The 111,991-nt window shown below is 57.5% G+C and carries 115 protein-coding genes and 1 pseudogene (2 of these 116 cut by a window edge); 51 read left to right on the top strand and 65 right to left on the bottom strand.

Going from position 1 to position 111,991, the window contains the following annotated elements:
• The 3 genes from yebS to rsmF all read left to right on the top strand — a co-directional run.
• A protein-coding gene (gene yebS, locus LB453_RS10720; protein ID WP_103796051.1) for a membrane integrity lipid transport subunit YebS crosses the window boundary here: on the top strand, positions 1-1,053 show its 3' portion. 192 nt of this gene lie to the left of the window's left edge; the window shows 1,053 of its 1,245 coding nt (coding positions 193-1,245); its start codon lies beyond the left edge, outside the window; the stop codon is at positions 1,051-1,053.
• Positions 1,022-3,658 carry a PqiB family protein gene (locus LB453_RS10715; protein ID WP_103796052.1) on the top strand — a complete coding sequence of 879 codons (2,637 nt, stop codon included), beginning with the start codon at positions 1,022-1,024 and terminating at the stop codon, positions 3,656-3,658. The genes yebS and LB453_RS10715 overlap by 32 nt, the downstream gene beginning before the upstream one ends.
• Positions 3,659-3,957: 299 nt before the next feature.
• Positions 3,958-5,340 carry a 16S rRNA (cytosine(1407)-C(5))-methyltransferase RsmF gene (rsmF, locus tag LB453_RS10710; protein ID WP_233215855.1) on the top strand — a complete coding sequence of 461 codons (1,383 nt, stop codon included), beginning with the start codon at positions 3,958-3,960 and terminating at the stop codon, positions 5,338-5,340.
• Positions 5,341-5,343: 3 nt separating this feature from the next.
• Here the strand turns inward: rsmF and LB453_RS10705 are convergent, their stop codons facing one another.
• The gene (locus LB453_RS10705) at positions 5,344-5,991 is read right to left on the bottom strand and encodes a metallophosphoesterase (protein WP_103796054.1); all 648 of its coding nucleotides are present in this window, start codon (positions 5,989-5,991) and stop codon (positions 5,344-5,346) included.
• Positions 5,992-6,386: 395 nt separating this feature from the next.
• Here LB453_RS10705 and LB453_RS10700 point away from each other — a divergent pair, with 395 nt between their 5' ends.
• On the top strand, positions 6,387-6,593 hold the full coding sequence (locus tag LB453_RS10700; RefSeq protein WP_103796055.1) for a hypothetical protein: 207 nt from the start codon (positions 6,387-6,389) through the stop codon (positions 6,591-6,593).
• A gap of 237 nt (positions 6,594-6,830) precedes the next feature.
• Here the strand turns inward: LB453_RS10700 and LB453_RS10695 are convergent, their stop codons facing one another.
• The 3 genes from LB453_RS10695 to LB453_RS10685 form a co-directional block, all read right to left on the bottom strand.
• The gene (locus tag LB453_RS10695) at positions 6,831-7,688 is read right to left on the bottom strand and encodes a manganese catalase family protein (protein ID WP_103796056.1); all 858 of its coding nucleotides are present in this window, start codon (positions 7,686-7,688) and stop codon (positions 6,831-6,833) included.
• Between the two features lie 346 nt (positions 7,689-8,034).
• Positions 8,035-8,925: a benzoate transporter gene (locus tag LB453_RS10690; protein WP_103796057.1), complete on the bottom strand. Its 891-nt coding sequence runs from the start codon at positions 8,923-8,925 to the stop codon at positions 8,035-8,037.
• A 525-nt stretch (positions 8,926-9,450) separates the two neighbouring features.
• On the bottom strand, positions 9,451-10,080 hold the full coding sequence (locus LB453_RS10685; RefSeq protein WP_103796058.1) for a hypothetical protein: 630 nt from the start codon (positions 10,078-10,080) through the stop codon (positions 9,451-9,453).
• A 662-nt stretch (positions 10,081-10,742) separates the two neighbouring features.
• Between LB453_RS10685 and LB453_RS10680 the strand changes: the two genes are divergently transcribed.
• Together LB453_RS10680 and LB453_RS10675 are read left to right on the top strand one after the other, a co-directional pair.
• Positions 10,743-11,051, top strand: coding sequence for a tyrosine-type recombinase/integrase (locus LB453_RS10680; protein ID WP_224481727.1), 309 nt, complete (start codon positions 10,743-10,745; stop codon positions 11,049-11,051).
• Between the two features lie 16 nt (positions 11,052-11,067).
• Complete coding sequence (locus tag LB453_RS10675) at positions 11,068-11,229, top strand: tyrosine-type recombinase/integrase (protein WP_224481726.1); 162 nt, start codon at positions 11,068-11,070, stop codon at positions 11,227-11,229.
• A gap of 350 nt (positions 11,230-11,579) precedes the next feature.
• Here the strand turns inward: LB453_RS10675 and LB453_RS10670 are convergent, their stop codons facing one another.
• The 3 genes from LB453_RS10670 to copC are packed head-to-tail and all read right to left on the bottom strand — an operon-like array spanning position 11,580 to position 13,207.
• The gene (locus LB453_RS10670; protein WP_103796060.1) at positions 11,580-11,927 is read right to left on the bottom strand and encodes a YebY family protein; all 348 of its coding nucleotides are present in this window, start codon (positions 11,925-11,927) and stop codon (positions 11,580-11,582) included.
• A gap of 35 nt (positions 11,928-11,962) precedes the next feature.
• Positions 11,963-12,838, bottom strand: a complete 876-nt coding sequence (gene copD, locus LB453_RS10665) for a copper homeostasis membrane protein CopD (protein ID WP_146053831.1) — start codon at positions 12,836-12,838, stop codon at positions 11,963-11,965.
• Between the two features lie 3 nt (positions 12,839-12,841).
• A complete protein-coding gene (gene copC / locus LB453_RS10660) occupies positions 12,842-13,207 on the bottom strand; it encodes a copper homeostasis periplasmic binding protein CopC (RefSeq protein WP_103796061.1) in 366 nt (121 codons plus the stop codon).
• Between the two features lie 151 nt (positions 13,208-13,358).
• On the opposite strand from copC, the gene LB453_RS10655 reads away from it, so the two are divergent.
• Complete coding sequence (locus LB453_RS10655; protein WP_103796062.1) at positions 13,359-13,589, top strand: DNA polymerase III subunit theta; 231 nt, start codon at positions 13,359-13,361, stop codon at positions 13,587-13,589.
• Positions 13,590-13,592: 3 nt separating this feature from the next.
• On the top strand, positions 13,593-14,261 hold the full coding sequence (gene exoX / locus LB453_RS10650; protein WP_103796063.1) for an exodeoxyribonuclease X: 669 nt from the start codon (positions 13,593-13,595) through the stop codon (positions 14,259-14,261).
• Here the strand turns inward: exoX and LB453_RS10645 are convergent.
• Together LB453_RS10645 and LB453_RS10640 are read right to left on the bottom strand one after the other, a co-directional pair.
• Positions 14,255-16,318: a prolyl oligopeptidase family serine peptidase gene (locus LB453_RS10645; protein WP_103796064.1), complete on the bottom strand. Its 2,064-nt coding sequence runs from the start codon at positions 16,316-16,318 to the stop codon at positions 14,255-14,257. The genes exoX and LB453_RS10645 overlap by 7 nt on opposite strands.
• 113 nt (positions 16,319-16,431) lie before the next feature.
• Positions 16,432-17,085, bottom strand: coding sequence for a tellurite resistance TerB family protein (locus LB453_RS10640; RefSeq protein WP_103796065.1), 654 nt, complete (start codon positions 17,083-17,085; stop codon positions 16,432-16,434).
• 152 nt (positions 17,086-17,237) lie between these two features.
• On the opposite strand from LB453_RS10640, the gene purT reads away from it, so the two are divergent.
• Positions 17,238-18,416, top strand: a complete 1,179-nt coding sequence (gene purT / locus LB453_RS10635) for a formate-dependent phosphoribosylglycinamide formyltransferase (RefSeq protein ID WP_103796066.1) — start codon at positions 17,238-17,240, stop codon at positions 18,414-18,416.
• Positions 18,417-18,467: 51 nt separating this feature from the next.
• On the opposite strand, the gene LB453_RS10630 is transcribed toward purT, so the two are convergent.
• Both LB453_RS10630 and zwf read right to left on the bottom strand, forming a co-directional pair.
• Positions 18,468-19,106, bottom strand: a complete 639-nt coding sequence (locus LB453_RS10630; protein ID WP_103796192.1) for a bifunctional 4-hydroxy-2-oxoglutarate aldolase/2-dehydro-3-deoxy-phosphogluconate aldolase — start codon at positions 19,104-19,106, stop codon at positions 18,468-18,470.
• 176 nt (positions 19,107-19,282) lie between these two features.
• Complete coding sequence (gene zwf, locus LB453_RS10625) at positions 19,283-20,758, bottom strand: glucose-6-phosphate dehydrogenase (RefSeq protein ID WP_033746536.1); 1,476 nt, start codon at positions 20,756-20,758, stop codon at positions 19,283-19,285.
• Positions 20,759-21,127: 369 nt separating this feature from the next.
• Here zwf and hexR point away from each other — a divergent pair, with 369 nt between their 5' ends.
• The 3 genes from hexR to LB453_RS10610 all read left to right on the top strand — a co-directional run bounded on the left by hexR (position 21,128) and on the right by LB453_RS10610 (position 24,871).
• Positions 21,128-22,006, top strand: coding sequence for a transcriptional regulator HexR (gene hexR / locus LB453_RS10620; RefSeq protein ID WP_103796067.1), 879 nt, complete (start codon positions 21,128-21,130; stop codon positions 22,004-22,006).
• A gap of 106 nt (positions 22,007-22,112) precedes the next feature.
• Positions 22,113-23,555, top strand: coding sequence for a pyruvate kinase (gene pyk / locus LB453_RS10615; RefSeq protein ID WP_103796068.1), 1,443 nt, complete (start codon positions 22,113-22,115; stop codon positions 23,553-23,555).
• Positions 23,556-23,635: 80 nt separating this feature from the next.
• A complete protein-coding gene (locus LB453_RS10610; protein ID WP_103796069.1) occupies positions 23,636-24,871 on the top strand; it encodes an MFS transporter in 1,236 nt (411 codons plus the stop codon).
• Between the two features lie 265 nt (positions 24,872-25,136).
• Here the strand turns inward: LB453_RS10610 and lpxM are convergent, their stop codons facing one another.
• The 3 genes from lpxM to znuA all read right to left on the bottom strand — a co-directional run bounded on the left by lpxM (position 25,137) and on the right by znuA (position 28,536).
• On the bottom strand, positions 25,137-26,111 hold the full coding sequence (lpxM, locus tag LB453_RS10605) for a lauroyl-Kdo(2)-lipid IV(A) myristoyltransferase (RefSeq protein WP_103796070.1): 975 nt from the start codon (positions 26,109-26,111) through the stop codon (positions 25,137-25,139).
• 120 nt (positions 26,112-26,231) lie between these two features.
• On the bottom strand, positions 26,232-27,563 hold the full coding sequence (gene mepM / locus LB453_RS10600) for a murein DD-endopeptidase MepM (RefSeq protein WP_224481725.1): 1,332 nt from the start codon (positions 27,561-27,563) through the stop codon (positions 26,232-26,234).
• Between the two features lie 13 nt (positions 27,564-27,576).
• The gene (znuA, locus tag LB453_RS10595) at positions 27,577-28,536 is read right to left on the bottom strand and encodes a zinc ABC transporter substrate-binding protein ZnuA (RefSeq protein WP_103796072.1); all 960 of its coding nucleotides are present in this window, start codon (positions 28,534-28,536) and stop codon (positions 27,577-27,579) included.
• A gap of 77 nt (positions 28,537-28,613) precedes the next feature.
• On the opposite strand from znuA, the gene znuC reads away from it, so the two are divergent.
• On the top strand, positions 28,614-29,369 hold the full coding sequence (gene znuC, locus LB453_RS10590; RefSeq protein ID WP_103796073.1) for a zinc ABC transporter ATP-binding protein ZnuC: 756 nt from the start codon (positions 28,614-28,616) through the stop codon (positions 29,367-29,369).
• Positions 29,366-30,151, top strand: coding sequence for a zinc ABC transporter permease subunit ZnuB (znuB, locus tag LB453_RS10585; protein ID WP_103796074.1), 786 nt, complete (start codon positions 29,366-29,368; stop codon positions 30,149-30,151). Before znuC ends, znuB begins: the two co-directional genes overlap by 4 nt.
• Before the next feature lie 10 nt (positions 30,152-30,161).
• Here the strand turns inward: znuB and ruvB are convergent, their stop codons facing one another.
• The 6 genes from ruvB to aspS all read right to left on the bottom strand — a co-directional run bounded on the left by ruvB (position 30,162) and on the right by aspS (position 35,633).
• Positions 30,162-31,166 (bottom strand): Holliday junction branch migration DNA helicase RuvB, encoded by a 1,005-nt coding sequence (gene ruvB, locus LB453_RS10580; protein WP_103796075.1) that lies wholly within the window; start codon positions 31,164-31,166, stop codon positions 30,162-30,164.
• 8 nt (positions 31,167-31,174) lie between these two features.
• Entirely contained in the window at positions 31,175-31,789 is a 615-nt protein-coding gene (ruvA, locus tag LB453_RS10575; RefSeq protein WP_033746510.1) for a Holliday junction branch migration protein RuvA, read from the bottom strand.
• 94 nt (positions 31,790-31,883) lie between these two features.
• Positions 31,884-32,411, bottom strand: coding sequence for a crossover junction endodeoxyribonuclease RuvC (ruvC, locus tag LB453_RS10570; RefSeq protein WP_103796076.1), 528 nt, complete (start codon positions 32,409-32,411; stop codon positions 31,884-31,886).
• A 37-nt stretch (positions 32,412-32,448) separates the two neighbouring features.
• Positions 32,449-33,192: a YebC/PmpR family DNA-binding transcriptional regulator gene (locus LB453_RS10565; RefSeq protein ID WP_103796077.1), complete on the bottom strand. Its 744-nt coding sequence runs from the start codon at positions 33,190-33,192 to the stop codon at positions 32,449-32,451.
• A gap of 231 nt (positions 33,193-33,423) precedes the next feature.
• The gene (gene nudB, locus LB453_RS10560; protein ID WP_103796078.1) at positions 33,424-33,852 is read right to left on the bottom strand and encodes a dihydroneopterin triphosphate diphosphatase; all 429 of its coding nucleotides are present in this window, start codon (positions 33,850-33,852) and stop codon (positions 33,424-33,426) included.
• The gene (aspS, locus tag LB453_RS10555; protein WP_103796193.1) at positions 33,852-35,633 is read right to left on the bottom strand and encodes an aspartate--tRNA ligase; all 1,782 of its coding nucleotides are present in this window, start codon (positions 35,631-35,633) and stop codon (positions 33,852-33,854) included. Before aspS ends, nudB begins: the two co-directional genes overlap by 1 nt.
• A gap of 209 nt (positions 35,634-35,842) precedes the next feature.
• Here aspS and LB453_RS10550 point away from each other — a divergent pair, with 209 nt between their 5' ends.
• From LB453_RS10550 to cmoB, 4 genes are all read left to right on the top strand, one after another.
• Positions 35,843-36,664: a DUF72 domain-containing protein gene (locus LB453_RS10550; RefSeq protein WP_103796079.1), complete on the top strand. Its 822-nt coding sequence runs from the start codon at positions 35,843-35,845 to the stop codon at positions 36,662-36,664.
• 22 nt (positions 36,665-36,686) lie between these two features.
• Positions 36,687-37,082, top strand: a complete 396-nt coding sequence (locus LB453_RS10545; protein ID WP_103796080.1) for an MAPEG family protein — start codon at positions 36,687-36,689, stop codon at positions 37,080-37,082.
• An 80-nt stretch (positions 37,083-37,162) separates the two neighbouring features.
• On the top strand, positions 37,163-37,891 hold the full coding sequence (gene cmoA, locus LB453_RS10540) for a carboxy-S-adenosyl-L-methionine synthase CmoA (protein ID WP_103796081.1): 729 nt from the start codon (positions 37,163-37,165) through the stop codon (positions 37,889-37,891).
• Positions 37,888-38,856 (top strand): tRNA 5-methoxyuridine(34)/uridine 5-oxyacetic acid(34) synthase CmoB, encoded by a 969-nt coding sequence (gene cmoB, locus LB453_RS10535; RefSeq protein WP_103796082.1) that lies wholly within the window; start codon positions 37,888-37,890, stop codon positions 38,854-38,856. The genes cmoA and cmoB overlap by 4 nt, the downstream gene beginning before the upstream one ends.
• Positions 38,857-38,858: 2 nt before the next feature.
• Here cmoB and LB453_RS10530 read toward each other — a convergent pair whose 3' ends face one another.
• The 3 genes from LB453_RS10530 to cutC all read right to left on the bottom strand — a co-directional run bounded on the left by LB453_RS10530 (position 38,859) and on the right by cutC (position 41,318).
• Positions 38,859-39,485: a LysE family translocator gene (locus LB453_RS10530; RefSeq protein WP_103796083.1), complete on the bottom strand. Its 627-nt coding sequence runs from the start codon at positions 39,483-39,485 to the stop codon at positions 38,859-38,861.
• A gap of 67 nt (positions 39,486-39,552) precedes the next feature.
• The gene (locus LB453_RS10525) at positions 39,553-40,398 is read right to left on the bottom strand and encodes a hypothetical protein (RefSeq protein ID WP_103796084.1); all 846 of its coding nucleotides are present in this window, start codon (positions 40,396-40,398) and stop codon (positions 39,553-39,555) included.
• A 167-nt stretch (positions 40,399-40,565) separates the two neighbouring features.
• The gene (gene cutC, locus LB453_RS10520) at positions 40,566-41,318 is read right to left on the bottom strand and encodes a copper homeostasis protein CutC (protein ID WP_103796129.1); all 753 of its coding nucleotides are present in this window, start codon (positions 41,316-41,318) and stop codon (positions 40,566-40,568) included.
• An 85-nt stretch (positions 41,319-41,403) separates the two neighbouring features.
• Here cutC and LB453_RS10515 point away from each other — a divergent pair, with 85 nt between their 5' ends.
• A complete protein-coding gene (locus LB453_RS10515; RefSeq protein WP_224481724.1) occupies positions 41,404-42,549 on the top strand; it encodes a MalY/PatB family protein in 1,146 nt (381 codons plus the stop codon).
• Here LB453_RS10515 and LB453_RS10510 read toward each other — a convergent pair.
• Entirely contained in the window at positions 42,546-43,112 is a 567-nt protein-coding gene (locus LB453_RS10510; RefSeq protein ID WP_103796131.1) for a VOC family protein, read from the bottom strand. The genes LB453_RS10515 and LB453_RS10510 overlap by 4 nt on opposite strands.
• 308 nt (positions 43,113-43,420) lie before the next feature.
• On the opposite strand from LB453_RS10510, the gene LB453_RS23310 reads away from it, so the two are divergent.
• Positions 43,421-43,543, top strand: coding sequence for a hypothetical protein (locus tag LB453_RS23310; RefSeq protein ID WP_255729570.1), 123 nt, complete (start codon positions 43,421-43,423; stop codon positions 43,541-43,543).
• Between the two features lie 199 nt (positions 43,544-43,742).
• Positions 43,743-45,473, top strand: coding sequence for an arginine--tRNA ligase (argS, locus tag LB453_RS10505; protein ID WP_103796132.1), 1,731 nt, complete (start codon positions 43,743-43,745; stop codon positions 45,471-45,473).
• Positions 45,474-45,662: 189 nt separating this feature from the next.
• Here argS and LB453_RS10500 read toward each other — a convergent pair whose 3' ends face one another.
• The 18 genes from LB453_RS10500 to otsB all read right to left on the bottom strand — a co-directional run bounded on the left by LB453_RS10500 (position 45,663) and on the right by otsB (position 66,737).
• Positions 45,663-46,067 (bottom strand): flagellar protein FlhE, encoded by a 405-nt coding sequence (locus tag LB453_RS10500; protein WP_103796133.1) that lies wholly within the window; start codon positions 46,065-46,067, stop codon positions 45,663-45,665.
• Positions 46,067-48,160: a flagellar biosynthesis protein FlhA gene (gene flhA / locus LB453_RS10495; protein WP_103796134.1), complete on the bottom strand. Its 2,094-nt coding sequence runs from the start codon at positions 48,158-48,160 to the stop codon at positions 46,067-46,069. The genes LB453_RS10500 and flhA overlap by 1 nt, the downstream gene beginning before the upstream one ends.
• Entirely contained in the window at positions 48,153-49,304 is a 1,152-nt protein-coding gene (gene flhB / locus LB453_RS10490) for a flagellar biosynthesis protein FlhB (RefSeq protein WP_103796135.1), read from the bottom strand. The genes flhA and flhB overlap by 8 nt, the downstream gene beginning before the upstream one ends.
• Positions 49,305-49,487: 183 nt before the next feature.
• Positions 49,488-50,129 (bottom strand): protein phosphatase CheZ, encoded by a 642-nt coding sequence (gene cheZ / locus LB453_RS10485; protein ID WP_103796136.1) that lies wholly within the window; start codon positions 50,127-50,129, stop codon positions 49,488-49,490.
• Positions 50,130-50,138: 9 nt separating this feature from the next.
• Positions 50,139-50,528 carry a chemotaxis response regulator CheY gene (gene cheY / locus LB453_RS10480; RefSeq protein ID WP_033749727.1) on the bottom strand — a complete coding sequence of 130 codons (390 nt, stop codon included), beginning with the start codon at positions 50,526-50,528 and terminating at the stop codon, positions 50,139-50,141.
• A gap of 39 nt (positions 50,529-50,567) precedes the next feature.
• On the bottom strand, positions 50,568-51,617 hold the full coding sequence (locus LB453_RS10475; RefSeq protein WP_103796137.1) for a chemotaxis response regulator protein-glutamate methylesterase: 1,050 nt from the start codon (positions 51,615-51,617) through the stop codon (positions 50,568-50,570).
• On the bottom strand, positions 51,617-52,489 hold the full coding sequence (gene cheR, locus LB453_RS10470) for a protein-glutamate O-methyltransferase CheR (protein WP_103796138.1): 873 nt from the start codon (positions 52,487-52,489) through the stop codon (positions 51,617-51,619). Before cheR ends, LB453_RS10475 begins: the two co-directional genes overlap by 1 nt.
• 85 nt (positions 52,490-52,574) lie before the next feature.
• Positions 52,575-54,251, bottom strand: a complete 1,677-nt coding sequence (locus LB453_RS10465; RefSeq protein ID WP_103796139.1) for a methyl-accepting chemotaxis protein — start codon at positions 54,249-54,251, stop codon at positions 52,575-52,577.
• 193 nt (positions 54,252-54,444) lie between these two features.
• Positions 54,445-56,103 (bottom strand): methyl-accepting chemotaxis protein, encoded by a 1,659-nt coding sequence (locus LB453_RS10460; RefSeq protein ID WP_103796140.1) that lies wholly within the window; start codon positions 56,101-56,103, stop codon positions 54,445-54,447.
• A gap of 191 nt (positions 56,104-56,294) precedes the next feature.
• On the bottom strand, positions 56,295-57,968 hold the full coding sequence (locus LB453_RS10455) for a methyl-accepting chemotaxis protein (RefSeq protein ID WP_103796141.1): 1,674 nt from the start codon (positions 57,966-57,968) through the stop codon (positions 56,295-56,297).
• 157 nt (positions 57,969-58,125) lie between these two features.
• Positions 58,126-58,623 carry a chemotaxis protein CheW gene (gene cheW / locus LB453_RS10450; protein ID WP_081142815.1) on the bottom strand — a complete coding sequence of 166 codons (498 nt, stop codon included), beginning with the start codon at positions 58,621-58,623 and terminating at the stop codon, positions 58,126-58,128.
• Positions 58,624-58,645: 22 nt separating this feature from the next.
• A complete protein-coding gene (gene cheA / locus LB453_RS10445; protein WP_199187323.1) occupies positions 58,646-60,649 on the bottom strand; it encodes a chemotaxis protein CheA in 2,004 nt (667 codons plus the stop codon).
• A 10-nt stretch (positions 60,650-60,659) separates the two neighbouring features.
• On the bottom strand, positions 60,660-61,607 hold the full coding sequence (gene motB / locus LB453_RS10440) for a flagellar motor protein MotB (protein WP_103796143.1): 948 nt from the start codon (positions 61,605-61,607) through the stop codon (positions 60,660-60,662).
• Positions 61,604-62,491, bottom strand: coding sequence for a flagellar motor stator protein MotA (gene motA, locus LB453_RS10435; protein WP_103796144.1), 888 nt, complete (start codon positions 62,489-62,491; stop codon positions 61,604-61,606). Before motA ends, motB begins: the two co-directional genes overlap by 4 nt.
• Positions 62,492-62,624: 133 nt before the next feature.
• Positions 62,625-63,203 carry a flagellar transcriptional regulator FlhC gene (gene flhC, locus LB453_RS10430; protein WP_033749746.1) on the bottom strand — a complete coding sequence of 193 codons (579 nt, stop codon included), beginning with the start codon at positions 63,201-63,203 and terminating at the stop codon, positions 62,625-62,627.
• Positions 63,204-63,554 carry a flagellar transcriptional regulator FlhD gene (gene flhD / locus LB453_RS10425; protein WP_103796145.1) on the bottom strand — a complete coding sequence of 117 codons (351 nt, stop codon included), beginning with the start codon at positions 63,552-63,554 and terminating at the stop codon, positions 63,204-63,206.
• Between the two features lie 961 nt (positions 63,555-64,515).
• Entirely contained in the window at positions 64,516-65,952 is a 1,437-nt protein-coding gene (gene otsA, locus LB453_RS10420) for an alpha,alpha-trehalose-phosphate synthase (protein ID WP_103796146.1), read from the bottom strand.
• A 5-nt stretch (positions 65,953-65,957) separates the two neighbouring features.
• Positions 65,958-66,737, bottom strand: coding sequence for a trehalose-phosphatase (otsB, locus tag LB453_RS10415; RefSeq protein ID WP_103796147.1), 780 nt, complete (start codon positions 66,735-66,737; stop codon positions 65,958-65,960).
• Positions 66,738-67,207: 470 nt separating this feature from the next.
• Between otsB and pdxK the strand changes: the two genes are divergently transcribed.
• The gene (gene pdxK, locus LB453_RS10410) at positions 67,208-68,050 is read left to right on the top strand and encodes a pyridoxine/pyridoxal/pyridoxamine kinase (protein WP_103796148.1); all 843 of its coding nucleotides are present in this window, start codon (positions 67,208-67,210) and stop codon (positions 68,048-68,050) included.
• A gap of 60 nt (positions 68,051-68,110) precedes the next feature.
• Complete coding sequence (locus LB453_RS10405) at positions 68,111-68,932, top strand: substrate-binding domain-containing protein (protein WP_103796149.1); 822 nt, start codon at positions 68,111-68,113, stop codon at positions 68,930-68,932.
• 40 nt (positions 68,933-68,972) lie between these two features.
• Here the strand turns inward: LB453_RS10405 and LB453_RS10400 are convergent, their stop codons facing one another.
• From LB453_RS10400 to LB453_RS10385, 4 genes and pseudogenes are all read right to left on the bottom strand, one after another.
• Positions 68,973-69,386, bottom strand: a complete 414-nt coding sequence (locus LB453_RS10400; RefSeq protein WP_103796150.1) for a type II toxin-antitoxin system HigA family antitoxin — start codon at positions 69,384-69,386, stop codon at positions 68,973-68,975.
• A pseudogene (locus LB453_RS10395) lies at positions 69,383-69,684 on the bottom strand (type II toxin-antitoxin system HigB family toxin). Before LB453_RS10395 ends, LB453_RS10400 begins: the two are co-directional and overlap by 4 nt.
• Before the next feature lie 95 nt (positions 69,685-69,779).
• Positions 69,780-70,340, bottom strand: a complete 561-nt coding sequence (locus LB453_RS10390) for an NlpC/P60 family protein (protein WP_374044250.1) — start codon at positions 70,338-70,340, stop codon at positions 69,780-69,782.
• Positions 70,341-70,502: 162 nt separating this feature from the next.
• The gene (locus LB453_RS10385) at positions 70,503-71,414 is read right to left on the bottom strand and encodes a LysR family transcriptional regulator (protein ID WP_103796151.1); all 912 of its coding nucleotides are present in this window, start codon (positions 71,412-71,414) and stop codon (positions 70,503-70,505) included.
• A gap of 115 nt (positions 71,415-71,529) precedes the next feature.
• Between LB453_RS10385 and hpxD the strand changes: the two genes are divergently transcribed.
• The 4 genes from hpxD (at position 71,530) to msrA (ending at position 74,773) form a co-directional block, all read left to right on the top strand.
• Positions 71,530-72,561 (top strand): molybdenum cofactor-independent xanthine hydroxylase subunit HpxD, encoded by a 1,032-nt coding sequence (gene hpxD / locus LB453_RS10380; protein WP_103796152.1) that lies wholly within the window; start codon positions 71,530-71,532, stop codon positions 72,559-72,561.
• A gap of 12 nt (positions 72,562-72,573) precedes the next feature.
• The gene (locus LB453_RS10375) at positions 72,574-73,539 is read left to right on the top strand and encodes a PDR/VanB family oxidoreductase (protein WP_103796153.1); all 966 of its coding nucleotides are present in this window, start codon (positions 72,574-72,576) and stop codon (positions 73,537-73,539) included.
• 41 nt (positions 73,540-73,580) lie between these two features.
• A complete protein-coding gene (locus tag LB453_RS10370; protein ID WP_199187324.1) occupies positions 73,581-74,147 on the top strand; it encodes a flavin reductase family protein in 567 nt (188 codons plus the stop codon).
• 92 nt (positions 74,148-74,239) lie between these two features.
• Entirely contained in the window at positions 74,240-74,773 is a 534-nt protein-coding gene (msrA, locus tag LB453_RS10365) for a peptide-methionine (S)-S-oxide reductase MsrA (RefSeq protein ID WP_103796154.1), read from the top strand.
• Between the two features lie 65 nt (positions 74,774-74,838).
• Here msrA and LB453_RS10360 read toward each other — a convergent pair whose 3' ends face one another.
• The 10 genes from LB453_RS10360 to LB453_RS10315 all read right to left on the bottom strand — a co-directional run bounded on the left by LB453_RS10360 (position 74,839) and on the right by LB453_RS10315 (position 85,055).
• Positions 74,839-75,921 carry an acyltransferase family protein gene (locus LB453_RS10360; RefSeq protein ID WP_103796155.1) on the bottom strand — a complete coding sequence of 361 codons (1,083 nt, stop codon included), beginning with the start codon at positions 75,919-75,921 and terminating at the stop codon, positions 74,839-74,841.
• A 452-nt stretch (positions 75,922-76,373) separates the two neighbouring features.
• Positions 76,374-77,126, bottom strand: coding sequence for an L-cystine ABC transporter ATP-binding protein TcyN (gene tcyN / locus LB453_RS10355; RefSeq protein WP_103796156.1), 753 nt, complete (start codon positions 77,124-77,126; stop codon positions 76,374-76,376).
• Positions 77,123-77,791, bottom strand: coding sequence for a cystine ABC transporter permease (gene tcyL, locus LB453_RS10350; protein WP_103796157.1), 669 nt, complete (start codon positions 77,789-77,791; stop codon positions 77,123-77,125). Before tcyL ends, tcyN begins: the two co-directional genes overlap by 4 nt.
• Complete coding sequence (gene tcyJ, locus LB453_RS10345; RefSeq protein WP_103796158.1) at positions 77,791-78,591, bottom strand: cystine ABC transporter substrate-binding protein; 801 nt, start codon at positions 78,589-78,591, stop codon at positions 77,791-77,793. Before tcyJ ends, tcyL begins: the two co-directional genes overlap by 1 nt.
• 107 nt (positions 78,592-78,698) lie before the next feature.
• The gene (locus tag LB453_RS10340; protein ID WP_103796159.1) at positions 78,699-79,685 is read right to left on the bottom strand and encodes a D-cysteine desulfhydrase; all 987 of its coding nucleotides are present in this window, start codon (positions 79,683-79,685) and stop codon (positions 78,699-78,701) included.
• Positions 79,686-79,934: 249 nt separating this feature from the next.
• Positions 79,935-80,438: a flagella biosynthesis regulatory protein FliZ gene (fliZ, locus tag LB453_RS10335; protein ID WP_033749773.1), complete on the bottom strand. Its 504-nt coding sequence runs from the start codon at positions 80,436-80,438 to the stop codon at positions 79,935-79,937.
• 49 nt (positions 80,439-80,487) lie between these two features.
• Entirely contained in the window at positions 80,488-81,210 is a 723-nt protein-coding gene (locus LB453_RS10330; RefSeq protein WP_103796160.1) for an RNA polymerase sigma factor FliA, read from the bottom strand.
• A 143-nt stretch (positions 81,211-81,353) separates the two neighbouring features.
• On the bottom strand, positions 81,354-82,322 hold the full coding sequence (locus tag LB453_RS10325) for an HNH endonuclease signature motif containing protein (protein ID WP_103796161.1): 969 nt from the start codon (positions 82,320-82,322) through the stop codon (positions 81,354-81,356).
• A 159-nt stretch (positions 82,323-82,481) separates the two neighbouring features.
• Complete coding sequence (fliB, locus tag LB453_RS10320) at positions 82,482-83,684, bottom strand: flagellin lysine-N-methylase (protein ID WP_103796162.1); 1,203 nt, start codon at positions 83,682-83,684, stop codon at positions 82,482-82,484.
• A gap of 168 nt (positions 83,685-83,852) precedes the next feature.
• Positions 83,853-85,055 (bottom strand): FliC/FljB family flagellin, encoded by a 1,203-nt coding sequence (locus tag LB453_RS10315; protein WP_103796163.1) that lies wholly within the window; start codon positions 85,053-85,055, stop codon positions 83,853-83,855.
• Between the two features lie 338 nt (positions 85,056-85,393).
• Between LB453_RS10315 and fliD the strand changes: the two genes are divergently transcribed.
• From fliD to amyA, 4 genes are all read left to right on the top strand, one after another.
• Positions 85,394-86,815, top strand: a complete 1,422-nt coding sequence (gene fliD, locus LB453_RS10310) for a flagellar filament capping protein FliD (RefSeq protein ID WP_224481723.1) — start codon at positions 85,394-85,396, stop codon at positions 86,813-86,815.
• Between the two features lie 18 nt (positions 86,816-86,833).
• Positions 86,834-87,244, top strand: coding sequence for a flagellar export chaperone FliS (fliS, locus tag LB453_RS10305; RefSeq protein ID WP_103796165.1), 411 nt, complete (start codon positions 86,834-86,836; stop codon positions 87,242-87,244).
• Positions 87,244-87,612 (top strand): flagella biosynthesis regulatory protein FliT, encoded by a 369-nt coding sequence (fliT, locus tag LB453_RS10300; protein ID WP_103796166.1) that lies wholly within the window; start codon positions 87,244-87,246, stop codon positions 87,610-87,612. The genes fliS and fliT overlap by 1 nt, the downstream gene beginning before the upstream one ends.
• A gap of 100 nt (positions 87,613-87,712) precedes the next feature.
• Entirely contained in the window at positions 87,713-89,194 is a 1,482-nt protein-coding gene (gene amyA, locus LB453_RS10295) for an alpha-amylase (RefSeq protein WP_103796167.1), read from the top strand.
• 48 nt (positions 89,195-89,242) lie between these two features.
• Here amyA and yedD read toward each other — a convergent pair whose 3' ends face one another.
• Positions 89,243-89,719 (bottom strand): lipoprotein YedD, encoded by a 477-nt coding sequence (yedD, locus tag LB453_RS10290; protein WP_103796168.1) that lies wholly within the window; start codon positions 89,717-89,719, stop codon positions 89,243-89,245.
• A gap of 195 nt (positions 89,720-89,914) precedes the next feature.
• On the opposite strand from yedD, the gene LB453_RS10285 reads away from it, so the two are divergent.
• Both LB453_RS10285 and LB453_RS10280 read left to right on the top strand, forming a co-directional pair.
• A complete protein-coding gene (locus LB453_RS10285) occupies positions 89,915-90,238 on the top strand; it encodes a DUF6388 family protein (protein WP_033749791.1) in 324 nt (107 codons plus the stop codon).
• Positions 90,239-90,588: 350 nt separating this feature from the next.
• Positions 90,589-90,828, top strand: coding sequence for a DinI-like family protein (locus tag LB453_RS10280; RefSeq protein WP_103796169.1), 240 nt, complete (start codon positions 90,589-90,591; stop codon positions 90,826-90,828).
• A 25-nt stretch (positions 90,829-90,853) separates the two neighbouring features.
• Here the strand turns inward: LB453_RS10280 and LB453_RS10275 are convergent, their stop codons facing one another.
• On the bottom strand, positions 90,854-91,120 hold the full coding sequence (locus LB453_RS10275; protein WP_103796170.1) for a hypothetical protein: 267 nt from the start codon (positions 91,118-91,120) through the stop codon (positions 90,854-90,856).
• A gap of 174 nt (positions 91,121-91,294) precedes the next feature.
• On the opposite strand from LB453_RS10275, the gene LB453_RS10270 reads away from it, so the two are divergent.
• A complete protein-coding gene (locus tag LB453_RS10270; protein ID WP_103796171.1) occupies positions 91,295-91,654 on the top strand; it encodes a TonB family protein in 360 nt (119 codons plus the stop codon).
• A gap of 47 nt (positions 91,655-91,701) precedes the next feature.
• Here the strand turns inward: LB453_RS10270 and LB453_RS10265 are convergent, their stop codons facing one another.
• The 3 genes from LB453_RS10265 to LB453_RS10255 form a co-directional block, all read right to left on the bottom strand.
• Complete coding sequence (locus LB453_RS10265) at positions 91,702-92,616, bottom strand: hypothetical protein (protein ID WP_224481722.1); 915 nt, start codon at positions 92,614-92,616, stop codon at positions 91,702-91,704.
• A gap of 84 nt (positions 92,617-92,700) precedes the next feature.
• Complete coding sequence (locus tag LB453_RS10260) at positions 92,701-93,015, bottom strand: hypothetical protein (protein ID WP_103796173.1); 315 nt, start codon at positions 93,013-93,015, stop codon at positions 92,701-92,703.
• Positions 92,996-93,385: a hypothetical protein gene (locus tag LB453_RS10255; RefSeq protein WP_103796174.1), complete on the bottom strand. Its 390-nt coding sequence runs from the start codon at positions 93,383-93,385 to the stop codon at positions 92,996-92,998. The genes LB453_RS10260 and LB453_RS10255 overlap by 20 nt, the downstream gene beginning before the upstream one ends.
• A 140-nt stretch (positions 93,386-93,525) precedes the next feature.
• Here LB453_RS10255 and LB453_RS10250 point away from each other — a divergent pair, with 140 nt between their 5' ends.
• Positions 93,526-94,152 (top strand): helix-turn-helix domain-containing protein, encoded by a 627-nt coding sequence (locus LB453_RS10250; RefSeq protein ID WP_103796175.1) that lies wholly within the window; start codon positions 93,526-93,528, stop codon positions 94,150-94,152.
• 315 nt (positions 94,153-94,467) lie between these two features.
• Here LB453_RS10250 and LB453_RS10245 read toward each other — a convergent pair whose 3' ends face one another.
• The 3 genes from LB453_RS10245 to LB453_RS10235 form a co-directional block, all read right to left on the bottom strand.
• Complete coding sequence (locus LB453_RS10245) at positions 94,468-94,638, bottom strand: hypothetical protein (protein ID WP_224481721.1); 171 nt, start codon at positions 94,636-94,638, stop codon at positions 94,468-94,470.
• Positions 94,639-95,185: 547 nt separating this feature from the next.
• Complete coding sequence (gene zinT / locus LB453_RS10240) at positions 95,186-95,833, bottom strand: metal-binding protein ZinT (RefSeq protein WP_103796177.1); 648 nt, start codon at positions 95,831-95,833, stop codon at positions 95,186-95,188.
• 79 nt (positions 95,834-95,912) lie between these two features.
• On the bottom strand, positions 95,913-96,269 hold the full coding sequence (locus tag LB453_RS10235) for a hypothetical protein (RefSeq protein WP_103796178.1): 357 nt from the start codon (positions 96,267-96,269) through the stop codon (positions 95,913-95,915).
• Between the two features lie 828 nt (positions 96,270-97,097).
• On the opposite strand from LB453_RS10235, the gene LB453_RS10230 reads away from it, so the two are divergent.
• From LB453_RS10230 to LB453_RS10210, 5 genes are all read left to right on the top strand, one after another.
• A complete protein-coding gene (locus tag LB453_RS10230) occupies positions 97,098-97,454 on the top strand; it encodes a GtrA family protein (protein WP_199187325.1) in 357 nt (118 codons plus the stop codon).
• Positions 97,454-98,389, top strand: coding sequence for a glycosyltransferase family 2 protein (locus tag LB453_RS10225; RefSeq protein WP_103796179.1), 936 nt, complete (start codon positions 97,454-97,456; stop codon positions 98,387-98,389). The genes LB453_RS10230 and LB453_RS10225 overlap by 1 nt, the downstream gene beginning before the upstream one ends.
• Before the next feature lie 142 nt (positions 98,390-98,531).
• Positions 98,532-99,236 carry a glucosyltransferase domain-containing protein gene (locus tag LB453_RS10220; protein WP_146053836.1) on the top strand — a complete coding sequence of 235 codons (705 nt, stop codon included), beginning with the start codon at positions 98,532-98,534 and terminating at the stop codon, positions 99,234-99,236.
• Positions 99,237-99,264: 28 nt separating this feature from the next.
• Positions 99,265-99,962 (top strand): IS1-like element IS1A family transposase gene (locus tag LB453_RS10215; RefSeq protein WP_224481720.1). Its coding sequence is split into 2 segments (ribosomal slippage): positions 99,265-99,514 and positions 99,514-99,962, totalling 699 coding nucleotides; the frame shifts between segments, so codons are not numbered across the junction.
• A 252-nt stretch (positions 99,963-100,214) separates the two neighbouring features.
• Positions 100,215-100,709, top strand: a complete 495-nt coding sequence (locus tag LB453_RS10210) for a hypothetical protein (protein WP_224481719.1) — start codon at positions 100,215-100,217, stop codon at positions 100,707-100,709.
• A gap of 1,490 nt (positions 100,710-102,199) precedes the next feature.
• Here the strand turns inward: LB453_RS10210 and fliE are convergent.
• The gene (gene fliE / locus LB453_RS10200; protein ID WP_103797692.1) at positions 102,200-102,511 is read right to left on the bottom strand and encodes a flagellar hook-basal body complex protein FliE; all 312 of its coding nucleotides are present in this window, start codon (positions 102,509-102,511) and stop codon (positions 102,200-102,202) included.
• A 232-nt stretch (positions 102,512-102,743) separates the two neighbouring features.
• On the opposite strand from fliE, the gene fliF reads away from it, so the two are divergent.
• The 11 genes from fliF to fliP form a co-directional block, all read left to right on the top strand.
• Positions 102,744-104,456, top strand: a complete 1,713-nt coding sequence (gene fliF / locus LB453_RS10195; RefSeq protein ID WP_103797691.1) for a flagellar basal-body MS-ring/collar protein FliF — start codon at positions 102,744-102,746, stop codon at positions 104,454-104,456.
• Entirely contained in the window at positions 104,453-105,445 is a 993-nt protein-coding gene (fliG, locus tag LB453_RS10190) for a flagellar motor switch protein FliG (RefSeq protein ID WP_103797690.1), read from the top strand. The genes fliF and fliG overlap by 4 nt, the downstream gene beginning before the upstream one ends.
• Positions 105,438-106,130 (top strand): flagellar assembly protein FliH, encoded by a 693-nt coding sequence (gene fliH / locus LB453_RS10185; protein WP_103797689.1) that lies wholly within the window; start codon positions 105,438-105,440, stop codon positions 106,128-106,130. Before fliG ends, fliH begins: the two co-directional genes overlap by 8 nt.
• The gene (gene fliI, locus LB453_RS10180; protein ID WP_033749819.1) at positions 106,130-107,482 is read left to right on the top strand and encodes a flagellar protein export ATPase FliI; all 1,353 of its coding nucleotides are present in this window, start codon (positions 106,130-106,132) and stop codon (positions 107,480-107,482) included. The genes fliH and fliI overlap by 1 nt, the downstream gene beginning before the upstream one ends.
• A gap of 26 nt (positions 107,483-107,508) precedes the next feature.
• The gene (gene fliJ / locus LB453_RS10175) at positions 107,509-107,952 is read left to right on the top strand and encodes a flagellar export protein FliJ (protein WP_103797688.1); all 444 of its coding nucleotides are present in this window, start codon (positions 107,509-107,511) and stop codon (positions 107,950-107,952) included.
• Positions 107,949-109,226 carry a flagellar hook-length control protein FliK gene (locus LB453_RS10170; RefSeq protein WP_103797687.1) on the top strand — a complete coding sequence of 426 codons (1,278 nt, stop codon included), beginning with the start codon at positions 107,949-107,951 and terminating at the stop codon, positions 109,224-109,226. Before fliJ ends, LB453_RS10170 begins: the two co-directional genes overlap by 4 nt.
• Before the next feature lie 129 nt (positions 109,227-109,355).
• Positions 109,356-109,841 carry a flagellar basal body-associated protein FliL gene (fliL, locus tag LB453_RS10165; protein ID WP_103797686.1) on the top strand — a complete coding sequence of 162 codons (486 nt, stop codon included), beginning with the start codon at positions 109,356-109,358 and terminating at the stop codon, positions 109,839-109,841.
• Positions 109,842-109,845: 4 nt separating this feature from the next.
• Complete coding sequence (gene fliM, locus LB453_RS10160) at positions 109,846-110,853, top strand: flagellar motor switch protein FliM (RefSeq protein WP_103797685.1); 1,008 nt, start codon at positions 109,846-109,848, stop codon at positions 110,851-110,853.
• On the top strand, positions 110,846-111,250 hold the full coding sequence (gene fliN / locus LB453_RS10155) for a flagellar motor switch protein FliN (RefSeq protein ID WP_103797684.1): 405 nt from the start codon (positions 110,846-110,848) through the stop codon (positions 111,248-111,250). Before fliM ends, fliN begins: the two co-directional genes overlap by 8 nt.
• Before the next feature lie 5 nt (positions 111,251-111,255).
• Positions 111,256-111,642: a flagellar biosynthetic protein FliO gene (fliO, locus tag LB453_RS10150; RefSeq protein ID WP_033791415.1), complete on the top strand. Its 387-nt coding sequence runs from the start codon at positions 111,256-111,258 to the stop codon at positions 111,640-111,642.
• Positions 111,642-111,991: the beginning of a flagellar type III secretion system pore protein FliP gene (fliP, locus tag LB453_RS10145; protein WP_103797693.1), read on the top strand. 382 nt of this gene lie beyond the right edge of the window; only the first 350 of its 732 coding nucleotides appear in the window; its start codon is at positions 111,642-111,644; its stop codon lies beyond the right edge, outside the window. The genes fliO and fliP overlap by 1 nt, the downstream gene beginning before the upstream one ends.

Raw genomic sequence — 111,991 nt, 5'->3', positions numbered from 1 at the left:
GTGCTGATGCCCTTCGCCTTTACCCTGCCGCTGGTGGATATTCGCCTGCTCGGTATGCGCATAAACGCCAGCCTGCTGGGCGGCGTTATCCAGATGGCAGAACAGGGCAATGTGCTGACCGCCTCGATGGTAGCGTTCTGCACCATCGGCGCGCCCGTGGCGCTGGTGGCCGGCATCGGCTATCTGACTATCGGACACCGGCTGGGGATGAATCTGCGCCCGGTGCTGCTGATGCTGGAGAAGGTCAAAGAGTGGGTGATGCTCGATATCTACCTGGTGGGCATCGCGGTGGCGTCGATTAAAGTGCAGGATTACGCCTCGCTGGAGGTCGGCTACGGGCTGGCCGCCTACCTGACGCTAACGCTGCTGAGCCTGCTGACGCTGATCCACCTTAACGTCGAGCAGCTATGGGAGCATTTCTATCCGCAGAAGCAGTATGCGACCGCGCGCGCCGAACTCCAGGTGTGCCTTAACTGCCACAATACCGGCGTGCCGGACGCGCGCGGTCGCTGTCCGCGCTGCCATACGCCGCTCGACTTCCGTCGCCGCCACAGCCTGCAAAAATCCTGGGCGGCGCTGATCGCCTCGATCGTGCTGCTGATCCCCGCCAATCTGTTGCCTATTTCCGTGGTCTACCTGAACGGCTCGCGACGCGAGGACACCATCTTCTCCGGTATCCTCGGTCTGGCCTCCGGCAATGTGCCGGTGGCGGCGGTGGTGTTTATCGCCAGTATTCTGGTGCCGTTCACCAAGGTGCTGGTGATGCTGACGCTGTTGCTCAGCATTCACTTCCGCTGCGAGCAAGGGCTGAAAACCCGCATTCGCCTGCTGCGGGTGGTCACCTGGGTGGGCCGCTGGTCTATGCTCGACCTCTTTGTGATTTCTTTAACCATGTCGCTGGTCAATCGCGATCAGCTGCTGGCTTTTACCATGGGACCCGCCGCGTTTTACTTCGGCGCGGCGGTGATCCTGACGATTATGGCCGTTGAGTGGCTAGACAGCCGCCTGCTTTGGGATGCACATGCAACAGGAAACGCCGACTACATCGACTAACGCGACGCTGCGCAGCAAACGTAAGGTTTCTCCATTCTGGCTTCTGCCGATTATCGCGATGCTGATCGCCGGCTGGCTGCTCTGGACCAACTACGAAGAGCGCGGCACGGTGATCACCATTAACTTCCAGTCGGCGGACGGCATCGTGCCGGGCCGCACGCCGATCCGCTATCAGGGCGTGGAGGTTGGCACCGTGCAGGGCATCAACCTGAGTGACGACTATCGCACCATTCAGATCAAGGCGAGCATCAAGAGCGACATGAAAGATGCGCTGCGCGAGAACACCCAGTTCTGGCTGGTGACGCCAAAAGCGTCGCTGGCGGGCGTCTCGGGCCTCGATGCGCTGGTGGGCGGCAACTATATCGGCATGATGCCGGGCAGCGGCAAGCCGCGCGAAAACTTCGTCGCGCAGGATACCCAGCCGAAGTATCGCGTTAACACCGGCGAGCTGCTGATCCATCTGCACGCCCCCGACCTCGGCGCGCTTAACTCCGGCTCGCTGGTCTACTACCGCAAGATCCCGGTGGGCCGCGTCTATGACTACAGCATCAACAGCAAGACGGACGGCGTGACTATCGATGTGCTGATCGAGCGCCGCTTCAATAACCTGGTCAAGACCAACAGCCGCTTCTGGAACGTCTCCGGGCTGAGCGCCGACGTCAGCCTGAGCGGCGCGAAGGTCGAGCTGGAGAGCCTGGCGGCGCTGGTGAACGGCGCTATCGCCTTCGACTCGCCGGACGATTCGCCGGCGGCGAAAACGGACCAGAACTACAGGCTCTATCCCGATCTGGCGCGCAGCCAGCGCGGCGTGGTGGTCACGCTCGATCTGCCCGACGGCAATAACCTGAAGGCGGGCCGCACGCCGCTGATCTATCAGGGGCTGGAGGTCGGCAGCCTGACCAAACTCAACCTGCTGAGCGGCGGGAAAGTGACCGGCGAGCTGACCCTCGACCCTTCCGTGGTCAGCCTGATGCGCAGCGGCACGCGCATTGAGATGCGCAGCCCGAAAGTGAGCCTGACCGATACCAACCTCAGCAGCCTGCTGACCGGCAATACGCTGGAGCTGGTACCGGGCGACGGCGAGCCGCAAAGCCACTTTACCGTGCTGCCCGCCAACGAGTCGCTGCTGCAGAAGCCCGACGTGCTGACGGTGAAGCTCAGCGCGCCGGAGAGCTACGGCATCGACGCTGGTCAGCCGGTAATGCTGCACGGTATGAAGATCGGCCAGGTGATTTCGCGCGAGCTGAATGAGAAAGGCATTCAGTTTGTGGTGGCGATTGAGCCGGCCTATCGCAACCTGGTGCACGGCGACAGCAAGTTTATCGTCAACAGCCGACTCGACGTGAAGTTCGGACTCGACGGCATGAAAGTGCTCGGCGCCAGCGCCCGTGAATGGGTCGATGGCGGCATCCGCCTGGAGCCGGGCAATCAGGGGGCGGTTAAATCCGCTTATCCGCTGTTTGCTGACGCTGAAAAGGCGGAGGAAGGCATTACTGGCGATCGCCCTTCTACTACGCTGACCCTGACCGCCAACAGCCTGCCGGACGTACAGGCGGGTTCGGTGGTGCTTTACCGCAAATATGAAGTCGGTGAAATCGTCGACGTCACGCCGCGCGCCAGCGCCTTCGATATCGCCGTCCATATCAAGCCGGAGTATCGCAAGCTGCTGACCAGCGAGAGCGTGTTCTGGGCGGAAGGCGGCGCGCGCGTACAGCTTAACGGCAGCGGCCTGACCGTCCAGGCGTCGCCGCTGAACCGCGCGCTGCGCGGCGCCATCAGCTTTGACAATATGAGCGGCGCGGCGAACGCCAAAGGCAGCAAGCGCACGCTCTACCCTTCAGAGACGGCGGCGCGCGCGGTCGGCAGCCAGATAACGCTGCATACCTATGACGCCAGCAAGCTGTCGGAAGGGATGCCGATTCGCTATCTGGGTATCAATATCGGTCAGGTCGAGTCGCTGTCGCTCAGCCAGGATAACAATCAGGTGGTGGCGAAGGCGGTGCTCTATCCCGAGTATGTGCAGGACTTCGCGCGCAGCGGCAGCCACTTCTCGGTGGTGTCGCCGGAGATCTCCCCGGCTGGGGTCAACCATCTGGAGACGCTGCTGCAGCCTTACGTTAACGTCGATCCCGGCAAGGGGCGTCCGGCGCGTATTTTTGAGCTGCAGGAGAGCACCATTACCGATTCACGCTACCTGAACGGGCTGACGATCTATGTCGATGCCGCTGAGGCGGGATCGCTTTCAATCGGCACGCCAGTGCTGTTCCGCGGCATCGAGGTAGGCACCGTAACCGGCACGACGCTGGGCAATATGGCGGATCGCGTGCAGATTGCGCTGCGCATCAGCAAGAAGTATCAGCATCTGGTGCGCAACAACTCGGTGTTCTGGCTGGCGTCCGGCTATAACCTCGACTTCGGCCTGATCGGCGGCGTGGTGAAAACCGGCACCTTCCAGCAGTTTATTCGCGGCGGTATTCAGTTCGCCACCCCGCCAACGGTGCCGCTGGCGCCGCAGGCGGGCGCGGACAAGCACTTCCTGCTGCAGGATGAAGCGCCGAAAAACTGGCGCAGCTGGGGGACAGCGATCCCCGAGCCGCAGCAGTAGCGCGGCCGAGCCGTCTGAAATCTTTTTCAGACGGCTGAAAAGCGCAGGGACACGCCGCCAGCGTTTGCAGATAACGCTTCGTTTGCGGGCGCACCTCAGGGATGAGGTGCCTGTTTGCGCAGGCCGGGCCGGCAACGGTGCCGGCTTTTGCGTCTTTGCGACTGGTCGGTAACACCGGCGCCAGCCCCTTATCTGCCCGCCTCTTTTTCTATGCTACACTGCCGCCCTGTTTTTTGATCTCAACGCCTTAACTGGAACCTGCCGTGGCTGACCTTTTCCCTTCTGACTTCCTTGATCTGATGCGCGCCGCGCTGCCCGATGACGCCGAACTGCAGCGCTTTATCGCCATTAGCCAGCAGCTGCTGCGCCGCACCCTTCGTGTCAATACGCTCAAAATCAGCGTGGCGGATTTTCTTGCCCAGACGGCTCACTACGGCTGGCGACTGACGCCGGTGCCCTGGTGTGCAGAAGGCTTCTGGATTGAGCGAGACGACGAAAGTCTGCCGCTCGGCAGCGTGGCGGAGCATCTCAGCGGCCTGTTTTACATCCAGGAGGCGAGCTCCATGCTGCCGGTCAGCGCGCTGTTCGACGCCGCGCCCGAGGCGCAGACGGTAATGGATATGGCGGCGGCGCCTGGCTCGAAAACCACGCAGATAGCGGCGCGCATGCACAACCGCGGCGCGATCCTCGCTAACGAATTCTCCTCCAGCCGCATCAAGGTTCTGCACGCCAACATTAGCCGCTGCGGCGTCAGCAACGTTGCGCTGACCCACTTTGACGCGCGCGTCTTTGGTCCTGCCCTGCCGGAGCGCTTCGACGCCGTGCTGCTGGACGCCCCCTGCTCGGGCGAAGGTGTCATCCGCAAAGATGCCGACGCGCTGAAGAACTGGTCGCTGAGCAGCACCGAGGCTATCGCCGCCACCCAGCGCGATCTGCTGGAGAGCGCGTTTCATGCGCTGAAGCCCGGCGGCATACTGGTCTATTCCACCTGCACCCTTAACCAGATAGAGAATCAGCAGGTGATCGCCTGGCTGCTGGCGCGCTATCCGCAGGCGGTGGAGATCGTTCCGCTCGATACGCTTTTCGCGGGCGCCGCCCAGGCGTTGACGCCGGAAGGGTTTCTGCATGTGTTTCCGCAGCTGTTCGACAGCGAAGGCTTTTTCGTGGCGCGTCTGCGTAAAACCGACTCGGTACCGCCGCTGCCGCAGCCCGGCTACAAGCCAGGCAAACTGCCCTTTGCCCCACTGAATAAAAAGGCGGCGGCGGAGGTGGCTCACGCCGCGGCGTCGGTTTGCCTGCAGTGGGGTGAGGATCTGACGCTGTGGCAGCGCGACAAAGAGATTTGGCTGTTTCCCGAGGCGATTACGCCGCTGCTGGGCAGCGTTCGCTTCTCCCGCATCGGCATCAAGCTGGCCGAAACCTTTGCTAAAGGCTATCGCTGGCAGCATGAAGCGGTAATAGCGCTGGCGCAGCCAGACGCAGAGCACGCGTTTGAGCTGAGCGCCGACGAGGCGCTGGAGTGGTATCGCGGCCGGGATATCTACCCCGATACGCCGCCGCAGCGTGATGAGGTGATTGTCACCTACCAGCAGCAGCCGATCGGGCTGGCGAAACGCGTCGGCAGCCGCATCAAAAACAGCTACCCGCGCGAGCTGGTGCGCGACGGCCGCCTGTTCCGCTAAGCCTTACTGCAGCTGCACCAGCGTCAGCCGGTTGCCGAACACCGCGCCGGTGTCGATATAGTGCAGATTGCCTGACGCCAGCGGATGCTGCAGCGGCGTATGGCCGAAGTAAAAGGCGTCGGCACCCTCGATTTTTCCCGCATCACCTGTTTGCAGCCGGGTGATGCGCTCCCGATTCCAGACTACTTTATGCCAGTCCAGCGGCTGCTCCCACGCGTAGCGCTCTGCGGGATAGTCGGCGTGTGCCACCACCACAGTGCGATCCGCCAGCTGCAGGTGTAATACCAGCGGCAGATCTTCCAGACGCCTTAGCGCATGACGCGCCGCAATCAGCCTCTCGCCGGTCAGCTTGTAAAACCAGTCGCCGCCGTTCATTATCCAGTTCTGCGAATCGTGACACTGTAACGCACGCAGCGCCATCTCTTCATGATTTCCCCGCACGCAGCGGAACCAGGGGGCGTCCAGCAGCGCTAAGCAGCCGGGACTGTCGGGCCCGCGATCGATCAAATCGCCAACGGAAATCAGCAAATCGGCTTGCTTGTCAAAGCCGTTTTCCAGCAGCAGCGCGTCCAGCTGTCGCCGACAGCCGTGCAGATCGCCGACGATCCAGATGTTTTGCCAGTTTTCACCGTTGAGATACTGGTAGTGCATTTTGATTCCGCTTGTTAACAACAGGTTTACTCAGGGCGGGTTAAAGTATAGCCGGTCACATCTTCAGGGAGGCGTGATGAATAGTCGGAAACAATTTATCAGCGTGTTAGTGCTTATTTTTATCGGCAGCCTGCTGCTGCTGGAATCGCTGGCGCGCCTCGTGCATCTGCTGTTTGTCGGCTGACCGCCCAGACGCGATGCTTTCTGCCATCTACTCAGATTTTCCGTACATTTTGTCGCTAAAAGCGCCAGCGAATGGCGATTACTGTTCAGATATCAGGATGTTTCCGACAGACGAAACTGCGCTAGTGTGGGATCTCAGCCCGTCCACGATGTGGAGCAGATACACACAGCAAAGGAGGGATGGCTGATTACCTCCGGTCAGGAGAATAAGAATGGTCGCTGAAACGCTTGATAACGTAAGTTTTAACCTTGATTCTCTCGAAAACGCAGCACTAGAAATCTGTAAAACCAAAGGAATGCTGGGCATGCTGTTGGCGTCAGTTTCAACAGAGATTCAGCAATCCTATTTCCAGCTGTTACGCGAGTCTGGTTTCGATGACGAACTGGTCTGGCTGCAGCAGGTTCTGGATACTGAATAAGTGATTCAGTTGACCCCGGCCCAGGCCGGGGTTTTTCATTTTTAGGCCGCCGACGCCGCCCGATTTTGCTGGTTTGCCTCACGCCGAAAAAAAATATTTCTGGCGCCCTGATTTAGACTGGTACCAGAGCGGTTGCTGCCGCTGATGCGATAGTTCATTTTCTGACAAGCATCAGAGGATACGTGAAACGCGTCGGATGCTATGTAGGGTACACGTCCCTCCCTGGACAGGTTGCAATCAGGGTTTTAGCGCTGGCGGTACGGTGCCAGATAGCTCCTGCTCGCTTTGCGCGCCCGAGCCGGGACGGGCATAACCCAGCTGCGGCTCATCACCCAGCAGCTCAGGTTCCTCTTTCGCCGTAAACTGCCCTTTGCCGTCAAAGGAGGGGCCTTCACACCAGCGTCCTTTCGGTAGCGGCTTATCCAGCGAGGTGTTAAGCACGTAGTAAGAGTGCTCGCTGGCCTCTTCGCTTTGCGGGAAGCTGTTCGGGATTGGCAGCGACGCGCTCAGGCCGCCCATCTCCTCAATAACCGCCAGCCACTGCTGCTGATGCATGGTGTCGCGGGCGATCAGGAATGAGAGGAAATCCTTCATGCCGGTATCTTCGGTGAGATTATAGAGACGGGTCGCCAGTACGCGCCCGGTGGCCTCTGCGGCGACGTTGGAGATCATATCGGCCGCCACGTTGCCTGAGGCGTAGATATGGCTCATATCGAAAGGCACGCCGTTGGCGTTGACCGGCAGCGCCGCCAGGCCTGATGAAAGAATGTGGCGCGGGTTCATGCCGCCCAGTACCGCATTGACCACCGGATCTTTCGCCGAGGCTTCCTGATAGGAGAGCGGCGCGCCTTCCAGATTGAGCGCAACGGCATGCGCCAGCATTTCGATATGCGCCAGCTCTTCGGTTGCCGTAGAGATCAGCAAATCACGGATACGCGCATCGCCGCGCGCGCCCATCGCCTGGAAGAAGTACTGCATCGCCACACGGATCTCCCCTTCTACGCCGCCAATCGCCTGCTGCAGCAGCATGGCAAATTCCGGATCTGGCTTGTCGACGCGAACAGGGTATTGAAGCTTTGAAGAATGGTGAAACATAGTTATCTCCTGGCTTGTTGAAAAGAATAAGCCAGACAAGCCTGGAAGAGGTTAACGAAAAATGAAAGCGCGCCCGTAAATTTCGGCGGCAAATATAAGCGGCAGAAAAGCGGCACCTGTAGAGATATTAGTCAGTTATAAAACCAAAATATTATTGCCGCTTCGCCCGGCGATATTTAACGCCGGGGCAGTAGCATTAATAACAATAAGGTTAAAAGAGAGGGATTCTATTACCCTACACCTGACAGCAAGCGAAGCGCCGGCGTTCTCTTTTAGCGCCTTCGCTTGTCAGGCCGCGGGCCTGAGACTGGCGCAGAGCAAATCGAGCCGCCAGAGCAGCGCGCGATTAAACGGATTTAATGTAGTCGGCAAAACGATGTTGATTCCTGACCAGCCATTCAGGCATATATTCGTCGGTCATCGGGCGGATCACCATCTTACGAGGTCGATTCCAGATGTCGACATTCTGCTCAACGCAGCGCCGGATATGATCGGGATTATTAAACTCCGGCAAATTATGTTCGGTATGCGAAATAGTCGCCATCTTTTCGCTAATACGCGCATCGTCCATGACCCATGAAAAGTGCCAGCCCGCATCCTTAACGGTTCGCGTACGCAGTTTTAGCCATTTCCAGCGCCACCAGCAATCCCGAATGGGCGTGCCTTTACGCTTCACGTTGCGTAGCAGTTCAGGCTGGCCTCGAAAGAAGCCTTTCAGATGCTTATAGGTGGTCATTTTAGGCAGCCTGCACAGCCGCGGTGATCCATCCTCGTTCAATACCTGAAGGTTGAACTTGAAATTATAGAAATTCTGGTAAAGCGTGGGGCATAAACAGGCGGAGCTAAACTTCCGCAGCGCTTCAGGGCGCGGAATTTCGTCAACATCCGACACGATAATAATATCGCTGTCGCGCGCGCCGGTTAATCCCCGCATAATGGCATTGCGCGCAATAGTTTCATTTTCCCAGGGATCGGACTCGCCAGCCTTCACCAGCGAACTGTTGGAATAAAAGCTATGCGCATAGATTTTTGGAACGGCGTCGTTAACCACATAAATGATTTTATCGCGAAAAGGGGCGAACTTTTCGATATCAAACTTTAGTTTTTCCCGGCGCTTGCCGGTAAAGGTATAGAGCGATTCGACAATGACGAATTTATCAACGTGCTGGTAAAGGGTGTTGAGGCGTAGCTCCAGAAGCATATCTTCGTCATAGTATAAAAAGCAGTCATATATCATTGCACTAGCGACCTGAAGGCGTTTTTTTAACCTCGTCAGATTAACAGATTCAGGCGAGCACAAAAAGTTAAAATGTTACTTACGTTTACTTTTTTTAACGGATCGAAGACTATTCTCATACTGGATTTTTAACGGTTTAGTGCCAGACGCAGCCTGCTACTGCCGCCTTATCGCCGTGAGTCAGTGCGGATAGCGCGTTCGGTTGAGCGAGGCTGCGTTTCACAAAAAGCGGCAGCATAATGTTGACGCAGGTGAAATAAATTTTGCTTCTTAAAATAACGCAGCGAGCGTCATCAGGGAGTTTAAAGAAGCATAACCTCGAGCGTGCAGAAAGATAACCAAAAAGGCACGAGTGAAATTCACAGCATACGGTAGCGTCTGTTATTTCAGTCAACGTTAAAAATTAATAAATAAAAAAATATCAATTATTAACATTTACATCAGTGATTTAAAAGAGTACGTGGCGATGTAATGGCGTTAGCGGACACTACTTGGTTACCCGGTTTTGACCACATCACTATAAGACTATTCGACTTGATGACGTTTGATGAGCCTATATGAGTCTATCAATCTTACAGCCGCAGAAAGATTAACATATGCCAAAAAAGCCCCTGCAAACAATGCGTATAAAGTTATACCTATTTTAGCCAAGGGTGCTAAATGGCTCATTTTTTCTACAAAATAATCAGGCAGGAATACACTGTAGAATAAAGGCATCAAAAAAATAATTGCACCAAATACATATAAAAACATTTTTAAAGAAATGATAAATGCTAAAGAAATAATATTGCTATGCCTTTTTTTCTTCCAAAAAAATGAAAGTGGTTCAGTTTTAATATCCAGTAAACCGCGGCATTTCACAAAAAGATCAATATCTCTGGTTGGATTCTCGCTCCTAACTAAAGCTTTTCGTTGTGCTAAATTTAAAAAATTCTCTTTCGTAATTGCAGCATAGCCATACTCTACAGCCAGGCGCTTCAGGTCTTCATCCTCAGTTATTTTATAAAGATCATAGCTCAGCTTACTCAACTTTTCTCTTTCTTCGAAAATCCTTTTCTTTGTAAGGAATAAATCTTTACATGCAGAAAAAATCGCAACCAATGCTAAAATTATTGGCAAAGCAACCTTAACGAATATCTCAAGTATTTCTGACACAATACATCTCCTTATGTTGTAGATTATCTTTCTACCATCATTCCAGCCCACTCGCAAGGGCCTATAGCCCCCCCGATTTTACGAAATATAATATCGTCATCAATATGTTCAAGTCCAAAAGACTTGAATTTTCTGGATATATGGCAATAACTCTCTAGATAATGACTATCAAGATTTTTAACATCGAGTCTCTAAAAACACTTTAATCTTTGCTATTAACATATGAAAACGCGACGTTTTTAATTTCTTCAGTTTTAACCTTAGCATGATTAACATAGCAATCCTTACTGGAGGTTTTTCTTATTGTTGGGCAAATGAAGTTATTTAATCGATTCAGTGTAATCACACAGTATATTGCTATTATTGGCTATAGATAGAAAGGGACGACCTTGCAAATTCAATATTATTTCTGATGGTACGTGAAATGCCGTTATTGTTTCTATCACTTCAAAGGATTAGGCACATTATCGGGATCGGCATTTACAGCGCCTCATATAGAAAGATACAAAGCTAGTGATAAATCGTTAAAGGTCTCACCGGGCACCATTAACTGTGAACATGCATTCCTTCGCGCTCTTTTTAATGAACTGGAACAGCTTGGCGAAATCAGCTACCCCAACCGACTTAAAAATACACGCTAGTTAGGTTAGACAGAGAAAGAAATGGCATGGTTGACTGAAGCCCAGATACAAAAGTTTTTTTCCGCCTGCAAAGTTCACGATAACTCTGATCTGACGCTGATTATCAAAATCTGCCTTTCAACCGGTTGCAGGTCGGGTAACGCCGCGAATCTTAAAGCCTCACAATGGTCTCCAGACCCAGACAAAATCACCTTCATCAATACCAAAGGTAAAAAGAATCGTTCGGTACGCATCGACAACGCCCTGTATAAAGAATTAAAAAAAAGAAAGCCGTTTTTATGCAGATTGCTATCGCCAGTTTCATCTGATTATTCGCCTGGCCGGCCTTGAATTACCAGAAGGCCAGATGAGCCATGTACTGCGGCATAGCTTTGCCAGTCATTTTATGATGGCCGGAGGAAATATCATCGTGCTACAACGCATTCTCGGGCATTCCGACATCAGGGTGACTATGCGTTATGTGCATTTCGCGCCCGACCATCTTGAAGATGCAATTCGCTGGCATTGATGGTGAAGAAAAATGGCGACAAAGTGGCGGCACAGGGTCCAGCAGAGTAGAACAGAAGACAACAGGGCGCCGTTTAAATTATTGATTTTATTCTAATATATCTTTTTAAATGGCAATGAAAAAAAGACCGAACACGATTCCTGTATTCGGTCCAGGGAAATGGCTCTTTGAGAGCCGTGCGCTAAAAGTTGGCATTAATGCAGGCGATGACGCCTTGCAACTTAAGGTTAGTCCACGTCTGGGGAAATGCCAGCGAACGGCCGGGCAGAGGAGATCCGCAGGATCAGATTGTGATCCTGACGGCAGAATCAGCAAAATAAGGCGCGGAAACGGCTCGCGCCTGGACAGGATTATTTATCGCACAGCGCCTGGGTACGCTCGATAATCGGCTGCAGGCTCATCATCTGGCCCGGGTGCGCTTTATCTTCCGCCTGAATCACAGAGATCGGCTGCGCCTTCACCTGCCCCGCTTTTACGCGCGCTTCCGCTTTATCGTTAAGCGGATACTGCATCAGCGTGCTGGGGTTAATAGCGAACAGCGAACCATCTTTCTCACAGCTCAGCATCACCTCTTCACGGCTAAAGGGCCATGCCGCCTTACCGATTTCGAAACGGCTGACGGTAATAATTTCTGACGCCAGCGCCTGGCCACAGAGGGATAACAACAGCATTGCGGGGATCACTTTCTTCAGCAAAATAGCCTACCTTTTTACTCATTCCAGACGGGTCATACTCAGGCTGGCGACAGCGTGGCGAAGACGCTGACCAGACCAACCACTGCGCATGCCAGCAGCAGTTCAAGCTGCGTCATACGGATAAAATTTTGTTGCGCGCCCTTGCCCGCCAGGCGAAAGCGCGGCACCAGCACGTAACGATTGAACAGCGCGATAGCGACCATAAGCGCCACCAGCACCGCCTTGACCACTAACAGCTCACTGTAGAGGCTGCCGTTCCACTCGCCTGGCCAGCCCGCGATCAGCAGCCCATTCGCCACGCCGGTGCATAACGTTACCGCCACGGCCAGGTGTCCATAGCGCGAAAAGCGCATCATGGCGCGAACAGCGTCGCTGCGGCGGTCGATCTGCCGCGCCTCACGCATCAGGATCAGCAGCGGTAACAAACCGCCCGCCCAGAAGGCCGCGCCGATAAGATGCAGCGCATGATTAGCCTGCTGCAGCGCGCCCGCAAGTCCTTCGCGCATCGCCGCATGGCCGGTCAGTGCCATACAGGCCAGCTGCAGCAAGGCGCCGATCAGCCACGCCTGCTGCTGTCGTTCATCTCTCAGCAGGCTCGCCAGCAGCGTAAAGCCGGCCAGACCGATCTCCCACTGCCACACCGCACCGAAACGGGTGCTCAGCACGGCGCGCCAGATCTCAGCGTCGGCAAGGTTGCGCCAGTCGCCGCTCATCAGCGTCAGCTGGATCGCCAGCATCAGCAATGCGCTGACCAGCGCCAGCCAGACGCAACCGTGCATCATCGCACCAAGACGTCGTCCTAGCGCGCGGCGGTAGCGTCCTGGGGCCAACAGCGCCGTATAAAAGGCGCTGCCCGCCAGCAGCATAACGGCGGCGAAATGGAGCGCGCGCAGCAGGATCCACAGCGAGGACACGCGTTACTTCACGCTAAAGCGGTAGCTGCCCTGAGTTTTATGGCCGTCAACCGACAGCACATGCCAGTTAACCTGATAGTCGCCCGCCGCCAGCGGTGTCTTCAGCGGCACAATCAGGCGGCTGTGCTGCTGCGCATCCTGCTGCGCCTTCTCGCTGGCAACAGGTTTTTGACTGGCGTCAAGCAGCGTCACGCCGCTGAAAGCGGGCTCCACATCTTCGCTAAAACTCAGCGTCAGCGCCTGCGGCGAGGCGGTAAGCGCGGCATCGGCGGCCGGCTGGGATGATTTAAGGTGAGCATGCGCCAGCACCCCCTGGCTCACTAACAACAGCGAGAGGGCAACGCCTGACAAGATCGTTCTTTTGTACATAGGATCATCCTTTTAGCCATCGCATTAGCGTCAAACCCGGGCAAGGATACGCGCTGGCTTTTCAGGTGTCGAGGGCCAGCAATGCTATCCTTTGCCCTTGATTCAGGCCGGGATAAGCATTATTTTTGCCCCCTGTCTTCAGGAGATACCCATGAGTCAAAACCTCGCCCTGCTTTCTCAGGAAGAGAAAGATAAAATCAACGTTGAACTGGCCGCAGCGGGCGTGGCGTTCAAAGAGCGCTACAATATGCCGGTGGTGGCTGACATGGTTGAATCTGAGCAGCCAGCGGCGCTGCGCGACTGGTTTCGCCAGCGCCTGATGCACTATCGCCAGGCGTCGCTGAACTTCTCGCGCCTGCCCTACGAACCCAAGCTGAAGTAAATCATGTTACGCGTAATTGATACCGAAACCTGCGGGCTTCAGGGCGGCGTAGTGGAAGTGGCGTCGGTCGACGTTATCGACGGACAAATCGTCAATCCAATGAGCGATCTGATCCTGCCGGACCGCCCCATCAGCCGCCAGGCGATGGCGGTACACCGCATCACCGAAGCGATGGTGGTAGGCAAACCCACGATTGAAGAGGCGATTGGCCGCTATCACGGCAGCCCTTTCTATGTCGCCCATAACGCCAGCTTCGATCGCCGTATGCTGCCGGAGATGCACGGCGACTGGATCTGCACCATGACGCTGGCGCGCAAGCTGTGGCCAGGCATAAAGTACGGCAACCAGGCGCTGCGCCACAGCCTTAAGCTGGAGGTCACGCCGCCCGCCGATCTGCACGCTCACCGCGCGCTGTACGACTGCTACGTCACCGCCGCCCTGCTGATCCGCATTATGGAGATTTCCGGCTGGGATGCGGGCCAGATGGCGCAGCACTGCCAGCCCGCCAGCGTGGCAGGCGACGTGCTGCCCTTTGGTAAATACCGCGGCCAGAGCGTTGCCGCTATCGCGCGCAAAGATCCGCGCTATCTGCGCTGGGTGCTGGAAAACGTGCGCGATCTGCGCCCGCCGCTGCGGCAGGCGCTGCGCAAATACGTGAGCGACGATCAGTAATCGCGCTGCGGCGGCAGGCTGCCCTGCGCCAGCGCGATCAGAAACGTCAGCTCCAGCGCGATGCCCTCATAGGATTTATAGCGCCCCGATTTGCCGCCGTGACCGGCATCCATATCCGTGCAGAGCATCAGCAGATGGTTGTCGGTCTTTAGCGCGCGCAGTTTCGCCACCCACTTCGCCGGCTCCCAGTACTGCACCTGAGAGTCATGCAGTCCGGTTGTCACCAGCATATGCGGATAGACCTTCGCCTCGACGTTATCGTAGGGGCTGTACTGACGCATATAGCCGTAATAGTCGGCGTCGTTGGGGTTGCCCCATTCGTCATACTCGCCGGTGGTAAGCGGGATCGACTCATCCAGCATGGTGGTGACCACGTCAACAAAAGGCACCTGCGCCACCACGCCGTGGAACAGCGACGGCGCCATATTAATCACCCCGCCCATCAGCAGGCCGCCTGCGCTGCCGCCCATGGCGTAGAGCTGCCCAGGCTGGCCGAATCCTTTTTTCACCAGCCCCTGGGTCACGTCGATAAAGTCGGTAAAGCTGTTCATTTTGTTGAACAGGCGGCCGCCGTCATACCAGCTCTGCCCCAGTTCGCCGCCGCCGCGCACGTTGATCAGCGCGTAGACAAAACCGCGATCGAGCAGGCTGAGCCGGCTAACGCTGAAATCCGCCTCCATATTGCTGCCGTAGGCACCGTAGCCATAGACCAGCAGCGGGTTTTTACCCGGCTGATAATATTTGCGGTGATAGACCAGCGACACCGGTACTTCCGTGCCGTCGCGCGCGGTGATCCAGTGGTGTTCGCTTTTGTAGTTGTCGGGGTCGAAATTGCCCACCGCGCTCTGCTTGAGGATTCGCCGCTCGCCGGTGTCCATATCAAGCTCGAACAGCGTGGTCGGCGTGGTCATTGAGCCATAGCCGTAGCGCAGCTTGCTGGTTTCCGGCGACGGATTGAACGCCAGCCAGGTAACATAGGTGGGGTCGTCAAAGGCGATGCCGGTCACCTCCCCGGTTTCCCAGTGGATCTGGCGCAGGCTGGTGAGACCGCGCTGACGTTCCTCCACCACCAGCCAGTCGCGAAACAGCTGGAAGTCCTCCATCACCACATGGTCGCGCGGCTTGATCAGGGTCTCCCAGCGCGACTCCTCCAGCCAGCGCGTGCGGTACAGGCCGAAGTTTTTCCCTTCCCGGTTAGAGCGGACATAGAACTGATGCTGGTAGTGATCCAGGCTGTATTCATGATCTTTGCGCCGCGGCAGGAAGACCTGCGGCACCGCGTCGGGGAAACCCGCGTCGATCAGCTGGATCTCGCTGCTGTTGGTGCTGAACAGCGCAATCAGAATAAAGTGCTCGGAGGTGGTTTTATGCACGCTAAGGTGGTAGGTATCATCCTGCTCTTCATACACCAGCTGGTCGGCGCTCTGCGGCGTGCCGAGCTCATGGCGCCACACCTGATAAGGCAGTAGCGTTTGCTCATGCTTGCGCACGTAGTAGAGCGTGCGTGAATCGTTCGCCCAGGCGAAGCTGGAGGAGGTGTTATTCAGCACTTCTGGATACCAGCTCCCCTTCTCCAGGCAGCGAAAGCGGATGCCGTACTGACGCCGGGAGAGAAAGTCTTCCGCCAGCGCCATAACCCTGTTGTCAGGGCTGATATTAAGCGAGCCCATAGTGTAGAACTCGCTGTGCGAGGCGCGCTGGTTAGCATCCAGCAACAGCGTCCACTCATCGGTCACGGCATGCCCGGCGGGCTGGCGATAGTAGGCGGCATACTCGTTGCCGCTCTCATAGCGGCTCTGATAGCGATAGCCGTTATGCACGTAGGGAACGGAATGATCCTGCGGCGGCAGACGATCGACAATCTCTTTTAAAATCCGGTTCTGCAGCGGCTGCTGAGTCGCCATGATCTGCTTGCCGTAGTTATTTTCGGCGCGCAGATAGTCCAGCACCTCTTCATTTTCGCGCTTGTCGTCGCGCAGCCAGTAGTAATCATCCACGCGCGTTTCGCCGTGGAGGCGCATTTCATAAGGAATTTTTTTCGCAATGGGGGCCTGCATGCTCCGTCTCCCTGTTATTAATATCCTTTAAGGGTGGCATCAGGTGGCGGGGAAGCCAAATTTTTGTCGGTAACGCCTTGTTATTGCGGCCGCGCGGCGCGGCCGCGGTGGGCTTAATCGGCTGGGATGCGCGCTTTTTGCTCGCGCAGGTCGTTTTCAATGCCGTCACGCACGTCCTGGGGGATCTTGAGCGCGTCGCCGAGGGCGGTAAGGTAGCTGCGCTCCATAAAGTGATCGACGTCGATTGCCGCGCAGCTCAGGAAGTAGAGCTCCAGCGCTTCATCCTCGTTTTTCACATCGGCAGCCAGCCAGGCGGGATCGAGCGGTCGATTGATCGCCTTCTGGATCAGCGCTTCCGCCTCCTCTCCGTAGCCCGACTCATGGATGCTGCGCTCGATGGCGGCGCGCTCGCGATCGTCGATATGGCCATCGCTTTTTGCGGCGAAAACCAGCGCCGTCACCAGCCGCTCGGCACGCTGATCCGCAGGGGTTTGCAGCTCACCGAAGCCAGCATCGGCCTGATGCGTGTCGCGCACGCGCTGTTTATATTTGTTCCACAGCACCGCACCGGCCGCCGCACTGCCGCCGATAATCAGCGCCTTGCCACCATACTCGGTTAGCAGTTTGCGCGACTTTTTACTGGCGATAAGCAAACCTGCCAGGCCACCCAGCGCGCCGGGTGCCAGCATATCCTGTAAACCTCCGTTGCCGCCGCTGTGACCTTTTTTTGTCAAAAGCGACTGAAGCTGCTGCAACAGGTTGTTCATGGCTTACTCCTTTTTTTGCGATAAGGCCTCTACTCTGCCTTACCGGGCGTCAGTTAACGTCAAGGTGAGAAAAGAGAGGCAAAGCAGCGAGGGATGAGAACGCAAACGTTTTCGTTTATACTGCGCGCGCGTTTTGACTCACAGGTGAAATTATGACGACTCTTGGAACTGCGCTGCGTCCGGCTGCGACGCGTGTCATGCTGTTAGGCTCGGGTGAGCTGGGTAAAGAAGTGGCGCTGGAGTGCCAGCGACTGGGTGTGGAAGTGATTGCGGTAGACCGCTACGCCGACGCGCCCGCGATGCATGTGGCGCACCGCAGCCACGTAATTAACATGCTTGACGGCGAGGCGCTGGCCGCGCTGATTGCGCAGGAAAAGCCCGATTATGTGGTGCCGGAAATCGAAGCGATCGCCACGGATAAGCTGATTGAGCTTGAGCAGCAGGGCCAGCGCGTAGTGCCGACCGCGCGTGCCGCGCGCCTGACCATGAACCGCGAAGGCATTCGCCGTCTGGCGGCGGAAGAGCTGTCGTTACCGACCTCCAGCTACCGTTTCGCCGACAGCAAGGCGAGCTTCGAGGCGGCCGCGGCGGAGATCGGCTTCCCCTGCATCGTTAAGCCGGTGATGAGTTCATCAGGCAAAGGCCAGAGCTTTATCCGTGAAGCGAGCCAGCTCGACAGCGCCTGGGAATATGCCCAGCAGGGCGGACGCGCCGGTGCCGGCCGCGTGATTGTCGAAGGCGTGGTTAAATTTGATTTTGAAATTACGCTGCTCACCGTGAGCGCGGTCGACGGCCTTCACTTCTGCGCGCCGATTGGCCATCGCCAGGAAGATGGCGACTACCGCGAGTCCTGGCAGCCGCAGCAGATGAGCGACGTCGCGCTGCAGCGCGCGCAGGCGATTGCCGGCGAGGTGGTGAAAGCGCTGGGCGGCTACGGCCTGTTTGGCGTCGAGCTGTTTGTCTGCGGCGATGAGGTGATCTTTAGCGAAGTGTCGCCGCGTCCGCACGACACCGGCATGGTGACACTGATTTCGCAGGATCTCTCTGAGTTCGCCCTGCACGTACGCGCTTTTCTCGGCCTGCCGATCGGCGGCGTGCGCCAGTATGGCCCGTCAGCGTCGGCCGTTATTCTGCCGCAGCTGCAAAGCCAGAATGTACGGTTCGTCAACGTTGAGGCGGCGCTGGGCGCGGGCCTGCAGCTGCGCCTGTTTGGCAAGCCGGAAATCGCCGGTTCGCGCCGCCTTGGCGTCGCGCTGGCCAGCGGCGAAAACGTCGATGACGCCGTTGCGCGGGCTATCGCCAGCGCGGCGGCGGTAACGGTCGAAGGGTAATAAAGCCGCGGGAAATCATAATGCGGTGAGCGCCCTGCTCACCGCTGAGGCTTATTTCGCGCCTTCAACCGCTTCACGCGCCAGACGCGTAATGCGATCCCAGTCGCCCGACTCCAGCGCGTCGTTCGGCACCAGCCAGGAGCCGCCAATACAGAGCACGCTTTTCAGCGCCAGATAGTCGCGATAGTTGGCGGGCGAAATGCCGCCGGTCGGGCAGAAGCGCACCTGCGGGAAGGGGCCGCCGATCGCCTGCAGCGCCTTGACGCCGCCGTTCGCTTCCGCCGGAAAGAACTTAAACTCGCGCAGGCCGTAATCCATGCCGGTCATCAGCTCGGAAACGGTGCTGATACCGGGAATAAGCGGCACCGGTCCGTCCACTGCCGCCTTCAGCAGCGGCTCGGTAATGCCCGGGCTGATAACGAACTGCGCGCCCGCTTCGGTGACTTCCTGCAGCTGCTGGGTGTTGATCACCGTGCCTGCGCCGACAATGGCGTCCGGCACCTCTTTAATCATCAGGCGCAGCGCTTCCATCGCCACCGGCGTACGCAGCGTGACTTCCAGCACGCGAACGCCGCCAGCCACCAGCGCTTTCGCCATCGGCACCGCATGTTCCAGCTTGTTCACCACGATTACCGGCACCACAGGGCCAGTGGTCAGAATCTTTTCCGCACTTGTCTTCCAGTTCTTCATCAGTTCCCCTTGCTTATCCATACCGGCGTCAGCCGCGCGGCGCGCCATCAATGCGCCACTACCATACAGGATCGCCTTCCGCATCGTCTATCCGCCCGGCGCTATTTTTGAAACTGCGGTTCAGTTTCCTGCGGCAAGGCACAAAAAAGCCCGCACAGGGCGGGCTATTTTCAGGATTATTCGAACTCGTTCCAGGAACGGCCATCTCGCGTAATCATCGCGACGGAGGCCACCGGCCCCCAGGTCCCCGCCTGATAAGGCTTGGAGGAGTCGCCGTCGGCAGCCCAGGCGTCGATAATAGAGTCGACGTAGGTCCAGGCCGCTTCCACTTCATCGCGGCGCACGAACAGCGCCTGAATGCCGCGCATGCTCTCCAGCAGCAGACGCTCATAGGCGTCGGCCAGGTGCGACTGGTTGAAGGTTTCGGAGTAGCTCAGATCGAGCTTGGTGGTCTGCAGCTTATGCTTGTGATCCAGCCCCGGCACTTTGTTCAGGATCTCAATATCCACGCCCTCGTCCGGCTGCAGACGAATGGTGAGCTTGTTCTGCGGCAGTTCAGAGTAGGAGTCTTTGAACAGGTTCATCTCCGGGTTCTTGAAGTAAACCACCACTTCAGAGCATTTGGTCGGCAGACGCTTGCCGGTACGCAGGTAGAACGGCACGCCCGCCCAGCGCCAGTTGTCGATATCGACGCGAATGGCGACGAAGGTTTCCGTCGAGCTGGATTTATTGGCGCCCTCTTCTTCCAGATAGCCCGGCACTTTTTTACCCTGCACGAAGCCTGCGGTGTACTGGCCGCGCACCGTTTTTTCGCGCACGTTGGTCTGATCGATACGGCGCAGCGAGCGCAGCACTTTGACCTTCTCGTCGCGAATGGCGTCGGCGCTGAGGTCAGACGGCGGCGCCATGGCGATCATGGTCAGCACCTGCAGCAGGTGGTTCTGGATCATATCGCGCATCTGGCCCGCCTGGTCGAAATAGCCCCAGCGGCCTTCGATACCAACCTCTTCGGCCACGGTGATCTGCACGTGATCGATGGTGCGGTTGTCCCAGTTATTAACGAAAATAGAGTTAGCGAAGCGCAGCGCCAGCAGGTTGAGCACCGTCTCTTTGCCGAGGTAGTGGTCGATACGGAACACCTGGCTTTCGTCGAAGAACTCGCCGACCGCGTCGTTGATCTCTTTGGAGGTCTCCAGCGAGGTGCCGAGCGGCTTCTCCATTACCACACGCGCCGGTTTAGCGTTCAGCTTCGCCGCGCCCAGGCCTTTACAGATGGCACCGAAGGTGCTTGGCGGCATGGCGAAATAGTTGATGGTGGTGCGCTTTGCCTGATCGAGCATCTTGCCCAGTTTAGGGAAATGGGTGGTGTCGTTGACGTCGAGGTTGCAGAAGTCGAGGCGGCTGCTGAGTTTGTCCCACAGCGCTTCGTCGATCTTCTCCTTCATAAAGGTTTCCAGCGCTTCACGCACCACTTTGGTATAAGCTGCTTTGTCCCAGTCGGCGCGTCCCACGCCGATGATGCGGGTTTCCTCGTGGATCTGTCCCGCTTTTTCCAGCTGATACAGTGAAGGCAACAGTTTCCGGCGTGCAAGATCGCCTTTGGCACCGAAAATCACCAGATCGCATGCCTGGGCTGTTTGTGTTACCGCCATTTTCCTCTCCTCGTTGCAGGATGATCCCGTTGGCGTTTGCATCCTCATCCACCGGGTCCATGTTGTAATTTTCTTTCAGCACAATGTACTTATTTCAGGGAGTCAGGTAAACCGACTCTGTGCTGGTCCGCAGAGTTCACTCTGAACGGAATAAGGTGTGCCGATGTGATAGTGCGTGCGCTTTAACCCACTGTAGCCTTGCGGCCCATGGGCAACAAAATCGAATCCGGGTCAAATTATGACAAAAATTTCCCGCGCCAACTTATCCGTACTTGCGCGCAGTCAAGGCGAACAGGGTATATTCACGCTTTTATCCCCTCTCTGCCAGCCATTGCTGGCATCGATAAAAGCGATAACGGTCATCAGGTTATGAATACTCTGGAACAAATCGAGGCGCAGCTGGCCACCCTCAGTAAATCGGAACGCAAGGTCGCCGCGCGCATCCTCGCCGCCCCGCAGGAGGCGATCCACTCCAGCATCGCCCGGCTGGCGCGCGCCGCCGAGGTGAGCGAACCCACCGTTAACCGCTTTTGCCATCGGCTCGGCACGCGCGGCTTCCCGGACTTTAAGCTGCAGCTGGCGCAGAGCCTGGCGAAAGGAGCAAGCTGGGTCAGCCGCGACGTTAATGACGATGACGACACCCGCGGCTACAGCCATAAGATTTTCGACTCGGCGCTGGCGGGGCTGCAGCAGGTGCGCGACCAGCTCGACCTTGCGGTGGTGCAGCAGGCGGTAACGGCGCTGTCGCAGGCGCAGAAAGTGGCGTTCTTTGGCCTCGGCGCCTCGGCGGTGGTGGCGCACGACGCCTTTATTAAGTTTCTGCGCTTTGATCTGCCGGTGGTCTGGTCAGAGGATATTGTGATCCAGCGCATGAGTTGTATAAATAGTCGCGCCGGGGACGTTTTTGTTTTGATTTCGCATACTGGCCGCACGAAAAATATGGTAGAACTGGCTCGCCTCGCTAGTGTAAACGGTTCCACCGTGATAGCCGTCACCTCTCCCGCTTCGCCGCTGGCAGAGGTCGCCACGCTGGCGCTCACGCTTGATGTCCCGGAAGATACCGATGTCTATCTGCCAATGGTTTCCCGCCTGACGCAACTCACCGTTATCGACGTGCTGGCAACCGGATTTATTCTCGCGCGCGGTGCCGCGTTTCGGGAAAACCTGAAGCGAGTAAAAGAGGCCTTAAAAGAGTCGCGTTTCGATAAGCCCTTCACCCAGGAAAACGCAGTGCAACAAAAAAATTAACATCACATTCACAATGTGAGTCGTATCACAGGCTCTGCTTCAGTTAGAATAACGATCACGCCCTGTCCACTTTAGGGGATACGCAAATTTGTCAACGGAGTCCTTCATGTCAAGACGTCTCAGAAGAACCAAAATCGTTACAACCCTCGGCCCGGCAACAGACCGCGATAATAATCTGGAAAAAATCATCGCCGCAGGCGCAAACGTTGTGCGACTCAACTTCTCTCACGGCACACCGGAAGATCATCAGCTGCGCGCGAACAAAGTGCGCGAAATCGCGGCGAAACTGGGTCGTCACGTGGCGATTCTGGGCGACCTGCAGGGACCAAAAATTCGCGTCTCCACCTTTAAAGAGGGCAAAGTGTTCCTCAACGTGGGCGACCGCTTCCTGCTCGACGCCAGCCTGAGCAAAGGCGAAGGCGATAAAGAGAAAGTCGGCATCGACTATAAAGGCCTGCCGGAAGATGTGGTGCCGGGCGATATCCTGCTGCTTGACGATGGGCGCGTGCAGCTGAAGGTGCTGGAAGTCCAGGGCATGAAGGTGTTCACCGAAGTCACCGTCGGCGGCCCGCTCTCCAACAACAAAGGCATTAACAAGCTCGGCGGCGGCCTGTCGGCAGAAGCGCTCACCGAGAAAGACAAAGCGGATATTATTACCGCCGCGAAAATCGGCGTCGACTATCTGGCGGTCTCATTCCCGCGCAGCGGCGAAGATATGAACTACGCCCGTCGCCTGGCGCGTGAAGCGGGCTGCGAAGCGCAGCTGGTGGCGAAAGTGGAGCGCGCCGAAGCGGTCGCGACGCAGGAAGCGATGGACGATATCATTCTCGCCTCCGACGTCGTGATGGTAGCGCGCGGCGACCTGGGCGTTGAAATCGGCGATCCTGAGCTGGTTGGCATTCAGAAGGCGCTGATCCGCCGCGCTCGCCAGCTGAACCGTACTATCATTACCGCGACGCAGATGATGGAGTCGATGATCACTAACCCGATGCCGACGCGCGCCGAGGTGATGGACGTCGCCAACGCCGTGCTCGACGGCACCGACGCCGTAATGCTCTCGGCGGAAACCGCCGCCGGTCAATATCCGGCCGAGACCGTTTCCGCAATGGCGAAGGTCTGTCTGGGTGCGGAAAAGATCCCAAGCGTCAACGTCTCCAAACACCGTCTGGAGGTCACCTTCGACAATATCGAAGAGGCGATCGCCATGTCGGCAATGTATGCAGCGAACCATCTGCAGGGCGTAACCGCGATTATTACCATGACCGAGTCCGGCCGTACGCCGCTGATGACCTCGCGTATCACTTCCGGCCTGCCGATTTTCGCCATGTCGCGTCATGAGCGCACGCTGAACCTGACTGCGCTCTACCGCGGCGTAACGCCGGTCATGTTCAACAGCGACAACGACGGCGTGGTGGCGGCGCACGATGCGATCAATCTGCTGCGCGACAAGGGCTTCCTCGTCTCTGGCGATCTGGTTATCGTGACCCAGGGCGACGTAATGGGCGCGACCGGCACCACCAATACCAGCCGGGTGCTGCGCGTCGACTAACGCCGCACTCGCTGTAACCCACGCTGTAAATAACGCGACTGCCTGGCGGTCGCGTTTTATTTTTCTTAAAAGGAGTCTGGATGCCCCGCTATCAACCGGTCAGCAAACTGACAGCAGGTCTGCTGCTGTTTCCGCTGGCGCTGGTGCTGTTTGAATTTGCCACCTATATCGCCCACGACATGATCCAGCCCGGCATGCTGCTGGTGACGCAGGAGTTCAGCGTCGGGCCGGAGTGGGTCTCGACCTCGCTCACCGCCTATTTGCTGGGCGGCGTGGTGCTGCAGTGGCTGCTGGGCCCGCTCTCCGATAAATTCGGTCGCCGTCCAGTCATGCTGGGCGGCATTCTCTTTTTTATTCTGGCCTGCGTGCTGACCACCTGGGTCGGCTCGATCAGAGAGTTTGTTGCGCTGCGCTTTATTCAGGGCATCAGCCTCTGCTTTATCGGCGCGGTCAGCTATGCGGCGATTCAGGAAGCCTTTGACGAGGCGCTGGCGGTGCGGGTGATGGCGCTGATGGCAAACGTCGCGCTGCTGGCGCCGCTGGCTGGACCGCTGGCGGGCGCCGCCTGGCTGACGGTGGCGAGCTGGCGCAGCATGTTCTGGCTGTTCGCCCTGCTCAGCGCCCTCGCCTTTATTATTTTGTGGCGGGTGATGCCTGAAACCGCCGGCGACCGCAGCCACTCCATTGCGCTGCCGCAGCTGGCGCGCACCTACCGCAGGCTGGCGCGCGACCGAATGGTGATGCTGGGATCGTTCGCGATCGGGCTGGTGTTTATCCCCATCCTGACCTGGGTGGCGCTCTCGCCGGTGATCCTGATGCATGAAGAGCAGCTGTCGCGGATGCACTATGCGCTGCTGCAGCTGCCGGTGTTTCTGGCGATGATCGCCGGGAATATTACGCTGGGCAAGCTGGCGGGACGCGTGCCCATTGAGCAGCCGGTGGTGTTCGCCGCCTGGCCGATCCTGACGGGCCTGGGCATCGCGCTGCTGGCGAACCTGCTGGACAGCCACAGCTATCTCTTCCTGACCGCCGGGCTGAGTCTTTACGCCTTTGGCGCGGGCATGGTTAACGCCGGGCTCTATCGCCTGACGCTTTACGCCAGCGACGCGGGCAAAGGCAGCGTGGCGGCGATGCTGGGGATGATCAGCATTCTGACGCTGGCGACTGGCATCGAACTGGCGAAAAGCGGCTACTTTAGCGGCGGCACGCCCTGGTTTAGCCTGATCAACTTTATCAGCGGCGTGCTCTGGTTTGTGCTGGTGACGCTGTTCCTGCGCGAACGCAAGCGCCGCGCGCGGGTAACGGCGCTGTCATAAACGCTGGGGCAGCACGCCCAGCCGTTTGCGAACCGGAAATAAGCGAACGGCTTGTCCAGGGCGCCAGGCGTCCCGCGACAGGGACTAAACGCCGGGAGCGTTTTGAACCACGCCGCACGCTGGACCCTTTACGGGCGCACCTCAGGGTAAGGTGCCCGTTTGCGCGGGCCGGGCGCGCATGAATGCACTGGGCGTTGCCATCGAGCCAGACCCTTCCCGCGTCAGCACACTATCAGTAAAAAGGGCCGCAATTGCGGCCCTTTTGCTATTTACGCGGATAAAGCTCTTTGCGCTTATAGGGCTCGATATCGCCCTCTTTGCGCGTCTTCAGCAGCTTCAGAATCCAGGTGTACTGCTCGGGATGGGGCCGCACAAAGACCTCCACCTCTTCATTCATGCGGCGCGCCAGCGTGCGGTCGTCAGCGTCCAGCAGATCGTCCATCGGCGGACGCACAAAGATTTCCAGCCGGTGCGTCTCGCTGTTGTAGACCGGGAAGAGCGGCACCACGCGCGCGCGGCATACCTTCATCAGGCGGCCAAGCGCCGGCAGCGTCGCTTTGTAGGTCGCGAAGAAATCGACAAATTCGCTGTGTTCGGCACCGTGATCCTGATCGGGCAGATAGTAGCCCCAGTAGCCCTGGCGCACTGAGCTGATAAACGGCTTAATGCCGTCGTTGCGGGCGTGCATACGGCCGCCGAAGCGGCGACGCACGCTGTTCCAGACGTAGTCGAGCAGCGGATCGCTCTGGTTATGAAACATCGCCGCCATCATCTGCCCTTCTGAGGCGAGCAGCATCGCGGGGATATCCACCGCCCAGCCGTGTGGCACAAGAAAAATAACGTTCTGCTTCTCCGCCTGCAGCCGATCGATAATATCGCGGCCGTGCCAGTCTACGCGCTGGCGCACGCGCGCCGGATCGCGCATGCCGAGTTCCGCCATCATCGCCATTGCCTGCGGCGCGGTGGCGAACATCTCATCGACGATCTCGCCGCGCTGCGCTTCGCTCAGCTCCGGCAGGCAGTAGTAAAGATTGATAAGGGCGCGGCGGCGAGCGCCTTTTGCCAGTTTCCCCGCCATTCTTCCCAGCCGACCAAGCAGCGGATCACGCACCTGCGCCGGCAGCAGCGCCATACCCGCCAGCGCGCCTATCGCCAGCCAGCTGCCCCAGTATTTCGGTTTCAGGAAAGAACGTTCAAAAACGGGAATAAATTCAATATTCTTTTTTTTCGGGGTTTCCATGCACTCGCCTCAATCAATGACGCGCTAATGATAGTGGCGACAGGTAAATTTGCAATCCCCGGCGCGGAGTGAAAAAAAAACCGACGCGTTATGCGTCGGTCTGGTGGCGTGTCGTCAGGCTTACTCGAAGCGCAGCAGCGGCAGGCTGTTTTTTACCTGCGCCATATAGTCGCTGCGATCTTTACCGGTCAGCCCTTCCATGCGCGGCAGCTTCGCCGTCAGCGGATTGACCGCCTGGTTATTGATCCAGATTTCAAAATGCAGATGCGGCCCGGTGGAGCGGCCGGTATTGCCCGACAGTGCGATGCGGTCGCCGCGCTTCACCTTCTCGCCCGGCTTCACCAGCACTTTCTTCAGGTGCATATAGCGCGTCATATACTGGCGGCCGTGACGAATGGCGACATAGTTGCCCGCCGCGCCGCCGTTTTTCGCCATGACCACTTCGCCGTCGCCAACCGCCAGCACCGGCGTGCCGACCGGCAGCGCAAAGTCGACCCCTTTATGGGGCGCAATGCGGCCCGTTACCGGGTTCAGACGACGCGGATTGAAGTTAGAGGAGACGCGATACTGTTTCACGGTCGGGAAGCGCATAAACCCGCGCGCCAGCCCGGAGCCGTTGCGGTCGTAGAACTTGCCGTCTTCGGCGCGGAAAGCGTAGTAGTCTTTGCCGCCGGAGCGCAGGCGCACGCCAAGCAGCTGGCTCTGCGCGCTTTTGCCATCGAGCATTTCGCGCGACATCAGCACGCTAAACTGGTCGCCGGCGCGCAGCTTGCGGAAATCCATCTGCCACTGTAGCGCTTTAATCACCGCGCTGGCTTCGCTGCTGGTCAGGCCGGCGCGCTGCGCGCTGGCGGCGAAACTGCCGCGCACTTCGCCTTTCAGCACGCTGTTCTGCCACTCGCCTTTTTGCATCTCGGACTTCATGGTAAACGCGCCGTTATTACCGCGCTGATAGGTGCACGTTTCACGACGGTTTATCTCCCAGGTGAGAGACTGCAGGCTGCCATCTTCGGTCAGGGTCCAGCTCAGCTGCTGGCCGACCTGCAGGTTACGCAGCGCTTTATCGCTGCTTACCAGCGCGTTGATATCGCCCAGCTCAATGCCATACTGATTCAGGGCACTGCTCAGCGTATCGCCGGAAGAGACGGTGTATTCGTGGGTGCCCGCCACGTCCGGCACATCGCTGTCGATGTCGTCGGCAGGCAGTTCCTCTTCCGGTTCGGAAGTGGTTTGATCGATGGGTTCGCTGGCCTCAGGCAGCAGCGTACGCAGCTGGTTTTTATCGAGTTCGATGCTTTTAACAATCGGCATCGCATCATCGGCGGGATGGTAAACGTAGGGACGCCAGACGGCAACGGCCAGCGTCACAACGGTTAAAGACCCCAGCATAACGCGGTGGGGGCGCGGCAAATTATTAAATGCGAGGGCGACAGAGCGGGCTATCTGCTGCACTTTTACCTATTCCTCATGCTCCATTCAGGCAGCTCGCATACTGGCCTGACAGCTGTGAAAGGAACTTCACGTAGCTGTCCTGACTTAGGCTGATATTCGTCCCCAGCGGATCCAGCGTGCCTTTACGCACGTTAGTTCCACGGGCAACCGCATCGATGACGGCTGGCCTGAACTGTGGCTCAGCAAAGACGCAAACGGCCTTCTGCTCAACCAACTGTGTTCGTATTTGATGTAGACGCTGAGCGCCCGGCTGAATTTCAGGGTTTACGGTAAAATGCCCGCTGGGCGAAAGGCCGTAGTGTTTTTCAAAATAGGTGTAAGCGTCATGAAAAACGAAATACCCTTTGTTGCTGACCGGCGCGAGCTGCGCTCTAATGTGCTTGTCGGTAACCGCCAGTTCGCTTTCGAACTGCTGGAGATTAGCGTCAAGTTTGGCTTTGCTTTCGGGCATAAGTTCCAATAATTTTCCATGGATTGCAACCGCTGCTAGCCTGGATATTTGCGGCGACAACCACAGATGCATATTAAACTCGCCATGGTGGTGATGATGTTCCGCTTCCTCATCCCCACTGTCGCCCTGGTGAGCCGCCTCTTCATCATGGTGATCGTCGTCATCTCCCCCCTTCAGCAACAGCGGCTTTACCGCCTGCATATCGGCGATCTGAAGGTTTTTAGCGGCGGGTAATTCGGCGGCCGGTTTAGTCATAAAGGCTTCCATCTCTGGGCCAATCCACACAACTAAGTCTGCGTTTTTTAAGCGTTTTACGTCAGAAGGACGCAGCGAATAGTCATGCTCCGACGCGCCATCCGGCAGCAGCACATCCACCGGCGTTACGCCGTCGGCAATAGCGGCGGCGATAAAACCAAGCGGCTTCACCGAGGCGACAACATTAGCCTGCGCAGGAAGGGCGGAAAGGGTTGCGAGCGCCAGCGCAGAAAGGGTAAAAACCGTACTCTTTTTAATGTGTAACATAATGCATCATTCCATCGTGACCTGGGGATGGGATGTGATATTATAACATTCGAAATTCTGTGCAACCTGTAAATATCATGACCCCACTCGTCACACTTGAAAACATTTCCGTGCAATTTGCACGGCGTCCTGTGCTCTCAGGCATCAGCCTGAAGCTACTGCCTGGACGCATACTTACGCTGCTCGGCCCCAACGGCGCGGGCAAATCTACGCTGGTGCGCGTGGTGCTGGGGCTGCTGGCGCCGACCGCTGGTCAGGTCGAGCGCAATCCGGGTCTGCGCATCGGCTACGTGCCGCAAAAACTGCATATCGACCCGACCCTGCCGGTTACCGTCGAGCGTTTTATGCTGCTGACGCGCGGCGCGAAGCGTGCCGATGTGCTGCCGGCGCTGAAGCGCGTGCAGGCGGGCCATCTGCTGAATGCCCCGCTGCAGAAGCTCTCAGGCGGCGAAACGCAGCGCGTGCTGCTGGCGCGCGCCCTGCTCAATCAGCCGCAGCTGCTGGTGCTGGACGAACCGACGCAGGGCGTCGACGTTAACGGCCAGGTCGCGCTCTACGATCTGATCGACCAGCTGCGCCACGAGCTTAACTGCGGCGTGCTGATGGTCTCTCACGATCTGCATCTGGTGATGGCGAAAACCGACGAGGTGCTCTGCCTGAATCACCATATCTGCTGCTCCGGCACGCCGGAAGCGGTGTCGCAGCATCCCGAATTTATCGCCATGTTCGGCCCGCGCGGCGCGCAGCAGCTGGCTATCTACCGTCATCACCATAATCACCGTCACGACCTTCAGGGACGTATCGTTTTACGCAGAGGACAGGGTCCATCATGATTGAGTTGTTACTACCGGGCTGGCTGGGCGGCGTGATGCTGGCGCTGGCGGCCGGTCCGCTGGGGTCGTTCGTGGTCTGGCGCAAGATGTCCTATTTTGGCGATACCCTGGCGCACGCTTCGCTGCTGGGGGTTGCGTTTGGCCTGCTGCTGAACGTGAATCCCTACTACGCCGTTATCCTGGTGACCGTCTGCCTAGCGCTGGGGCTGGTGTTTCTTGAACGCCGTCCGCATCTGGCGATCGATACGCTGCTGGGGATTATGGCGCACAGCGCGCTGTCGCTGGGTCTGGTGGTGGTGAGCCTGATGTCTAACGTGCGCGTCGATCTGATGGCCTATCTGTTCGGCGATCTGCTGGCGGTAACGCCGGAGGATTTATGGGTGATGGGCGCGGGCGTGTTGGTGGTGCTGGCGGTGATGGCGTCGCAGTGGCGCGCGCTGCTGTCGATGACCATTAGCCCGGAGCTGGCGCAGGTCGACGGGGTGAATATTCAGCGTACCCGCCTGATCCTGATGCTGGTAACGGCGCTGACCATCGGCGTGGCGATGAAGTTCGTTGGCGCGCTGATCATCACCTCGCTGCTGATCATTCCCGCCGCCACGGCGCGCCGCTTTTCGCGTTCGCCGGAGCAGATGGCGGGCCTGGCGGTGGTTGTCGGCATCGTCGCCGTCTCGGGCGGCCTCACCTTCTCCGCCTTCTACGATACCCCGGCCGGTCCGTCAGTGGTGCTGTGCGCCGCGCTGCTGTTTATTCTCAGCATGGCGCGCAGACCCGCCGTCTGATGGACCCGGCTTACTCGTCGCGCGCCATGCCGAAGTGACGATAAGCGTGCTGCGTGGCCATACGGCCGCGCGGCGTGCGCTGAATAAAGCCCTGCTGGATCAGGAAGGGCTCAATCACATCCTCGATGGTTTCCCGCTCTTCGCCAATAGCCGCCGCGAGGTTATCCAGCCCTACCGGACCGCCGGTGAACTTGTCGATAATCGCCAGCAGCAGCTTGCGATCCATATAGTCAAAGCCTTCGCTGTCGACGTTAAGCATATCCAGCGCGCTGGCCGCGACGTTGCCGCTCATTTCGCCGTTGGCGCGCACTTCCGCGAAGTCGCGCACGCGGCGCAGCAGGCGGTTAGCGATACGCGGCGTGCCGCGCGCGCGCTGCGCCACTTCCCGCGCGCCCTCTTCGCTCAGCGGCAGGCCCAGACAGGCGGCGCTGCGGCTGACGATATGCTGCAGATCCGGCACGTTGTAGAACTCCAGGCGCTGTACGATGCCGAAGCGGTCACGCAGCGGCGAGGTCAGCGAACCGGCGCGCGTGGTGGCACCGATCAGGGTAAACGGCGGCAGGTCGAGCTTGATCGAACGCGCGGCCGGGCCTTCGCCGATCATAATATCCAGCTGGTAATCTTCCATCGCCGGATAGAGCACCTCTTCCACCACCGGTGACAAACGGTGGATCTCATCGATAAACAGTACGTCGTGCGGCTCAAGGTTGGTGAGCATCGCCGCCAGATCGCCCGCCTTCTCTAGCACCGGCCCGGAGGTGGTACGCAGATTGACGCCCATTTCATTAGCGACGATATTGGCCAGCGTGGTTTTCCCCAGCCCCGGCGGGCCGAAAATCAGCAGGTGATCCAGCGCATCGCCGCGCAACTTCGCCGCCTTGATGAATATTTCCATCTGCTCGCGCACCTGCGGCTGGCCCACGTACTCCGAGAGCAGCTTAGGGCGGATAGCGCGGTCAAGACTCTCTTCTTCGTTATAGCTGGCAGCAGAGACCAGACGGTCGGCTTCGATCATGACTTACCTCAAATGGCGGCGCGCAGAGCTTCTCGGATCAGGGTTTCGCAGTCTGCGTCAGGCTTGCCAACCTTGCTTATCATACGGCTGGCTTCCTGCGGTTTATAACCCAGCGACACCAGCGCCGCAACCGCTTCGGCCTCGGCGTCGTTGCTTTCCGGCTCGGCATGCGGCGCGGTAAGCGTAAAGGCGGATTCGCCAGAGAAGAGGTCGCCATGCAGCCCTTTAAAGCGGTCCTTCATCTCAACCACCAGACGCTCGGCGGTTTTCTTGCCAACGCCCGGCAGCTTGATCAGCGCGGCGATCTCCTCTTTCTCCACCGCCGTCACGAACTGCTGCGCCGACATGCCGGAGAGGATCGCCAGCGCCAGCTTAGGCCCGACGCCGTTGGTTTTAATCAGCTCGCGAAACAGCGCGCGCTCTTGTTTGTTGTTGAAGCCGAACAGCAGCTGCGCGTCTTCACGCACCACAAAGTGGGTAAAAATCACCGCTTCATGGTTCAGTTCAGGCAGCTCATAAAAACAGGTCATCGGCATATGCACTTCATAACCCACGCCGTGCGCTTCGATCAGCACCAGCGGCGGCTGCTTTTCCAGAATGTTGCCCCGTAAACGACCTATCACCTGAACGCTTCCTTAATAAACGAATGTGGCGGGATTTATAACATAAAAAAGGCTGGATGAATATCCAGCCTGATACGTAACGCGGTGCAGTCGCCTAGCCTGAGCGCAGACGCCCGCGCGTCAGCAGCAGTTTGCTGTCGCTGATGCGCGTCGCGTTCTGACTGACGTGGCAGTGCGTAATGGCGATCGCCAGCGCATCGGCGGCGTCCGCCTGCGGGTTGGCGGGCAGCTTAAGCAGCGTGCGCACCATATGCTGCACCTGGCTCTTCTCCGCGCCGCCGGTGCCGGTGACGGTCTGCTTCACCTGGCGGGCGGCATACTCAAAGACCGGCAGGTCAAGGTTGACCGCCGCGACAATCGCCGCGCCGCGCGCCTGCCCCAGCTTAAGCGCTGAATCGGCGTTCTTCGCCATAAAGACCTGCTCAATGGCGAAATAGTCCGGCGAAAACTGGGTGATGATTTCCGTTACGCCCGCATAGATCAGCTTCAGACGCGCCGGCAGCTCGGTGGTATTGGTGCGGATACAGCCGCTGCCCAGATAGCTGAGCTGGCGGCCGGTTTGACGGATCACACCGTAGCCGGTCACGCGCGAGCCGGGGTCGATGCCCAGAATTATCGCCATGCCGACTCTCCGGTGAGCGGGCTAAAGAGAAACGCCATTACAGCGTTTCCGCGACCTCATCGGAGATCTCGCCGTTATGGTAGACTTCCTGCACGTCATCGCAGTCTTCCAGCATGTCGATCAGGCGCAGCAGCTTCGGTGCCGTTTCGGCGTCCAGCTCAGCTTTGGTCGACGGGATCATGGAGACTTCGGCGGAGTCCGCTTTCAGGCCGGTGGCTTCCAGTGCGTCGCGCACCGCGCCCAGCTCTTCCCATGCGGTAAAGACGTCGATGGCGCCGTCATCATAGCTCACCACATCTTCCGCGCCCGCTTCCAGCGCCGCTTCCATCACGCTGTCCTCATCCTGGCCCGGTGCGAAGGAGATCACGCCCTTCTTGCTGAACAGGTAAGAGACAGAGCCGTCGGTGCCGAGGTTGCCGCCCGTTTTGGTGAAGGCGTGACGCACTTCGCCCACGGTACGATTACGGTTGTCGCTCAGGCACTCCACCATCACGGCCGAGCCGCCAGGGCCGTAGCCTTCGTAGATGATGGTTTCCATATTGGAGTCATCTTCACCGCCCACGCCGCGCGCGATAGCGCGGTTCATGGTGTCGCGCGTCATGTTGTTGGACAGGGCTTTGTCCATTGCGGCGCGCAGACGCGGGTTGGAGGCGGGGTCGCCGCCGCCCAGCTTAGCAGCGGTAACCAGTTCACGAATAATTTTGGTGAAGATTTTACCGCGCTTGGCGTCCTGTGCCGCTTTACGGTGTTTGGTGTTCGCCCACTTACTATGACCAGCCATCTTGCATATTCTCCGATCTTTGACATCGCACGGGCTATCTTGCTGGCAATCTCGCCTTCCGGCAGTGCTCGCAATCCTCACGTACAAGAGTACGCTCCGGTTGCTGCGCGCTGACGGCAGCCGACCTCGCTGCGCCGATAACGCCCGACGCGTTAAGTTTTAAGGCGCAGTTCTGCGGGAGCTGCACCAATTTTCTTCAATCCAGACTGCCGCCAGAACGACGGCCGGCAGCTAAATAAATTCTTCAATCGCCTGGCGATTGCTCCAGGACTTAGTCAGGGCTGCTGCGGCGGCGGGATCGAGCCAGCGCGCGGCGAGATGCTCGCTGAGCGTCGGCTGCCGCTCGGCGGGCAGCGCCAGCCGGAACCAGTGTTCGCGGTTGTGCGTTACGCCGGGCGCATAGCGATGGCGATAGTGCGGAAAGATTTCGAATTCGATCTCTTTGCCGCAATCTTCCAGCATCAGCTTTTCGCTCACGACATCGATAGCCAGCTCTTCCAGCACTTCGCGCCGCGCCGCCTGATGCGGGGTTTCCCCCGCTTCCAGACTGCCGGTCACCGACTGCCAGAAATCACTGTCGTCGCGCCGCTGCAGCATTAACACCCGGCCGGTATCCTGCGCGAAAATCACCACCAGAACCGATACCGGATGTTTATACATTACTTATTCTCGGCCTTTTCTTTCTTTGGCGCGATCTGAATGCCCAGATCCGCCAGCGCCGCCGGGTTGGCTTCGCTTGGCGCTTCGGTCATCAGACAGGCCGCCGCGGTGGTTTTCGGGAAGGCGATAACGTCGCGGATATTCTCGGTGCCGGTCAGCAGCATGGTGAGACGATCCAGACCGAAAGCCAGGCCCGCGTGCGGCGGCGTGCCATATTTCAGCGCGTCGAGCAGGAAGCCGAACTTCTCGCGCTGCTCGTGCTCTTCAATGCCCAGAATGCTAAACACCGCCTGCTGCATTTTACCGCTGTGGATACGCACGGAGCCGCCACCCACTTCATAGCCGTTGATGACCATATCGTAGGCGTTGGCCACCGCGCTCAGCGGATCGGCCGCCAGCTCTTCCGCCGACATCTCTTTCGGCGCGGTAAACGGATGGTGCATCGCCGCCAGGCCGCCTTCGTCATCCTCTTCGAACATCGGGAAGTCGATCACCCACAGCGGCGCCCAGGCGTCTTCGTTGGTGATGTGCAGATCGCGGCCCACTTTCAGGCGCAGCGCGCCCAGCGCGTCTGCCACCACTTTGGCACGGTCGGCGCCAAAGAAGATCAGGTCGCCGTCGGCGGCGCTGGTGCGGCTCAGAATCGCTTCCACAATCTCTTCGTTCAGGAACTTGGCTACCGGGCTCTGTACGCCGCTGAAGCCGTCGGCGCGCGCGTTGACCTTCATCCAGGCCAGGCCTTTCGCGCCATAAATCTCAACAAACTTGCCGTATTCATCAATCTGCTTGCGGCTCAGCTGCGCGCCGCCCGGCACGCGCAGCGCGGCGACGCGCCCTTTGGCGTCGTTAGCCGGACCGGCGAACACCTGGAACTCGACGTTTTTCAGCAGATCGGCGACGTCCACCAGCTCCATCGGGTTGCGCAGATCGGGCTTGTCGGAACCGTAGCGACGCATCGCTTCGGCAAAGGTCATCTGCGGAAACTCGCCGAGATCGATCCCTTTCACTTCCTGCCACAGCTGACGGATCATGCGCTCGTTGATCTCACGCACCTGCGGCGCGGTGAGGAACGAGGTTTCGATATCGATCTGGGTAAATTCCGGCTGGCGGTCGGCGCGCAGATCTTCATCGCGGAAACACTTCACGATCTGGTAGTAGCGATCGAAGCCGGACATCATCAGCAGCTGTTTGAACAGCTGCGGCGACTGCGGCAGCGCATAGAACTTACCTTTGTGCACGCGGCTCGGCACCAGATAGTCGCGCGCACCCTCCGGCGTCGCCTTGGTCAGCATCGGCGTTTCGATATCCAGGAAGCCTTCGCTGTCCATAAAGCGGCGCACGAAGCTGGAGATTTTCGCGCGGGTTTTCAGGCGCTGTGCCATTTCAGGACGGCGCAGATCGAGATAGCGGTACTTCAGGCGCGCTTCTTCGCTGTTGACCTGATTGGAGTCGAGCGGCAGCGGCTCGGCGCGGTTGATAATGGTCAGCGCCTGCGCAAACACTTCGACTTCGCCCGTCGCCATCTCGGCGTTTTTGTTCTTCTCGTCGCGCGCACGCACGGTGCCGGTAATCTGGATGCAGAATTCGTTGCGCAGCTCAGACGCCAGCTGGAAAGCCTCCTGACGATCGGGATCGAAGAAGACCTGCACGATGCCTTCACGGTCGCGCATGTCGATAAAAATCAGGCTCCCCAGATCGCGACGGCGGTTGACCCAGCCGCAAAGAGTGACTTGCTGACCTACATGAGACAGATTGAGCTGTCCGCAATATTCTGTACGCATAACGTATCCTTTTAACTTCGCCGCTGCTGCCTGCAGCATCAGGCCGCGTAACCTTATGAGATGCTGCCGCAAAAAAGGCGGCCATTATAATGGAAAAAGGCAGGCAGGATAAGTAGAGCCGCGCCAAACTGCGCATTTCGCCGCCGGTTTTTCCCTCTTCGGACAACCCGGCCAGGCTATAGCGTAAAACCATCACTAAAGGAGAGGCCGTGACGCTTCGTATTGGGCTGCCGCAGTGGCAGCATTCGCACTGGAAACGCTGGGGCATTGAGAGTCTGGCTGATTATGCCCGTCTGTTCCACTGCGTGGAGGGCAACACCACGCTTTATGCGCTGCCCGCGCCCGACACCGTACAGCGCTGGCGCGATATGACGCATGACGACTTTCGCTTCTGCTTTAAGTTTCCGCAGACCATCAGCCACCAGGCGCAGCTGCAGCACACCGACGAGCTGCTGAACGATTTTCTGCGGCTGCTCGACCCGCTGGCCGACCGCATTGGACAGTACTGGCTGCAGCTGCCCGCCACCTTTACCCCCGCGCAGCTCGCCGACCTCTGGCGCTTTCTCGACGGGCTGCCGCGCCGCTTCAGCTATGGCGTTGAAGTGCGCCACCCCGCCTTTTTTGCCAAGGGCGAGGCGGAGCGCGCCCTGAACCAGGGGCTGCAGACGCGCGGCGTTAACCGGGTGATTTTAGACAGCCGTCCGGCGCACGCCTCTACCTCACAAAGCCCCGCCGCCCTGCACGCGCGCCAGCAAAAGCCGCGCGTGCCGCCCCACGCGGTGCGCACCGGCGAGCAGCCGATGGTGCGCTTTATCGGCAGCGACGACGTGGACGAGAGCGAGGTTTTTTTTCAGGTCTGGCGTGAAAAGCTGGCACAATGGCAGGCGGAAGGCGACACGCTGTTTTTTATTCATACGCCCGATATGGGCCAGGTCTTCCCGCTGGTGCAGCGCTTATGGCCGCAGCTGCAGGCGATTGACGCCGGTATCGGCAGCGGCCCCGCCTGGCCGCAGCAGGCGTCGCTGTTCTGACAGACGATCAAAGAGGATAAGCATGGTAAGCGCGTTATATGTGGTAGTGGGCGTATTGATGGTGATGAAGTTCGCGCTGGACGTGGTGCGCTTCCGCCGCCACTATCGAGTCGCCTTTGGCGACGGCGGGTTTCACGATCTGCGTGTGGCGATACGCATTCACGGCAACGCAGTTGAGACCATTCCGCTGGCGCTGCTGCTGCTGGTAATGATGGAGATGAACGGCGCCGATATATGGATGGTGCATCTCACCGCCCTGATCTTTTTTGTCGGCCGTCTCCTTCACGCGCAGGGGCTGCGCCGCAGCGCGCTCGCCGGACGAAAATATGGCATGATGCTGACGCTGTTCGCGCTGTGCGGCATGGCGGTATTTAACCTTATCTATCTGCCCTGGGAACTGGTGCTGACGCTGCATTAAGCGGCTGCGGGCGTAATGGGTGCAGCCCGCCGCACTTTCTGCCAGAATAGCGCCCTTTCCGTTGTCTTTCCGGATTTACTATGTCTGACCGCGATACGCTATTTTCCGCGCCCATCGATAAACTGGGCGACTGGACCTTTGACGAGCGCGTGGCTGAAGTCTTCCCCGATATGATTCAGCGCTCCGTGCCCGGCTACTCGAATATCATCTCCATGATCGGCATGCTCGCCGAGCGCTTCGTCACGCCCGACAGCCAGGTGTACGATCTGGGCTGCTCGCTGGGGGCCGCCACGCTCTCGGTTCGCCGCAATATCAAGGCGCCCGGCTGCACCATCATTGCCGTAGATAATTCACCGGCGATGGTTGAGCGCTGCCGCCGCCATATCGACGCCTTTCGCGCCGAGACGCCGGTGAACGTCATCGAAGCCGATATCCGCGATATCGCCATCGAAAACGCCTCGATGGTGGTGCTGAACTTTACGCTGCAGTTTCTCGATCCTCCCGCGCGGCTGCAGCTGCTGGAGAAGATCTGGCAGGGCCTGAAGCCCGGCGGCGCGCTAGTATTGTCGGAGAAGTTCAGCTTCGAAGACGCCGAGGTAGGCGAGCTGCTGTTCAACATGCACCACGATTTCAAGCGCGCAAACGGCTACAGCGAGCTGGAGATCAGCCAGAAGCGCAGCATGCTGGAGAATGTGATGCTGACCGACAGCGTCGAGACGCACAAGGCGCGCCTGAAGCAGGCGGGCTTCTCTCACGCGGAACTCTGGTTCCAGTGCTTTAACTTTGGCTCGCTGGTGGCGTTGAAATGATTGAGTTTGGCCGTTTTTATCAGCAAATCGCCACCGGTCCGCTCGCCAGCTGGCTGGAGGTGCTGCCGGCGCAGATCGCCGCCTGGCAAAAAGAGAATCTGCATGGCCTGTTTCGCAACTGGGAGAAGTCAGTTGAGCATCTGCCGCTGCTGCAGCCGCAGCAGCTCGACCTGCTGCACAGCGTCAGCGCGCAGCGCGACGACCTCAGCGATCGCCAGCGTCAGGGCATTGAGAAGCTGCTGCGCAATCTGATGCCCTGGCGTAAAGGCCCCTACTCGCTCTACGGCACCGAGATCGATACCGAGTGGCGCTCCGACTGGAAATGGCAGCGCGTTGCGCCCCATATCTCGTCGCTGGCGGGCCGCACCGTGCTGGACGTCGGCTGCGGCAGCGGCTATCACATGTGGCGTATGGTTGGCGCAGGCGCGCAGCTGGTGGTCGGTATCGACCCAATGCAGCTCTTTCTCTGCCAGTTCGAAGCGGTGCGCAAGCTGCTGGGCGACGATCGACGCGCCCATCTGCTGCCGCTCGGCATAGAACAGCTGCCGACGCTGCAGGCGTTCGACACCGTTTTCTCCATGGGCGTGCTCTACCATCGCCGTTCGCCGCTCGATCATCTGCTGCAGCTGAAAAATCAGCTGGTCAGCGGCGGCGAGCTGGTGCTGGAAACGCTGGTTATTGAGGGAGATGAGCGGGACGTGCTGGTGCCGGGCGAACGCTACGCGCAGATGCGCAACGTCTACTTTATTCCTTCGGCCCTGGCGCTGAAAAACTGGCTGGAGAAGTGCGGCTTTGTTGACGTGAAGATCGTCGACTATGCGGTCACCTCCACCGATGAGCAGCGCCGCACCAGCTGGATGACCAGCGAATCGCTGGCCGACTTCCTCGATCCGCAGGACGCCGGCAAAACGGTGGAGGGCTATCCGGCGCCGCTGCGCGCCGTGCTGGTCGCCACCAAACCCTGAGGCTAGCGGCGCGAAAGCGCCAGCTTCGCCGCAAAGCCGATAAACACCATGCCCGTCAGGCGGTCCATCACCTTGAGCACCGCCGGACGGCGCAGGTGTGCGGCGAAGTAGTGGCTGCCGCCGATAAGGATAGCGTTCCACAGCAGCCCAATGGCAATATGCATCAGTGCCAGCAGGCTGCACCAGAGCGGCACCGACGCTCCCGGCGGAATAAACTGCGGCAGAAAGGTAACGTAGAACACGCCCATTTTGGGGTTAAGTAAATTACCGAACAGGCCGCGGTTAAAGCAGCTGAGATAACTTTGCGGCGCGGTTTCACTCGGCGCCTCATCCTGCGGCTGCGTGCGCGGATTGAGCAGCAGCCTGACGCCCAGCCAGAGCAAATAGGCCGCGCCAGCCCACTTCAGCAGGTTATAGGCCATTTCAGACGCCAGCAGCAGCGCGCCCAGACCATATCCCACCGCGACGCCCCACACCAGACAGCCGAGGTTGATGCCCAGCGCCGTCGCGCTGCCGCGTCGCCAGCCCTGCGCGGCGGCGGTGCGTAGCACCAGCGCGGTATCGAAGCCGGGCGTCAGCGTCAAAATAGTAATGGCGAATAAAAACGAGAAGAGCAGCGTGGCGGTCATGATTATCTCCCTGATATGGTGCCGCCTACATTAACAAATTTTTAACGCGGGCGCGCTGTTTTGCGCGCTACTCCGCCTCGGCAGGGCGATCCCAGTATTGATATTTATAGGCGGCGCTGAGATGGCGCTCAATGGTGCCTTTATCAAACACTTCCGTTTCGTGCAGATAGCTTAAGGTGCAGTTGCCCACCTCATCCCACAGCTGGCACTCATCGACCGAACGCAGCGAACTGACCGGCGTAGTTGCCGTGCCGTGCAGCTGCCATTCGCGAAAATCTTTATCGTAGGTATAGCGGTCCTTGCTGCGCGCCGTCACCGCGCTGATCACCTGCCCCTGCGGGTTCCAGCGCCAGCTGCTTTCGCCGTTGGTTAGCGCGTCGGTGCCGCGCGAGACGCTTTTCGTCAGCCGCAGCTGCGCGTCATAGCGGTAGGTGGTGTCGGTAAAGCCGCTTTTGCCCATGCTGGTGAATTTATCGGAGGCGGTGACGATATTGCCGTGTCGACCGGTGAGCCAGCTGATGGTGCCCTGCCGATTATCGATCACCTGCTCTTTGCCCTCTTTCAGCACCTTCACCAGGTACGCGTACTCCGCCACCCAGCCGCCCTGCACCCGCGCAATATGCTGCTCCATGCTGAGAACGACGTTGTGCTCTTTTTTATCAAAGGAGACGTCCGCCACCAGCAGGATCCCGCAGGGATCGAACTGCCCCAGCACCCGCTTTTGCGAATCGACATCTTTACCGAACTCGCCGGCGATCACCTGGCGCACCGCACCTTTCGCGCTGCCGCCCAGCATAATCCAGCTGTTGCTGCTGGCGACGGCTTTGCTGTGCGGGCCGCAGGTGGCGGCCCACAGCGCGGGAGAGAGGCAGAGCGCACCCAGAGCAAGCGCCGTAATCAGAGAGCGTTTCATGGTGTAACTCCCAGAGATCTCAATAACCTGAGTGTAACCCTATTGGCGGCATCTGGCGCGGCCTGGTGAAATAGTGCGGACAAAAAGAACCCCAGCAAGATAACTGGGGTTTGGTACTTGCAAACATCACGTCATAAGGCGTGCTGCGCGGCAAAATCTGTGGTGATTCAGGCTACCCTGACGGTATTAAGCTGCATCACGCTTTTCATGGCTTCCACCACATCGCTATCCACGCAGTAGCGGCTGAACTCATCCATTTCGGCTTCGGAACACATGGAGACACCGGCTTTACGATAACGCATCGGTGACGTCACGAGGCGGCTGGCTGAGCTGTGAACCTCGCTAAGTCCGCTATCCAGGAACTTTTGCAGGTTACTCAAACGTACGCCAGCACCAGCCATAATGATTGGACCTTCGCTCTGTTCATTAAGTTCCTTTAATAGTGCAATTCCGTTTTCCGCGCTCTGCTGCTGGCCAGATGTCAGGATACGCGCCACCCCCAGCGCGGTTAGTTCCTCCAGCGCGCGATTCGGACTGTGGCAAAGATCGAAGGCGCGATGAAAGGTCACCTGCATCCCGTCGCACAGCGCCATAATCTGCCGCATGCGCGAGCGGTCGATATGCGCCTCTTCATCAAGCATGCCGATCACCAGGCCGGGAAAGCCCATCTCGCGTATTCTCGCCACGTCGGACTTCATTATCTCAAATTCCCGCGCGGTGTAGCAGAAATCACCGCCGCGCGGTCGGACGATAGGATGAACCGGAATCGATATTTCACGGCGTGCTGCCTCCAGCGAGCCGGCCGAAGGCGTCAGGCCGCCCTCGCGCGGTCCGGCGCACAGCTCAACGCGGTCGGCACCGGCCTGCTGCGCCGTCATCGCGCAATCGACGCCGTAGCAGCAAATTTCCAGTAAGGTCATCTATTCCTCCTTTACATGACGTCTGGCTCGACACAGGGCGATAAGTTAGTCTGACTACAAACTGAGTTTACGTGGAAACCAGCACATGACATTTAATTTTGACCAAGGGATAGACCGTCGTCACACCGATAGCCTCAAATGGAACAAATACAGTGACCGCGACGTCCTTCCTTTGTGGGTAGCGGACACCGATTTTCGCTCGCCTGATTGCGTTATCGACGCGATAAAAACCCGCGCAGAACATGGTGTTTTTGGTTACGGCGACCGACCGACGGGATTGATCGACGCCGCCATTGCGCGCTTCGAACAACGCTACCAGTGGAAAGTAGAGCCGGAATGGATAGTGGTACTGCCTGGCGTGGTGTGCGGCCTGAATCTGACGGTGCGCGCGCTTACCGCGCCCGACGAGCGCTCTGTTACACCTTCGCCTATCTATCCGCCGTTTCGCGGCGCGGCGAAGCTGGCGGCGCGCGAGCAGATCGCCCTGCCGCTGACGCTGCAGTCGGGGCGCTGGGTGGTCGATCTCACTCAGGCGCCTTCCCTGCTTAACGGTAAAGAGAAACTGCTGCTGCTGTGCAACCCGCAAAACCCCGGCGGCACCGTCTATCGCCGCGACGAGCTGGAGGCGCAGCTCGCCTTTGCCCGCCAGCACGATCTGATCGTCTGTTCCGATGAGATCCATTGCGATCTGCTGCTGGAGCCTGGCGTACGGCATATACCCTTCGCCAGCCTGAGCGAAGACGCCGCGCAGTGCAGCGTCACGCTGATTTCCCCTTCGAAGAGCTTTAACATCGCCGGACTCGGCGCGTCGCTGGCGATTATCCCCAACGCCGATCTGCGGGCGCGCTTTAAGCAGGCGCGCTACGGCATCGTGCCCGATGCCGATATTCTGGCGCTGGTCGCCGCCGAGGCGGCCTGGCGCGGCGGCGACGCGTGGCTGGAGGCGCAGCTCGCCTACCTGCGCGTCAGCCGCAATCGGCTGCATGCCGCCGTTAACGCGCTGCCGGGGTTGTCAATGGCCAGCCCGGAGGCGACCTATTTAGGCTGGATAGATTGCAGCGGGCTGGATGTCGCCAGCCCGGCGCTCTATTTTGAAAAGTGGGGATTAGGCTTCTCTCCCGGTCGCGATTTCGGCGACGACCGCTTCGTGCGTATGAATTTTGGCTGCACCCACGCCACGCTGGAAGAGGCGATCGCGCGGCTGCGCGCCGCCGTGGACGCGCGCGCTTAATCCGCCTCGCTGGCGACAATCTCCTCCAGTCGCCACGGATGAAATTTTATCGTGGTCTGCCCGTCGGTGACCGCCAGGGTCGGATTGGGCAGCCGCTCATTTTCGCCCTTAGGCGAGCTGGTCTTAAAAGAGATGCCCGGCTGCGTCAGCGCGTCGTCGCTGAGCAGCGCCATGGCGCGCACGCCCAGCGTCTGATGATCGCCGCGCAGCACAATTTCCACATGCTCAAATCCCTCATGGCGATAGCGCTTTTCGCCCGGCCAGGGCAGCTCGATAACGTCCAGCGCCCAGCCGTTGAGGCGCAGCGGCTGGTGCAGCTTAAACAGGCAGATTGGCCGCCCGTTGATCATCGCTTCGGAGAATTGCGTGCCGATTTTCAGCAGTCCCTGCTTCCAGCGCTCGGCGGTGCTGTTCTGGTGGCAACGCACCGCAATATGGTCCGCCTCAAGGGCCGCTAAGTTTAATCCGAGGCGTTCAGCGAATTGTTGCAGCGACGCGCTGAAGCGCGCCAAATCTCTCTCTAAGTCCTGTAATTCAGAGGGGAATTCCGGGTTTAAGCTCATAAAACGTCTCTGTTTATTTAAGGTTTTTAACAAATGCAAAGCCCCGTCAGCACTGCTTTGAACGGGGCAAAATGATAAGAATCATCCGATTTGGCCGTAATTTTGCAGCAAAACCACGTAATTTGCCCTTTTAATTCGGATTTATCCCCTCTTCAGGTCCAGTAGTTGCTGGATGAAAGTTAGTTAACTTACTGATATTTATGATATTCATTAATACAATAAGATAACTCTTATTTGCCCGCCAAACAATTGCAGCCAAACCGCCTTTCTTATAAATTTGACCTAACACAACTACAAGGAATGGCTCTATGTTCATGCTCATTGTTGTCGCAGTCCTGATCGCACTGATGGGATTTGCAATTTCCCGCCACTGGAAGGTGCGTGAAGACAAAAGCGTCAAAAATCCTCGTCGCCATCTTCGCCGTCGCTGATCGCTTTATTTCGGGAAACCGGCCTCACGCCGTTTCCCCGCACTCTCTCTTGCGCGGCGGCTGCTGACGCAACGCGACAATTCACGTATACTTCCCCTCTTCTTTTTTCCATTCTGCGCGGCCTGCGGGCGCGTCGGCAGGGTGAGGACAACGGCTCTCTGCGCGGCAGATGAGCCTTTTAGCACATGAAGGTAATGCGGTGAATATTCAGGCTCTTCTTTCCGAAAAAGTCAGTCAGGCGATGATTTTAGCCGGTGCGCCGGCCGACTGTGAACCCCAGGTTCGCCAGTCCGCCAGGATTCAGTTTGGGGACTATCAGGCGAACGGCATTATGGCCGTCGCGAAAAAGCTGGGCCAGGCGCCGCGACAGCTGGCTGAAAGCGTGATTACGCATCTTGACCTGAACGGCATCGCCAGCAAGGTAGAGATCGCCGGGCCGGGCTTCATCAATATTTTCCTCGATCGCGACTGGCTGGCCGCGCAGGCGAAGCTGGCGCTGACGCAGCCGCGTCTGGGCGTTGCCACCGTTGAGCCGCAAACCATTGTCGTCGACTACTCCGCGCCGAACGTGGCGAAAGAGATGCATGTTGGCCACGTACGCTCCACCATTATCGGCGACGCCGCGGTGCGCACCCTGTCGTTTCTCGGCCATAACGTTATCCGCGCCAACCACGTAGGCGACTGGGGCACGCAGTTCGGCATGCTGATCGCCTACCTCGAAAAGCAGCAGAACGAGCATCATGAGGCGATTGCGCTGGCCGATCTGGAAGCCTTCTACCGCGAAGCGAAACGCACCTATGACGAAGATGAAGCCTTCGCCGAGCGCGCGCGCGCCTATGTGGTCAAGCTGCAGGGCGGCGATGAATATTGCCGCACCATGTGGAAGAAGCTGGTCGATATCACCATGGGCCAGAATCAGCTGATCTACGATCGTCTGAACGTGACGCTGACGCGCAAAGATGTCATGGGCGAGAGCCTCTATAACGATATGCTGCCGGGCATCGTTGAAGATCTGCGCGCTAAAGGGCTGGCGGTGACCAGCGAAGGCGCGACCGTGGTGTTCCTCGACGAGTTCAAAAATAAAGAAGGCGAACCGATGGGGGTCATCATTCAGAAGAAGGATGGCGGCTACCTCTACACCACCACCGATATCGCCTGCGCCAAATATCGCTATGAGACGCTGAAGGCCGATCGCGTGCTCTACTACATCGATTCGCGCCAGCATCAGCACCTGCAGCAGGCGTGGACTATCGTCCGCAAAGCGGGCTACGTGCCGGAATCGGTTCCGCTGGAACATCACGCCTTCGGCATGATGCTGGGCAAAGATGGCCGTCCGTTTAAAACCCGCAGCGGCGGCACCATCAAGCTCGCCGATCTGCTGGAAGAGGCGCACGATCGCGCGCTGACGCTGGTGCGCGAGAAAAACCCGGAAATGAGCGAAGCGGAGCTGCAGCAGCTGGCGGAAGTGGTCGGTATCGGCGCGGTGAAGTATGCCGATCTCTCCAAGAGCCGCACCACCGATTACATCTTCGACTGGGACAATATGCTGGCGTTTGAGGGCAATACGGCGCCCTATATGCAGTACGCCTATACCCGCGTGCTCTCTGTGTTCCGTAAAGCGGGCGTCGACGTCGACAGCATCGACGGGCCGCTGGCAATTACCGAGGATCGCGAAGCGCAGCTGGCGACGCGCCTGCTGCAGTTCGAAGAGACCATTACCCAGGTGGCGCGCGACGGCACGCCGCACGTAATGTGCGCCTATCTTTACGATCTGGCGGGTCTTTTCTCCGGCTTCTACGAGCACTGTCCGATTCTCAGCGCAGAGGACGAGTCAACGCGCCAGAGCCGCCTGCAGCTGGCCGCGCTGACGGCGAAGACGCTGAAGCAGGGTCTGGATACCCTCGGCATCAAAACCGTCGAGCGTATGTAACAAACAAAAAACCCCGCCAAAGCGGGGTTTTTTGTTACGGCTTGTGCAGGGACAGATAGTCTGGCCCGATCGCAACGTCGCTCAAGGCATCCATACACGCTCGGCCCGCGGCGGGACGCCTGGCTCTTCGGGCCAGACTATCCGTACAGTTAACTTGTGCGCGCGCTTCAGGTTTCCCCTTCCCCGCTTTTAATTCTGATAATTCACCATCACTTCGCTGCTCAGCACCCGCAGACCCGGCGGCAGCGCCCCCTTGCCCGCTACGCCGAACACCATATGCAGCGTCTCGCCCGCGTCCAGCGAGGCCAGCTCGCGCGTGGTGCCGCTGCCGCCCTCCAGCGAGGCGCAGCGCTGCGCGCCGCACAGCTTCACCTGTAATCCTGACGGCGCAGCACCGGTCAGCTGATAGCGCCAGCTAATCAGGCTCACCGCGCCGGTAACGCCCGGCGGCGCGCGCAGCGGCTTTGAGGTCACCCAGCCGCCGCGATTGCTCAGCGGCGGGCCGCTGACGCTGGCGTGCCAGGCGCCCGAGGCGGCGTAAAGTGGCTGTGCCGTCAGCGAGAGCAGCGCCAGCCCCCAGCACCAGCGACGCATTACTTGCCTCCGATGGTAGAAGTCATACGGATATGACGGTTATCGGTCAGCTCCATATTGGAGAGCACCACCAGCTGCGGCAGATTGCGGCGCAGGAAGCGCGCCAGCAGCGCGCGCAGCGGATGGTTAACCAGCAGCACCGGCGGCGCGCCCAGCATCTCCTGACGCTGCAGCGCGGCCTGCGCCTGCTCCAGCAGTCGGTCGGCCAGGCCCGGCTCCAGCCCGCCGCCGCCCTGCAGCGCCTGCAGCAGCAGACGCTCCAGCGTGGCATCCAGACCGATCACCTGCACTTCGTCATTGCCAGGGAACCACTGCTGCGTAATGGCGCGGCCCAGCGCCACGCGCACCACGCTGGTCAGCTCCTGTGGATCGCTCTGCACCGGCGCGTGCTCCGCCAGGGTTTCAATAATGGTGCGCATATCGCGGATAGAGACGCGCTCGGTAAGCAGGTTCTGCAGCACCTTGTGCAGCGTGGTCAGGGTGATAACGCCCGGCACCAGATCTTCCGTCAGCTTCGGCATCTCCTGAGTGACGCGATCGAGCAGCTGCTGCGCCTCCTGACGACCAAACAGCTCGCTGGCGTGCTGGCCAATCAGGTGGTTCAGGTGGGTCGCCACCACGGTACTCGCTTCCACCACGGTATAGCCCTGGATCTGCGCCTGCTCTTTCAGCGCGCTGTCGATCCAGATGGCCGCCAGGCCAAAAGCGGGATCCACCGTCGCCTCGCCCGGCAGCGTGCCCGCCGCCGTGCCGGGGTTGATCGCCATCCAGCGGCCAGGATAGGCGTCGCCGCTGCCGATCTCGACCCCTTTCATCAGAATGCGGTAGCGCGCAGGCGGCAGCTCCATATTGTCGCGGATATGCACCACCGGCGGCAGAAAGCCGACATCCTGCGCCACCTTTTTACGGATGCTGCGGATACGGCCCAGCAGCTCGCCGTTCTGGGTGCTGTCCACCATCGGGATCAGGCGGTAGCCGACCTCCATGCCCAGCGTGTCCTCCAGCTGCACGTCGGTCCAGGAGGCTTCGGTATTGGCCGGGGTATCGGCCGCTTTCATTATCGTGCTGCTGGCCGCTTCCGGGTTCTTCTGCCCCTCCATCTCGCGGCCGCGCATCCACCAGGCCAGGCCGAGCAGCGCGCCGGTAAACAGCAGAAACACAAAGTTCGGCATCCCCGGAACCAGACCCAGCAGGCCGAGCACGCCGGCGCTCAGCAGCATAACGCGCGGGTTCTTAAACAGCTGCCCCACCATCTGCTCGCCGACATCCTGATCGGTGCCGACGCGCGTTACGATTACGCCCGCCGCGGTGGAGATCACCAGCGCCGGGATCTGCGCCACCAGGCCGTCACCGATGGTCAGCAGCGTATAGGTCTCAGCGGCATGACCGATATCCATGCTGTGCTGCACCACGCCCACCAGCAGGCCGCCGATAATGTTGATCACCATAATAAGAATGCCGGCGATGGCGTCGCCGCGCACAAACTTACTGGCACCATCCATCGAGCCGTAGAAGTCCGCCTCCTGGGTCACCTCGGTACGGCGCTTTTTCGCCTCCTGTTCGCCGATCAGACCGGCGTTAAGGTCGGCGTCGATCGCCATCTGTTTACCGGGCATGCCGTCGAGCACGAAGCGCGCGCCAACTTCCGCGATACGCCCCGCACCCTTGGTGATAACCATAAAGTTGATGACCACCAGGATAACGAACACCACGATACCGATGGCGAAGTTGCCGCCAACGAGGAAGTGGCCGAACGCCTCGACCACCCGCCCCGCCGCGCCTGCGCCGGTATGGCCTTCCATCAGGATGATACGCGTCGAGGCGACGTTCAGCGCCAGACGCAGCAGCGTCGAGAAGAGCAGAATGGTGGGAAAGGCGGCGAACTCCAGCGTGCGCTGGGTGAACATCGCCACCAGCAGCACCATAATCGAGAGCGCGATATTAAAGGTGAACAGCAGATCGAGGATGAAGGCGGGCAACGGCAGCACCATCATCGACAGGATCATCATGATCAACACGGGGCCGGCAAGCACCTGCCACTGTGTATCTTTCAGATTGTTCGGTAAACGCAGTTTTGCGGCCAGGTTAGCCATCGTTTCGCTTCTCTCCTGCAAAGTCCATCTCTGCCGGGACCGGCAGGTTCTTCGGTTTGTTCGGTATCAGGCCGCCTTCGCGCTTCCAGCGGCGCAGCTGCCAGACCCAGGCCAGCACTTCCGCCACCGCCGCATAGAGCGCGCCGGGGATCTGCTGGCCAATTTCGGTATGCCGGTAGAGGGCGCGCGCCAGCGGCGGCGCCTCCAGCAGCGGAATGCGGTGCTCTGCGGCGATTTCGCGGATCTTTAACGCCACCTCGCCTGCGCCCTTCGCCACCACTTTCGGCGCGCTCATCTTGTTTTCGTTGTACTGCAGCGCCACCGAGTAGTGCGTCGGGTTGGTCACGATAACGTCCGCTTTGGGCACGTCAGACATCATGCGGCGGCGTGCGGCGGCGCGCATCGCCTGGCGAATGCGCCCTTTAACGTGCGGGTCGCCTTCCTGCTGTTTAAATTCGTCGCGGATCTCCTGGCGCGACATGCGCAGCTTTTTGTAGTAGCTGTAGAGCTGCCAGAACACGTCGTAGCCCACCATCGGGATCAGGCCGAGGATCACCAGCGCGCAGCAGGCGGCGACCATTCCCAGGCCGTGCATCAGCGCACTGCTCGGCGACTGGGCGATCAGCCGCAGCATCTCCGGCCAGTGCGACCAGATGTACCAGCCGCCGACGCAGCCCACCAGAATCGCCTTCAGGATCCCCTTGAACAGTTCGGTCCAGGCCTGCGCGGCGAACATGCGGGCGAAGCCGGGCAGCGGATTGAGCTTTTTAAAGTCCATCTTGATCGATTTGCCGCTGATGACGATACCGCCCAGCAGCATCGGCGCGGCGATCGCCACCAGCACCAGCCCGCCCATCAGCGGCAGCAGCGCCATCACCGCCTGGCCGATCAGGCTGCTGATATGGCCGATAATCAGCTTGCTGTCGTTTACCATGCTGTGATCGAAGCGCAGCCCGGAAGCGACCATCGCGGCCAGCTGGCGCGCCATCAGCGTGCCGCCCAGCCAGAGGATCATCAGGCCAGCCAGCAGCATCAGCACCGACGTCAGCTCGCGGGAACGCGGGATCTGCCCCTCTTCACGCGCTTTTTCAAGTCGGTGGGGTGTGGGCGATTCTGTTTTGTCCTCGTCGCTCTCTTCAGCCACGACAAACCTCTGTGGGTAGGAATTCTGAGCATAGAATGCCAAATTTGGCTTTGGTTAAAGCGAAGATAAGAAGAAGAAAAGAGGCGTTTTTTGGCGGATGAGCAGGCAAAGGGAAACGGGACCGCCGGCTGGCAGTCCCGCTGAAAACAGGATGCCGCCAGCCTGGCGGCCGGCGGCGCAGGGTCAGAACCCTAAGCTATCCAGCAGGTCATCAACCTGATCCTGGTTCGCTACCACGCCCGGCGCATCGGCGTGGATCTGCGGACCGTTCAGCAGGCTGGTGCCCTCCTGACGCTTCTCGGCGCTGACTTCCGGCATGTTCTCCAGCAGCACCATCAACAGCTGGCGCTCAATCTCCTGGATCACATCCATCATGCGCTTGATCACCTGACCGGTCAGGTCCTGGAAATCCTGCGCCATCATAATTTCAAGCAGCTGCTTGTTGGTAAAGGCGGTATGCTCTGGCACTGCACTGAGGAATTCGCGCGTATCCGTCACCAACTCTCGCGCATCGGCCAGCTCAATCGGGTTCTCAAACCATTGGTCCCAACGCCCTTTCAGCTGGGTCGCCCCGGCTTCCATTTTATCCTGATGCGGCTGCGCCGCTTCGACGCAGTTCAGCGCACGATCGGCAGCCTGCGCCGTCATCTGTACCACATAATCCAGACGATCGCGGGCATCGGGAATGGCTTCAGCCGCATCGGCAATGGCTTTATCCAGCCCCAGCTCGCGCAGACTGTCGCGCAGCATGCGCGTCAGAGAGCCAATGCGAGCAATGATATCGTGCGCCGAGGCATCCTCAGTTGATTTCGGAAGGTCGCTCATCACATCTCCTTACATGCCCAGTTTTTCGAAGATCTTGCCTAATTTCTCTTCCAGCGTGGCGGCGGTGAATGGCTTCACCACGTAGCCGCTGGCGCCCGCCTGCGCGGCGGCGATAATGTTCTCTTTCTTCGCTTCAGCGGTGACCATCAGTACCGGCAGCTTGCCCAGCGCGGCGTCCGCACGAATGGTCTGCAGCAGCTGCAGGCCATCCATGTTCGGCATGTTCCAGTCAGAAATGACGAAGTCGAAACCGCCCGCTTTCAGCTTGCCGAGGGCGTCTACGCCATCTTCCGCTTCTTCGACGTTATTGAAGCCCAGCTCTTTCAGCAGGTTACGCACAATACGACGCATCGTGTTGAAGTCGTCCACCACCAAAAAGCGCATGTTTTTATCAGCCATAATTACTCCTGTGTTATCTCGCCCGGCAGGACGGGCCTGTTAAATACGCAGTGCCTGTCCGGCGCTAATTTTTGCCAGCATATGCTGGCTGATGTTGCCTAAATCCACGACTTCGCTCACACCGCCGATGGCGATGGCTTCTCGCGGCATTCCAAAGACCACGCAGGAGGCTTCGCTCTGCGCGATAGTCCAGGCGCCGGCGCGATGCATTTCCAGCATGCCCGCCGCGCCATCGTTACCCATGCCGGTGAGGATGACGCCCACCGCATTTCGTCCGGCATTGACGGCCACCGATCTGAACAGCACATCCACCGAGGGCTTGTGGCGGTTTACCGGTGGCCCTTCATTCAGTTTCACCACATAGTTGGCACCGCTGCGCGCCAGCTCCATATGCATCGCACCAGGGGCGATATAGGCATGCCCGGGCAGGATGCGCTCGCCGTCCTCCGCCTCTTTCACGGTGATCTGACAGAGCTTGTTAAGGCGATCGGCGAAAGATTTGGTAAAGCCCGGCGGCATATGCTGAGTGATCATCAGCGCCGGGCTGGTCGGCGGCAGCGGCTGCAGCACGTGGCGAATCGCTTCGGTGCCGCCGGTCGAAGAGCCGATGGCAATCAGCTTTTCGCTGCTGAGCAGCGGACCCGCCTTCAGGGTCACCGGCGCCGCCATCACTGGACGGGCGTGCAGCTGCGCACGCGCCGCCGCGCGGATCTTGTCGGCGATTGTCTGGCTGTAGCCCAGCATCCCTTCGCGAATACCGAGCTGCGGCTTGGTGACGAAATCCACCGCCCCCAGCTCCAGCGCGCGCAGCGTAATCTCCGAGCCTTTACCGGTCAGCGACGACACCATCACCACCGGCATCGGGCGCAGACGCATCAGCTTCTCCAGGAAGTCGAGGCCATCCATACGTGGCATCTCCACGTCCAGCGTCAGCACCTGCGGGTTGTACTGTTTAATTAAATCGCGGGCGACCAGCGGATCGGGTGCCGTAGCCACCATCTCCATATCAGGATGACTGTTAATGATTTCGGTCATCAACTGGCGCATCAGCGCGGAATCATCCACGCACATTACGGTGATTTTGCTCATCATCTTTCCTTCGTCAGTCCATAGACGGTTTGTCCACGCAGCCAGAACTCTTTGCTGATCTGACTAAAGTTCTCTGAATGACCGGCAAACAGCAGTCCGCCCGGCTTCAGCAGGGGAACAAAACGGCGCAGAATTTTCTCCTGCGTCTCTTTATCGAAATAGATCATTACGTTGCGGCAGAAGATCGCATCGAACGGCCCCGGCAGCGCCCACTCGTTCGCCAGCAGGTTGAGCTGGGCGAAGTTAACGCTGTTCGCCAGTTCCGGACGCACGCGCACCATGCCGCTGTGCGGGCCGGTGCCGCGCAGGAAAAAGCGCTGCATCTGCTGCTGCGACAGGGTGCGCAGCTCTTCCTGGCGATAGACGCCGGAAATCGCCTTCTCCAGCACCTGGGTGTCGATATCGCTGGCGTGAACCTGAAACTTGCCCGGCCCGGTGCCGAGCGTTTCCGCCAGCGTCATAGCGATGGAGTAAGGCTCTTCGCCGGTTGAGGCCGCCGCACACCAGACGTTAAAGCTGCCCGCGCGCTTGCGCGCATGTTCCGCCAGAATGGGGAAGTGGTGCGCCTCGCGGAAAAACGCCGTCAGGTTGGTGGTCAGCGCGTTGATAAAGGCCTGCCACTCTGCGCTGTTGACGTCGTTCTCCAGCAGCGCCAGATAGCGGCCAAAGTCATCAATGTTCAGCGTACGCAGACGGCGCACCAGTCGGTTGTAGACCATTTCGCGCTTGTGGTCGGCCAGCACAATGCCAGCGCGCTGATAGATCAGCTGGCTGATACGACGAAAGTGTGTATCCGAGAGCGGCAGGCGCTGCACCATCTGCGAGAGCAGCGTTGTCGCTTCGTTTTGATCCAGTAACGTCGATTTCTTCATTTCAGGTCACCTGGCACTGTACTTCACTGATTAAATTCTGCTGCTGTGTCGGGCGGCGCTGCCGCCAGCCCGACCATCCAGGCGATTAAAAGGTTTCCCAGTTGTCGTCGCTGCGAGCCGCCGGTGCGCGTGAGGCCGCAGCCGGCGCGTCCAGCCGTAAACTTTTCGACGCCGTAGTTCTGTTAACGGCCTGGGCGACAAATTCTTTACCAATATTGAACACAGAAACTGCCTGTTTCAGTCGGCTGGCCTGATCTTCCAGCGAGGCAGCCGCTGAAGCGGACTCTTCCACCAGCGCGGCGTTCTGCTGCGTGACGCGATCCATCTCTGTCACCGCCAGGCCGACCTGATCGATGCCGCGGCTCTGCTCGTCCGACGCCGAGGCGATTTCGCCCATAATGTCGGTCACGCGCGTGACTGCGCTGACGATGTCATTCATGGTTTCGCCGGCGCTCTCTACCAGCACCGAGCCGGTATCGACGCGCGCCACCGAGTCCTCGATCAGGGCTTTAATCTCTTTCGCCGCCTGCGCGCTGCGCTGCGCCAGGCTGCGCACCTCGCCCGCTACCACGGCGAAGCCGCGGCCCTGTTCGCCAGCGCGCGCCGCTTCCACCGCCGCGTTAAGCGCCAGAATGTTGGTCTGGAAGGCGATGCCGTCGATGACGCTGGTGATATCGGCAATCTTCTTCGAGCTGCCGGCGATGTCGCTCATGGTTTTCACCACGCCATCCACCACTTTGCCGCCCTTCTGCGCGGTTTCTGAGGCGCTCAGCGCCAGCTGCGACGCCTGACGGGCGTTTTCAGCATTCTGCTTCACGGTGGCGGTGAGCTGCTCCATGCTGGCGGCGGTCTGCTCCAGCGACGCCGCCTGCTCTTCGGTGCGGGATGAGAGGTCGTTATTGCCGATGGCGATTTCGCTGGCGCCGGTGTAGATGGCGTCCGCGCCGTCGCGCACGGTGCTGACGGTGCGCGCCAGCTCCTGCTGCATATCCTGCAGGGCCGCAAGCAGGTCGCCCAGCTCGTTGCGTACGCTACAGGTAATCGGCTGCGTCAGGTCGCCGCGTGCGATATGGCGGATATGCTCGATGCTCTGCTTCAGCGGACCGATCAGCGCGCTGCGCAATACCGTCCAGACCAGCAGGCTGATGAGCAGTGAGCCGATGACCAGGCCGACAGCCATCATAATGGCGTGTCGATAGGCGGTGTTATTGGCGTCGATGCCCTGCTGCGCCAGCAGCTGGTTTTGACTCTGCCAGGCGTTGTAATCGTTTTCAAACTTATCCTGAAAACTCTGCGTCGGCTGGTCAACGAACCCCTTGAAGTTGCCTGTGCCAAGGAAGCCGGTCAGCTCGGTCAGCGCGTCGCGGTAGGCTTTATAGTTCGCCTGCAGCGTCAGTACGTTCTCGGCGGTCTTGCCCTTTTCCGACAGGTTGGCGTTGAAGTCGGCGAAGCCCTGATCGGCGACCTTCAGCTCCCGGTTGGCCAGCGCCACCAGGTCCTGTACGGTTGCGCCTGAACCCGCCTGCTGGCTGTCGAGCAGATAGCGGATCCCGGCCCGGTTCAGGGTGTTGCGCGCCTGAACCAGGGAGACCCATGAGGTGCCCATCGCCCGCTGTAGCGTCGCGAGACGCTGGTTATAAGCAAAATTCTCTTTGTCGGCTTTCACCGTACTGAAAAAAGCGCTTCCGGAAATCAGCTGTAGCAGAACAAAGAGCGCCAGCACACCCAGCAGCCCGGAAATAACGCGTACTCGATTAAACATAAACACCTCATTGGTTGGCGGAACTCACTCTTTATCGGCCTGAGCGATGAGATCTTTATGCAGGGAACGCGGAGTCAGAGCAGCAAAGATGCAGCGGCGTGTTGGCGTGTTGGCGTGTTGATGTGTTGGCGTGCGGTCGTGCGGGCGTGGCGAACAGAACAGGCCCGCTTCCCTGCGGGCAATGCATTACGGGTTAAAAGGTTTCCCAGTTATCACCGCTTACGGGCGCGGCCAGCGCCTTGCGTACCGGCGCAACCGGCACCGCGCGCCCCGTCGCGCGAACCGCCTGCGCGGCGCGAGGGATGTTAAATACCGCGACTGACTGGCTCAGACGGCTCGCCTGATCTTCCAGCGAGGCGGCCGCCGAGGCGGACTCCTCCACCAGCGAGGCGTTCTGCTGGGTAACGCGATCCATCTCCGTCACCGCCTGACCCACCTGGTCGATGCCGCGGCTCTGCTCGTCCGACGCCGAGGCGATTTCGCCCATAATGTCGGTCACGCGCGTTACCGCGCCGACGATCTCGCTCATGGTCTCGCCCGCGGTGCCCACCAGCTGCGAGCCGGCATTAACGCGATTTACCGAATCCTCAATCAGCGATTTAATCTCTTTCGCCGCCTGCGCGCTGCGTTGTGCCAGGCTGCGCACCTCGCCCGCCACCACGGCAAAGCCGCGGCCCTGTTCCCCAGCGCGCGCCGCTTCCACCGCCGCGTTAAGCGCCAGGATATTGGTCTGGAAAGCGATGCCGTCGATAACGCCGGTAATGTCAGCGATCTTCTTCGAGCTGCCGGCGATGTCGCTCATGGTCTTCACCACGCCATCCACCACGTCGCCGCCTTTGCGGGCGGTTTCCGAGGCGCTCAGCGCCAGCTGCGACGCCTGACGGGCGTTTTCGGCGTTCTGCTTCACGGTGGCAGTCAGCTGCTCCATGCTGGCCGCGGTCTGCTCCAGCGACGCCGCCTGCTCTTCAGTGCGGGCGGAGAGATCGTTGTTGCCCGCGGCAATTTCACTGGCCCCGCTCAGAATGGCGTCGGAGCCGTCGCGCACGTTGCTGACGGTGCTGACCAGCGCCTGCTGCATCTCATGCAGGCCGTTTGCCAGCTGGCTCATCTCATTGCGTCCTTCCACCACAATCGGCTGGGTAAGATCGCCCGCCGCAATGGCGCGAATGTGGGTCAGCAGCAGGCGCAGCGGCTGGATCAGCACATGACGCAGGCCGAACCAGCAGGCGGTCACCACGGCGATCACCAGCAGCGCTATCGCCGCCAGCAGCCACATCATCTGCGTAAAGGCGCGCTGATTCTGCTCTGCGCCCTGCGCGGCGAGCATGGTCTGCTTCGCACGCCATTCGCCGTAGGCGTCCTGCATGCTGTTCTGGGCCTGCTCAATATTCAGGCGGAACATTCCCTGCAGATCGCGCGCCTTCAGACGTTCCAGCATACCAGCCAGACCGTCGTGATAGCGGGCGTACTCGGCTTCAAGACGGTCACGCAGCGCGGTATCAAGGCCCGGCGTTGAAGGAAGATCGTAATAGATCTTGAAGTGACGGTCGGCCTGCGCCAACTGCTGCTCGGTCTGCTTCACCAGGTCATCTAACGGGCCGCCGTTCATCTGCGTCGCCGTCGTGCTCTGCAGCCGCAGCATGGCGCGGTTCAGGGTAATGCGCGTCTGGTTCAGCGCGATCCAGGCGTCAGTCATCGCCGTTACGTTGCCGGTGGAGACCTGCGCCAGTGCGAAGGCGTCTTTATCTTTCTGAAGGGCGGACCAGAACAGTCCGCCCGACGTCAGCTGCAGCAGGCTAAAGATAGCCAGCACGGCGATCAGGCTGGTCACCACTTTGATTCGTTTCAACATATATTTTCCCGAGAGTCATAAATAAACGTTCAGGCTCTCTATCGGCGTGCGACCGCCAGATTTGAGCCTGTTTAACGGTTTTTACAGTTATGTAGTTATTAAAAGTGCGGTTTGTTGCTGAATAGTGCAGAGAAAATAACAGGCCGGGCGGATGCCCGGCCTGTTAAAGGGTGTGCTGGCGGCAAGCCAAATCAGAATGTTTCCCAGTTGGCGTCGCTGCCGGGGGCGGCCAGCGCTTTACGCGGCGCGACAGAGGCCGTGCTGACGGCAGGTGCCGCAATCTGGACGTGTCGGGTGCCGCCCGCTGCCGCGCGCGGGATCCTGAAGACCGCTACCGACTGGCTCAGGCGACTCGCCTGTGACTCCAGCGAGGCGGCCGCCGCCGCAGACTCCTCCACCAGCGAGGCGTTCTGCTGGGTAACGCGATCCATCTCCGTTACCGCCTGACCCACCTGGTCGATGCCGCGGCTCTGCTCGTCCGACGCCGAGGCGATTTCGCCCATAATGTCGGTGACGCGCGTGACTGCATTGACGATATCGCTCATGGTCTCGCCCGCGGTGCCCACCAGCTGCGAGCCGGTATTAACGCGGTTCACCGAATCTTCGATCAGCGATTTAATCTCTTTTGCCGCGTTGGCGCTGCGCTGCGCCAGGCTGCGCACCTCGCCCGCTACCACGGCGAAGCCGCGCCCCTGCTCGCCGGCGCGCGCCGCTTCCACCGCCGCGTTAAGCGCCAGAATGTTGGTCTGGAAGGCGATGCCGTCGATGACGCTGGTGATATCGGCGATCTTCTTCGAGCTGCCGGCAATCTCGCTCATGGTTTTCACCACGCCATCCACCACGCTGCCGCCCTTCTGCGCGGTTTCCGAGGCGCTCAGCGCCAGCTGCGACGCCTGACGGGCGTTTTCGGCGTTCTGCTTCACGGTGGCAGTCAGCTGCTCCATGCTGGCGGCGGTCTGCTCCAGCGACGCCGCCTGCTCTTCGGTGCGGGCGGAGAGATCGTTGTTGCCCGCAGAGATTTCGCTGGCGCCGGTAAAGATGGCGTCGGAGCCGTCGCGCACGTTGCTGACGGTGCTGACCAGCGCCTGCTGCATCTCATGCAGGCTGGCGGCCAGCTGGCTCATTTCGTTACGCCCTTCCACCTGGATGCGCTGCGTCAGGTCACCCTGCGCAATCTGCTGGATGTGCGTGATGCTGGCGTTGAGCGGGTTGATCAGCACGCGACGCAGGCCGACCCAGCAGAGCGCGATAGCCAGCACCACCAGCACCATAATGGTTCCGAGGATCCAGATCATGCGCGTATAGGCGTTAGCGTTTTTCTCCACGCCCAGCTCGGTCAGATGCGCCTGATTAGCGCGCCACTCGGTATAGACTTTCAGGAAGGCACTCTGGCTCGGCGCCACCGGCGCTTTGCCCGCTTCGTCGAGATTGTTGCCCAGTAGCGCAGTGTGCAGCTGTGCCAGCGCCGCAGCATAGGTGCCGTAGGCATTCATCAGACGCTCATTCAGCGCTGCGTCTTGCCCAGGGGTGTCCGGGGTGGCTTTAAACAGCTCGAAGTTGGTGGCCGCTGTTTTCTGGAACTGCTCGCTGTCGGTGAACAGCGTTGCAATATCCGGCGTCTTACCATCCAGCTTGCTGGTGGCGATACGCAGCTGGATACGCGTCAGCACCACGCGGCTCTGGTTCAGACTCATATAGGCATCGTTAAGCGCCTGCAGATTCTTACCGGCGAGCTGGGAGACGTTAAAGCTGGTTTTATCGTCGCTCAGGGCAGAGAAAAACACCGCCCCGGAGAAGGCCTGGAACAGGCCGAACATCAGTAACACCAGCAGCAAGCTGGTGACGACACGAATTTTGGTTAACATAGGAGGCCCTGGAAAAGTAGAAGATCAAGCAGTACAGGTATCGACCGCGCGCTGGATATATTTAGAGCAAGGCAGGAGAATTAAAAGGGGTTTCTTTTTGATTTTAAAAGGAAATAGTCACGAGCCGGGATTTATGCCGGCTCGTGAAAAAAGCGGCTTACGCGCTGCGCAGCGTATCCATCAGCGCCATCTCTTCGCTGCTCAGCAGCTTCTCGATATCCACCAGAATCAGCATACGCTCGCCGAGCGCGCCGAGACCGGTCAGATATTCGGTCGACATGGTGACGGCGAATTCCGGCGCCGGACGGATCTGATCCTGCGTCAGCGACAGCACGTCAGAAACGCCGTCCACCACGATACCAACCACGCGATGCTCCAGGTTCAGCACGATCACCACGGTGTTGTCGTTATACTCGACGTCCGGCTGTGAGAACTTCACGCGCAGATCGATAATCGGCACGATAACGCCGCGCAGATTGGTAACGCCCTTAATAAACTCAGGCGTGTTGGCGATGCGCGTCACCTGATCGTAGCCGCGGATCTCCTGCACCTTAAGAATATCGATACCGTACTCTTCGTCTCCCAGCGTAAATACCAGGAACTCCTGGCCGACGGTTTCGCCGGCGATTTTGGTCACGGTTGCCATTCCAGTCATGTTTCTACCCTTTTGTTATCAGTCAGGCGGCCGCGCCGGCCACACGTTTTTCACGGTTGAGCGATTGCAGCGCCGACACGTCAACGATCAGCGCGACGCTGCCGTCGCCGAGGATGGTGGCGGCGGAGATGCCAGGCACCTTGCGATAGTTGCTCTCGAGGTTTTTCACTACCACCTGATGCTGGCCAATAAGCTGATCGACCAGCAGCGCGTAGCGTTTGCCCGCGCTCTGCAGGATCACCACGATGCCCTGCGTCGCCTCGGTTTTCGCGCCCTGCACGTCAAACACATTCCACAGCTCGACCAGCGGCAGGTATTCGCCGCGCACTTCCAGCACGCATTCGCCACCCGCCAGCGGCTTCAGCTCTTCGCTGCGCGGCTGCAGGGACTCCATTACCGCGTTGAGCGGCAGGATAAAGACTTCGTCCGCTACGCGTACTGACATGCCGTCGAGGATAGCCAGCGTCAGCGGCAGCAGGATACGGATGGTGGTGCCTTTGCCCTGCTTCGAGGCGATCTCTACGTGGCCGCCCATCTCCTGAATGTTTCGCTTGACCACATCCATGCCGACGCCGCGTCCCGATACGTCGGTTACCTGCTCGGCGGTAGAGAAGCCCGGTGCGAAGATCAGCATGCCGACCTCTTCGTCGCTCATGTTTTCGCTGACCGGCAGGCCAGAGGAGAGCGCTTTGGCGAGGATGCGCTCGCGGTTCAGGCCAGCGCCGTCGTCAGAGACTTCAATACAGATATTGCCGCCCTGGTGTTCCGCCGACAGCGTCAGGTTGCCGGTGGCAACCTTGCCTGCTGCCAGGCGTTTTTCCGGCGATTCGATGCCGTGATCCAGGCTGTTACGTACCAGATGCGTTAACGGATCGATAATGCGTTCGATCAGGCTCTTGTCGAGTTCGGTAGAGCTGCCGAGCAGCGTCAGCTCCACCTCTTTGCCCAGCTTGCTCGCCAGGTCGCGCACCAGGCGCGGGAAGCGGCTAAAGACATACTCCATCGGCATCATACGAATCGACATCACCGACTCCTGCAGGTCGCGCGCGTTGCGCTCCAGCTGACCCATGCTGTTCAGCAGGTCACCGTGCGCCACCGGGTCGAGTTCGCCCGAACGCTGCGCCAGCATCGACTGGGTGATCACCAGCTCGCCGACCAGGTTGATCAGCTGATCGACCTTCTCTACCGCAACGCGGATGCTGCTTGATTCGCTGCTTTTAGCGGGCGCAGCGGCGCGTTTGGCTTCGCGCTTCGCCACCGGCAGTTCGCTGACGCTGGCGCTCTGCACCGCCGCGGCCTCGACGACCGGCGCCGCTTCGGCGACCGGGGCGGCTGCAACAGCAGGCGCGCTTTCTGCGTCAGCCTCCGGGAAGCGGATCTGCGCCTCTTCAATCACAAAGCAGAGCACCGCCACGATATCGTCTTTGCTGACGCCGTCGATGCTCGCCTCAAGGAAATTAGGGCCTTTAACCACGTTGCTCAGGCCGCCGAGATTGCCCAGCTCCTCCAGCATCAGATCGACCTCTTTCTCTTTCAGGTCAACCAGCTTCACGCGCAGGCCACTGCTGGCGGCCGGTGCGCTCTGCACGGCAGGCTCCGCCGGCACGGCGGCGGCGACCGGCGCGGCGACCGGCAGGCCTTTCGCCTCTAACGCCAGCTGGCGCAGCGCTTCGCAGATGTAGTTAAAGCTTTCCGCGTTCGGCTCCTGCGCGGTTTTATAGGCATCGAGCTGTTCCTGCATAATATCTTTGGTTTCCAAAAACAGGTTGATGATGTCGGTGCTGAGCTGCATCTCGCCGCGACGAGCACCATCCAGAATATTTTCCAGAATGTGGGTTGTTTCCTGCAAAACCGTAAAACCAAAGGTTCCGGCTCCGCCTTTTATCGAGTGGGCGGCGCGGAAGATGGCATTTAGCTGCTCGGAGTCCGGCTCCTGGGGATCGAGTCCCAGCAGATGCTGCTCCATATCGGCTAACAGCTCATCGGCCTCATCGAAAAACGTCTGGTAAAAATCGCTGATGTCCATGCTCACGGGGTCACCTCGGCTGTGAGGGGGCTGTTGTGGTTACCGGGCTGCTGCTTTGCGGCACAGGCGGCGCGGTAATCTTTTCTATTGCCGCCGGATCGCTCACCTGGACGGCGTCGCTCTCGGCGTTCTCTTTTTCAATCGCCGCTTCGGTGTCATGGTTCAACACCAGCAGGCTAATGCGGCGGTTAACCGCGTCGTTGCCGACGCGATTTTTCAGTTTCATGGTGTCGGCCATGCCGACCACGCGCAGTACTTTGCCGCCGTCGAGCCCGCCCATCACCAGCTCGCGACGCGAGGCGTTGGCGCGATCGGCGGAAAGCTCCCAGTTGCTGTAGCCGCGATCGCCATTCGCGTACTGAAAGTCGTCGGTATGGCCCGCCAGGCTGATGCGGTTCGGAATATTGTTAAGCAGCGGCGCAATGCCGCGCAGGATGTCGCGCATATAGGGTTCGACCTCGGCGCTGCCGGTCTTAAACATCGGCCGGTTCTGGCTGTCGATAATCTGAATGCGCAGCCCCTCTTCCACCATATTAATAATCAGGTGCGGACGCAGCGCCTTCAGACGCGGATCCGCCTCAATCAGCTGGTCCAGCTTTTCGCGCAGGCGATTGAGGCGAATATCGTCCAGCTTGCGCTTCTGCGCATCCATATCGACGACTTTCTTCACCTCTCCCTTGATGCGCGTCGCATCGTCGCCACCGCCGGGGATCGGGCTTTCGCTGTCGCTGCTGCGCTTGCCGCCGGTCATCGCTACCTTCAGCGGCGTTTTAAAATATTCGGCGATCTGCACCAGCTCCTGCGGGCTGGAGATAGAGATCAGCCACATCACCATAAAGAAGGCCATCATCGCCGTCATAAAGTCGGCATAGGCGATCTTCCAGGAGCCATGGCCGCCCTCGTGTCCTTTATGCTTGCGCTTTTTGACGACGATGATGGGCCGGTTACTGTTCTTCATGCATTTTCGTCCGAGGTCTGTTTCGCCGGATTCTTCGCGTTACGTACGTGCTCCTCCAGTTCGCTGAACGACGGGCGCTCGGTGGAGTAAAGCGTCTTACGGCCAAACTCCACCGCAATCTGCGGCGCATAGCCGTTCAGGCTGGAGAGCAGCGTTACCTTGATGCACTGCATCATCTTGGTGGTTTCAGCGCACTTCTGACGCAGCACCGACGCCAGCGGCGAAATAAAGCCGTAGGCCAGCAGAATGCCAAGGAAGGTCCCCACCATCGCGTGCGCCACCAGCGCGCCCAGCTCGGCGGCAGGACGATCGGCCGATGCCAGCGCGTGTACCACGCCCATTACCGCCGCCACGATGCCGAAAGCAGGCAGGCCGTCGCCGACGGCAGATAAGCTCTGCGCTGGCACTTCGCATTCATGTTCGTAGGTCTCGATCTCTTCATCCATCAGCGCCTCAATCTCAAAGGCGTTCATGTTGCCGCTGACCATCAGACGCAAATAATCGGTAATAAAATCCACAAGCTGTTTATCGGCGAGAATACGCGGATAATTAGCAAAAATTTCGCTCTGCGTGGGATCTTCAATATCGCGTTCCAGCGACAGCATGCCCTGCTGGCGTGATTTGGCCATCAGGCGATAGAGCAGCGCCATCAAATCCATATAGAGGGCTTTATTATATTTTGAGCCGCGCATCAGCTTCGGCAGCGCTTTTAACGTCTTTTTAATCGACTTACCGTTGTTGCCGACGAAAAAAGCGCCAAGAGCGGCACCGCCGATAATTAACAGCTCGGAAGGCTGATAAAGAGCACCGAGATGACCGCCCACCAGCGCATATCCGCCCAACACGGATGCGACAACAATGATATAACCCAATAAGATCAGCACAAGAACATCCTTACGTCCGTAACGTGTTGGTGGAAGTTAAGCCAGAGAGCCGCAGGCGCTATTCAAATCGTGGGCAAAAAAAAAGCAGCGGGGGTTACCCGCTGCTGGATGACTTTCCACGATGCGAACAAACTTAAACGGCGTGTTTAACCTGTTCATCCAGCAGTTGTGGAAAGGTATCGGCAGAATCTGCAGAAAGTTTACGTCTTTTTACCGCGCGTGACGGCGGCTGGCACAGGCTGCAGACAAAGCTGCCAACCGGCTGATGCGCATGGTTAATAAAACTGCCGTTGCAGCTTTTGCAGTCGGCCAGTTCCAGCATATTACTTTCAACGAATCGCACCAGGGTCCATGCGCGCGTCAGCGCCAACAGCGGGCCCTCGTCCGATTGCGGACACTGTTCGAGATAGAGGCGGTAAGCTTTGATTACCGCGTCAACGCCGGTCGCCATGCCGGTTTTCAGCATAAACTGCCAGGCGTTGCAGAACATAGAGGCGTGGATATTCTGCTCCCACGTCATAAACCAGTCGGTTGAAAAAGGCAGCATGCCCTTCGGCGGCGGGCTGCCGCGCAGCTCTTTATAAAGTTTAATCAGACGGCCGCGACTTAACTGGGTTTCGCTTTCCAGCATTTGCAAACGCGCGCCCAGCGTAATTAACTCCATCGCGAGTTGAATATCACGCGCTTCCTGAACAATGCTCTTTTCCGACATTTACATCGCCCTCTTCTTCGCCGGCGTCTCTTCTTTAGAAACATTACGCAGTAAACGGCTGGATAATAAAATTCCCGTGTGGATTTGTTGTAAATCATCCACGCGAGATTCCTGCGTCAGGCGATTAATAATGGCGTGATCGTTAAAGCGAAACTGGCAAACCAACTGATTGGTTTCCGCTAACTTTACCATTTCCGGCAGAGTTAATTGCGACAATGCGTTAGCCATCTCTTCATCAATTCCAAGACGAAACATTGCAGAAGCTTTTTCCTGGTTAATTAATCGCTGTGCAAGCAGTAAATACGACAGATTGATATCATAAATATGTTTTAGTAAATCAGATGTACCCATTTTTTCCATCCTGACAGACGCGACTTAAGAGCATCGCAGAAAAACCCTCTGCGTTACGGGTTGCTGGTTGTTGAATCTAAAGATGGCAAAAATTTACAGCCAAAAACCAAACGTACTCTGAAGTCTGCCTCATGTCCTGAACGACATAATTACAGTGTTAGTCAAAACCCCAGGGCCATTCTTTTTTAAATTATTGCGCTCTTCCGTGACGTCTTTTTACATTCTTTTAAGACTATTCCTAAAACAACGCAAATCTATCCCGTCTGATTTGCACATACAACGACAGGGAGGCGAAATTTTAGATAAAGTGTGATCTGCGTCACACTTTTAAGGCAAATTTTTTCGCTAACCCTTCAGATACGCTTTTGGATTGTCTGTTTTTTGCACAAATTATCTCTGATTCATTAATATTTTGTCCTAACAAAGTGCTTATTCCCCTTATGGACCAGATGTATCTTTCCCTAAGTGTTACGATCGATCTATTATTTTTAACATTCCCTTTAGCACCCTATAAGGCGCTACTGGGGCACGATAAGCCAGCACAAAATGCTGAAACGGCGATCTGTTAACCACTGAAAAATTAGTTACTTAGGGCAAATATTTTTTAGAGTGAGTAAGCGAAGCGTAAAGGACGATCGCGCATATTCGTCGCGTTTTAACAACGAAGCGTTAACGATTTAGAATGGGTGTAAGTGAGAAGAAAGCGAATGTAACAGGCTGTTACATTAGGAATATGAATGAATAGTACATTTGACACTTTGATGAGTCACAACTATCGGCAGTTCAGCGTCAGACTTTAGAGCTGCGTGCAGAAAAAAAGCGTTTTTTTTAGCGACTGATGCATAAAACGGCAAATGGTGTTGTCAAGCGACAACCCAACGCTTTAGCGGTACTGGAGAGAGGCGAGCAAAGGCGGAAAGGCGTAAAAACGGCGGCCCGCACAGGCAGGCCGCCGTGATAATCAGGCGAGTTTCGGGAAGGTCGCCACTTTATTTACTGTGCTGTGATCTTCGCTGCGGGGCGGAATCGCCCACAAATCCTTCAGGAAGCTCTCGCGCCAGTGGGTGATGTCATGCTTGCGCAGCACGGCCATCATATCGTTGTAGCGCGAAATACGCTCGGTGCGCGGCATGGTCAGCGCCTTATTCAACGCCGCCGCCACTTCGTCACGATCGTACGGGTTGACGATCAGCGCCGAGGTCAGCTCGTTGGCGGCACCGGCAAAGCGTGACAGCACCAGCACGCCCGGATCGTCCGGGTCCTGCGCAGCAATATACTCTTTCGCCACCAGGTTCATACCGTCGCGCAGCGGCGTCACCAGCCCGACATCGGTCAGACGGAAGATTTTCATCAGCAGACGGCGGTCGAAATGCTGGTTGAGATAGTAGAGCGGCGTCCAGCCCAGCGTGCCGTACTTGCCGTTGATGCGTCCAGCCTCGGTTTCCAGCTGATGACGAATATCCTGATAGGCTTGCACATCCCCGCGCGAGGTGGGCGCAATCTGCGAATAGCGGATTTTACCGCGATGCTCAGGGAAGTTCTCCAGCAGCGCTTCATAGGCCAGGAATCGCTCCGGCAGCCCTTTCGAGTAGTCGAGGCGCTCACAGGCGATAATGTTTTTCGCATCGCCCAGTTCGCGTTTCATCGCCGCCATTTTCGGCGGCAGTGGGCCTTCGGCCATCTCTTTGATGCTGTCCGGCTCGATGCCGATCGGATAGACCTCGGTCATAAAGGTGTTGCCAAAGGCGCGATGCTTTTTCTCGCCTTTGTTCTGCAGCTGCGTCAGCTGGCTGAGGCAGTCGAGGAAGGCGACGCGATCCGATTCGGTCTGGAAGCCCAGCAGATCGTACTCGCACAGCATCTCCAGCAGCTCTTTATGCGGCGGCAGCGCGTTGAAAATTTCCGGCGTCGGGAACGGGATATGCAGGAAGAAGCCGATGCGGTTATTGATGCCCGCCTTACGCAGCGCGGCCGCAAACGGCAGCAGATGATAATCGTGGATCCACAGGGTGTCGTCCGGCTTGATCAGCGGCTTCAGGCGCTGCGCCAGCATCTCATTGACGCTGCAGTAGCCCTCCCAGGCTTCGCGCTGGAACTGGACCAGATCAAGGCGGTAGTGGAACGCGGGCCAGATAACGGTATTGGAAAACTGGCAGTAATACAGATCGTAATCGTTCTGGCTCAGCGGCAGCGCGGCGTAGGAGATGCCGTCATGCTCTACCTGCACCAGTTCGTCTTCCTCTTCTCCGGAAAATTCGCTGATTTCCCCGTTCCAGCCAAACCACAGGCCGCCGGTGCTTTTCAGCGCGTCAAGAATACCAACGGCGAGGCCGCCTGCGCTGGCTTTTTTCCCATCAGGAATGGCGATTCGGTTAGATACGACCACTAAACGACTCATAACCTTTACTCCTTACCGACATTGTCTTGTTTTATTTGTAATAGTAATCGCTCCAGCCACGCGTAAACCGCCTCGACGTCTGGCAGCCGATAGCGCGCCTGACTGGAACCTTGTCCAATCTTCACGGAAATGCCCTGCATGGCGTTTACAGCGATAAATCCTTTCTCATCCGTCAGATCGTCTCCGACAAATACCGGGATACGACCGGCAAAGGGTGCTTCGCGCATAAAGGCGCGTACTGCTTCGCCTTTATCGACTCCCTGCGGTTTAATCTCCACAACGCATTTCCCCGGCTGAAGCGCCAGCGCCGGAAAGCGTTTCACGGCCTGTTCGGCCAGATTGAGCACATCCTGCTCATGCTGCATCGCCTGGCGGTAATGCAGCGCAAAGGCCATGCCTTTGGCCTCCAGTAGCGTACCTGGCCAGCGCGACATCGCCTCTTGCAGCTGCTGCCGCAACGCCTCGGCGACGTCGGGGTCCAGGCTGATAAGGTGCTGCTCGCCCTGCGCATCGCGCCGCTCTGCGCCGTGTACGCCCGCGGCAGGCGCGATTAACGGCGCGGCCAGCGCGTCGAGCTGGGCAATTGGCCGTCCCGATACCAGCGCCAGCGCGCCGTGGCAGAGGGAGGTGAGCTGCTGCAGCTGCTGACGGATCTTTTCCGGGATAAAGACCGCGTCAGGCTGCGGTTGAATAGCGGCAAGCGTGCCGTCTACGTCAAAAAAGAAGGCATAAAGACCGCCGCTTAGCGCAGGAAGCGAGGCATGTTCATTCGCCGCTTGGGTCACGTGTCTTCTCCTGTAGTTGATTGGGGCGCGTACGGTTCGCGGCTTGTCAGGTCAGAGGCCTGGCTCGTCAACGCGCCATTGCAGGATGTTTTCGCGAGGATGAACGTCTGCGGGATCGGCAGCCGGAACGGCTGAACGCGGGGTAAAGTGCAGGGCAAAAACTGCGGATACCAGCAAGTTAACTCAGATAAAACGCCACTACGTTTTAAAACCATCACAGACATATCAACCTGACTGAAAACATCGTCGCGATTAAGTGTAGACGGCCCGGCCGAATTTGCCAGTCGGCACACCATTATTTGACTGTTCTTAGCAGATTATTCTGCCTTTAACGCTTCGCTTACCTCTGCGCCATCCTTTGTCCCGCAAGGGCTGCAGCAGTTAAGGGAAGCGGCGCGGCGAGCCGCCGCCGATCGCATCGCGCTGCACAGGGGGTATACTGGCGAGAAAGTGCTAATAAGGAGCGCCCTGTGTTTCAGGTATCTGACGCCTCAGACGGCGAAATCATCGACGTCATATCTATACAATCTCAGGTGGTTTACGGCAGCGTAGGTAACAGCATCGCCGTGCCCGCCCTGCGTCGCCACGGATTACAGGTTGTGGCGGTGCCGACCGTGCTGCTGAGCAACACGCCGCACTATGCCAGCTGCTACGGCGGCGAGATCCCGCAGCCCTGGTTTGAGGGCTACCTGACCGCGCTGGCGGAGCGGAATCTGGACGGTGCCGCGCGCGCCGTGGTGCTGGGCTATCTGAAATCCACCGATAAGGCGGCGTCGCTGGCGCGCTGGCTGCGGCTGATGCGTGAGAAAAATCCCCGGATGCCAGTGATTATCGATCCGGTGCTGGGGGATGACGACAGCGGCTTCTACGTCGATCCGCAGCTGGCAATGCACTATCGTCAACATCTTGCGCCGCTGGCGACCGGCCTGACGCCGAACCGCTTTGAGCTGAGCTGCCTGTGCGACGCGCCGCTGGAGAGCGACGATGAGATCATCGACGCCGCGCGCTCGCTGCTCGGCGCACAGACCGAATGGGTCGTGGTCACCAGTGCCACCCACGACAGCACGCGTCGCAGCATGCAGGTCTTTTGCGTGACGGCGCAAGAGACCTTTATTACCGAGCATCCGCGCTACGATAATCCGCCTAAAGGCACCGGCGATCTCTTTACCGCCGAGCTGACTGCCCGTCTGCTGCGCGGCGTGCCTCTCAGCCTGGCGGTTGAGCAGGCGAGCCTGTTCGCCCAGCAGTCGGTGCTGGCGACCCGCACGCTGGGCAGGCGCGAACTGCAGCTGGCGATCTCAGCGCCGCTGTGAAACGCGGGCCGCTTCCTTTATGGTAAGGAGACCTCTACTCACCTCAACAGGGTCTTCTGAATGTATAACAACACCTGTAAAACCATTGGCGTGCTGAGCCATGATTTCAGCCATCCGCAGACGGCAATGCTGCTGCAGGAGGTTAACCGGCAGCTTAACGCGCGCGGCTGCGCGGCGCTGCTTATCGACGCCGCCGCGGAGGAGCGTGCGCGCCAGCTGGCGCCGCTGCTGAGCGCCGCGCTGCATCTTTCCGGACGCTTTAGCGACGCCTTTCGCGCCGCTGCCGGGCCGATTCCGCTGGTTGCGCTGGATACGCTTAATCAGGACGGCTTTACCGCCGGCGAAGAGATGGGTCGGCTGCTGCTGGCGCAGGGCCACCAGCGCTTCGGCTATCTGCAGCTCGCTTCCTGCGCCGATCCCGCGCGCCTTGATGGCTTTGGCAGCGTTCTGGCGGCGGCGGATAAACCCCTCGGCCACTCGCTGATCGCTTGCGACACGGGCGATGAGCGCGACAGCGGCTATCAGGCGATGCTCGCTTATCTGAAACGCGCCCGCGCCTCGGAACGCATTCAGGCGCTGTTCTGCGATAGCGATCGGCTGGCGTTCGGTGCGCTGCAGGCGGTGCGGGATTTTGGCCAGGGCGCGCACGTTGCCGTCGTAGGGTTCGGCGACTGCCACGAGGCAGGCACCTCGACCTGGCACCTGACCAGCTGGGCGCAGCCGCACGCGCTGCGGATAACCGAGGCGCTAAACCGGCTGCTGCTCAATCGCGCGCAGGAGGATGGCGCATGGCGTCGCGGCGAACTGCGGGTGCGCCACTCCCATCAGGGCAAGGCGGCACTGGGCGAAATGGGCCAGTGCGGCTGCGCCATTCGGCACTGATAAAAAAAGCCCGCCGTGAGGCGGGCTTGCTGTCTGGCGATTAACTGTCGCGAAAAGCCTCGAACGGCAGATTAAAGCGCTTTGCCAGCGCGGCTTTGTGCTTATCGGTCAGCTGACGATCGCCATTCAGGATGCGGCTCACATATGAACGCTGGCCAATCTCCTCAACAAACGATGACTGATTAAGCCCATGTTGATCCATCAGCACGCGCAGCAATGCAACGCCGCCCGGAAGATTAGCAATGCGGGTATTGAAAGCGGCAAACTCAGGCCTGTTTTCATATTTCGCCACTTTATCGGCCAGCATGTCGATTAAGGGGCTGTTCGGCTCATGTTCGACCAGATATTCCACCAGCTCCAGTGCCTGCTCGTAATCGGCTTTTGAGGGGCTTCCACCCAAAAAAGGTACGATTCTGACTAAATCGTTGGTTGCCTGGATGGCTTCTGCGATCATTCTTTGTTCTCCCGATAATGCTTCACCAGCCTGTCATACTCAGCATGTGTCACGATATGCTTTATGAAAGACGAAATCAGCAAAAAACATCACTCTTAAATGATTGCCGCCAACATCGATTACCCACCATTTAGCCCGATAATTCATCCGGTCAAGAGAAGAGGAAAAAGGATTGTAACGCTTCAGGATCGGCAAACTCTCTGCCGTTGAGCATTCTGTAGGTCGCATCCAAAGCAGCGGCACAGGCTGGGAACTTTAGCGCCGCCTCGAGGAATAGCTTTCTTGAGATAATATGCATCCTGCCCTCTCGCTTTCCATGTTGGAAACATCATAGCTCAGTGCGGTGATGTTTCCAACAGGTAAACATAAGAGCGGTGTGATAACTGAAGGGGCTTACTTACGCGCCAGCGTCATGCCGCTGCCTTTATTGAGGGTGATCTGCGCGTTGTACTCTTTCGGCAGCCGCCGCGCCTGATAGAAAACTTTTTGCCAGTAGGGATTGTCCAGCTCGGAGCGCACGACGCCCTGGCTGACCGAGGCGTGGAAGAAGTGTCGATCGGTATCATAGAAGCCGACGTGCATGCCGCCTTTAATGCGGAAAAAGACCAGATCCCCCGGCTGCAGATCGCGCGGCGCGATGCGTTTGCCCATCTTCAGCAGTTCGGTGGTGGTCACGCGATCCATTGGCAGATTGAAACGATCCTTCAGGGTGCGCCAGACAAAACCTGAGCAGTCGACGCCGGAAAGCTCGGTGCCGCCCCACTGATATTGCGTGCCGTGCCAGGTATGCATCTGATCGTGCAGCGCGGCGACGACCGGAATCAGATCGCCCTGATCGCCCTGGCTCTCATCAATGACCTGCGTATCGTTTTGTGCGGAGGTATCAGTCGAATGGCGCGAGCAGCCGCCAAGCAGAAAAGCAGAAGCTAACACAAGCGTCAGCAGAGGTCGCAGAGTCATCATCGTGTAGGGTGAGGCCTGAGCAGGTTGGCACGGTAGAGGACTTATAGCCTAATTACGCTTTCCGCTAAACCAGGCTGGCGCTCGCTTTACGTTAATTTACAAAAAGTGCGGTAGTGGCGCGCTATATGCTGATTTTAAGACAAATATTACTCTCTAGCGTGGCGCATTAAGCGACTCGATAACGCCGGTAAGATGCTGGATCACCTGCTGTGCAGCGCGTGACAGCTGTCGCGCAGGTGCGCAGCATAATGCCAGGGTTAATGGCCGCACGTTGGGATCGCGCAGCGGAACGAAGCTGAGCGCGCCCCGCTCCACCTCATCCATCACGTCGAGCAGGCTTAGAATGCTGATGCCGCTGCCCTGCTTGATAAGCGATTTAATCAGGCGAATATCGTTACAGGTAATAAGGTTCTCCGGCTGCAGGCTGTGCCGCCGGTAGAGCATCTCGACCCGCTCATGCACCACCAGCGGCGCGCCGGGAATAATATGCCGCTCCGCGCTGAGCTGGCCGGTAGAGAGCGTCTCCCGCCCGCTGAGCGCGTGCCCGGCGGGCAGCACCACGCCAACTGGCAGCTCGGCGAAGGCCATGACGCTCAGTCCGGCCTGCGCCTGCGGATCCAGCACCAGTCCGGCGTCCAGCTCCGCCAGCCGCACCTGCTCGCCAATCTGCGCGCTGTCGTGGACGCTGAGATCGAGCCGCAGCCAGGGGTGCGCCTGCGCTATCTGCGACAGCGCATCGGCAATCGCCCCTTCGTTCAGCGCCTGGATCAGGCCGAGGCTGACGTGGCCGCGCCGCAGCCCCTGAATCTCATCGAAGCGCTGGCGGGTGCGCTGGTACTCCCGCTGCCAGCGACGCAGGTCGTCCAGCAGCAGCTCGCCGGCGCTGGTCAGGCGCATACCGTCCGGCAGCCGCTCAAACAGCCGCATGCCAAGCTCCTCCTCCGCCTGCAAAATCTGCCGGTTAATCGCCGAGGCGGAGACGTGCAGCCGCTCCGCCGCCTTACGCAGGCTGCCGCTGCGCGCCAGCTCCAGAAAGTAGTGAGAGAACCGTGAAAAAGGAAGCATGGGTGACCTGTACTGTTTAATGCAACAGTTTGCTGAAAAAACGATGATGGATCGTTACACCCCTCTTTGTCCACAATGTCGCTATCTTCTTTCGCGCCCCAGACAGGTAATCGCTATGAAACAACCTACGCCTCCCGCTCATTGCACCTTTGAACCTGACGACTGGCTGCGGCTGGCGCGCTGCTGGCATCCGGTGGCGCGCCTGTGCGACGTAGGCCCCGCGCCGATGAAAGCGGTGCTGCTTGACGAGCAGCTGGTGATCTACCGAATTAATGAGCAGATCGTCGCCGCCAGAGATGTCTGCCCGCACCGCGGCGTGCCGCTGACGCTCGGCTTTCACGACGAGCACGGCATTATCTGCCCCTATCACGGGCTGCGCTTCGGCGAGGATGGCCGCTGCAACCGTATTCCCTCCAGCCCCAACCAGCCGGTGCCCGCCAAACTCAATCTTATTAGCTTTCCGGTTGAGGTGCGCTTTGGCCTGGTGTGGGTCTGTCTCGCGCCGGACGCGGACAATCCTGCCGCGCTGCCGCAGATGCCGCACTGGCAAGACGCCGGTTTTCAGCAGATCGTCTGTCCTCCTTTCGACGTCGCCGGCTTTGCCGGGCGTCAGGTAGAGGGCTTTCTCGACGTCGCCCATTTCGCCTGGGTACACAGCGAAACCTTCGCCGATCCCGATAACCAGGAGGTGCCGCCCTACAATCCGGTCGAAACCGAGTATGGCTTTGCGGTGGATTACTGGAGTTCGGTTTCCAACTTCGCGGCGGGTGCCGAACAGCAGGCGCCGGAGGGCTTCCAGTGGCTGCGCCATTTTGAGATGCATCTGCCCTTTACCGCCACGCTGACGGTGCATTTCCCTGACGCCGCGCGCCTGGTCATTATGAACGCCGCCTCGCCGGTCTCGGCGCGTAAAACGCGCATGTTCGCACCCATCGCGCGCAACTTTGACCTGCATATTCCGGTCGAGGAGGTTCACGCCTTCAACCACCGGGTGTTCGAAGAGGATCGGCTGATGGTTGAGACGCAGATGCCGGAGCGCCTGCCCCTCGACCTGACGCTGGAGGCACATATTCCCGCCGACCGCAGCTCGATCGCCTATCGCCGCGGCCTAAAAAAACAGGGCTACGGCGACTTTTTCCTGGTTTAGCGAGGAGATGAGATGACAACCTTTACGGTAACCATTGATGGCCTGTCGCGTCAGGGACGCCACGCCGTTGCGCTGAGCCTGGTGCGCGACGACGGGCAGCCGCTGCCGCGCTGGGAGGCAGGCGCCCATATCGACCTGCAGCTGGGCAACGGCCTGATGCGGCAATATTCGCTTACCGGCTCGCCGCTGCGCCAGGATCGCTATCTGATCTGCGTCGGGCTGGCCGCCGACTCGCGCGGCGGCTCGCGCTATATCCATCAGCAGCTGCGCCTCGGCCAGCAGCTGACCATTTCCGCGCCGCGCAACCTCTTTCCGCTGGTGCCGGCGCAGCGCGTGGTGCTTATTGCCGCCGGTATCGGTTTGACGCCGCTGCTGGCGATGGCGGCGCAGCTTGAGGCGGATGCGGTGCCCTTCTCGCTGCACTACTATGTGAAGCAGCGCCAGGACGCCGCCCTGACGCGCCAGCTGCTGCAGCCGTTCCGCCACGGCTACGGCGAGATCCTCTGCAGCGCCGAGGGGCATAGCCCGCGCCAGCATCTGCCCGAGGCGCTGCGTGCGCCTGAGCCGGGAACGCATCTCTACCTCTGCGGGCCGCAGGGCTTTATGACGCACCTGCAGCAGCGGGCGCAGGCGCTCGGCTGGCGTGAGGAACAGCTGCATACGGAAGCCTTTAGCGCCGCCGCGCCGACGCCGGCGCAGGGTGACGATGAGTGCTTTACCGTTACCCTGGCCTCTTCCGGCGCCAGCTGGCCGGTGCCTGCGGATAAGACCATCGCCCGCGTGCTGCTGGAAAACGGCGTCGAGGTGCCGCTCTCCTGCGAAATGGGGCTGTGCGGCGCCTGCCTTACGCCGGTGGTATCCGGGGAGCCGGACCATCGCGACACCGTACAGACGGAGACGGAAAAGTCTGCGCCGCTTCAACAAATCGCGCTCTGCTGCTCGCGCAGCCGCAGTAAAGCGCTGGTGATCGACCTGTAGCTTCTACACTTAAAGACATCGCCCCGAAACAAGGAGATGTCATGAGTCAACGTCTGCACAAAACCGCCTTTCCGGTCAGCAAGGCGCGCAAGTATCTCGAGCCAGGCCCGGTGCTGCTGCTCAGTTCGCAGTTCGACACGCACAGCGACATCATGACGCTCGGCTGGCATACGGTGCTGGAATTCTCGCCGTCGCTGGTCGGCTGCATGATTTCCAGCATGAACCACAGCCATGCACTGATCCGCGACAGCGGCCAGTGCGTGCTTAACGTCCCCTCGGCGGATTTAATCGATAAAGTGGTCGCTATCGGCAACAGCCACGGCGACAAGCTGGATAAGTTCGACGCCTTCGGCCTGACCGCCGAACCCGCCAGCGTGGTAAACGCCCCGCTTATCAGTGAGTGTTTCGCCAGCTTTGAGTGCCAGCTCTATGACGATTCGATGGTGGATAACTACAACCTGTTTATCTTCGAGATTGTAAAGGCCCACGTCGCCGACGAGCCGGAATTCCCGCCGACCCTGCACTACACTGGCGAAGGCCGCTTTACCATTATGGGCGACCGCGTGCTGGATCGCAGCGGCCAGTTTAAACCTGAGATGCTGATTTAGCCTGTCGCCGACGAATCTCGCCGTGCGCGGGTTGAAAAGGATCGCCGCCGTCCCTACTCTCTCATACTCGACCTCGACAGGAGTTAAGCATTATGACAATCGAATACGCAGTGATCGCAGGCGGCTGTTTCTGGTGTACCGAAGCGGTTTTTAAAGATGTGATCGGCGTGGAGTCGGTTGAAAGCGGCTATACAGGCGGCGCGCGTCCTAATCCGACCTATGAGCAGGTCTGCAGCGGCGCGACCGGTCATGCAGAAGCGATTCGCATCGGATTTGACCCTGAAAAAGTGAGCTACGGCGATCTGCTGGATATCAGCTTCGCCACCCACGATCCGACGCAGCTTAACCGCCAGGGCAACGATATCGGCACGCAGTACCGCTCTGCCATCTTCCCGGCCACGCCGGAGCAGGAAGCTGAGGCGGTTGCCGCCATTGCGCGCGCGCAGCAGGATCATCAGGACCCGGTGGTCACCACCATCGAGCCGCTGAAAGAGTGGTATCCCGCCGAGGCTTATCATCAGGATTACTGGGAAGGCGCGGGCCAGCGCAACGGCTACTGCATGGCGGTTATCCCGCCGAAGCTGCAGAAGCTGCGCAAAAGCTTCGCTAACCGCGTGAAGAACTAAGCCAGCAGCGGGCGTCGCGCCCGCTGCCGCATACTGACCCAGCCCCGCCCGTGCGGGGCTTTTTTTCAGGCGGCGGAACGGGTGCGCTTCAGGCCAATCAGCGTCGGGAAGATAAACAGCGACTGCCCCAGGCCGCGGTTGGTTACCGACCATACCGCCACCGAACAGAGTGAACAGAGGCCGACTATCGCCACCGGATAGAGGCAGGCCCACAGAAACGAAAACCAGGCCTGCTCAAACAGATGGTGGCGCTGGGCGAACAGAATCGCCGACATGCCGAAGAACTCGATAAAGATGCGGTGAATCACGTAAATCTGCAGCGTGTTACGCCCTATCCAGTTCATATAGCTCATGCTGAAGCGCTGATTAAGCCAGCGGCAGGCCGCCACGCTCGCCAGCACGGCGAGCACACACATAAACAGGCTTCTGTCGAGGCCGAAAATAACGTGGATGCCCGCCAGCGCCGCCAGGATCGCCCAGGGCACGATATTTTCCCGGCGCCATTCGCTCAGCCGCAGCATCATCGGACTCCAGAATACCCCCAGCAGGAAAAACAGAAAATATTGCGCCACGCTTTGCGGCCCCCAGAAGGGAATAATCTTCTCTACCGCAAGGTAATTAAGCAGCACGGCAACCGCCAGCAGGGCCACTTTATGCTGGCGAAATAGTTTGGCGCAGAGGAAATATAAGCCAAGCCCGTAGAGATACCAGGAGGTGCTCATGGCCATAAAGGTCAGCTTTAAAAACTCAAGCAGCGAGCCGGCATAGGCGGCGTTAAGATTTTGCGAAATACGCTGGCCGGTAATTTCAGTAGAGATGCCGACAATCGACCACCACTGAATAAATCCCCACAGAATGTAGAGATAAAAGAGATTAGTGATACGGCTGGTGAAAACCTGTTTCCAGGGGCGATTAAGAATGCCATTGGTCGCCAGCAGGCCAGAGACAAAGAAAAAGGCGGGCATGCGCAGCGGCGAGAGTATGGTATTAAACTGCACCCATATTTCCGCCGGGAGCCAGCCTGCGGAGAGATACTTTAGCGTGCCTTCAAAGCCGGGCAGCACCGTGTGATAGAGCACCACCAGCAATATGCAGGCCCCCTTTAGGGTATTAACCCAGGATATTTCCTCTGACTTAGCCTTGTTCATAATTTGACTCCTGCTGTGTAGGTCAGAATTTAAAAGGAAAGGAGAATAAGCGAAATGATACTTTTAGGATTATCTGGCGATTATTCGCCATTCCCCTGCCGCTGACTCTAGCGAAAGTCTTAAAAGTTTTTAGCTGGCCCTGAATTAACAAGGCTTTACTCGTCTCGCTTTTTCTTTACATTTTTTTTATGCAGCACTTTTTTAGTTAGCTGGTAACGACTTAGCAAGGAAATCGGTCAGCGCTGGCAAAGCTTATTTAGCTGAGTAAATAGGAGAAAACCTGAAGCGGTAAAACCAGAGCAATATTCATAAGCGCAAAAAAATTTAAAGCTTTTGCACCAAATGGGTTAAGCATAAATAATTAGCTGTGGTAGGGCGAATAAGAGAATAATACCCAGCGCTGGCCCGTGCGCAGCAGGAAAGAGAAATACGCCTCCAGAGAGGCGTATTGATTACTGATTGAGAAATTTTTCGAGGAACTGTCGGGTGCGCGCCTGCTGAGGGTTGCTGAACAGTGCTTTCGCCGCGCCCTGCTCAACGATGCGGCCCTGGTCCATAAAAATCGCCCGGTCCGCCACATCGCGGGCAAAGCTCATCTCATGGGTAACGATGACCATGGTGCGCTTCTCCTGAGCCAGCGCGCGGATGGTGTTAAGCACCTCGCCCACCAGCTCGGGATCGAGCGCCGACGTCGGCTCGTCGAACAGGATCACCTGCGGACGCATCGCCAGCGCGCGAGCAATAGCGACGCGCTGCTGCTGGCCGCCGGAAAGCCGGCGCGGGAAACTGCTCTCCCTGCCCTGCAGTCCTACTTTCTCCAGCAGCGCACGCGCGCGCGCTTCGGCTTCCCCTTTCGGCTCGCCTTTGACGATCACCGGCCCTTCAATGATATTTTCCAGCACCGAGCGATGGGGAAACAGATTGAAGTTCTGGAACACAAAGCCGACCTGCTGGCGCAGCTTGCGCACCTGCTCTTTCTGCTTCGTCTGCGCCAGCGTGGCGTCGATAGCGATCTCGCCAACCTTGATGGTGCCGCTGTCCGGCGTTTCCAGCAGGTTGATGCAGCGCAGCAGCGTGGTTTTCCCCGATCCGCTCGGCCCGATAATCGCCACCACTTCGCCGGAAGCGACCTCAAGGTCAATGCCGTGCAGCACCCTCTGGCCGTTAAAGGTTTTCACCAGCTTGCTGATTTCGATGGCGCTCATTTCGCCTCCTCATCCTGACGATTGACCCGTTTTTCCAGCCGGTTTTGCAGCGCCGACAGAACGGTCGCCATAACCCAGTAGATCAGCGAGGCCGCCAGATACATGGTGAAAACCTCCAGCGTGCGCGAAGTGATCAACTGCGCCTGGCGGAACAGCTCCGGCACCTGGATGGTCGCCGCCAGCGAGGTATCCTTCACCAGGCTGATAAAGCTGTTGCCGAGCGGCGGCAGCGCCGTACGGGCCGCCTGGGGCAGAATAACGCGGCGCAGCGTCTGCCAGCGCGTCATGCCGATACTCGCCGCCGCTTCCCACTGACCGCGCTCAATAGCCGCAATCGCGCCGCGCAGCGATTCCGAGGCGTAGGCGGCGGTATTCAGCGACAGGCCAATCATGGCGGAGGGAATGGGATCGAGCTCGATGCCGAACTGCGGCAGACCGTAGTAGATCATAAACAGCTGGGCGATCAGCGGCGTGCCGCGAAACACCGATACGTAGAAGCGTGACAGCAGGCTAACCGGCCAGAAGTGCGACAGCCGCATCAGCGCCAGCACAAAGCCCAGCACCAGCCCGAAAAACATGCCGCCGATGCTGAGCTGCAGCGTAAACAGCGCGCCTTTTAATAAAAAAGGTGCTGAATCCAGCACCAGTTGGAGACTTTCCTGCATTACTTAGTCACATCCGCGCCGAACCATTTTTCAGAGAGTTTGGTCAGCGAACCATCTTTCTGCATGGCGGCGATCGCCTGGTTAACGGCGTTGAGCAGATCGTCGTTGCCTTTACGCAGCGCGACGCCTGACTCAAGACGGGAGAACGGCGCGCCTGCAACCGCCATGGTGTTGCCGGTTTTCTTCACCAGATCCAGCGCGGCCAGACGATCGACGAGGATCGCATCCAGACGGCCAGAGCGCAGATCCTGATATTTTGTCGGGTCGTCGTCATAGGTACGGATATCGACGCCTTTAACGTTGTCGCGCAGCCACTGCTCATAGTTAGAGCCCAGGCCAACGCCGACTTTTTTACCCGCCAGATCGTCCGGCTTGCTGATGGTGCCCGCTTTCGCCTTCATCGTCAGCGCCTGCACGCCGGAGATGGTATACGGCGTAGAGAAATCATACTTCTTCTTGCGCTCGTCGGAGATGGTTACCTGGTTGATCACCACATCAATGCGCTTTGAGTCCAGCGACGCCAGCATGCCGTCCCATTTGGTCGGCTGCAGTTTGGCCTTCACGCCCAGATGCTGCGCCAGCTGCTGCGCGAACTCCACTTCAAATCCGGTGAGTTTGCCGTTTTCATCCTGAAAGCTGAACGGCGGATAGGTCCCCTCGAGACCCACGCGCAGCTCGCCTTTATCTTTGACCTTTGCCAGCAGGTTTTCCGCTGCGTGCGTCTTCAGGTTAACGCCGGCAATCAGCGCCGCCGCCATCACGCCCATCGCCAGATGGCGACCAACACGAGAAAAAATCATATCTACCCCATTTATTAGTATGTGATGTGTGTGTTGTCAGGCGGCGTCTGCGCCGCCCGGTACTGCGGTATTAACCCGCGAAGTATAAACGTTTTTCTTCTGACTGCTCAGACCGAAGGATGATAAGCAAATAACGCCGGTGCGCCGCCGGTGTGTATGAAGAGCAGCGGCCCGTCGCGGCGGAAACGGTTCTGGCTGATGCCGTCCAGCAGTCCGGCCATCGCTTTGCCGGTGTAGACCGGATCGAGCAGGATGCCCTCCAGCCGCGCCAGCAGTTTTACCGCCTCCATTCCCTCTTCGTTTGGCTCGCCGTAGCGCGGGCCGAAGTAGTCGTCCCACAGGGTAACGGGCGCCGTGCTGGTCAGCTCTAGTCTGGCCACCAGCTGCTGGCGCAGGCTGTCCACCACCGGCAGCTGCTGCTCCGCTTTGCGCGAGACGGTGACGCCGACGACCTCTGTTTGCGGCAGCAGCTGCTCAAGGCCGACCGCCAGTCCGGCATGGGTACCGGCGCTGCCGGAAGCGACCACCACTGCGGCGTAGTCGACCACGCCTTCGCTCTGGTGCGCAATCTCCTGCGCGCATTCGATATAGCCGAGCGCGCCGAGCCAGTTAGAGCCGCCCACCGGCACCACAAAGGGGCGGAAGCCCTGCGCCTCAAGCCGCTCTGCCTGCTCCGCCAGCTGTGCCGCCGGATTGTGCAGCGACTCGACCAGCACGATTTCGCAGTCAAACAGATCCAGCAGCAGCCGGTTGCCGTTGCTGAGGTAGTTTTCCGCCTGGGTGTTAATTGGGTTTTCCAGCAGCGCGACGCACTTCAGGCCGAGTTTCGCGGCGACGGCGGCGGTCTGACGCACATGGTTGGACTGGATAGCGCCCGCCGTGAGCAAGACGTCTGCGCCTTCGCGCAGCGCCTCCGCCGCCAGGAACTCCAGCTTGCGCAGCTTGTTGCCGCCCAGGGCGATGGGCGTGACATCGTCACGTTTGATAAAGATATCGCGGCCGGCGTAATCGGAGAGGCGCGGCAGGTGCTCCAGCGGCGTGGGCGCGCCGAGCAGTTCAAGACGCGGATACTGATGAACAAGATGTAAAGACAATGCGGCCTCCAGGGCAGTCACAGTAATCTTTACAGTGTTGCAGAAGTTGCGCGCAGGATCATCTGCCATCGCGCAGAAAAGAAAGGGGCGAGCGGCCTGCTACCGCTCGCTCACCGTCAGGGTGAGCGGTGCCTGCTTAGCAATGCGCCGCCTGCTGAATGCGCGGCGGCGGCATACTTAACGCGTTGCTGGCACGCTCTGACGCGCTCCCCCTGTACAGAACGCGTCACCCTGCCAGCGCTTTAGCAGCTAGCTGCGCTGCCACCCCAGAAACTGATCGTATTTGCGCAGCGCAATCCGGTAGTTGTTATTTCCCGCATCGGGCAAATCATTCTCCAGGCAGGCGTGCCAGCTGTTGCCGCTTAAGCGGTCAGCCGGGAAATTTTTGGCCTTAAGCATATCGTCCAGACGACGCAGCCTTACCACATATTCGCGGATAGTGCTGTGGCTCATTTCCGTCTGCTCAAACAGGTACTGCTTGAATGCCATAATGTCGAAGTAATTAGGATGCGTATTGCAAAAAATATCACTACAGAAACGGCACAGCGCGGTCAGTTCTGGCTGTAATTTCAGCCACAGCTGCTCATCAATCATTTGGTCCATGCGCGCAATGGCCTCTTTATTGATGATCTGACCGCGAAAGACCAACGCCATGCGGTCCAGTACTTTGCCACAGTGTGAACAGTGGCTCTGGCTATGTTTGTAGTCTTTAAGATAACGGCTTAAAGGTCTGGCCTTGGATTTGGCTCCCATTGCTGAGTCCCCGGTTTTATTATTTTTAGATCGCCAGGAACTGAGGCCGTCAGCGCGCTCCCGTAAGTCGGGCACGCAGGCGTTTAATCGCCTGACTGTGCAGTTGGCTGACGCGTGATTCTCCCACGTCGAGTACCGCTCCAATCTCTTTCAGGTTCAGTTCTTCCTGGTAGTACAGTGTCAGCACCATTTTTTCGCGATCGGGTAACGCTTCGATCGCTTCAATGACGCGTTCACGCAGATTCCCTTCAAGTAGCTGATGCAGCGGGTTAGCCTCTTCATGGCCATCCGTCACCAGCTCCGCGCTGTCGCCGTGTTCTTCCCGATACTCGTCGTAGGAGAAAAGCTGGCTGTTGTTGGTATCCAGCAGAATTTGCCGGTACTCTTCCATCGAAACATTCAGCCGATCGGCTACCTCCTGCTCGGTGGCCGCACGCCCCATCGTCTGCTCGACCTGGTGCATTGCGCCCGCCACTTCGCGTGCGTTACGTCGCACGCTGCGCGGCGCCCAGTCCCGGCTGCGAAGCTCATCCAGCATTGCGCCTCGGATGCGCTGCACGGCGTAGGTGGTAAATGCTGTCCCCTGCAGGGCGTCGTAACGCTCCACAGCATTCAGCAAGCCAATTCCCCCGGCCTGCAGCAGATCGTCAAGCTCAACGCTGGCTGGCAGACGCACCTGCAGACGCAACGCTTCATGGCGCACCAGCGGGACGTAGCGCTGCCAGAGAGAATGTTTATCCATCACGCCTTCGGCGGTATAGAAATCGTTCACGTTGACTACCCTGCGTTAATGAAGTTATCGGCAGGATTATCCAATTCTGTAGGGGGATCGATTGGCTGAATAGGCGGGCAAAAGCGAGGTTATTTCATTTTTGTTATGTCAGAGAGCGGATCGCCCCGCTCTCGTGACGCCGCTTAATCAGACGCGCGCAGCCGCTGCCGCGTGGCGAGCGGCACCGCTTCCCATAGCGCGCACACCTGGCCCTCAAGATCCTGGTAATAGGGGCTTATGCTTTGCCGGGTTTCCGCGTCGGGATGAAAGCGTATCTGGCCCGATTCACCATCGATGCTTATCAGTTTATTGAGAAACAGTCGCTGCAGGTCGCTGCGCAGAAACAGGCCGTTGTCGGCGCTGTTATCCGCAAGGCCGCCCTCTTCGTTTTCCCGCGTATCGATATGGCAGGCCTCTACCCAGGGCCAGCTATGACGGTCGGTAAGGCGCGTGCCGGTCATCACGCAGCCGCCGTAGCGCGCTTTCAGGGCCGCCAGAAACTCGGCCTGACTGGCGCGCTGGAGCAGGCTCGCCTTGACCCGCCTCCCCACCTCCATGCCCGCCATGACCGCTGCAGGGGCCTTATGCTGCGGCGTGCTCAGCACCACGATGAACTGAACAGGACGCGAGAGCGGAAAACAGGGGTTCGACTGGGGATCGAAGAGCTGCCAGCAGGCCTCGCTCTCATCCTCCCGCATCAGCACCAGCTGATAGCCACGGCTGGCGAGCAGGTTCTGCGCGGCGGCGGAATGGGGATCGATCATCGCATAGACGCGGCTTTCGCCCATCACCTGCCAGAGGTTGTCGCGCTGCGCCTCGCTGCTGCGCCGGAAATAGGCAAAAGGCTGCTGCGACTTGAGATAGTGCTCAAAGCGGCGCAGGTAGTTTTTGCGCTCGTTGTCGTCAGAGATAAACAGTAGCTCCGCCAGTGGACTGTTGCTCTCTTCGCTGGCGAATACCGCGCGGATGCGTAAGGTGCGATAGCTGGTGGACGGGCTCAGCAACCCGCGCACGGTGAGCGCCTTCTCGTCGGGATGCTGCCGCGCGTAACGCAGCGCGATCTCGTCGAAGGTCAGCTGCTCGCCGGGTAACAAGTCATAATTGAAGCGCATAGACACTCCAGAAAAGTCGTTCTGAAAGTAGTGTGTTGTTCTGCAGAGAGTTATCGGCAGGCGCGCGGGGATCTGTAACGCAACAAGCAAAGTGCCGGCGCCAGGAGAGGAGAAGGGCTAAGGTCAGGCGTACTGATTCAGACAGTACGCCTGCCGCAATTATCGCAGCAGATGAAGCAGCGAGAGATCGTCGTTAACTTTGCTTTTTTCAATTTCACGCATAAAAGCTTTATCGGAAATCTGATCGTGTTTCGTCACTGAGTGGTAGCTGTAAATAATATTAATGACGTCTTGTTCGCTGATGGTGCCCACCAGCTCCATGCTGGCTGACAGCAGCGATCTCAGCAGGAACCACTCCGCCGTTAACAGATAGAGGTTAGCGAGTGCGCTCTGCCCGTTGTGGGAGGGGAAACTGTCGTGATACATCCGGTACTGCAGATAATTGCCCATAATATGCGGGCGCTCCGCCAGCCAGGGTTTAAGTTTATTCTGCCAGACGCTGGCCAGACGCTTCATCGATACCGTGACGTCGTTGCCCTCAGCGACATCGCTCTGGATGTAAATCAGCTTATTGACGTAATGATAGAGCGTTGCCGACCCGCGAATCGCCTTGTGGCTCCCCAGATAGGCCTGCAGACGCAGCAGCAAGGCCCACTGCAGCTGATAGTCAGGCTTGATGCTGTCGATATTGGCCGCCATCTCCCCCTGCTGGATAAGATTCAGAACAGAGAAAAAGTACTCTTCAAGCCGGGTATATTTATCCGCGCTGTCGCCTGTTTTCTCGGCAAAAAGAAACAGCATCGCAATGCCGTAAAGCCCCTGCTCAATACTGGCGCCGCTGGCCAGCAGCAGATTGCTGCACAGCAGATTAATAAAGCGCGACGGCTGATCGATCTCCGGCGCGTTCAGGGCGGAGATACGCAGCGATTTATGTTCATTCAGCAGCATCGCCTCAGGGCTGGCCAGCAGGCCTTTTACCGCTTCCGGGCAGGAGAGCGTCAGGCTGTTCCTGATCTCATATTTGGTTTTTTTCTGCGCGCGAGGATAAGTGGAACAGGTGGGGCTCAGCGCCTTCTCACCCATTTTTTTATGGATAGTGCAGAGGCTGTTCTCATCAAGGAAACTGCAGTTTCCACTGGCGGAGAACTTCATGGTGCCCCAGTTATCAAAACTTTTTTTGGTTTTGATAATATTTTCTTCCGCCAGCTGGCGCACCTTAATGTCCCCGCTCTTTAAATAGCGGTTGACGGTGGGCTTATCTAAATAGATATCCCAGCCTTTACAGCAATGGTCCAGGCATTCGCTGCCGGCGCACTTAAATTCGCTGAAAAATAGCGGTTCAACTACAGAAATCTCTTTCATGATCTTACCTGTTGATGGCGTTAAAACGGTAAAAACACATTGTCAGCCACCAGCCTATCAGTAGTCAGGGAAGCGCAATGCGCATAACACAGAGGCTTTCCTCTCTTTTACCCAGGCATAAAAAAACCCCGCCGAGGCGGGGTTTTCAGGTCGTTCACCAGAGGGCGATTAGCCCTGCAGCAGAGACAGAACCTGCTGCGGAACCTGGTTAGCTTTCGCCAACACAGAGTTACCTGCCTGCTGGATGATCTGCGCTTTAGACATGTTTGAAACTTCGGTCGCGTAGTCAGCATCCTGAATACGAGACTGTGCTTCAGACAGGTTAGTCGTGGTGTTGTTCAGGTTAGTTACCGCTGAATCCAGACGGTTCTGAATCGCACCCAGTGAAGAACGGAATTTGTCTACGCTGGCGATCGCGCTGTCGATTTTTGATAACGGGTCAGAGGTAGCACCGGTTGAGAAATCAGACAGGTTGATGTTTTTGGTGTCAATTTTGAACGCTGCGGTATCGCCGCCTGCAGTAGTGGTTGCCGCCTGCGGATCAACAGCTACGTAGAAGTCCTGGCTTGCACCGTTAGCGATGTCGAAGCCGTTCGCTTTCAGGTTGTTGGTTTCTGCCGCAGAAGTTGACTTGATGGTCACTTTAGCGAACATGTTGCCGTTGTCGTCTTTATAGACGTTAGAAGCGTCTACGGTCGCGCCGCCAGCTGCCAGGCCCAGACGGGTAGACAGGTCGTCAGTTGCGCCAGCTTCTGCCACGGTCGCTTTAGATACGTTACTGGTGGTGCCGTAGACTTTCTGGAAGTCAGCAGCAACAGCAGCGGTAGGCGTACCCTGCGGGCCAGTCACGTTCAGGGTGTCCAGCTTCAGCGTAGAAGAGTCGATTTTTTTCAGGTCGATGTCGATGGTTTCGCCATCGTTCGCGCCAACCTGGATAGACATTTTGCCGTCTTTAGCCAGTACGTTCACGCCGTTGAACTGAGTCTGACCAGATACGCGGTCGATTTCGCTCAGGCGAGATTTGATTTCGTCCTGGATTGATGCTTTGTCAGAGTCAGAGTTGGTGCCGTTCTGCGCCTGAACAGTCAGTTCACGAATACGCTGCAGGTTGTTGTTGATTTCTGACAGTGCGCCTTCAGTAGTCTGCGCAGCAGAGATACCGTCGTTAGCGTTACGAGCAGCCTGAGTCAGGCCTTTGATGTTTGACTCGAAGCGGTTAGCAATCGCCTGACCAGCAGCGTCATCTTTAGCGCTGTTGATACGAAGACCAGAAGACAGACGCTCGATAGAGGTAGACAGAGCGGACTGGTTCTTGTTGATGTTGTTCTGAGTGATCAGCGAGAGGCTGTTGGTATTAATGACTTGGGCCATGATAAATATTCCTGTTAATCAAGTCTTTCGGTTAAGGTGTGGGCTTCAACCCGCCGGCTTCAGCGCCGTCAAAGTTGTTATCGTCTGCCCTTAAACAACCTTTAGAATTTTTTTAGTACCAGGTGAAAATTTTTTCCTTCAACCTGTCACGCTTATCTTTATCGCCCTCGCCCGCCACTTCTTTAGAAGAAAATCATCGCCGTTCTAGCCGTTGAAATACCCTTCTCTATATGCGCTATTCGCTTTATCGCCCAGTGGTGAATAACTTTAAACTTTCCTTATTCGCCGCCGATAACCCCGGTATTCACTCTCCGTGTCGACATGATAAGGAAACAAGCATGGCAAGTATCTCTACCCTGGGTGTCGGTTCAGGCCTGGACTTAAGCAGTATTCTCGACAGCATGCAGACGGCGGAAAAAGCCGCCCTGACGCCGATATCTAATCAGCAGTCCTCTTATACCGCCAAACTGAGCGCCTATGCGACGCTGAAAAGCGCGCTGACCACCTTTCAGACAGCGAATACCACGCTGAATAACGCCAGCCTGTTTAGCGCCACAACGGCCACCAGCAGCTCAACCGCCTTTAGCGCAACAACGTCCGGCAGCACCGTCGCAGCAGGCAAATACACCATTAGCGTGTCGCAGCTGGCGCAGGCGCAGACCCTGACCTCGGCGGTACAGAGCAGCAACACCGCCGCGCTGGGCGACAGTTCTGCCAGCAGCCGCACGCTGAGCATCGCGCTGGCGGACGGCTCCAGCAAAGATATTACGCTGACCAGCGCGCAGACCTCGCTGACCGGCATGCGCGACGCCATTAACGGCGCTAACGCGGGCGTGACCGCCAGCATTATCAAAGTCTCAGACGGCAGCTTTCGCCTATCCGTCAGCGCCAATGAGAGCGGCTCAGCCAAAGCGGTCAGCACCATTAAAGTAACCGGCGACGATACGCTTGCGGGCATCGTCGGCTATGACGCCAGCGCCAGCAGTAGTGCGATGACGCAGAGCGTACAGGCGCAAAACGCCAAACTGACGGTCAATAACGTCGCTATCGAAAGCAGCAGCAACACCATCAGCGACGCGCTGGAAGGCATCACGCTGAATCTCAGCGACATTACCAGCGGCACCCAGACGCTGACCATTGCGTCGGATACCACCAAAGCCAATGCCGCGATTACCGGCTGGGTCTCGGCCTATAACACCCTGCAAGACACCTTTTCCAGCCTGACCAAATATACCGCCGTGGATGTGGGCGCTGACTCGCAGGACAGCAGCAACGGCGCACTGTTGGGCGACAGCACCTTGCGCACCATCCAGAATCAGCTGAAGAGCCTGCTCACCAACGCCGCCAGCTCCTCGACCTTTAAAACCATGGCGCAGATCGGCGTGACCTCCAACCCGACCACCGGGCAGCTGGAAGTTGACTCCGATAAGCTGAGAAAGAGCCTGAAAAACAATATGTCCGATGTGAAAGAGATGATTATCGGCGACGGCAAAACCACCGGCATCGCCACCAGCGTCGCCAGTAACCTGACCAGCTGGCTCTCCAGCACCGGCATCGTGCAGTCGGCGACCGACGGCGTCAGCAAAACGCTTAACGCCCTGACCACGCAGTACAACAAGGTGAACGATCGTATTAACGACACCATTACGCGGCTGAAAGCGCAGTTTACCCAGCTCGACGTGGTGATGAGCTCGCTTAACCAGACCAGCAGCTACCTGACGCAGCAGTTCGATAGCTCGAACTCCAGCTCGAAAAGCTGATTTTACTAAGGAGTGATCATGTACACCGCAAACGGCATTCAGGCCTATGCAAAAATCGGCGTCGAAAGCGCCGTCATGAGCGCGAATCCGCATCAGCTGGTCAACATGCTGTTCGACGGCGCGCTCAGCGCGCTGGTTCGCGCCCGCCTGTTTATGCAGGACGGCAATATTGAGGGGAAAGGTCTTTCCCTTTCTAAAGCCATTAACATTATTGAAAACGGGCTTAAGCAGGGTCTCTCAGAAGAGAGCGGCGACGAGCTCACCACCAACCTGCTTTCGCTTTACGCCTACATGGTGCGACGACTTCTGCAGGCGAACTTGCGCAACGACGTGGAGGCCATCGTTGAGGTCGAAGCGCTGCTGCGCAATATCGCTGATGCCTGGAAGGAAATCACCCAGCCTCAACCTCTGATTCAGGACGCCGTTTAATGATACTAGCACCGCAACTGATTACCATTTACCAGCAGTTACTCGATCTCAGCCAGCAAATGCTGCGTTTTGCGGCCGAGGGCGAATGGGATGATTTGATCAAAAAGGAAGTTGATTATGTCAGCGCGGTGCAACGGCTGGCGCGATCGACCGAAGCCGCCTCGCCCTCCGCGCAGGCGCAGGAGCAGCTGCGTCCGGTGCTGCGCCATATTCTTGATAACGAAAGCGAAGTAAAGCGCCTGCTGCAGGAGCGCATGAACGAGCTTTCAACGCTGGTTAACCAGAACGCCCGTCAGAAATCGGTGCTCAGCGCCTACAGCAAACAGGGCAGCGTGATGGTGCCGATGGAGAACCAGCCCCTCTCCTGATTCTGAAACGCACCGCGACAGAGAAAATAACTCTTCTGCCGGTGCGTCTTTTTTTCGTCGTGCTCCATACTTGCTTTTCCTTCCCGCTGGAGCACAGCAGATGCACAACCCAACGTTATTGCAATTCTTCCACTGGTATTACCCGGATGGCGGCAAACTCTGGCCTGAAGTGGCTGAAAAAGCCCCCTGGCTGAGCGAGATCGGCATTACGATGGCCTGGCTGCCGCCTGCCTGTAAAGGCGAGTCGGGCGGCTATTCCGTCGGCTATGACAGCTACGATCTCTTCGACCTGGGCGAGTTCGATCAGAAAGGCAGCGTCGCCACCAAATATGGCGACAAGCAACAGCTGCAGGCGGCCGTGGAGGCGCTGCGCGCGCACAACCTCGGCGTACTGCTCGACGTGGTGGTCAACCACAAAATGGGGGCCGATGAGAAAGAGCGCGTACGCGTTAACCGCGTCAATCCCGACAACCGCGACGACATCAGCGACGAGGTTATCGAGTGCGAAGCCTGGACGCGCTTCAGCTTCCCGGCGCGCGCCGGTAAATATTCAAAATTCATCTGGGACTATAAGTGCTTTAGCGGTGTTGATCATATCGAAAACCCGGATGAGAACGGCGTCTTCAAGATCGTCAATGACTATACCGCCGACGGCTGGAACGATCAGGTCGACAGCGAGCTGGGTAACTTTGACTACCTGATGGGCGCCAATATCGACTTTCGCAATAATGCGGTGCGTGAAGAGCTAAAATACTGGGCGCGCTGGGTCAGGGAACAGGTGCCCTGTACCGGCTTCCGCCTCGACGCCGTGAAGCATATTCCAGCCTGGTTCTATAAGGAGTGGATTGACCACGTTCAGGAAGTCGCCGACGAGCCGATGTTTATCGTCGCCGAGTACTGGTCGTTCGAAACTGACAGGCTGCTGGAGTATATTCAGCAGGTCGAGGGCAAAACCCTGCTGTTCGACGCGCCGCTGCATATGAACTTTCACCAGGCGTCGACTCAGGGCAGCGAGTACGATCTCAGCCAGATTTTCGCCAACTCGCTGGTGCAGGCCGATCCCTGGCATGCGGTCACTATTGTCGCCAACCATGACACGCAGCCGCTGCAGTCGCTGGAAGCGCCGGTCGAAGCCTGGTTTAAACCGCTCGCCTACGCGCTGATCCTGCTGCGCGAGCAAGGCGTGCCGACGGTATTTTATCCCGACCTGTTCGGCGCCAGCTACGAAGATGAGGGCGGCGACGGCGAAACCCACCGCGTTGAGATGCCGGCGATCCCGGCGCTGGAAGCGCTGATCCGCGCTCGTCAGGCCTATGGCTGGGGCGCGCAAACGGATTATTTCGATCATCCCAACTGCGTGGCGTTCAGCCGCAGCGGCACCGCTGAACAGCCGGGCTGCATCGTGATTATGTCGAACGGCGAAGAGGGCGAGAAAAGCGTGACGATGGGCGACGGGTTTGCCGGCAAAGCGTGGCGCGACTTTTTAGGTCACCGCGAGGAGATCCTGACCGCTGATGAACAGGGCACGGTGGTGGTGCGCTGCAACGGCGGCAGCGTCAGCGTCTGGGTGCTGGCGGAGTAACGTGACGCGCCTTATTCCGTCGCCGGGACGGAATAAGGCGCTATAGCATTACGACTTCGCTTCGTTCGCCTGGGTGATGGCGGACTTCATGATTTCCGGTTCGATATTCTGGATAACCGCCGCTTTCGGCTGTTTTGCCACCTCGTCCAGCGCCTGCTGGCACTCTATCGTTGGACGCTCGACTTTACGCAGCGTCAGCCCGTCATAGCGCAGCTCGCTGCCATCCAGCTCTAACGGCATCACACGCGACTGGCGATTGACGTTAACGTAATCGCCGCTGAGCAGCGTCAGCTTGCCTGGCTTGGCGATAACGCGCATCCACTGGCGGCAGTCAAGCGTGCTGCCGTCCGCATTGACAATCAGCGTGCCCAGCGCGCGATCGCTGCGTAACCCGCTCTGCGGGCCGACCGTTTGCCAGGTCCCCTGCAGGCTGGCGGGCGCTGGCGTCTGCACCGCATCCTGATAGCTGTTGATTTGCGCACAACCGGCCAGCGCCAGCGCGGCCGTCAGCATCCACTTTTTCATCGTTAATCCCTGAGATCGCTTCAATGGCGGCTAAGTTATAATTTTTCGCCTGCTTTCCGCAAGCTGTCTGCGCCCTGCTTCGCGTCGCGCGGCCACTTTTTTTCCACCCGACCACGTCTTGACCGCGTCCTGACAAGGGCTGGAGGCTGAGTTACACTGGTGCCCTGCACCACCTTAACTCTTTCAGGAAACCTTATGAAAACGCCAGAAGCCTATTACGCGCAGGCGCGCGAGATGTTTTTTACCGCACATGCCGACTTTCAGGCCGCGCTCGATGAACTGACGGAGAGCGATGCGCGCCACGCCAATATGTCGCTGCGCCAGCTGCGCGAATGGCATGCGGAACGTATTTACGCCGCCTTCCTGCGCCAGAAAAATCTCGACGGCATGATTTTTTCGATCCAGCTGGCCGAGCCGGACAAAGCGGTCGCTGCCGAAGCCATTGAAAACTATCTGAAATCGCACGCTGAATCGCTGGGAATGACCTGGGAAGAGTTCTGCATTAAGAACGAGCTTTGAGCTCTGGATAACGGTAACACCTCCAACCAGTAAAATAGTTCGGGAAAAAATTGTACAAGTTGATCAAATCTGTATAAGTTTACTGCACGACTTCGGTCGTGATTGTCCTTGAACGAATGGTGCTTTTGCACCGCCTCTGGAGGTGTTGCTGGATTTCCACCTCCAGAGGTTTGATTTTTTCCTCTGATCGGCCCCCTCTTCTCCGTCTCTTTTCTTCCACCTTTAGCTCTCCAGCACCCGTTTGCGTAGTGCGCCGAAAAAAAAGCCGCTAATGCGCCTGAGAGACTTGTCACTGGTTGGATTTACAGTATGATGTGCCAGCGAATTTCTTCCCTGTATGGAATACCAGTATGTTTGTGGAATTGATTTACGATAAGCGTAACGTCGCCGGCCTGCCTGGCGCGCGTGAGATCATTTTAGCTGAGCTGGAAAAGCGCGTGCAGCGCGTCTTTCCAGATGCTGAGGTGCGCGTAAAACCGATGGAGCGCAACGCCATCGAAACCGATCTGAGCAAGAACGATAAGGCGACGGTGGCGCGCATTGTCGAAGAGATGTTTGACGAGGCGGAAATGTGGCTGGTGGCCGACTAAGCGTCGACCACCGTCGGGAGCAGGATTACTTCTCCTGCTCGCTGTGGTTGATGGCGATCTCTATATCCTGAATCGCGGCCTCTAGATCATCCAGCAGCGTGCCCTGTTTGTTCAGCAGCGCATCAATGCGTGCGGCAAATTCCGGGTCTTTATATTCGCCGGCATCAAACGCGAGCCAGTGGCTGGAGAGCGTTTCGGTATTGGTTTGCGCATAGTGGCGCATCTCTTTCAGCTGCGAGGTTACATCGCGCAGGTAGTCAGTTTTGCTTTTCGTTTCCACTGAATCACTCATGCTGTTTTTCCTTTTGCTGTTTTAACCAATAAATATCTCGCGTGAATGATTAAAGGTAGTGGATTATAACGAAGCCGCCTTAAGAATAATCGGAAGTGAAGCGGGGAGATCCTCGCGAGCTGGCAAGAGCAACGCTATTATTGCTGCTTACTGCCGTTTTAACAGGACGTTAAGATGAAATTCCCTGCCCTGCTTATCGCTACGCTGTTGCTCTCCGCCTGCGCCACTCAGCCACCTGACGCCGTTAATCAACCCAACGTGGTTAAGCAGGTGCGTCCCTCTTATCCCTACTACGCCTGGAGCCACCGCATTGCGGGCTTCGTCAGCTTCGCTTTTGACGTCGATGCCCAAGGAAAGGTGAGCGAAATGCGGATTCTGCAGTCAGAGCCGCGTGGGCTGTTTGAGCCTTATGTTATCGCTGCCGTCAGTCAGTGGCGCTATGAGAAGAACAAGCCGGTAAAAGATATGAAGATGACTATCCGCTTTACCCTGCGGCAAGAGACAGGGCCAGGCAGCAGTACGATTATTTTCTAAAAACAGGGGACGCAATGTCCCCTTTTTCATGTCGTGCCGCTCAGTGATTACAGATATTTACGCGCCAGTTCAAACAGCTCTTTTCTCGCCGCCGAACCCAGATGCTCAATCCCTTGCTGTACGAAATCAAAGGCGGCGCCGAAATCTTTAACGCCGGCGCTGAATTCGCTTTGTTCCTCTTTTTCAGCTGGCTGTGCGGCAGGCGCAGCGGCCACATCGCTGCCAGACTGGGCTGCGGGTGCAGCGGCCCGCTCGGCAGCGTTAACCGCCTGCGCGCTGGCCTGCTGGGTAGCGGTATCCGCCACGGGTGCCTGCGCCTGGGGTGACGCGTTGGCGGCAGCAGCCTGCTCGACGGGCTGAGCGGCCGCATCCGGGGGCGTGCTCTGCTCCGCAGGCTGGGCAGCTGCAGCGTCCGGCGTCGCGCTCTGCTCAACGGGCTGGGCGGCGTCTGGTGCCGCGCTCTGCTCAACGGGCTGGGCGGCGGCGTCTGGTGCCGCGCTCTGCTCTGCAGGCTGGGCAGCTGCGGCGTCCGGCGTCGCGCTCTGCTCAACGGGCTGGGCGGCGGCGTCTGGTGCCGCGCTCTGCTCAACGGGCTGGGCGGCGGCGTCTGGTGCCGCGCTCTGCTCTGCAGGCTGGGCAGCTGCAGCGTCCGGCGTCGCGCTCTGCTCAACGGGCTGGGCGGCGGCGTCTGGTGCCGCGCTCTGCTCTGCAGGCTGAACAGCCGCAGCGTCCGGCGTCGCGCTCTGATCGCTGTTCGCCGGCGGCGTATGCTGCGCCGTCGCATCAGGCGCGGCGTGGGTTTCCCCTGGCGTCTCTTCAGAAGTCGCTGGCGCCACCGTTGAGGGAGAAGATAAACGCTGCAGCTGCGGATCGGTCGGTACATTGCTGTCCGGTATCGCAAACTGCGGCAGCTCGGCGTCAGCCGCTGGAGCGGTTGAGTTAATGATGCTGGTATCGGTCATGGCAGACTCCTTAGTGATAATAAACGATCGGAGGGCATGAAAGCCTTCCCCAATCAGGTTGAAAATTCGCATAGGGCTCTCCTGTTACGGCTTCGCAGAAGTCTCATCCTGTATGACGACGCGTTTTACCTTGTCGACCGTCTGATCGGGCAGCGTATCCAGCTTTTTCTGCAGCACGGAGACCTGCTTCGACAGCTCATCCACTTTGGCTTCGCGCCTTGCTGCGGACTCGCGGGCCTCGCGCCGAATATCCTCGACCTGTCGGTTAGCCGTGTTGCTGACGTGTAAAAAGAGGATGGTCATCACAACGCATACCATCGACATCACCAGCATCATCACGCCCAGCATGATTTTACGTTTGTGGGTCACTGGTCTTATTTCACTGTGAATCTCTGCCATCGCTATGCTCCTCTAAGGTAGAAATCAGCCTGTCAATTTCATTACGGAACTTGCTGTTTTGATCGGCATCGGTCATTACCACCAGAATGCCGAGCGCGTTTTTGATTAAGCGCAAATCGGTTTCCAGAGTTGATATCCGCCGTAAATTAGTGTCATGGCGTACACGTAAATCATCGTTTTCCTGACGGAGCAGCGCATTGCTCTCCTTCAGCAGTAAGACCTGCTCCTTATAGCTGGTAATGATTTCCCCACCGGCACGATTGCTGGTGACAATTGAAGCTATGCCCGCGATAAGCGGTTTCCAGAAAAGTGCGGCCGCTCCGCCCCCAAGAACTAGCGCGCCAACACTGGTAATCAAACTACTTTCCATGCCTCACCTCTGAACCTTGACGGGTAACGGCTGCTGACGTCAGGCGTAATACGCAAAGCGCCTCCCTCGCCGAAACTTAAGATTGCTTAAATTCACAGCTTAAGTATACTTAAGTCTGGCTCTCAGGAGATGTCAAGACGATGGAAAAAGAAACAGCGGGCGAGCGTATTCGCTCCCGACGTAAAGCACTGAATTTGACGCAGAAAGCAGTCGCGGAAAAAATTTCGGTTTCCCATGTGGCGATATCACAGTGGGAAAAAGAGGAAACGCTGCCGCGCGGAGAAAACCTGCTGCGGCTCGCGGAGGTACTGGGCTGCGCGCCCGCATGGCTGGTTGACGGGGATGGGCCGGTATTTACTGTACAAATGCAGATGCCAGTGGGTCTACCTTTGCTGGAGAGAGAACAGATTAGCGACTGGCTGGCCGAGGCGACGCAGGTTGATATCGTGCGGCGGATAGCCAGCGATTGCAGCTATTCGGCCACCAGCTTTGCCCTGACGCTGTGGGATAGCGCAATGGCGCCGCAATGCCTGCGGGGCGATCTGCTGCTCATCGATCCGGAGTTGCCGCCGCAGCCAGGGGATTTGGTGCTGGCGTTATATGGAGAGGGTGAATATGCGCTACGTAAATATCGCGCGCGCAGCCATAACAGCTTTGAGCTGGTACCTCTGAACGAAGATTACCCGTTACTGTGCTCGTCTGAACAGGCGCTCTCTGTGCTCGGAACGCTGGTAGAGTGGCGTCGCTATCGCGCTACGTCGCAGTAAAAAGAAGAAAAACAACCCGCTTCGCTCGAACCTTAGCCGTAGAGCGGTGTCTTGATTAGTAGATGGATGATTCCATGTAACGATTTTTACCCGCCTCGAGCGGGCTTTTTTTTGCCCATAAGAATTTCCTGTGACGAATCGCTTCTGTTGCGTTTCTTTCTCCTGGCGCCGGTGAGAAGATGATCGGGCGCTATGCGCATACCCTTTACGTAATGCAAACGAGAGTTCTGCTTAATTGGGCTTGCCCGCTGACTAACGCGGGCAATTTTTTGCGCGCGACTAAAGAAATAAAGCCGTCCGCAGACGGCTTACCGATCAGGGATTCAGATTTTGATCCTCATCTTCATCCTCATCCTCAATGTCATCTTCCAGATACTCGTCATCTTCTGGCATCTCGTCCTCATCTCCGCCAGGGATATCCTCTACGCTGCCTGGGACCTGGCCGTCGCCGGGGATGGGATCGCTATCATCGGGACGTTCTGACATACGCACCTCCAGTTACCCGTATTGGGTATATTCAGTTTAGCGATGTGACGCTTTATCGGGCGCCCTGCCTCGCTGAAACGTGAACGAAGCGTAAAAGATAAAACATTACGCCCCTACCGTTTGGCTTATCCTGTAAGAGGTGCTCCGCCCGTTGCTCGCCAGAGGCTCCCCTCATGGGCGCGGATAAATTTAATTTTGTTTATTGACGGATCGCTTTCTGGCTTCTTCAATGAAATAAGAGACTGCACTGGAGGAAATGCTCATGACCGAACTGCTACATATTATCTCAGTCAGCGCTATCGTCGCCGGAATATATTTAATTCAGTAAGAGAATGGTCACCTGTAGTTAATACTATTGCACTCATCTTCTCTGCTGCGTTTAATTGCGCAGGCGAGGCTTTTCAGCACAGGAGCTGATGCAGCAAGGCCTGCGACACGTCGACTGGTTGAATAGCGTCAGACAAGCTTTCTCGCCCTGGAATAATCGATATGGGTTATACCGGCGATACAGACTGGTATTACATTTTTACCGCAGCATTAAGTAATATTAGTGGTGCAGCATTTCATCAACCACCTGCTGCTGCGTTAGCTGCCAGGGATAATAGGTTGGCCAGTTATCCATCTCTTTCAGCAGCGCCTCCTGAGAGATATCGCCGGTAAAAATATGGAAATGGCTCGATTTGCGCGGGGCAATAATATGATCGCTGAACTGCACATATTTAGGCGCTTTGCTGTTTGTATCACGACACTCAAAAAGATAGCGAACCCCTTTTTTCCCGGAGACGTAGGTAAGTATCTTATGTCCGGCGTAGCTGTAGCGGCAGGATGCTACGCTGTCGCCGCGGTAGAATGCGATAACCCCGTCTTCAATCTCCAGCCGGTTAATATCTGTGGCGTAGCCTTTGCGATAGTACGCTTTGATCTCATCAACCGTTTTGTGCCCATCCTTTTGTGCCTTCTTCGCGAAGACGGGATCCAGCTTTCCCTGCTCAAGCAGCGGGTAAACTGATTCCCATACGCCATCCCAGTCCGTCAGCTGCCGATCTTTGACATCTTTATTAACAAACTCGCCCACAGCCGCTTTCTGCTCCATTTGCGACAGCGCCGGACCGTGCGAATGGTGGCCGTGAGCCAGAGCCTGTCCGCCGAACGCCACCATACTCAAGGCGATAACACTTTTTTTTATCGACAACATGTTTACCCTCCATCGGTGAAAGAGTGTAAAATGTTATGATATAACATTTCTAAAGACAAGCCTCGCGTGCGTCGTCCTGTTAGCTGGAACGAATAACTCCCCTCGCCTGGGACGTTGAATCCGTCGTCGTTAGGCATTTCACATCGCGCAGCGTCTGCAGTTCAGAGAGGCGTGATTTCGCTTTTTCACTGGCGTTGTGCCGGGCGAGCCCGTTGCCGATACCCAGGTCGCCCATAAAGCCCAGCACCGTAAGGAAGTCAAAGCTGCCGGTCTGTGCAATCTTCTGCTGGATATCGTGCGTTTTGGCGATCTCTTGTTCCAGCGCCTGACAGTTGAGCGACACCGCTTCCTCATCCGTTACCGCGGACACCTGCGGGTACTGCTTAGTGGCGCAGGCGGAGAGCAGCAGCACGGCTGCGGTTTTGTGTATTTTCATCTGGGTGTCATTTTATTGTCAAAACTTCTGACATAACCTATAAGTATTATAATAGCTGATAATTCCTTACTGGAATAAATCATAATTTTATATATTTCACGTAGAAAACTGCTTTTGTTATTTTATTATAGAAAACTTAATAATAATATGATATCATCAACTAAAATTGTTTCTAAAAGAACGTTACCGGCCAAGTGCGTTCTTCGAAGCCAAATCTTCTGCCTAAGACTTTAATATTAAATAATATATTATCAAATAAAAACCACCAAAAATTTCAAAAAAATCATTTCTATCACAAACGGTAAGATTTTAGTATACTCTATGAAATATTAACGTTTGCCATTTATGGTTGATTTTTATATTCAACATGCTATTTCCATAAGGGAGACTTTGAAATATACAAAATAATAATAAAAATAACCATTTAAAAAGATTTAAGCACAGAGCACCGAATATTTAATTCATTTTAAAACCCCATAGAAAAACCATTGCTAAGTGGATCACACCCACCTCCTGTTTTTTCAGTAACTTTTCGCTATAAACCACAGCATCTCTGAGCTGAGCTTTAATTGACAACTTACGAATGTATGGCTTTTATTTCATTACATAACGGAGCGTAGGAGTTACTTATGAAGTATATTATTACTAGTTGGCTCTTCTGCTACATTCCTGTGTATAGTTTTACAAGCCTTCTCTACCATTTTGCACCGTTTAGCAGGTTCTTATCCTGCATCAGCCCCCTTTTTAGCCTTACATACTCTTACAATCACTTGCCTTGTGCTCTAACAGATGCCAAAATCTGCTACTCCTGCTACTAAGGTTATTTTGATGATCAAGCTCTTCACTCGCTATATGTCTATCGGCATAGTCAATACGCTGATTCACTGGATGGTCTTTACTGTTTTTTATGCAGAGGGGCAGTCTCAGTCCATATCAAATTTTATAGCTTTCTGCTGCGCAGTAACGTTCTCTTTCTTCGCAAATGCCAAATGGACATTTGCCGCTAAAATCACAACTATCCGTTACTTACTTTATCTTTTTTTCATGGGCGGCATGGCGTCGGCAGTTGGTCTTTATGCTGACCGAATTCAGGCTAACCCTGTTATTACTCTGATTTCATTTTCTGCAATTAGCTTAATTTGTGGTTTTTTATACTCTAAATATGTCGTTTTTAAGGATCGATAATGAAGATAAGTCTAGTCGTCCCGGTATTCAATGAGAAGGATGCGATACCAATATTTTATCAGGCAGTCCGTCGTGAGCTAACCAATATAGATGTTGAAATATTGTTTATCAATGACGGAAGTAAAGATGAATCAGAAGCAATCATCAATGAATTAGCTTCAAATGATAATTTAGTAAAGATTATTTCTTTTACGCGTAACTTCGGTAAAGAACCGGCCTTATTTGCTGGTCTTGAGTATGCAACTGGTGATGCAGTAATACCCATTGATGTCGATCTTCAAGATCCAATATCTGTAATTCCTCAACTTATTGAACGCTGGCAAGACGGGGCTGACGTAGTTTTAGCCAAAAGAATTGATCGCAGCACTGATGGTCATCTTAAAAGAAAAACTGCGGAATGGTTCTATCAACTTCATAATTTGATTAGCTCGCCTAAAATTGAAGAAAATGTTGGTGACTTTAGACTTATGTCTAGAGAAACCGTCGAACACATTAAATTACTGCCAGAAAGAAACCTTTTTATGAAAGGGATCTTATCATGGGTTGGGGGCAGAGTGGATATTGTAGAATATATTAGAGCCGAGCGTGTCGCTGGGACATCCAAATTCAATGGTTGGAAGTTATGGAACTTGGCTTTGGAAGGTATTACTTCCTTTTCAACCTTTCCATTGCGAATGTGGACATATATTGGGCTTTTTGTAGCCGGCTGCGCATTTTTATATGGCACGTACATGGTAGTTGATACGCTCATATTTGGTAATCCTGTAAAGGGGTATACTTCGATTATGGTATCGATGCTATTTTTAGGCGGGGTTAAGTTAATTGGGATAGGTGTGCTTGGTGAATATATTGGCAGAATATATATAGAAACAAAAAGAAGGCCTAAGTTCATTATTAAAAATAACGGGCACATTTATCATGGAAATAAAAAATAAAGATAATTATCAATTAGTTATCAAATACCCGATGTTTTTTCTCAGCACTTTACCTTTGTGAAAGTCAGTGCCTTTGAAGAATCATCTGTAAATTTATTCCTAGCAGAGAAATTAAATAACCGCTTAAGAAAGGACCGTGACAATGAAAGTCAATAGATTGGTTTCCATTAAAATAGATGAAACAGGACGTAATAATGCTTTATTAATTATGCTATCCTTTTGTTTTTTTATAATGCTTCTTGGGTGCTCAAGAACAATGTTTGGAGTTTACATGCCAGACGATTATCTATTGGCATCCCAAAAAATGCCAATGTCATTCTATCTTAATCAGGGTCGATTTATTCAAGCCATAATAACAGGCCTATTTAACTATTTCAATTTCAATATAATTTCATCTAGCCCTATATTTACACCCTTATTTTTCTTATTCACTTCGCTTTCCTCATCATTATTTGTATTGTCAATAATACCACACAAAAATTCATTAATATTATCATGTTTGCTTTCTGGCACAATTGTTAGTCATCCTGTATTTAGCATGATGGCTGTCTATCATCTTGCTGTGGTTTGTTTTTCTTTATGCATGCTTTGCGTGGTTGCCTATATAATTACATTCAATGAATACTTGAAAAATAAAACCAAACGATCTGCCTTGTTACCATGTTTTTTCTTAGTTGTTATTTGTGGAAATTACCAACCTGCCTTTTTGGTTATTGTAATATACTCAGTCATTAAGGTTACTATCCCTGAGAATAAAATAATTACAATTAACAACTTGAAAGCTTTATTTCCAGTAGCCTTGGGGTTGATAGTATATGCTGGTGATGCTGCCAACTTACTGATTTAGTGTATGATGGTGTTTTTGAGGTGCTCCAGTGGCTTCTGTTTCTATCAGCTGTCCCTCCTGTTCAGCTACAGACGGGGTGGTGCGTAACGGTAAAAGTACTGCCGGACATCAGCGCTATCTCTGCTCTCACTGCCGTAAAACATGGCAGTTACAGTTCACATACACAGCCTCTCAACCCGGTACGCACCAGAAAATCATTGATATGGCCATGAATGGCGCTGGATGCCGGGCAACCGCCCGCATTATGGGCGTTGGCCTCAACACAATTTTACGTCACTTAAAAAACTCAGGCCGCAGTCGGTAACCTCGCGCATACAGCCGGGCAGTGACGTCATCGTCTGCGCGGAAATGGACGAACAGTGGGGCTACGTCGGGGCTAAATCGCGCCAGCGCTGGCTGTTTTACGCGTATGACAGGCTCCGGAAGACGGTTGTTGCGCACGTATTCGGTGAACGCACTATGGCGACGCTGGGTCGTCTTATGAGCCTGCTGTCACCCTTTGACGTGGTGATATGGATGACGGATGGCTGGCCGCTGTATGAATCCCGCCTGAAGGGAAAGCTGCACGTAATCAGCAAGCGATATACGCAGCGAATTGAGCGGCATAACCTGAATCTGAGGCAGCACCTGGCACGGCTGGGACGGAAGTCGCTGTCGTTCTCAAAATCGGTGGAGCTGCATGACAAAGTCATCGGGCATTATCTGAACATAAAACACTATCAATAAGTTGGAGTCATTACCGTATATGCTATAGTATTTAAGTTAACTAAAAACATTCTTGGTGTAAACCACTGGGACTCGAGAGCAGGAATAGTAAATGATTTGCCATCACGTGCGCTAGAAATATTGAATTTTTTACCTAGCCTGTTTTACAAGAACTGGTGGGTTATTCCTACTCAATATAACATTACACTCACATTTTCCATCTGTTTATTTTTAATAACTTATACATTTAAGTTGAAAAATTTAAACTTACGAATGATGGCAATTCCGTTGCTTTTCATATTGGCAATAATATTTCCAATCTCTATCCTTAAAAACTGGGATCCAACACCTCGCGCATTATTTTCGATTTCTTTCCTTTATTCTTCTATAATGATTATTTTTTATAATGAAGCTTTGTCTAAATGCAAAACCGCACTGTTATCAGTTTGCATTTTACTTGGCCTCTTGACTTCAAATAACTACCTTTACCAAACGGAAATGTCACAAAAAGAAGATTCTTTAATGGCATTGAAAGCTTATAACATGATTAAAGATAGTAATTCATTTGGGAAAGATATAATCTTAGTAAATAACAACTCTATAAACATTGATTTTTGGGCGATAAATGGGCTGATTTTCTTTTTAACAAATGAAAACCTCAATTTATCCCCACCTTCAGATTATGAAGTTAATCAATGTAAGTCCGAGAGTAAAAAAAGTCGCGTAATAGACCATGAAAAATCATTAATAGTTTGCCTTAACCACTAAAAAATCTCATATCATGTGAAAGCTTTTTACAGAGGCTTTCACATATAAATCCCTTCAGTAATGGACATTCTATTTGGCATGTAGATATATATATCATTCAATAAACTTTAATATCCTTTTGCGGACAATATCATTTCAGCACTTACAATTTATTGCCCAATGTTTTCATAAGATTGCTCTATGCTTCAACACCATACAAAAATTCAAAGTAAATTATTAAGGTAACTCATGGAGCTTGAAAATATAGCTCGCGCTTATTTCTTTGCGAAATATTTGCTTTCGTGTTATCACGCACTTATATAAATTAGCAGGTTATATTTTCATGAAAAAATTAAAATATATAGCCATATGACCATTTTAAATTCCCTGGCATTTCTACTGAATATATAAAACCAAGCGTATCTAGTGGTATTTTTGACTTTGTGCAATAGCTAACCTAAACTCTTGGCTAGTCAGGTAACGTTTATCTGCCCCATAAGGATTTAGTTCAAAGTATCAGACCTGAGGAATTGGGCCGATTCACAGCATAACCTACCTTGCTTAAAACCAAACGAAAACATCCTATTATTTTTTAATGGAAAAACACCCCCTCAGTCATATCAATTATTTAGCTAGTATTTTAAAAATCAGATGATTTAAACTTAAGTTAACACATCTAATAATCATCACCTACCTGCTACCATACAATTACTGCGTTGTTAAATTTAAAGTTATATTTATATTATTAAGATATGCAGAAAATAGTAAGCTAAGAGTGAATTATACATAAACCTCATGTATCGCATAAAGACATGTATTTTTGACTACTGTAGTCATTTTTCGGATTCACCGTTGTACAAAAATGAGGTGAACCCTTCAAAGACGGTTGCCATGCGGGACGTAGCGAATTTATGTCGGATGCCTAAAAAGCCGGTCTGAGCGAACATGTCAAGTGTGACGACCGAATATTGGGTTAGGGCTATTTTAGACAAAGTTGGCAACAACTGGGACATCAGGTCAATAATGCAAAAGAGCAGCTTAACCTGCGTATCGAACTATTGAACGGAAGCTACTTCACCGGAGCCCCCCTTCCCTTTTCATACCAAGGAATTTGGTGAAAAGATTGAGGAGCAGAAAACATTCGTATTCAAAGCCAGTCTGGATTCAGTTAACGCCAGGTCAGGTGCTTACTATTCAACACAGCTGCTAGGTCTGATATGGAACAATGCGTTAACGTGTACCTGCAGGCCTTCGTCACCGAAAAGCATATCAGTCCAGGCACACGTTCGCATGCTGGGCGTTGTCGGCAGGCGCAAACCCGAACCAGGTCGCCGCGCAAATGGGTCACTCAGATGCGCAGATGGTGTATCGGGTTTATGGTGCCTGGATGTCAGAGAACAATACGGATCAGCTTTCCCTTATCTACACGAAAATGAACGCTCTTGTGCTACATACGTGCTTCGCAAAAGTGGCCGTATAGTTATTTTTAATAGTATCAGCCAGTTACCCGCCTAAACCTGCATATTCATAATATCGGTATAAGCCGCCACCAGCTTATTCCTCACCTGAATCCCCATCTGCATTGAGATAGAGGACTTCTGCATATCCACCATCACATCGTTCAGCGCGATGCCTGGCTTGCCCATTTCAAAATCCTGCGCCTGGGCGCGCGCGGTGTTCTGCGTTTCGCTGATCTTATCCAGCGCCGCTTTCATGGTGGCGGCGAAGTCGACCGGCTGCGTCGCCTCGCTGCTTCTGTTACTGGCCTGCAGCGACGTCAGCTGAAGCTGCTGTAAAACGCCGTCAATTGCCTGAATGGACATGCTTTTACCTCATTGAGAGAGAGATGGAATTTTCTACGCTCAAAAAGTTAACACGTTGTCAATGAGACAAAGGCGCTAAATAACTGCAAAAAACCCGGCTTATTCGCCCATCGAATTTTGCGATAAGGAAAATAATGCCATGCATTGAAGTGGAGTTTCATTTACGCAGTGTCAGGGAGTCTGTTTTGTCACTACAACAAACCCGGTCAATTATGTCAGGCAGGAATAGGTCATGAATGCGAGCGCAGCCGCTACACAGGATTCAGCAAAAAAAGGTTTCAGTGACCTTGTCGCTCGCCTGCGCGCTAACCCGCGTATCCCCCTTATCGTTGCCGCCGCAGCCGCTATCGCCATCGTTATGGCGCTGGTGCTGTGGGCGAAAGCGCCCGATTACCGTGTGCTGTACAACAATCTCTCTGATGAAGATGGCGGCGCGATTGTTACCCAGCTCACCCAGATGAACATCCCTTATCGCTTCGCCGACAACGGCGGCGCGCTGATGGTGCCGGCGGAAAAGGTGCACGAGCTGCGCCTGCGTCTGGCGCAGCAGGGGCTGCCGAAAGGCGGATCGGTGGGCTTTGAGCTGCTCGATCAGGAGAAGTTCGGCATCAGCCAGTTCAGCGAGCAGGTGAACTACCAGCGCGCGCTGGAAGGCGAGCTGGCGCGCACTATCGAAACCTTAGGGCCGGTGAAAACGGCGCGCGTGCATCTGGCGATGCCGAAGCCGACGCTGTTCGTGCGCGAGCAGAAATCGCCTTCCGCCTCGGTCACCCTGAATCTGCAGCCTGGCCGCGCGCTCGATGAGGGCCAGATCCAGGCCATCGTGCATATGGTCTCCAGCAGCGTGGCGGGCCTTCCGCCGGGCAACGTTACCGTGGTCGATCAGAGCGGACGCCTGCTGACGCGTTCCGACAGCGAAGGTCGCGACCTCAACGACGCGCAGCTGAAATATACCGCCGAAGTGGAAGCGCGCTACCAGCAGCGCATCGAAGCGATCCTGAACCCGATTCTCGGCCAGGGCAACGTACACGCGCAGGTGACGGCGCAGATCAACTTCGACAAGAGCGAGCAGACCGACGAGAAGTATCAGCCGAACGGCAACCCGAACAGCACCGCTATCCGCTCGCGTCAGACCAGCACCAGCGATCAGAGCGGTAGCCCTTATCCGGGCGGCGTGCCGGGCGCCCTCTCCAACCAGCCTGCGCCAGCCAACACCGCGCCGGTTAACGCGCCTAACGGTCAGAATGGACAAAACGCGCAGAACGGCCAGCAGAACAACGCCAACAGCAGCACCACCAGCACGGCGAACAGCAGCGTGCCGACCAACTCGCGCCGCGACGATACTGTGAACTACGAGCTGGACCGCACCATTCGCCACACCAAAATGAACGTTGGTGACGTGCAGCGCCTCTCGGTCGCGGTGGTGGTTAACTATCGCGCCGACGACAAAGGCAAGGCGATCGCCCTTAACGAGCAGCAGCTGAAGCAGGTCGAAGCGCTGACGCGCGAAGCGATGGGCTACTCCCAGCCGCGCGGCGACAGCGTTAACGTGGTCAACTCCGAGTTCACCGCAGCCGACCCAACCAGCGGCGACCTGCCGTTCTGGCAGCAGCAGGCCTTCTTCGATCAGATGATGAACGTCGGCAAATGGCTGTTGATTGCGCTGGTCGCCTTTATCCTCTATCGCAAAATGGTGCGTCCGCAGCTGATGCGTAAGCGCGAAGCGGAAAAAGCCGCTGTGGAAGCCGCTGAACAACGCGCCGCCGCCGCACAAGAGGAAGAAGCCTACAGCGTACAGCTCAGCAAAGATGAGCAGGATGCAGAGCGCAAGTCTAACAACCGCATGAGCGCCGAGGTGATGAGCCAGCGCATCCGCGACATGTCCGAGAACGATCCGCGCATCGTTGCGCTGGTTATCCGCGAATGGATGAGTAAAGAACTATGAGTCTGACCGGTACTGAAAAAAGCGCCATCCTGATGATGACCATCGGCGAAGAGCGCGCCGCAGAGGTGTTCAAGCACCTTAACCAGCGTGAGGTGCAGCATCTCAGCGCCGCGATGGCGAATATGCGCCAGGTGTCGCACAAGCAGCTCACTGAAATCCTGCGTGAGTTCGAGACCGACGCCGAGCAGTTCGCGGCGCTCAGCCTCAACTCCAACGACTATCTGCGTTCGGTGCTGACCAAGGCGCTGGGCGAAGAGCGCGCTGCCAGCCTGCTGGAGGATATTCTCGAATCACGCGAGACCACCAGCGGCATGGAAACGCTCAACTTTATGGAGCCGCAGGCCGCCGCCGACCTTATTCGCGACGAGCATCCGCAGATCATCGCCACCATCCTGGTACACCTCAAGCGCGGTCAGGCGGCGGATATCCTGGCGCTGTTCGACGAACGCCTGCGTCACGATGTGATGCTGCGTATCGCCACCTTCGGCGGCGTGCAGCCGGCGGCGCTGGCGGAGCTGACCGAAGTGCTCAACGGCCTGCTGGACGGCACCAACCTCAAGCGCGCGAAGATGGGCGGCGTGAGAACCGCAGCCGAGATCATCAACCTGATGAAAACGCAGCAGGAAGAGGCGGTTATCGAAGCGGTTCGCGACTTCGACGGCGAACTGGCGCAGAAGATTATCGACGAGATGTTCCTGTTCGAGAACCTGGTGGAAGTGGACGATCGCAGCATCCAGCGCCTGCTGCAGGAAGTGGAGTCCGAGCAGTTGCTGGTGGCACTGAAAGGGGCCGAGCAGCCGCTGCGCGAGAAGTTCCTCAAGAACATGTCGGCGCGTGCCGCCGATATCCTGCGCGACGATCTCGCCAACCGTGGCCCGGTGCGTATGTCTGCGGTGGAGAACGAACAGAAAGCTATCCTGCTTATCGTCCGTCGTCTGGCGGAATCGGGCGAGATGGTGATTGGCGGCGGCGAGGAAACCTATGTCTGATGCCTTTTCCGCCCGTCCGTGGCAGCTCTGGCAGCCTGAGGATTTAGGCCGCCGCGATGAGCCGGAGCCAGAGCTTCAGCCAGAGCCGGAGATGTTCGAATCGGAAGTCGACGAACAGCAGCAGCTCTATGAGCGCATGCAGCAGCAGGCGCGCAAAGAGTCGCAGGCGCAGGGCTATAACGAAGGCCATCAGCAGGGCTTCGCCGAAGGTCAGAAAGCGGGCTACGACGCCGGTTTCCAGCAGGGTCTGGCCGACGCGCAGCAGCAGCAGGCGCCGCTTCAGGCGCGTATGCAGCAGCTGGTGACCGAGTTTCAGCACTCGCTGGAGGCGCTCGACAGCGTGATCGCCTCGCGCCTGATGCAGCTGGCGCTGGAAGCCGCGCGTCAGGTCATCGGCCAGGCGACCACGGTCGACGGCAGCGCCCTGCTGCGTCAAATTCAGCAGCTGCTGCAGCAGGAGCCGATGTTCAGCGGCAAACCGCAGCTGCGCGTTCATCCTGACGATCTGCAGCGTATCGAGCAGACGCTCGGGCCGACCCTCGATCTGCACGGCTGGCGTCTGCTGGCCGACAGCACGCTGCACCCCGGCGGCTGCAAGTTAAGCGCCGAAGATGGCGATCTCGACGCCAGCGTGGCGACGCGCTGGCAAGAGCTGTGCCGTCTCGCCGCGCCAGGAGAGTTTTAATGACCTCGCGACTTTCCCGCTGGCTGGGGGCGCTCGACGCCTTTGAAACCCGCATTGCCCAGGTGCAGCCGGTGCGCCGCTACGGCCGTCTGACCCGCGCCACCGGTCTGGTGCTGGAGGCGACCGGCCTGCAGCTGCCGCTCGGCGCCACCTGCGTTATCGAACGCAACGACGGCAAGAATCTCACCGAAGTTGAAAGCGAAGTGGTGGGCTTTAACGGCCAGAAACTTTTTCTGATGCCGCTGGAAGAGGTCGACGGCATTCTGCCCGGCGCGCGCGTCTATGCGCGCGACAGCGGCCACAGCGGCAAACAGCTGCTGCTTGGCCCGGAGCTGCTGGGCCGCGTGCTCGACGGCAGCGGCAAGCCGCTCGACGGACTGCCGTCGCCTGATACCGGCTACCGCGCGCCGCTGATCACCCCGCCCTTCAACCCGCTCCAGCGTACGCCGATTACCGACGTGCTCGATACCGGCGTGCGCGCCATTAACGCCCTGCTCACCGTGGGACGCGGCCAGCGTATGGGCCTGTTCGCGGGTTCCGGCGTCGGCAAGAGCGTGCTGCTCGGCATGATGGCGCGCTACACCCAGGCGGATGTGATCGTGGTCGGGCTGATCGGCGAACGCGGCCGCGAAGTAAAAGACTTTATTGAAAACATTCTCGGCGCCGAAGGCCGCGCGCGTTCGGTGGTGATCGCCGCCCCCGCGGACGTCTCGCCGCTGCTGCGTATGCAGGGTGCCGCCTACGCCACGCGCATCGCCGAAGATTTCCGCGATCGCGGCCAGCACGTGCTGCTGATTATGGACTCCCTGACGCGCTACGCCATGGCGCAGCGCGAGATCGCGCTGGCCATCGGCGAGCCGCCCGCGACCAAAGGCTATCCGCCATCGGTGTTCGCCAAGCTGCCAGCGCTGGTGGAGCGCGCCGGTAACGGCACGCACGGCGGCGGCTCGATTACCGCCTTCTATACCGTACTGACCGAAGGCGACGATCAGCAGGATCCTATCGCCGACTCGGCGCGCGCCATCCTCGACGGCCATATCGTGCTGTCGCGTCGGCTGGCCGAGGCGGGCCACTACCCGGCGATCGATATCGAAGCCTCTATCAGCCGCGCCATGACCGCGCTGATCGACGAGGATCACTACGCGCGGGTGCGGCAGTTTAAACAGCTGCTCTCCAGCTTCCAGCGCAACCGCGACCTGGTCAGCGTGGGTGCCTACGCGGCGGGCAGCGATCCGATGCTGGACAAGGCGATCCGTCTCTATCCGCAGATGGAAGCCTTTCTGCAACAGGGCATTTTTGAACGTAGCCACTACGACGACGCCTGCCTGCATCTGCATGCGCTGTTCGGCTAACGGCGACCTAACGCGAGGAGTCAGCGATGAAAAGCGCCAGTGCCATCGACACGCTGCGCGATTTAGCGGAGCAGGATCTGGAAAAGGCGGTAATGCACCTCGGCGATATGCGCCGCGGCGTGCGCCAGGCGGACGAGCAGCTCACCATGCTGCTCGACTATCAGGATGAGTACCGCAACAAGCTGAACAGCGATATGTCGGGCGGTATCGCCACGACGCGCTGGACCAACTACCACCAGTTTATTCAGACGCTGGAAAAAGCGATCGAGCAGCACCGCTCGCAGCTCAACCACTGGAACCAGCGGCTGGAGCAGGCGCTCTCCAGCTGGCGCGAAAAGCAGCAGCGTCTCAACGCCTATCAGACGCTGATCGGCCGCGCGGCGGACAACGCATTACGAGTAGAAAACCGTCTCGATCAGAAACGGATGGATGAATATGCCCAACGGGCCGCATTGAGGAAAGGCGAATGATTACGCTGCCAAAAATTGTCACCGCCGCCAGCGCGAAAGGCGACCTGAACAGTTCAGATTCCGCAGAGGTTTTGCACAGCGTCAAATCGCTGCCGCAGGACTTTCTGACCGAGCTGGGCAACCGCCTGCTGACGCTGGCGCAACAGCAGGGAAACGTGGCGCAATCCGCTGAAAGTGCTGAAGAAAGCCAGGACGCGCCCGTGCAGAAGGGTCAGCTTGACGCCCTGCTGACCGCCTTTGACAAACCCGACAGCCTGAATGCGCTGCTGACGCCGGAAAATATTAAAGCCGCCACCAAATCCGCCGATGATAAGGATAAGGCGAGCGCAGAAACCTTAACCAGCAGCGAAGCGCAGAGCATACAGGCGCTGTTCGCCATGCTGCCAGCCTCGCCGGTTGCGCAGAGCGACGTTTCTGCCGCTTCCGCCGACGCCCCGGCCGCCGAGTCGCGCCGCGGCGCGATCGCCGGCAGCGCGCTCTCTGCGCTGAGCCAGGCGCTGAACGGTTCGCTGACGCAAAGTGCGTCATCAGCCACCAGCGCGCCGACGCACGGCGAGGCGAAAGCGGGCCCGACGCTGCAGAACACCCCGTCCGGCGCCTCAGCAGGCACCACGGCGAGCGCTACTGCCACCGCGCCGCTGACGCTGGACGCCAGCTTTCAGCAGGCGCTGAGCAGCCTCAGCCGCCAGGATGAGAAAAGCGCGCCGCTGACGCAGACAGACAGCACCACGCTGACCAGCGCGCCGGTCAGCAGCAGCGCGGCACCGCTGATGACGCAGACCGCGTCGGCCACGACCAGCACCCCGTCGACGCCGATGCTCAACGCGCAGCTGGGCAGCGACGAATGGCAGCAGGCCCTGAGCCAGCAGATTGTGATGTTCAGCCGCAACGGCCAGCAAAACGCCGAGCTGCGGCTGCATCCGGCGGATCTGGGCGCCATCCAGATTAGCCTGAAGCTGGATAACGACCAGGCGCAGATCAATATGGCCTCCAGCCACAGCCACGTCAGGGCCGCGCTGGAAGCCGCCCTTCCCCAGCTGCGTACCGCGCTGGCGGAAAGCGGCATTAACCTGGGACAGAGTCAGGTAAGCAGTGACAGCTTCGCGCAGAGCCAGGGCTTCCAGCAGCAACAGCAGCAGGAGACGCGCCGCGACGGACAGCACGGCACCTTCTCTCTCTCCCAGGATGACGATAGCGAGATAACGCCGATCGCCGTTCCTGCCGCCCTTCAGGCGCGCATCCTCGGTACCGGCGCTGTCGATACTTTTGCCTGACAGCGACAAACGCTGAAGGTAAGCGTAAAACCCGCGTCTTTTCTTCCCATTGTTTGACTTAAGACGCGGGATAATCTGTCCAGGCAAACCGAGAGGTTTGCCCATAATTCACAGGAAGTTACTGCAAAAATGTCTGATAACGCGAAAGCAAAAGGCCGCAAACGTTCACTCTTAATTCCGGTGTTGCTGATTGTAACGCTGGCCGCTTGTAGCGTGGCAGGTTATGCAGTCTGGCGAATGATGAATAAACACGAGAGCGGTACCCCGGAAGCTGCGAAAGTAGAACCGCCGCCCGCTCCCGTCTTTTTTGCGCTTGACACCTTTACCGTCAACCTGGTCAATCCCGACAACGATCCGGACCGTGTGCTGTACGTAGGCTTTACCCTGCGTCTGCCGGACGAAGATACGCGTCGTCGGATGAATGATTATCTGCCGGAAGTGCGTAGCCGTCTGCTGCTGCTGCTCTCTCGTCAGAGCGCCGCCGCGCTGGCGTCGGAGCAGGGCAAGCAAGCGCTGATTGAACAGATTAAGCAGGTGCTGTCACCTCCGCTGGTGAAAGGACAGCCTGCGCAGGCGGTAAATGACGTACTGTTTACCGCCTTCATTCTGAGGTAAACCAATGGGCGATAGCATTCTCTCCCAGGCTGAAATTGACGCCTTACTTAACGGCGACAGCGACAGCGCGGTAGATGAAAAGAGTCAAAGCGGGCCGGAAGGCGACATTCGTCCTTACGACCCTAATACCCAGCGTCGCGTCGTGCGCGAGCGCCTTCAGGCGCTGGAGATTATTAACGAGCGTTTCGCCCGACATTTCCGTATGGCGCTGTTTAACCTGCTGCGCCGCAGCCCGGATATCAGCGTCGGTGCGATCAAGATTCAGCCGTATCATGAGTTTGCCCGCAACCTGCCGGTGCCGACCAACCTGAATCTTATCCACCTGAAACCGCTGCGCGGAACGGCGCTGGTGGTGTTTTCGCCGAGCCTGGTGTTTATCGCCGTGGATAACCTGTTCGGCGGCGACGGCCGCTTCCCCACCAAGGTGGAAGGCCGGGAGTTCACCCACACCGAGCAGCGCGTGATCCGCCGCATGCTGAAGCTGGCGCTGGAAGGCTACAGCGACGCGTGGAAGGCGATCTACCCGCTCGAGGTGGAATATGTCCGCTCCGAAATGCAGGTGAAGTTCACCAATATCACTACCTCGCCGAACGATATCGTGGTCAACACGCCGTTCCAGGTCGAGATTGGCAACCTGGTGGGCGAGTTCAACATCTGTATTCCGTTCTCGATGATCGAGCCGCTGCGCGAACTGCTGGTTAACCCGCCGCTGGAGAACTCCCGCACCGAGGATAACCACTGGCGCGAGAACCTGGTGAAACAGGTGCAGCACTCGGAGCTGGAGCTGATCGCTCACTTTGCGGAAACCTCGCTGCGGCTGTCGCGCATTTTGCAGCTGAAGCCCGGCGATGTGCTGCCGATCGAGAAACCCGAGCGCATTATCGCGCACGTTGACGGCGTACCGGTGCTGACCAGTCAGTACGGCACCATGCACGGCCAGTATGCCCTGCGCGTCGAGCATTTGATTAACCCGATTTTGAATTCGCTGAATGAGGAACAGCCCAATGAGTGACAGCAATAAACCGTCCGACGACATCTCTGCGGACGATCTGTGGGCTGAGGCGATGAATGAGCAGACCGCAACCAGCGCGCCGCAGGCCGATGACGTCTTCAGGACGTTCGAAACCAGCGCCGCTGCCGGTTCGCTGCAGGATATCGATCTGATTATGGATATCCCGGTCAAGCTTACCGTTGAACTGGGCCGCACCAAAATGACCATTAAAGAGCTGCTGCGCCTGACGCAGGGTTCCGTTGTGGCGCTGGACGGCCTGGCGGGCGAGCCGCTGGATATCCTGATTAACGGCTACCTGATCGCCCAGGGCGAGGTGGTGGTGGTTAACGATAAATATGGCGTGCGCATCACCGACATTATCACTCCGTCTGAACGTATGCGTCGTCTGAGCCGCTAAATATGATGAATACCCAGTCCCACGCGCTGCAGCCTGCGGCGCCGGCAATCTCCGGCGGTTCCGTCGTGACTCAGGTCAGCAGCGTGCTGGCCGTGATTGTACTGCTGATCCTCGCCTGCGCCTGGCTGGCGCGCCGCCTCGGTTTTGCGCCGAAGACGGTAAGCAGCCAGGCGCTGAAGGTGAGCGCCAGCGTGCAGGTCGGCCAGCGCGAGCGCGTGGTGATTGTGGATACCGCCGAGGCGCGCCTGGTGCTGGGCGTCACGGCGGCGCAGATTACCCATCTGCACACGCTGCCGCCGGTCGCGCCGGATGCCCGTCCGCCCGCCGCCGCGCCGCAGGATTTTCGTCAGCTGTTACAGAACCTGGTTAAACGTCCCGGAAAACCCCAATGATGCGTCGACTGCTTCCCTTTCTGCCGCTGCTGCTGCTGGCACCGGCTGCTCATGCTCAGCTGCCGGGACTGGTAAGCCATGCGTTGCCCAATGGAGGACAAAGCTGGTCGCTGCCGGTACAGACGCTGGTTTTTATCACCTCGCTGACCTTTATTCCCGCCGTGCTGCTGATGATGACCAGCTTTACCCGCATCATCATCGTGTTCGGCCTGCTGCGCAACGCCCTCGGCACGCCGTCCGCGCCGCCGAATCAGGTGATGCTCGGCCTGGCGCTCTTTCTGACCTTCTTTATTATGGCGCCGACCTTCGACAAAATTTACGACGACGCCTATCTGCCCTTTAGGCAGGA

It is taken from the genome of Pantoea agglomerans, assembly GCF_020149765.1.
Classification (GTDB): Bacteria; Pseudomonadota; Gammaproteobacteria; order Enterobacterales; family Enterobacteriaceae; genus Pantoea; species Pantoea alvi.
This window is presented reverse-complemented; position numbering and strand designations above follow the sequence as displayed.

Excerpts from the sequence above, each read along its gene's own strand:
- LB453_RS10630 (WP_103796192.1), bottom strand. The coding sequence starts at position 19,106 with ATGAAGAACTGGAAGACAAGTGCGGAAAAGATTCTGACCACTGGCCCT.
- LB453_RS10285 (WP_033749791.1), top strand. The coding sequence starts at position 89,915 with ATGAAAACGCCAGAAGCCTATTACGCGCAGGCGCGCGAGATGTTTTTT.
- LB453_RS10370 (WP_199187324.1), top strand. The coding sequence starts at position 73,581 with ATGAGTCAACGTCTGCACAAAACCGCCTTTCCGGTCAGCAAGGCGCGC.
- LB453_RS10360 (WP_103796155.1), bottom strand. The coding sequence starts at position 75,921 with ATGAACAAGGCTAAGTCAGAGGAAATATCCTGGGTTAATACCCTAAAG.
- amyA (WP_103796167.1), top strand. The coding sequence starts at position 87,713 with ATGCACAACCCAACGTTATTGCAATTCTTCCACTGGTATTACCCGGAT.
- LB453_RS10245 (WP_224481721.1), bottom strand. The coding sequence starts at position 94,638 with ATGTCAGAACGTCCCGATGATAGCGATCCCATCCCCGGCGACGGCCAG.
- LB453_RS10275 (WP_103796170.1), bottom strand. The coding sequence starts at position 91,120 with ATGAGTGATTCAGTGGAAACGAAAAGCAAAACTGACTACCTGCGCGAT.
- fliO (WP_033791415.1), top strand. The coding sequence starts at position 111,256 with ATGAATACCCAGTCCCACGCGCTGCAGCCTGCGGCGCCGGCAATCTCC.
- fliF (WP_103797691.1), top strand. The coding sequence starts at position 102,744 with ATGAATGCGAGCGCAGCCGCTACACAGGATTCAGCAAAAAAAGGTTTC.
- fliD (WP_224481723.1), top strand. The coding sequence starts at position 85,394 with ATGGCAAGTATCTCTACCCTGGGTGTCGGTTCAGGCCTGGACTTAAGC.
- LB453_RS10460 (WP_103796140.1), bottom strand. The coding sequence starts at position 56,103 with ATGTTGAAACGAATCAAAGTGGTGACCAGCCTGATCGCCGTGCTGGCT.
- LB453_RS10680 (WP_224481727.1), top strand. The coding sequence starts at position 10,743 with ATGGCATGGTTGACTGAAGCCCAGATACAAAAGTTTTTTTCCGCCTGC.
- hpxD (WP_103796152.1), top strand. The coding sequence starts at position 71,530 with ATGAAACAACCTACGCCTCCCGCTCATTGCACCTTTGAACCTGACGAC.
- znuC (WP_103796073.1), top strand. The coding sequence starts at position 28,614 with ATGACCCCACTCGTCACACTTGAAAACATTTCCGTGCAATTTGCACGG.
- fliG (WP_103797690.1), top strand. The coding sequence starts at position 104,453 with ATGAGTCTGACCGGTACTGAAAAAAGCGCCATCCTGATGATGACCATC.
- LB453_RS10455 (WP_103796141.1), bottom strand. The coding sequence starts at position 57,968 with ATGTTAACCAAAATTCGTGTCGTCACCAGCTTGCTGCTGGTGTTACTG.
- cheW (WP_081142815.1), bottom strand. The coding sequence starts at position 58,623 with ATGACTGGAATGGCAACCGTGACCAAAATCGCCGGCGAAACCGTCGGC.
- LB453_RS10280 (WP_103796169.1), top strand. The coding sequence starts at position 90,589 with ATGTTTGTGGAATTGATTTACGATAAGCGTAACGTCGCCGGCCTGCCT.
- cheR (WP_103796138.1), bottom strand. The coding sequence starts at position 52,489 with ATGAAGAAATCGACGTTACTGGATCAAAACGAAGCGACAACGCTGCTC.
- LB453_RS10565 (WP_103796077.1), bottom strand. The coding sequence starts at position 33,192 with ATGGCTGGTCATAGTAAGTGGGCGAACACCAAACACCGTAAAGCGGCA.
- cmoA (WP_103796081.1), top strand. The coding sequence starts at position 37,163 with ATGTCTGACCGCGATACGCTATTTTCCGCGCCCATCGATAAACTGGGC.
- LB453_RS10525 (WP_103796084.1), bottom strand. The coding sequence starts at position 40,398 with ATGAAACGCTCTCTGATTACGGCGCTTGCTCTGGGTGCGCTCTGCCTC.
- LB453_RS10640 (WP_103796065.1), bottom strand. The coding sequence starts at position 17,085 with ATGAACAACCTGTTGCAGCAGCTTCAGTCGCTTTTGACAAAAAAAGGT.
- LB453_RS10265 (WP_224481722.1), bottom strand. The coding sequence starts at position 92,616 with ATGACCGATACCAGCATCATTAACTCAACCGCTCCAGCGGCTGACGCC.
- msrA (WP_103796154.1), top strand. The coding sequence starts at position 74,240 with ATGACAATCGAATACGCAGTGATCGCAGGCGGCTGTTTCTGGTGTACC.
- LB453_RS10220 (WP_146053836.1), top strand. The coding sequence starts at position 98,532 with ATGAAAGTCAATAGATTGGTTTCCATTAAAATAGATGAAACAGGACGT.
- ruvB (WP_103796075.1), bottom strand. The coding sequence starts at position 31,166 with ATGATCGAAGCCGACCGTCTGGTCTCTGCTGCCAGCTATAACGAAGAA.
- fliM (WP_103797685.1), top strand. The coding sequence starts at position 109,846 with ATGGGCGATAGCATTCTCTCCCAGGCTGAAATTGACGCCTTACTTAAC.
- LB453_RS10695 (WP_103796056.1), bottom strand. The coding sequence starts at position 7,688 with ATGTTTCACCATTCTTCAAAGCTTCAATACCCTGTTCGCGTCGACAAG.
- LB453_RS10210 (WP_224481719.1), top strand. The coding sequence starts at position 100,215 with ATGATGGCAATTCCGTTGCTTTTCATATTGGCAATAATATTTCCAATC.
- motB (WP_103796143.1), bottom strand. The coding sequence starts at position 61,607 with ATGAAGAACAGTAACCGGCCCATCATCGTCGTCAAAAAGCGCAAGCAT.
- LB453_RS10530 (WP_103796083.1), bottom strand. The coding sequence starts at position 39,485 with ATGACCGCCACGCTGCTCTTCTCGTTTTTATTCGCCATTACTATTTTG.
- LB453_RS10405 (WP_103796149.1), top strand. The coding sequence starts at position 68,111 with ATGTATAACAACACCTGTAAAACCATTGGCGTGCTGAGCCATGATTTC.
- LB453_RS10545 (WP_103796080.1), top strand. The coding sequence starts at position 36,687 with ATGGTAAGCGCGTTATATGTGGTAGTGGGCGTATTGATGGTGATGAAG.
- flhC (WP_033749746.1), bottom strand. The coding sequence starts at position 63,203 with ATGTCGGAAAAGAGCATTGTTCAGGAAGCGCGTGATATTCAACTCGCG.
- flhA (WP_103796134.1), bottom strand. The coding sequence starts at position 48,160 with ATGGCTAACCTGGCCGCAAAACTGCGTTTACCGAACAATCTGAAAGAT.
- fliN (WP_103797684.1), top strand. The coding sequence starts at position 110,846 with ATGAGTGACAGCAATAAACCGTCCGACGACATCTCTGCGGACGATCTG.
- znuB (WP_103796074.1), top strand. The coding sequence starts at position 29,366 with ATGATTGAGTTGTTACTACCGGGCTGGCTGGGCGGCGTGATGCTGGCG.
- cheZ (WP_103796136.1), bottom strand. The coding sequence starts at position 50,129 with ATGAGCGACCTTCCGAAATCAACTGAGGATGCCTCGGCGCACGATATC.
- fliT (WP_103796166.1), top strand. The coding sequence starts at position 87,244 with ATGATACTAGCACCGCAACTGATTACCATTTACCAGCAGTTACTCGAT.
- nudB (WP_103796078.1), bottom strand. The coding sequence starts at position 33,852 with ATGTATAAACATCCGGTATCGGTTCTGGTGGTGATTTTCGCGCAGGAT.
- LB453_RS10500 (WP_103796133.1), bottom strand. The coding sequence starts at position 46,067 with ATGCGTCGCTGGTGCTGGGGGCTGGCGCTGCTCTCGCTGACGGCACAG.
- LB453_RS23310 (WP_255729570.1), top strand. The coding sequence starts at position 43,421 with ATGTTCATGCTCATTGTTGTCGCAGTCCTGATCGCACTGATGGGATTT.
- hexR (WP_103796067.1), top strand. The coding sequence starts at position 21,128 with ATGAATACTCTGGAACAAATCGAGGCGCAGCTGGCCACCCTCAGTAAA.
- LB453_RS10705 (WP_103796054.1), bottom strand. The coding sequence starts at position 5,991 with ATGCACTACCAGTATCTCAACGGTGAAAACTGGCAAAACATCTGGATC.
- exoX (WP_103796063.1), top strand. The coding sequence starts at position 13,593 with ATGTTACGCGTAATTGATACCGAAACCTGCGGGCTTCAGGGCGGCGTA.
- LB453_RS10675 (WP_224481726.1), top strand. The coding sequence starts at position 11,068 with ATGAGCCATGTACTGCGGCATAGCTTTGCCAGTCATTTTATGATGGCC.
- tcyL (WP_103796157.1), bottom strand. The coding sequence starts at position 77,791 with ATGCAGGAAAGTCTCCAACTGGTGCTGGATTCAGCACCTTTTTTATTA.
- znuA (WP_103796072.1), bottom strand. The coding sequence starts at position 28,536 with ATGTTACACATTAAAAAGAGTACGGTTTTTACCCTTTCTGCGCTGGCG.
- LB453_RS10230 (WP_199187325.1), top strand. The coding sequence starts at position 97,098 with ATGATCAAGCTCTTCACTCGCTATATGTCTATCGGCATAGTCAATACG.
- aspS (WP_103796193.1), bottom strand. The coding sequence starts at position 35,633 with ATGCGTACAGAATATTGCGGACAGCTCAATCTGTCTCATGTAGGTCAG.
- LB453_RS10250 (WP_103796175.1), top strand. The coding sequence starts at position 93,526 with ATGGAAAAAGAAACAGCGGGCGAGCGTATTCGCTCCCGACGTAAAGCA.
- tcyN (WP_103796156.1), bottom strand. The coding sequence starts at position 77,126 with ATGAGCGCCATCGAAATCAGCAAGCTGGTGAAAACCTTTAACGGCCAG.
- LB453_RS10235 (WP_103796178.1), bottom strand. The coding sequence starts at position 96,269 with ATGAAAATACACAAAACCGCAGCCGTGCTGCTGCTCTCCGCCTGCGCC.
- LB453_RS10510 (WP_103796131.1), bottom strand. The coding sequence starts at position 43,112 with ATGAGCTTAAACCCGGAATTCCCCTCTGAATTACAGGACTTAGAGAGA.
- LB453_RS10515 (WP_224481724.1), top strand. The coding sequence starts at position 41,404 with ATGACATTTAATTTTGACCAAGGGATAGACCGTCGTCACACCGATAGC.
- LB453_RS10715 (WP_103796052.1), top strand. The coding sequence starts at position 1,022 with ATGCAACAGGAAACGCCGACTACATCGACTAACGCGACGCTGCGCAGC.
- LB453_RS10255 (WP_103796174.1), bottom strand. The coding sequence starts at position 93,385 with ATGGAAAGTAGTTTGATTACCAGTGTTGGCGCGCTAGTTCTTGGGGGC.
- LB453_RS10655 (WP_103796062.1), top strand. The coding sequence starts at position 13,359 with ATGAGTCAAAACCTCGCCCTGCTTTCTCAGGAAGAGAAAGATAAAATC.
- LB453_RS10325 (WP_103796161.1), bottom strand. The coding sequence starts at position 82,322 with ATGCGCTTCAATTATGACTTGTTACCCGGCGAGCAGCTGACCTTCGAC.
- LB453_RS10315 (WP_103796163.1), bottom strand. The coding sequence starts at position 85,055 with ATGGCCCAAGTCATTAATACCAACAGCCTCTCGCTGATCACTCAGAAC.
- rsmF (WP_233215855.1), top strand. The coding sequence starts at position 3,958 with ATGCGCGCCGCGCTGCCCGATGACGCCGAACTGCAGCGCTTTATCGCC.
- fliI (WP_033749819.1), top strand. The coding sequence starts at position 106,130 with ATGACCTCGCGACTTTCCCGCTGGCTGGGGGCGCTCGACGCCTTTGAA.
- fliS (WP_103796165.1), top strand. The coding sequence starts at position 86,834 with ATGTACACCGCAAACGGCATTCAGGCCTATGCAAAAATCGGCGTCGAA.
- LB453_RS10385 (WP_103796151.1), bottom strand. The coding sequence starts at position 71,414 with ATGCTTCCTTTTTCACGGTTCTCTCACTACTTTCTGGAGCTGGCGCGC.
- fliL (WP_103797686.1), top strand. The coding sequence starts at position 109,356 with ATGTCTGATAACGCGAAAGCAAAAGGCCGCAAACGTTCACTCTTAATT.
- fliZ (WP_033749773.1), bottom strand. The coding sequence starts at position 80,438 with ATGGGAGCCAAATCCAAGGCCAGACCTTTAAGCCGTTATCTTAAAGAC.
- otsA (WP_103796146.1), bottom strand. The coding sequence starts at position 65,952 with ATGAGTCGTTTAGTGGTCGTATCTAACCGAATCGCCATTCCTGATGGG.
- LB453_RS10465 (WP_103796139.1), bottom strand. The coding sequence starts at position 54,251 with ATGTTTAATCGAGTACGCGTTATTTCCGGGCTGCTGGGTGTGCTGGCG.
- cheA (WP_199187323.1), bottom strand. The coding sequence starts at position 60,649 with ATGGACATCAGCGATTTTTACCAGACGTTTTTCGATGAGGCCGATGAG.
- yedD (WP_103796168.1), bottom strand. The coding sequence starts at position 89,719 with ATGAAAAAGTGGATGCTGACGGCCGCGCTGGCGCTGGCCGGTTGTGCG.
- fliE (WP_103797692.1), bottom strand. The coding sequence starts at position 102,511 with ATGTCCATTCAGGCAATTGACGGCGTTTTACAGCAGCTTCAGCTGACG.
- copC (WP_103796061.1), bottom strand. The coding sequence starts at position 13,207 with ATGTACAAAAGAACGATCTTGTCAGGCGTTGCCCTCTCGCTGTTGTTA.
- LB453_RS10610 (WP_103796069.1), top strand. The coding sequence starts at position 23,636 with ATGCCCCGCTATCAACCGGTCAGCAAACTGACAGCAGGTCTGCTGCTG.
- fliH (WP_103797689.1), top strand. The coding sequence starts at position 105,438 with ATGTCTGATGCCTTTTCCGCCCGTCCGTGGCAGCTCTGGCAGCCTGAG.
- LB453_RS10690 (WP_103796057.1), bottom strand. The coding sequence starts at position 8,925 with ATGATATATGACTGCTTTTTATACTATGACGAAGATATGCTTCTGGAG.
- lpxM (WP_103796070.1), bottom strand. The coding sequence starts at position 26,111 with ATGGAAACCCCGAAAAAAAAGAATATTGAATTTATTCCCGTTTTTGAA.
- cheY (WP_033749727.1), bottom strand. The coding sequence starts at position 50,528 with ATGGCTGATAAAAACATGCGCTTTTTGGTGGTGGACGACTTCAACACG.
- tcyJ (WP_103796158.1), bottom strand. The coding sequence starts at position 78,591 with ATGATTTTTTCTCGTGTTGGTCGCCATCTGGCGATGGGCGTGATGGCG.
- LB453_RS10375 (WP_103796153.1), top strand. The coding sequence starts at position 72,574 with ATGACAACCTTTACGGTAACCATTGATGGCCTGTCGCGTCAGGGACGC.
- flhD (WP_103796145.1), bottom strand. The coding sequence starts at position 63,554 with ATGGGTACATCTGATTTACTAAAACATATTTATGATATCAATCTGTCG.
- LB453_RS10170 (WP_103797687.1), top strand. The coding sequence starts at position 107,949 with ATGATTACGCTGCCAAAAATTGTCACCGCCGCCAGCGCGAAAGGCGAC.
- fliB (WP_103796162.1), bottom strand. The coding sequence starts at position 83,684 with ATGAAAGAGATTTCTGTAGTTGAACCGCTATTTTTCAGCGAATTTAAG.
- zinT (WP_103796177.1), bottom strand. The coding sequence starts at position 95,833 with ATGTTGTCGATAAAAAAAAGTGTTATCGCCTTGAGTATGGTGGCGTTC.
- ruvC (WP_103796076.1), bottom strand. The coding sequence starts at position 32,411 with ATGGCGATAATTCTGGGCATCGACCCCGGCTCGCGCGTGACCGGCTAC.
- fliJ (WP_103797688.1), top strand. The coding sequence starts at position 107,509 with ATGAAAAGCGCCAGTGCCATCGACACGCTGCGCGATTTAGCGGAGCAG.
- LB453_RS10225 (WP_103796179.1), top strand. The coding sequence starts at position 97,454 with ATGAAGATAAGTCTAGTCGTCCCGGTATTCAATGAGAAGGATGCGATA.
- pyk (WP_103796068.1), top strand. The coding sequence starts at position 22,113 with ATGTCAAGACGTCTCAGAAGAACCAAAATCGTTACAACCCTCGGCCCG.
- LB453_RS10400 (WP_103796150.1), bottom strand. The coding sequence starts at position 69,386 with ATGATCGCAGAAGCCATCCAGGCAACCAACGATTTAGTCAGAATCGTA.
- LB453_RS10645 (WP_103796064.1), bottom strand. The coding sequence starts at position 16,318 with ATGCAGGCCCCCATTGCGAAAAAAATTCCTTATGAAATGCGCCTCCAC.
- LB453_RS10475 (WP_103796137.1), bottom strand. The coding sequence starts at position 51,617 with ATGAGCAAAATCACCGTAATGTGCGTGGATGATTCCGCGCTGATGCGC.
- cmoB (WP_103796082.1), top strand. The coding sequence starts at position 37,888 with ATGATTGAGTTTGGCCGTTTTTATCAGCAAATCGCCACCGGTCCGCTC.
- purT (WP_103796066.1), top strand. The coding sequence starts at position 17,238 with ATGACGACTCTTGGAACTGCGCTGCGTCCGGCTGCGACGCGTGTCATG.
- LB453_RS10270 (WP_103796171.1), top strand. The coding sequence starts at position 91,295 with ATGAAATTCCCTGCCCTGCTTATCGCTACGCTGTTGCTCTCCGCCTGC.
- cutC (WP_103796129.1), bottom strand. The coding sequence starts at position 41,318 with ATGACCTTACTGGAAATTTGCTGCTACGGCGTCGATTGCGCGATGACG.
- zwf (WP_033746536.1), bottom strand. The coding sequence starts at position 20,758 with ATGGCGGTAACACAAACAGCCCAGGCATGCGATCTGGTGATTTTCGGT.
- LB453_RS10260 (WP_103796173.1), bottom strand. The coding sequence starts at position 93,015 with ATGGCAGAGATTCACAGTGAAATAAGACCAGTGACCCACAAACGTAAA.
- LB453_RS10700 (WP_103796055.1), top strand. The coding sequence starts at position 6,387 with ATGGTCGCTGAAACGCTTGATAACGTAAGTTTTAACCTTGATTCTCTC.